Source organism: Thiobacter subterraneus (assembly GCF_055379455.1).
Window position 1 is genome coordinate 1246817 of sequence record NZ_AP042402.1, and the last position, 110453, is coordinate 1357269.

107 protein-coding genes, 3 tRNA genes and 1 pseudogene (2 of these 111 running past the window's edge) are annotated in these 110453 nt (G+C 67.7%); 37 read left to right on the forward strand and 74 right to left on the reverse strand.

Annotated features, from left to right (window positions below; all coding sequences use genetic code 11):
• The 8 genes from ACZ42P_RS06230 to ACZ42P_RS06265 all read left to right on the forward strand — a co-directional run.
• Window positions 1-178: the final stretch of a carbohydrate kinase family protein gene (locus ACZ42P_RS06230; RefSeq protein WP_464899216.1), read on the forward strand. 761 nt of this gene lie to the left of the window's left edge; only the last 178 of its 939 coding nucleotides appear in the window; its start codon lies beyond the left edge, outside the window; its stop codon occupies window positions 176-178.
• Between the two features lie 26 nt (window positions 179-204).
• Window positions 205-663: an outer membrane lipoprotein gene (locus tag ACZ42P_RS06235; protein ID WP_464899217.1), complete on the forward strand. Its 459-nt coding sequence runs from the start codon at window positions 205-207 to the stop codon at window positions 661-663.
• 80 nt (window positions 664-743) lie between these two features.
• Window positions 744-1316 carry a TIGR00645 family protein gene (locus ACZ42P_RS06240; protein ID WP_464899218.1) on the forward strand — a complete coding sequence of 191 codons (573 nt, stop codon included), beginning with the start codon at window positions 744-746 and terminating at the stop codon, window positions 1314-1316.
• On the forward strand, window positions 1288-1893 hold the full coding sequence (locus ACZ42P_RS06245) for a DNA-3-methyladenine glycosylase I (protein ID WP_464899219.1): 606 nt from the start codon (window positions 1288-1290) through the stop codon (window positions 1891-1893). The genes ACZ42P_RS06240 and ACZ42P_RS06245 overlap by 29 nt, the downstream gene beginning before the upstream one ends.
• An 80-nt stretch (window positions 1894-1973) precedes the next feature.
• Window positions 1974-2732 carry a GNAT family N-acetyltransferase gene (locus ACZ42P_RS06250; protein WP_464899220.1) on the forward strand — a complete coding sequence of 253 codons (759 nt, stop codon included), beginning with the start codon at window positions 1974-1976 and terminating at the stop codon, window positions 2730-2732.
• Window positions 2733-2779: 47 nt separating this feature from the next.
• Entirely contained in the window at window positions 2780-4012 is a 1233-nt protein-coding gene (locus tag ACZ42P_RS06255; RefSeq protein WP_464899221.1) for an HD-GYP domain-containing protein, read from the forward strand.
• Window positions 4013-4057: 45 nt separating this feature from the next.
• A complete protein-coding gene (locus ACZ42P_RS06260) occupies window positions 4058-5311 on the forward strand; it encodes a putative bifunctional diguanylate cyclase/phosphodiesterase (protein ID WP_464899222.1) in 1254 nt (417 codons plus the stop codon).
• A 9-nt stretch (window positions 5312-5320) separates the two neighbouring features.
• Window positions 5321-6103 (forward strand): lysophospholipid acyltransferase family protein, encoded by a 783-nt coding sequence (locus tag ACZ42P_RS06265; RefSeq protein ID WP_464899223.1) that lies wholly within the window; start codon window positions 5321-5323, stop codon window positions 6101-6103.
• Here ACZ42P_RS06265 and ACZ42P_RS06270 read toward each other — a convergent pair.
• Window positions 6030-6857 (reverse strand): symmetrical bis(5'-nucleosyl)-tetraphosphatase, encoded by an 828-nt coding sequence (locus ACZ42P_RS06270; protein WP_464899224.1) that lies wholly within the window; start codon window positions 6855-6857, stop codon window positions 6030-6032. The genes ACZ42P_RS06265 and ACZ42P_RS06270 overlap by 74 nt on opposite strands.
• Before the next feature lie 97 nt (window positions 6858-6954).
• Between ACZ42P_RS06270 and ACZ42P_RS06275 the strand changes: the two genes are divergently transcribed.
• Complete coding sequence (locus ACZ42P_RS06275) at window positions 6955-8937, forward strand: UvrD-helicase domain-containing protein (protein WP_464899225.1); 1983 nt, start codon at window positions 6955-6957, stop codon at window positions 8935-8937.
• 408 nt (window positions 8938-9345) lie between these two features.
• Here ACZ42P_RS06275 and ACZ42P_RS06280 read toward each other — a convergent pair whose 3' ends face one another.
• Complete coding sequence (locus ACZ42P_RS06280; RefSeq protein ID WP_464899226.1) at window positions 9346-9843, reverse strand: c-type cytochrome; 498 nt, start codon at window positions 9841-9843, stop codon at window positions 9346-9348.
• Window positions 9844-9986: 143 nt separating this feature from the next.
• Between ACZ42P_RS06280 and ACZ42P_RS06285 the strand changes: the two genes are divergently transcribed.
• Window positions 9987-10063: transfer RNA gene (locus ACZ42P_RS06285), tRNA-Arg, on the forward strand.
• 215 nt (window positions 10064-10278) lie between these two features.
• Here ACZ42P_RS06285 and ACZ42P_RS06290 read toward each other — a convergent pair.
• The 17 genes from ACZ42P_RS06290 to ACZ42P_RS06370 all read right to left on the reverse strand — a co-directional run bounded on the left by ACZ42P_RS06290 (window position 10279) and on the right by ACZ42P_RS06370 (window position 27472).
• Window positions 10279-11334, reverse strand: a complete 1056-nt coding sequence (locus ACZ42P_RS06290) for a tetratricopeptide repeat protein (RefSeq protein WP_464899227.1) — start codon at window positions 11332-11334, stop codon at window positions 10279-10281.
• A complete protein-coding gene (locus ACZ42P_RS06295; RefSeq protein ID WP_464899228.1) occupies window positions 11316-12215 on the reverse strand; it encodes an ExeA family protein in 900 nt (299 codons plus the stop codon). The genes ACZ42P_RS06290 and ACZ42P_RS06295 overlap by 19 nt, the downstream gene beginning before the upstream one ends.
• A gap of 42 nt (window positions 12216-12257) precedes the next feature.
• Window positions 12258-13943, reverse strand: a complete 1686-nt coding sequence (mshL, locus tag ACZ42P_RS06300; RefSeq protein WP_464899229.1) for a pilus (MSHA type) biogenesis protein MshL — start codon at window positions 13941-13943, stop codon at window positions 12258-12260.
• Window positions 13940-14329 carry a hypothetical protein gene (locus ACZ42P_RS06305; protein WP_464899230.1) on the reverse strand — a complete coding sequence of 130 codons (390 nt, stop codon included), beginning with the start codon at window positions 14327-14329 and terminating at the stop codon, window positions 13940-13942. The genes mshL and ACZ42P_RS06305 overlap by 4 nt, the downstream gene beginning before the upstream one ends.
• The gene (locus tag ACZ42P_RS06310) at window positions 14314-14988 is read right to left on the reverse strand and encodes an MSHA biogenesis protein MshJ (RefSeq protein WP_464899231.1); all 675 of its coding nucleotides are present in this window, start codon (window positions 14986-14988) and stop codon (window positions 14314-14316) included. Before ACZ42P_RS06310 ends, ACZ42P_RS06305 begins: the two co-directional genes overlap by 16 nt.
• A complete protein-coding gene (locus tag ACZ42P_RS06315) occupies window positions 14985-15602 on the reverse strand; it encodes a PilN domain-containing protein (protein ID WP_464899232.1) in 618 nt (205 codons plus the stop codon). Before ACZ42P_RS06315 ends, ACZ42P_RS06310 begins: the two co-directional genes overlap by 4 nt.
• Window positions 15599-16495: an agglutinin biogenesis protein MshI gene (locus ACZ42P_RS06320; RefSeq protein ID WP_464899233.1), complete on the reverse strand. Its 897-nt coding sequence runs from the start codon at window positions 16493-16495 to the stop codon at window positions 15599-15601. The genes ACZ42P_RS06315 and ACZ42P_RS06320 overlap by 4 nt, the downstream gene beginning before the upstream one ends.
• A 1032-nt stretch (window positions 16496-17527) precedes the next feature.
• Window positions 17528-20395 carry a DUF6701 domain-containing protein gene (locus ACZ42P_RS06325; RefSeq protein WP_464899234.1) on the reverse strand — a complete coding sequence of 956 codons (2868 nt, stop codon included), beginning with the start codon at window positions 20393-20395 and terminating at the stop codon, window positions 17528-17530.
• Window positions 20389-20823, reverse strand: coding sequence for a hypothetical protein (locus ACZ42P_RS06330; RefSeq protein WP_464899235.1), 435 nt, complete (start codon window positions 20821-20823; stop codon window positions 20389-20391). Before ACZ42P_RS06330 ends, ACZ42P_RS06325 begins: the two co-directional genes overlap by 7 nt.
• On the reverse strand, window positions 20820-21629 hold the full coding sequence (locus tag ACZ42P_RS06335; protein ID WP_464899236.1) for a prepilin-type N-terminal cleavage/methylation domain-containing protein: 810 nt from the start codon (window positions 21627-21629) through the stop codon (window positions 20820-20822). The genes ACZ42P_RS06330 and ACZ42P_RS06335 overlap by 4 nt, the downstream gene beginning before the upstream one ends.
• A gap of 2 nt (window positions 21630-21631) precedes the next feature.
• Complete coding sequence (locus ACZ42P_RS06340) at window positions 21632-22099, reverse strand: prepilin-type N-terminal cleavage/methylation domain-containing protein (RefSeq protein ID WP_464899237.1); 468 nt, start codon at window positions 22097-22099, stop codon at window positions 21632-21634.
• On the reverse strand, window positions 22086-22511 hold the full coding sequence (locus tag ACZ42P_RS06345; RefSeq protein WP_464899238.1) for a GspH/FimT family protein: 426 nt from the start codon (window positions 22509-22511) through the stop codon (window positions 22086-22088). Before ACZ42P_RS06345 ends, ACZ42P_RS06340 begins: the two co-directional genes overlap by 14 nt.
• Window positions 22512-22578: 67 nt before the next feature.
• Entirely contained in the window at window positions 22579-23064 is a 486-nt protein-coding gene (locus tag ACZ42P_RS06350; protein WP_464899239.1) for a prepilin-type N-terminal cleavage/methylation domain-containing protein, read from the reverse strand.
• A gap of 11 nt (window positions 23065-23075) precedes the next feature.
• Complete coding sequence (locus ACZ42P_RS06355) at window positions 23076-23480, reverse strand: type II secretion system protein (RefSeq protein WP_464899240.1); 405 nt, start codon at window positions 23478-23480, stop codon at window positions 23076-23078.
• Window positions 23481-23566: 86 nt separating this feature from the next.
• A complete protein-coding gene (locus ACZ42P_RS06360) occupies window positions 23567-24082 on the reverse strand; it encodes a prepilin-type N-terminal cleavage/methylation domain-containing protein (RefSeq protein WP_464899241.1) in 516 nt (171 codons plus the stop codon).
• A 362-nt stretch (window positions 24083-24444) separates the two neighbouring features.
• The gene (locus ACZ42P_RS06365) at window positions 24445-25677 is read right to left on the reverse strand and encodes a type II secretion system F family protein (protein WP_464899242.1); all 1233 of its coding nucleotides are present in this window, start codon (window positions 25675-25677) and stop codon (window positions 24445-24447) included.
• A 91-nt stretch (window positions 25678-25768) separates the two neighbouring features.
• A complete protein-coding gene (locus ACZ42P_RS06370) occupies window positions 25769-27472 on the reverse strand; it encodes a GspE/PulE family protein (protein ID WP_464899243.1) in 1704 nt (567 codons plus the stop codon).
• 95 nt (window positions 27473-27567) lie between these two features.
• Here ACZ42P_RS06370 and trmL point away from each other — a divergent pair, with 95 nt between their 5' ends.
• From trmL to ACZ42P_RS06400, 6 genes are all read left to right on the forward strand, one after another.
• Window positions 27568-28032, forward strand: a complete 465-nt coding sequence (trmL, locus tag ACZ42P_RS06375; protein WP_464899244.1) for a tRNA (uridine(34)/cytosine(34)/5-carboxymethylaminomethyluridine(34)-2'-O)-methyltransferase TrmL — start codon at window positions 27568-27570, stop codon at window positions 28030-28032.
• A gap of 423 nt (window positions 28033-28455) precedes the next feature.
• Window positions 28456-28674, forward strand: coding sequence for a hemin uptake protein HemP (hemP, locus tag ACZ42P_RS06380; RefSeq protein ID WP_464899245.1), 219 nt, complete (start codon window positions 28456-28458; stop codon window positions 28672-28674).
• A gap of 77 nt (window positions 28675-28751) precedes the next feature.
• On the forward strand, window positions 28752-29609 hold the full coding sequence (locus ACZ42P_RS06385) for a DUF6662 family protein (protein WP_464899246.1): 858 nt from the start codon (window positions 28752-28754) through the stop codon (window positions 29607-29609).
• An 8-nt stretch (window positions 29610-29617) separates the two neighbouring features.
• Window positions 29618-30154, forward strand: a complete 537-nt coding sequence (locus tag ACZ42P_RS06390; RefSeq protein ID WP_464899247.1) for an FMN-binding protein — start codon at window positions 29618-29620, stop codon at window positions 30152-30154.
• Window positions 30151-31044 (forward strand): FAD:protein FMN transferase, encoded by an 894-nt coding sequence (locus ACZ42P_RS06395; protein WP_464899248.1) that lies wholly within the window; start codon window positions 30151-30153, stop codon window positions 31042-31044. Before ACZ42P_RS06390 ends, ACZ42P_RS06395 begins: the two co-directional genes overlap by 4 nt.
• A complete protein-coding gene (locus ACZ42P_RS06400) occupies window positions 31037-31549 on the forward strand; it encodes a hypothetical protein (protein ID WP_464899249.1) in 513 nt (170 codons plus the stop codon). Before ACZ42P_RS06395 ends, ACZ42P_RS06400 begins: the two co-directional genes overlap by 8 nt.
• A 235-nt stretch (window positions 31550-31784) precedes the next feature.
• Here ACZ42P_RS06400 and purU read toward each other — a convergent pair whose 3' ends face one another.
• A complete protein-coding gene (gene purU / locus ACZ42P_RS06405; protein ID WP_464899250.1) occupies window positions 31785-32639 on the reverse strand; it encodes a formyltetrahydrofolate deformylase in 855 nt (284 codons plus the stop codon).
• 263 nt (window positions 32640-32902) lie between these two features.
• On the opposite strand from purU, the gene ACZ42P_RS06410 reads away from it, so the two are divergent.
• Window positions 32903-35830, forward strand: a complete 2928-nt coding sequence (locus tag ACZ42P_RS06410; protein ID WP_464899251.1) for a ribonucleoside-diphosphate reductase subunit alpha — start codon at window positions 32903-32905, stop codon at window positions 35828-35830.
• A 44-nt stretch (window positions 35831-35874) separates the two neighbouring features.
• Window positions 35875-36990, forward strand: a complete 1116-nt coding sequence (locus ACZ42P_RS06415; RefSeq protein ID WP_464899252.1) for a ribonucleotide-diphosphate reductase subunit beta — start codon at window positions 35875-35877, stop codon at window positions 36988-36990.
• Window positions 36991-37748: 758 nt separating this feature from the next.
• Here ACZ42P_RS06415 and coq7 read toward each other — a convergent pair.
• The 4 genes from coq7 to ACZ42P_RS06435 all read right to left on the reverse strand — a co-directional run bounded on the left by coq7 (window position 37749) and on the right by ACZ42P_RS06435 (window position 41867).
• Entirely contained in the window at window positions 37749-38372 is a 624-nt protein-coding gene (gene coq7, locus ACZ42P_RS06420) for a 2-polyprenyl-3-methyl-6-methoxy-1,4-benzoquinone monooxygenase (RefSeq protein WP_464899374.1), read from the reverse strand.
• Window positions 38369-39499, reverse strand: a complete 1131-nt coding sequence (locus ACZ42P_RS06425) for a (Fe-S)-binding protein (RefSeq protein WP_464899253.1) — start codon at window positions 39497-39499, stop codon at window positions 38369-38371. Before ACZ42P_RS06425 ends, coq7 begins: the two co-directional genes overlap by 4 nt.
• 15 nt (window positions 39500-39514) lie before the next feature.
• Entirely contained in the window at window positions 39515-40453 is a 939-nt protein-coding gene (locus ACZ42P_RS06430; RefSeq protein WP_464899254.1) for an REP-associated tyrosine transposase, read from the reverse strand.
• Window positions 40454-40718: 265 nt separating this feature from the next.
• Window positions 40719-41867, reverse strand: a complete 1149-nt coding sequence (locus tag ACZ42P_RS06435; protein WP_464899255.1) for a porin — start codon at window positions 41865-41867, stop codon at window positions 40719-40721.
• A gap of 909 nt (window positions 41868-42776) precedes the next feature.
• Between ACZ42P_RS06435 and ACZ42P_RS06440 the strand changes: the two genes are divergently transcribed.
• On the forward strand, window positions 42777-43058 hold the full coding sequence (locus ACZ42P_RS06440; protein ID WP_464899256.1) for a CopG family ribbon-helix-helix protein: 282 nt from the start codon (window positions 42777-42779) through the stop codon (window positions 43056-43058).
• Window positions 43046-43339 (forward strand): type II toxin-antitoxin system RelE/ParE family toxin, encoded by a 294-nt coding sequence (locus ACZ42P_RS06445; protein WP_464899257.1) that lies wholly within the window; start codon window positions 43046-43048, stop codon window positions 43337-43339. Before ACZ42P_RS06440 ends, ACZ42P_RS06445 begins: the two co-directional genes overlap by 13 nt.
• Before the next feature lie 368 nt (window positions 43340-43707).
• On the opposite strand, the gene ACZ42P_RS06450 is transcribed toward ACZ42P_RS06445, so the two are convergent.
• The 6 genes from ACZ42P_RS06450 to rpe form a co-directional block, all read right to left on the reverse strand.
• Window positions 43708-44547, reverse strand: coding sequence for an indole-3-glycerol phosphate synthase TrpC (locus tag ACZ42P_RS06450; RefSeq protein WP_464899258.1), 840 nt, complete (start codon window positions 44545-44547; stop codon window positions 43708-43710).
• A 143-nt stretch (window positions 44548-44690) separates the two neighbouring features.
• Window positions 44691-45722: an anthranilate phosphoribosyltransferase gene (gene trpD, locus ACZ42P_RS06455; RefSeq protein ID WP_464899259.1), complete on the reverse strand. Its 1032-nt coding sequence runs from the start codon at window positions 45720-45722 to the stop codon at window positions 44691-44693.
• On the reverse strand, window positions 45722-46336 hold the full coding sequence (locus ACZ42P_RS06460) for an anthranilate synthase component II (protein WP_464899260.1): 615 nt from the start codon (window positions 46334-46336) through the stop codon (window positions 45722-45724). Before ACZ42P_RS06460 ends, trpD begins: the two co-directional genes overlap by 1 nt.
• Window positions 46337-46516: 180 nt before the next feature.
• The gene (gene trpE / locus ACZ42P_RS06465) at window positions 46517-47992 is read right to left on the reverse strand and encodes an anthranilate synthase component I (protein ID WP_464899261.1); all 1476 of its coding nucleotides are present in this window, start codon (window positions 47990-47992) and stop codon (window positions 46517-46519) included.
• Between the two features lie 143 nt (window positions 47993-48135).
• A complete protein-coding gene (locus tag ACZ42P_RS06470) occupies window positions 48136-48822 on the reverse strand; it encodes a phosphoglycolate phosphatase (protein WP_464899262.1) in 687 nt (228 codons plus the stop codon).
• A gap of 718 nt (window positions 48823-49540) precedes the next feature.
• The gene (gene rpe / locus ACZ42P_RS06475; RefSeq protein ID WP_464899263.1) at window positions 49541-50236 is read right to left on the reverse strand and encodes a ribulose-phosphate 3-epimerase; all 696 of its coding nucleotides are present in this window, start codon (window positions 50234-50236) and stop codon (window positions 49541-49543) included.
• 117 nt (window positions 50237-50353) lie between these two features.
• On the opposite strand from rpe, the gene apaG reads away from it, so the two are divergent.
• Window positions 50354-50737 carry a Co2+/Mg2+ efflux protein ApaG gene (gene apaG, locus ACZ42P_RS06480; RefSeq protein ID WP_464899264.1) on the forward strand — a complete coding sequence of 128 codons (384 nt, stop codon included), beginning with the start codon at window positions 50354-50356 and terminating at the stop codon, window positions 50735-50737.
• A 96-nt stretch (window positions 50738-50833) separates the two neighbouring features.
• A complete protein-coding gene (mltA, locus tag ACZ42P_RS06485; RefSeq protein ID WP_464899265.1) occupies window positions 50834-52006 on the forward strand; it encodes a murein transglycosylase A in 1173 nt (390 codons plus the stop codon).
• Window positions 52007-52173: 167 nt separating this feature from the next.
• On the opposite strand, the gene ACZ42P_RS06490 is transcribed toward mltA, so the two are convergent.
• The 9 genes from ACZ42P_RS06490 to ACZ42P_RS06530 all read right to left on the reverse strand — a co-directional run bounded on the left by ACZ42P_RS06490 (window position 52174) and on the right by ACZ42P_RS06530 (window position 60819).
• A complete protein-coding gene (locus tag ACZ42P_RS06490) occupies window positions 52174-52740 on the reverse strand; it encodes a hypothetical protein (RefSeq protein WP_464899266.1) in 567 nt (188 codons plus the stop codon).
• Window positions 52741-52763: 23 nt separating this feature from the next.
• Window positions 52764-53450: an energy transducer TonB gene (locus ACZ42P_RS06495; RefSeq protein ID WP_464899267.1), complete on the reverse strand. Its 687-nt coding sequence runs from the start codon at window positions 53448-53450 to the stop codon at window positions 52764-52766.
• A gap of 298 nt (window positions 53451-53748) precedes the next feature.
• Entirely contained in the window at window positions 53749-54357 is a 609-nt protein-coding gene (locus ACZ42P_RS06500) for an SAM-dependent methyltransferase (protein ID WP_464899268.1), read from the reverse strand.
• Window positions 54354-55091, reverse strand: coding sequence for a DsbC family protein (locus tag ACZ42P_RS06505; RefSeq protein ID WP_464899269.1), 738 nt, complete (start codon window positions 55089-55091; stop codon window positions 54354-54356). The genes ACZ42P_RS06500 and ACZ42P_RS06505 overlap by 4 nt, the downstream gene beginning before the upstream one ends.
• Window positions 55092-55139: 48 nt before the next feature.
• Window positions 55140-56315, reverse strand: a complete 1176-nt coding sequence (locus ACZ42P_RS06510; RefSeq protein WP_464899270.1) for a UbiH/UbiF family hydroxylase — start codon at window positions 56313-56315, stop codon at window positions 55140-55142.
• Between the two features lies 1 nt (window position 56316).
• Window positions 56317-57498, reverse strand: a complete 1182-nt coding sequence (locus ACZ42P_RS06515; protein ID WP_464899271.1) for an FAD-dependent monooxygenase — start codon at window positions 57496-57498, stop codon at window positions 56317-56319.
• A 240-nt stretch (window positions 57499-57738) separates the two neighbouring features.
• Window positions 57739-59037 carry a Xaa-Pro aminopeptidase gene (gene pepP / locus ACZ42P_RS06520; RefSeq protein ID WP_464899272.1) on the reverse strand — a complete coding sequence of 433 codons (1299 nt, stop codon included), beginning with the start codon at window positions 59035-59037 and terminating at the stop codon, window positions 57739-57741.
• Between the two features lie 56 nt (window positions 59038-59093).
• The gene (gene murU / locus ACZ42P_RS06525) at window positions 59094-59798 is read right to left on the reverse strand and encodes an N-acetylmuramate alpha-1-phosphate uridylyltransferase MurU (protein ID WP_464899273.1); all 705 of its coding nucleotides are present in this window, start codon (window positions 59796-59798) and stop codon (window positions 59094-59096) included.
• 37 nt (window positions 59799-59835) lie between these two features.
• Window positions 59836-60819 (reverse strand): aminoglycoside phosphotransferase family protein, encoded by a 984-nt coding sequence (locus ACZ42P_RS06530; protein WP_464899375.1) that lies wholly within the window; start codon window positions 60817-60819, stop codon window positions 59836-59838.
• A 79-nt stretch (window positions 60820-60898) separates the two neighbouring features.
• Here ACZ42P_RS06530 and ACZ42P_RS06535 point away from each other — a divergent pair, with 79 nt between their 5' ends.
• From ACZ42P_RS06535 to ACZ42P_RS06555, 5 genes are read left to right on the forward strand one after another with little or no spacing between them, the layout of a single operon-like run.
• Window positions 60899-63385, forward strand: a complete 2487-nt coding sequence (locus ACZ42P_RS06535; protein ID WP_464899274.1) for an LPS-assembly protein LptD — start codon at window positions 60899-60901, stop codon at window positions 63383-63385.
• 3 nt (window positions 63386-63388) lie between these two features.
• Entirely contained in the window at window positions 63389-64693 is a 1305-nt protein-coding gene (locus tag ACZ42P_RS06540) for a peptidylprolyl isomerase (protein WP_464899275.1), read from the forward strand.
• A 5-nt stretch (window positions 64694-64698) separates the two neighbouring features.
• On the forward strand, window positions 64699-65676 hold the full coding sequence (gene pdxA, locus ACZ42P_RS06545) for a 4-hydroxythreonine-4-phosphate dehydrogenase PdxA (RefSeq protein ID WP_464899276.1): 978 nt from the start codon (window positions 64699-64701) through the stop codon (window positions 65674-65676).
• Window positions 65677-65691: 15 nt separating this feature from the next.
• On the forward strand, window positions 65692-66474 hold the full coding sequence (gene rsmA, locus ACZ42P_RS06550) for a 16S rRNA (adenine(1518)-N(6)/adenine(1519)-N(6))-dimethyltransferase RsmA (RefSeq protein ID WP_464899277.1): 783 nt from the start codon (window positions 65692-65694) through the stop codon (window positions 66472-66474).
• Window positions 66461-69094, forward strand: coding sequence for a sensor domain-containing phosphodiesterase (locus tag ACZ42P_RS06555; protein ID WP_464899278.1), 2634 nt, complete (start codon window positions 66461-66463; stop codon window positions 69092-69094). The genes rsmA and ACZ42P_RS06555 overlap by 14 nt, the downstream gene beginning before the upstream one ends.
• A 21-nt stretch (window positions 69095-69115) precedes the next feature.
• Here the strand turns inward: ACZ42P_RS06555 and gloA are convergent.
• The 22 genes and pseudogenes from gloA to ACZ42P_RS06665 all read right to left on the reverse strand — a co-directional run.
• Window positions 69116-69493: pseudogene (gene gloA / locus ACZ42P_RS06560) on the reverse strand (lactoylglutathione lyase); the annotation flags it as partial.
• A 66-nt stretch (window positions 69494-69559) separates the two neighbouring features.
• Window positions 69560-70282: a M48 family metallopeptidase gene (locus ACZ42P_RS06565; RefSeq protein WP_464899279.1), complete on the reverse strand. Its 723-nt coding sequence runs from the start codon at window positions 70280-70282 to the stop codon at window positions 69560-69562.
• A complete protein-coding gene (locus tag ACZ42P_RS06570; RefSeq protein WP_464899280.1) occupies window positions 70282-71001 on the reverse strand; it encodes a lysophospholipid acyltransferase family protein in 720 nt (239 codons plus the stop codon). The genes ACZ42P_RS06565 and ACZ42P_RS06570 overlap by 1 nt, the downstream gene beginning before the upstream one ends.
• Window positions 70998-71540, reverse strand: a complete 543-nt coding sequence (gmhB, locus tag ACZ42P_RS06575) for a D-glycero-beta-D-manno-heptose 1,7-bisphosphate 7-phosphatase (protein WP_464899281.1) — start codon at window positions 71538-71540, stop codon at window positions 70998-71000. The genes ACZ42P_RS06570 and gmhB overlap by 4 nt, the downstream gene beginning before the upstream one ends.
• A gap of 48 nt (window positions 71541-71588) precedes the next feature.
• Window positions 71589-73697 (reverse strand): glycine--tRNA ligase subunit beta, encoded by a 2109-nt coding sequence (gene glyS / locus ACZ42P_RS06580; protein ID WP_464899282.1) that lies wholly within the window; start codon window positions 73695-73697, stop codon window positions 71589-71591.
• Complete coding sequence (glyQ, locus tag ACZ42P_RS06585; RefSeq protein ID WP_464899283.1) at window positions 73694-74614, reverse strand: glycine--tRNA ligase subunit alpha; 921 nt, start codon at window positions 74612-74614, stop codon at window positions 73694-73696. The genes glyS and glyQ overlap by 4 nt, the downstream gene beginning before the upstream one ends.
• A 74-nt stretch (window positions 74615-74688) precedes the next feature.
• Window positions 74689-75492 (reverse strand): phosphate/phosphite/phosphonate ABC transporter substrate-binding protein, encoded by an 804-nt coding sequence (locus ACZ42P_RS06590; RefSeq protein WP_464899284.1) that lies wholly within the window; start codon window positions 75490-75492, stop codon window positions 74689-74691.
• A 59-nt stretch (window positions 75493-75551) separates the two neighbouring features.
• Window positions 75552-76124 carry a Tll0287-like domain-containing protein gene (locus ACZ42P_RS06595; RefSeq protein WP_464899285.1) on the reverse strand — a complete coding sequence of 191 codons (573 nt, stop codon included), beginning with the start codon at window positions 76122-76124 and terminating at the stop codon, window positions 75552-75554.
• 56 nt (window positions 76125-76180) lie between these two features.
• Entirely contained in the window at window positions 76181-77695 is a 1515-nt protein-coding gene (gene lnt / locus ACZ42P_RS06600) for an apolipoprotein N-acyltransferase (protein ID WP_464899286.1), read from the reverse strand.
• Window positions 77692-78543, reverse strand: coding sequence for an HlyC/CorC family transporter (locus ACZ42P_RS06605; RefSeq protein WP_464899287.1), 852 nt, complete (start codon window positions 78541-78543; stop codon window positions 77692-77694). Before ACZ42P_RS06605 ends, lnt begins: the two co-directional genes overlap by 4 nt.
• Before the next feature lie 77 nt (window positions 78544-78620).
• Window positions 78621-79094, reverse strand: coding sequence for an rRNA maturation RNase YbeY (gene ybeY, locus ACZ42P_RS06610; RefSeq protein ID WP_464899288.1), 474 nt, complete (start codon window positions 79092-79094; stop codon window positions 78621-78623).
• On the reverse strand, window positions 79054-80013 hold the full coding sequence (locus tag ACZ42P_RS06615) for a PhoH family protein (RefSeq protein ID WP_464899289.1): 960 nt from the start codon (window positions 80011-80013) through the stop codon (window positions 79054-79056). The genes ybeY and ACZ42P_RS06615 overlap by 41 nt, the downstream gene beginning before the upstream one ends.
• Before the next feature lie 15 nt (window positions 80014-80028).
• Entirely contained in the window at window positions 80029-81357 is a 1329-nt protein-coding gene (gene miaB / locus ACZ42P_RS06620; protein ID WP_464899290.1) for a tRNA (N6-isopentenyl adenosine(37)-C2)-methylthiotransferase MiaB, read from the reverse strand.
• Between the two features lie 85 nt (window positions 81358-81442).
• Window positions 81443-81519 (reverse strand) — tRNA-Met (locus ACZ42P_RS06625).
• Window positions 81520-81588: 69 nt separating this feature from the next.
• The gene (ychF, locus tag ACZ42P_RS06630) at window positions 81589-82680 is read right to left on the reverse strand and encodes a redox-regulated ATPase YchF (RefSeq protein WP_464899291.1); all 1092 of its coding nucleotides are present in this window, start codon (window positions 82678-82680) and stop codon (window positions 81589-81591) included.
• Between the two features lie 39 nt (window positions 82681-82719).
• A complete protein-coding gene (pth, locus tag ACZ42P_RS06635) occupies window positions 82720-83313 on the reverse strand; it encodes an aminoacyl-tRNA hydrolase (protein WP_464899292.1) in 594 nt (197 codons plus the stop codon).
• Between the two features lie 96 nt (window positions 83314-83409).
• Complete coding sequence (locus ACZ42P_RS06640) at window positions 83410-84018, reverse strand: 50S ribosomal protein L25/general stress protein Ctc (RefSeq protein ID WP_464899293.1); 609 nt, start codon at window positions 84016-84018, stop codon at window positions 83410-83412.
• Between the two features lie 73 nt (window positions 84019-84091).
• Complete coding sequence (locus ACZ42P_RS06645) at window positions 84092-85024, reverse strand: ribose-phosphate pyrophosphokinase (RefSeq protein WP_464899376.1); 933 nt, start codon at window positions 85022-85024, stop codon at window positions 84092-84094.
• A gap of 114 nt (window positions 85025-85138) precedes the next feature.
• Window positions 85139-85213: transfer RNA gene (locus ACZ42P_RS06650), tRNA-Gln, on the reverse strand.
• Between the two features lie 102 nt (window positions 85214-85315).
• A complete protein-coding gene (gene ispE, locus ACZ42P_RS06655; protein WP_464899294.1) occupies window positions 85316-86173 on the reverse strand; it encodes a 4-(cytidine 5'-diphospho)-2-C-methyl-D-erythritol kinase in 858 nt (285 codons plus the stop codon).
• A gap of 151 nt (window positions 86174-86324) precedes the next feature.
• On the reverse strand, window positions 86325-86888 hold the full coding sequence (gene lolB, locus ACZ42P_RS06660) for a lipoprotein insertase outer membrane protein LolB (RefSeq protein ID WP_464899295.1): 564 nt from the start codon (window positions 86886-86888) through the stop codon (window positions 86325-86327).
• 5 nt (window positions 86889-86893) lie between these two features.
• The gene (locus tag ACZ42P_RS06665; protein ID WP_464899296.1) at window positions 86894-88666 is read right to left on the reverse strand and encodes a tetratricopeptide repeat protein; all 1773 of its coding nucleotides are present in this window, start codon (window positions 88664-88666) and stop codon (window positions 86894-86896) included.
• 164 nt (window positions 88667-88830) lie between these two features.
• Between ACZ42P_RS06665 and ACZ42P_RS06670 the strand changes: the two genes are divergently transcribed.
• The 6 genes from ACZ42P_RS06670 (at window position 88831) to ACZ42P_RS06695 (ending at window position 95680) form a co-directional block, all read left to right on the forward strand.
• The gene (locus ACZ42P_RS06670) at window positions 88831-89805 is read left to right on the forward strand and encodes an ABC transporter ATP-binding protein (RefSeq protein ID WP_464899297.1); all 975 of its coding nucleotides are present in this window, start codon (window positions 88831-88833) and stop codon (window positions 89803-89805) included.
• Window positions 89802-90545 carry an ABC transporter permease gene (locus ACZ42P_RS06675; protein WP_464899298.1) on the forward strand — a complete coding sequence of 248 codons (744 nt, stop codon included), beginning with the start codon at window positions 89802-89804 and terminating at the stop codon, window positions 90543-90545. Before ACZ42P_RS06670 ends, ACZ42P_RS06675 begins: the two co-directional genes overlap by 4 nt.
• A gap of 3 nt (window positions 90546-90548) precedes the next feature.
• On the forward strand, window positions 90549-91889 hold the full coding sequence (locus ACZ42P_RS06680) for a GldG family protein (protein WP_464899299.1): 1341 nt from the start codon (window positions 90549-90551) through the stop codon (window positions 91887-91889).
• Window positions 91886-92740, forward strand: a complete 855-nt coding sequence (locus tag ACZ42P_RS06685; protein ID WP_464899300.1) for a DUF4340 domain-containing protein — start codon at window positions 91886-91888, stop codon at window positions 92738-92740. Before ACZ42P_RS06680 ends, ACZ42P_RS06685 begins: the two co-directional genes overlap by 4 nt.
• A gap of 2 nt (window positions 92741-92742) precedes the next feature.
• Entirely contained in the window at window positions 92743-93567 is an 825-nt protein-coding gene (mutM, locus tag ACZ42P_RS06690; RefSeq protein ID WP_464899301.1) for a bifunctional DNA-formamidopyrimidine glycosylase/DNA-(apurinic or apyrimidinic site) lyase, read from the forward strand.
• Window positions 93568-93721: 154 nt separating this feature from the next.
• A complete protein-coding gene (locus tag ACZ42P_RS06695; RefSeq protein WP_464899302.1) occupies window positions 93722-95680 on the forward strand; it encodes a dynamin family protein in 1959 nt (652 codons plus the stop codon).
• A gap of 154 nt (window positions 95681-95834) precedes the next feature.
• On the opposite strand, the gene ACZ42P_RS06700 is transcribed toward ACZ42P_RS06695, so the two are convergent.
• The 6 genes from ACZ42P_RS06700 to ACZ42P_RS06725 all read right to left on the reverse strand — a co-directional run bounded on the left by ACZ42P_RS06700 (window position 95835) and on the right by ACZ42P_RS06725 (window position 100433).
• Entirely contained in the window at window positions 95835-96212 is a 378-nt protein-coding gene (locus ACZ42P_RS06700; protein ID WP_464899303.1) for an RNA-binding S4 domain-containing protein, read from the reverse strand.
• 161 nt (window positions 96213-96373) lie between these two features.
• Entirely contained in the window at window positions 96374-96625 is a 252-nt protein-coding gene (locus ACZ42P_RS06705) for a YfhL family 4Fe-4S dicluster ferredoxin (RefSeq protein WP_464899304.1), read from the reverse strand.
• Between the two features lie 33 nt (window positions 96626-96658).
• Window positions 96659-97141: a pantetheine-phosphate adenylyltransferase gene (coaD, locus tag ACZ42P_RS06710; RefSeq protein WP_464899305.1), complete on the reverse strand. Its 483-nt coding sequence runs from the start codon at window positions 97139-97141 to the stop codon at window positions 96659-96661.
• Window positions 97138-97734, reverse strand: coding sequence for a 16S rRNA (guanine(966)-N(2))-methyltransferase RsmD (rsmD, locus tag ACZ42P_RS06715; protein WP_464899306.1), 597 nt, complete (start codon window positions 97732-97734; stop codon window positions 97138-97140). The genes coaD and rsmD overlap by 4 nt, the downstream gene beginning before the upstream one ends.
• Window positions 97715-99028 (reverse strand): M16 family metallopeptidase, encoded by a 1314-nt coding sequence (locus tag ACZ42P_RS06720; protein WP_464899307.1) that lies wholly within the window; start codon window positions 99026-99028, stop codon window positions 97715-97717. The genes rsmD and ACZ42P_RS06720 overlap by 20 nt, the downstream gene beginning before the upstream one ends.
• Before the next feature lie 16 nt (window positions 99029-99044).
• On the reverse strand, window positions 99045-100433 hold the full coding sequence (locus ACZ42P_RS06725; protein ID WP_464899308.1) for a M16 family metallopeptidase: 1389 nt from the start codon (window positions 100431-100433) through the stop codon (window positions 99045-99047).
• 86 nt (window positions 100434-100519) lie between these two features.
• Between ACZ42P_RS06725 and ftsY the strand changes: the two genes are divergently transcribed.
• The 4 genes from ftsY (at window position 100520) to rpoH (ending at window position 103988) form a co-directional block, all read left to right on the forward strand.
• Window positions 100520-101491 (forward strand): signal recognition particle-docking protein FtsY, encoded by a 972-nt coding sequence (ftsY, locus tag ACZ42P_RS06730; RefSeq protein ID WP_464899309.1) that lies wholly within the window; start codon window positions 100520-100522, stop codon window positions 101489-101491.
• Window positions 101488-102141, forward strand: a complete 654-nt coding sequence (gene ftsE / locus ACZ42P_RS06735) for a cell division ATP-binding protein FtsE (protein WP_464899310.1) — start codon at window positions 101488-101490, stop codon at window positions 102139-102141. Before ftsY ends, ftsE begins: the two co-directional genes overlap by 4 nt.
• Window positions 102138-103031 (forward strand): permease-like cell division protein FtsX, encoded by an 894-nt coding sequence (ftsX, locus tag ACZ42P_RS06740; protein WP_464899311.1) that lies wholly within the window; start codon window positions 102138-102140, stop codon window positions 103029-103031. Before ftsE ends, ftsX begins: the two co-directional genes overlap by 4 nt.
• 90 nt (window positions 103032-103121) lie before the next feature.
• Window positions 103122-103988 (forward strand): RNA polymerase sigma factor RpoH, encoded by an 867-nt coding sequence (gene rpoH / locus ACZ42P_RS06745; RefSeq protein WP_464899312.1) that lies wholly within the window; start codon window positions 103122-103124, stop codon window positions 103986-103988.
• A 221-nt stretch (window positions 103989-104209) separates the two neighbouring features.
• Here rpoH and ccoS read toward each other — a convergent pair whose 3' ends face one another.
• The 7 genes from ccoS to ccoO form a co-directional block, all read right to left on the reverse strand.
• Complete coding sequence (ccoS, locus tag ACZ42P_RS06750) at window positions 104210-104398, reverse strand: cbb3-type cytochrome oxidase assembly protein CcoS (RefSeq protein WP_464899313.1); 189 nt, start codon at window positions 104396-104398, stop codon at window positions 104210-104212.
• 2 nt (window positions 104399-104400) lie between these two features.
• Window positions 104401-106800, reverse strand: coding sequence for a heavy metal translocating P-type ATPase (locus tag ACZ42P_RS06755; RefSeq protein WP_464899314.1), 2400 nt, complete (start codon window positions 106798-106800; stop codon window positions 104401-104403).
• Entirely contained in the window at window positions 106797-107597 is an 801-nt protein-coding gene (locus ACZ42P_RS06760; RefSeq protein ID WP_464899315.1) for a FixH family protein, read from the reverse strand. The genes ACZ42P_RS06755 and ACZ42P_RS06760 overlap by 4 nt, the downstream gene beginning before the upstream one ends.
• A complete protein-coding gene (ccoG, locus tag ACZ42P_RS06765; RefSeq protein WP_464899316.1) occupies window positions 107594-109027 on the reverse strand; it encodes a cytochrome c oxidase accessory protein CcoG in 1434 nt (477 codons plus the stop codon). The genes ACZ42P_RS06760 and ccoG overlap by 4 nt, the downstream gene beginning before the upstream one ends.
• Window positions 109028-109124: 97 nt before the next feature.
• The gene (ccoP, locus tag ACZ42P_RS06770; RefSeq protein WP_464899317.1) at window positions 109125-110045 is read right to left on the reverse strand and encodes a cytochrome-c oxidase, cbb3-type subunit III; all 921 of its coding nucleotides are present in this window, start codon (window positions 110043-110045) and stop codon (window positions 109125-109127) included.
• A 15-nt stretch (window positions 110046-110060) separates the two neighbouring features.
• A complete protein-coding gene (locus ACZ42P_RS06775) occupies window positions 110061-110291 on the reverse strand; it encodes a cbb3-type cytochrome oxidase subunit 3 (RefSeq protein WP_464899318.1) in 231 nt (76 codons plus the stop codon).
• Between the two features lie 8 nt (window positions 110292-110299).
• A protein-coding gene (gene ccoO, locus ACZ42P_RS06780; protein WP_464899319.1) for a cytochrome-c oxidase, cbb3-type subunit II crosses the window boundary here: on the reverse strand, window positions 110300-110453 show its 3' end. Its footprint extends 593 nt past the window's final position; the window shows 154 of its 747 coding nt (coding positions 594-747); its start codon lies off the right edge, out of view; its stop codon occupies window positions 110300-110302.

The window sequence follows — 110453 nt, forward strand, 5'->3', positions numbered from 1 at the left end:
CCGCGCCGGCCTGCTCTACGGCATCGTGCGCGGCTGGTCGTGGGAACAAACCGGCCGGCTCGCGGCCTATATGGGGGCGCTCAAGATCGCCAGCCGCGGTGCCCAGAACCATAGCCTGGACCCCGCCGCACTCTCTGACTGGACCCAGAGGGAACTGGGCCTGGCATGGCCCGCTTGATCATCTTTGTGCAACATCCGGAGGACATGATGAAACGCTTGCTTGCCATCACCACCGTCGCCGCCGCGACGTTCCTGCTCGCCGGCTGTCCGGCGAGCATGTCCGGCGGCGCCTACACCCGCGACCAGGCCCGCCAGGCGCAGGAAGTGCAGATGGGCCGCGTGGAGAGCGTGCGCGAGGTGATGATCGAGGGCACCAAGTCCGTGGTCGGGCCGGCCGCCGGCGCCGCCGTGGGCGGCATCGCCGGCAGCAACATCGGCGGCGGCAAGGGCAGCACCGTGGGGGCCATCGTCGGTGCCGTGGCCGGCGGGGTGGCGGGTGCGGCCATCGAGGAAGGCGTGACCCGCACCAAGGGCCTGGAAATCACGGTGAAACTGGACAACGGTCGGCTGATCGCCGTCACCCAGGCCGCGGATGAACAGTTCCGGCCCGGCGACCGCGTGCGCGTGATCACCGGCGGCGGCGTCACCCGCGTCACCCACTGAAGGCGACCGCCAGGCGGGACGGCGCCCTGCGGGGCGCCGTTTCGTTTGCCTGCCGTTTCGTTGGCTCAAAAGGGAATGCAATGCGAACCATCGAACACCTGCTGGAAGTTCTGATCTTCAACGCCCGCTGGCTTTTGGCCCCGTTCTATCTTGGGCTGGTGGTGGGCATCGGTCTCATCCTGGTCAAGTTCGCCCAGGAGTTCCTGCACGTGCTGCCCCACGTATTCGAAATGAGCGAGGGGGATCTCATCCTGGCGGTGCTCACCCTGGTGGACATGTCGCTGGTGGCCAATCTGCTGCTCATCATCATTTTCAGCGGCTACGAAAACTTCGTGTCCAAGATCGACACCGCGGGGCATGAGGACCGGCCGGACTGGATGGGCAAGGTGGACTTCTCCGGCCTCAAGGTGAAAGTGATCGCCTCCATCGTGGCCATCTCCGCCATCGAGCTTTTGAAAACCTTCGTCAACATCATGGCCCTCATCGAGGCGGACACCCATCCCAACGCCGAGTGGGTCTGGACCAACGCCGACACCGCCATCGCCTGGAAGGTGGGCATCCATGTGATCCTGGTCATCTCGGGGGTGCTGTTCGCACTGATGGACCGCATCGCCGAAGGGGCCCATGAAATCAAGCACCGCGGCAAGCACTGAGGCCGTGCGCTGCGGCTGGTGCGGGACGGACCCGCTCTACGTCGCCTACCACGACAGGGAATGGGGCGTGCCGTCCTTCGACGACGCCCACCTGTTCGAGATGCTGATCCTGGAAGGCCAGCAGGCGGGACTGTCCTGGCTCACCATCCTGAGGAAACGCGCCGCGCTGCGCGAGGCCCTGGCGGGCTTCGACCCGCAGCGCCTGGCACGCTTCACCGCCGCCGACATCGAACGCCTGCTCGCCAATCCCCGCATCGTGCGCAACCGCGCCAAGCTCGAGGCCGCGGTGCACAATGCCCGGGCCTTTCTCGAACTCAAGGCGCGCGCGGGAGGCTTTGCCCCCTTTCTCTGGTCCTTCGTGGACGGCCGGCCGGTGCAGAACCGGTTTCGCCGCCTGGCAGACATTCCGGCCGAAACGCCCCTCTCGCAGCGGCTCGCCCGGGCGCTCAGGCAACAGGGTTTCCGCTTCGTGGGCCCCACTATCTGCTACGCCTACATGCAGGCAGTGGGTCTGGTGAACGACCATCTGGTGAGCTGCCCGCGCCATGCCCAGGTGGCGGCCCTGGCCCCTTCATAAAAGCTTCATCCCGGTTTCACGCCAACGTCACCGCCGCTTTTTAGCCTGCACCCCGTCGCAAATTCGGAACGAGGTGTGGCATGTTGAACGAACCGGCGGTGTTGGAACGGCGGAGCCAGCCGGCTCCCCTCACGGTTTCCCTGGCCCGGTCCGAGGAAGAGGTGCGCGAGGCGCAGCGTCTGCGCTACCGGGTGTTTGCCGAGGAAATGGGCGCGCGTCTGCCCAATCCCGCGTCCGGGCTGGACCGGGACCTGTTCGATCCCTTCTGCGAACACCTGCTGGTACGCGACAGCCGGACCCTGGAAGTCGTGGGCACTTACCGCCTGCTCACGCCCCGGGGCGCGCGCGATGCCGGCTGCTTCTATTCCCAGACGGAGTTCGACCTCACCCGGCTCACCCACCTGTTCGACCGCACCGTGGAAGTGGGCCGCGCCGCGGTGCATCCGGACTATCGCAACGGCAGCGTGATCACCCTGCTGTGGGCGGGGCTCGCGCGCTTCATCGAACAGCACGGCTTCGACTACCTGATCGGCTGCGCCAGCATCGGCATGGCCGACGGCGGTCACGTGGCGGCCAGCCTGTTCCGGCGCATTGGCATGGAACACATGAGCCCGGTGGAGTGGCGCGTGTTCCCCAGGAACCGTCTGCCCCTGGAATCCCTGGACAACACCCTGAACGTGCCCCTGCCGCCCCTGCTCAAGGGTTATATCCGTCTCGGCTGTTATGTCTGCGGCGAACCGGCCTGGGATCCGGACTTCAACACCGGCGACCTGATGCTGATCCTGCCGCGGGCCCTCATGAACCCGCGCTATTCCCGCCACTTCCTGCCCCAGGGCTGAGAGCCTGCCGCTTTGCGCCGTCCCGACCGGGACGGTAGCATCGCGGCATGGACAGAAAGCTTCCCGTGGAACGTCTCGCCCTAGGCATGTTCGTGTCCAGGCTGGACCGTCCGTGGCTCGACACGCCTTTCCTGCTGCAGGGCTTCCTCATCGAAACGGAGGATGAGCTCGAGCTTTTGCGCCGGTGCTGCCGCTACGTCTATGTGGACCCCTTGCGCAGCGCAAACCCGCCGGATCCGGACGCAGCCCTGCCCGAGGTGCCCGTGCGCCCCGCCTGGCTTGCCCAGGACATCGACGCACCCGACTGGACGCTGGTGGATTACGAGGAGCCCCTGCCCCTGGAGGAGGAGTTGCCGCGGGCGAAGGCCCTGATGGAGGATGCCGACCGGGTGGTGGAAGAGGTCTTCAAGCGCCTGGCCCAGGGCAGCGGGGTGGATCCCGGCGAAACCACCGAGATCATGGGCGCCATGGTGGAGAGCGTGGTGCGCAATCCGGACGCCCTCACCGCCCTGGCCCGCCTGCGGCGCAAGAGCGAGTATCTGTACGCCCATGCCCTGGGCGTGTCCGTCCATGCCCTGGCCTTCGGGCGGCACCTGGGCTTCGACCGGCCGGAGCTCATGCAGCTCGGGCTGGGCGGCCTGCTCATGGACCTGGGCATGGCCCGCATCCCCGGCGAACTGCTGGCGAAAGGGGGGCCACTCACGCAGGCGGAATACGCCGCCGTGCGGCGCCACGTGAAATACGGCGTGGAGCTGGTGGGCACCCGGTTCGGTCTGGCCGGCATGGCGCTGCAAATGGTGGAGGGGCACCACGAACGGGAAGACGGCAGCGGCTATCCCGGCCGGTTGCGCGCGCCCCACATTCCCGTGCCGGCGCGCATGGCCGCCATCCTCGACTGCTTCGATGCCCTCACCCGCGCGCGTCCCCATGCACCGGCGGAAACACCCTACGCCGCCCTGCAGAGGCTCTACGAGTGGAGCCGGCGCACCCTCAACCTGCCCCTGGTGGAGGAGTTCGTCCAGTGCCTGGGCGCCTATCCGGTGGGCACCCTGGTGGAGCTCAGTTCCGGCGAGGTGGCCCTGGTCATCGGCCACAATCGGGCGCGCCGGCTCAAACCGCGCCTGCTTCTGCTGCTGGACGAAGAGAAGCGGCCCCTGTCCCAGCCGGCGCCCCTCGACCTTTTGCAGGATCCCGTCAGCCGGGACGGCACCCCCTATGTCATCGTGCGCGCCTTGGAAGACGGCATGTACGGCATCCATGCCCGGGACTATTACCTCTGAACGCGCCGCTTGAGCAGCCCACACGGGTTCGGGCATCATCGCCCGATGCTGCCCAATCACCTGGATTTCCTCGACGGGCTCGACGACCTCATGAAGGCCGCCGCGGCGGGGGAGCGGCTGCTCGCCCTGATCGTCGCCCGCGTCCCGGTCGTGAGCCGGGTGGATGCCCTGCTGGGCTACCGCGCGGGTGACCGGCTGGCGCAAGACCTGGCGCGGGAGATCGCCCGCGTCATCCAGCCGCGCGACCGGGTTTGGCGGCTGGATCGCGCCACCCTCGCCTGTGTGCTGCCTGCCCTCGCGCAACCGGCCCAGGCCTGGAGCGCGGCCTACCGCATCGCCCATCTGCTGGACCAGCCGGTGCGGGCCGGGGCCCATGCCCTGCACGTGCCGCCCGCTTTGGGGTTGGCCCTGTTCCCCGAACATGCCGCCGATGCGGAGGCGCTCCTGCAGCGGGCCACCCTGGCGGCAGAGGGTGCGGCGCACGCCCGCGATCACGTGGCCCTCTACGATCCCCGGCAGCACGAGGCGCGCCAGCGGGAACTGGATCTGCAGGACAGCCTGCAGCAGGCCATTGCCGGGCAGGCGCTGCAACTGGCCTTTCAGCCCCAGTTGCGTCTGGCCGATGGACGCGTCATCGCCGCCGAGACCCTGGCGCGCTGGCGGGAGCCGCGGCTCGGCGAAATCTCTCCCGGCGTCTTCATTCCAGCCCTGGAGACGGCCGGCTGGATGCCCCGCCTGACCCGCTGGCTGCTGCACGCAAGCCTGCGCCAGGCGGCGCAGTGGAGCGGTGAAATGGGCGTGGCGGTCAACCTGTCCGCCCAGGAACTCGCCGAGCCGGACCTGCCCCTCCTGGTGGAACAGGCGCTCGCCACCTGGAACGTCGCACCCAGGCGGCTCACACTGGAAATCACCGAAACCGCCCTGATGGCAGACGACGCGAGCGTGGAAGCTCACCTGCAGGCCCTGCACCGGCTGGGCGTGCGGCTGGCCCTGGACGATTTCGGCACGGGGCATTCCTCGCTGATCCGGCTGAGGCAGCTGCCCCTCGACGAAATCAAGATCGACGTCACCTTCGTGCGCGGGCTGCTGGCCCGCCGCGAGGACCGGCACATCGTGCAGGCCGTGATCGGCCTCGGTCACAGTCTGGGACTCACTGTGGTGGCCGAAGGCGTGGAGGATGCCGCCACCCTGGCCTGGCTCACCGAAGCAGGCTGCGACCTCGCCCAGGGCTTCCACATCGCGCCGCCGCTGGAGGCCACGGCCTTCGCCAGCTTCCAGCAGCGCCAACCCCACGCCTGAGCGGGCGCCATGGCAGCGCTACGCATCCTCTTGAGGTTCCTGCGGGTCGTGCTGCATCTCGCCTGGGGCGCGCTGATCGCAGCAGTGGTCTTTCCTCTTGCCCCCCAGGCCCGGCGCGAGGCCATCATCGAACGCTGGTCACGCAAGCTGCTTGCGTGCCTCAACGTGCGCCTCACCGTCATGGGCGCGCCCGCCGCGCGCAACGGCGTGGTGTGCGTCGCCAACCACATCTCCTGGCTGGACGTGTGGCTGCTCAACAGCCAGCGCGCCTGCCGGTTCGTGGCCAAGGCGGAAGTGGCGCACTGGCCGCTGATCGGCTGGCTGGCGAAAAAGGCGGGCACGCTGTTCATCCGGCGCGAGCAGCGGCATCACACCGCCGCCATCAACCGGGAAATCGCCGCCGCCCTTGCCCAGGGTGCCTGCATCGCCCTGTTTCCCGAGAGCACCACCAGCGACGGTCGCCGCCTGCGCCGCTTCCACCCTTCCCTCCTGCAGCCGGCGGCGGACCTGGGCGCGCCGGTGATCCCGGTGGCCCTGCGCTATGTGGACGATGCCGGCGAGCCCGACACCACCCCCGCCTACATCGACCAGATGACGCTCATGGAATCGCTGCGGCGCATCCTCGCCGCGCGGGCAATCCGCGCGGAGTTGCGTTTCCTGCCGGCCATCGCCACGCACGGGCGCAGCCGCCGCGAGATCGCCCGGGCGGCCCAGGCCGCTATCGCAGCGGCCTTGTCCCTGCCAGACCCTGACAGGAAACCTGAAACAGCGCCCGGTCTTCCAGTCGCATAGCGGACAGCGCACCGCCCCACAGGCAGCCCGTGTCCAGCGCGCAGTATTCGCTGCTCACGTCCAGCCCGTGGGCCGACCAGTGACCGAAGACGATGGGAGCACCGCGGCTTTTGCGTTCCGGGACCTCATACCAGGGCAGGAAGCCCTCCGGACGCTGCCAGGGCGGGCCCTTGTGGGTGAATTCCATCACTCCATCGCGCGTGCAGAAACGCAGCCGCGTCATGGCATTGGTGATGACGCGCAGACGGGCGATGCCCGTGAGGTCGTCGCGCCACTGGCGCGGTTCATTGCCATACATGTGGGCCAGGAAATGGCGGTAGCCGGGTCCCGCGAGTTCGGCCTCCACTTCCCTTGCCAGCTCCACCGCGCGCAGCACCGTCCATTGCGGCAGCAGGCCCGCGTGCACCATCAGCCAGCCATGCTCGAAATGGACCAGGGGACGGTGGCGCAGCCAGTCCAGGAGTTCGGCACGGTCCGGCGCGGTCAGCACGTCCTGCAGCGTGTCATGGTGATGCAGCGGCACGAAGCCCTCCGCCACCGCCAGCAGATGCAGGTCGTGGTTGCCCAGCACGGCGGTGACACGCTCACCGAGATCGCGCGCCCAGCGCAGCACCTCGAGGGAATGCGGCCCGCGGTTGACCAGATCGCCCACCAGCCAGAGGCGGTCGCGGGCGGGATCGAAGGCGATTTGTTCGAGCAGGCGCATGAGCGCCTGGTAACAGCCTTGGATGTCGCCGATGACGTAGGTGGCCATGCTCGCTCCGGAAAAACCGGCGCCATTCTAACCCGGCGCTGGTGATGCCCGTGATAGAATCGCCCCTCCGCAGCAACCTTCCGCAGCACGATAGTCCATGCATGCCCTCAATGCCCCGCAGCGGGAGGCGGTGAAATACCTGGATGGTCCCCTGCTGGTGCTGGCGGGCGCCGGCAGCGGCAAGACCCGGGTGATCACCCACAAGATCGCCTACCTCATCGCCGACTGCGGCTACCCTCCCGGCAGCATCGCCGCCATCACCTTCACCAACAAGGCCGCGAAGGAGATGCAGGAGCGCGTGGCGCGCCTGCTGGAAAACCGTCCCGCGCGCGGGCTCACCGTCACCACCTTCCATTCCCTCGGTCTGCAGATCCTGCGCCAGGAAGCCCAGCGCATCGGTTACAAGCCGCGTTTCTCCGTGCTCGACGCCGCCGACAGCCTGCACGTGCTGGCGGAGATCCTGAAGACCACCGACAAGGGCCTGCTCAAGGCAACACAGCAGCGGATTTCCCGCTGGAAAAACGATTTCGTCGCGCCGGATGCCGCCGCTGCCCGCGCGGACAGCGAGGAAGCCGTGGCGGCCGCGCGCGCCTACGTCACCTATCAGGACACCCTGCGTGCGTATCAGGCCATGGATTTCGACGACCTCATCCGCCTGCCGGTGGAACTCCTGGAGGGTGACGCCGAGGTGCGCGGCAAATGGCAGGACCGGCTGCGGTACCTGCTGGTGGACGAATACCAGGACACCAACCTCTGCCAGTACCGCCTGCTGAAACTCCTCGCCGGGGCGCGCGCTGCCTTCACCGCGGTCGGCGACGACGATCAGGCCATCTATGCCTGGCGCGGCGCCAACGTGGAAAACCTGCGCCTGCTGCAGCAGGACTTTCCCCGCCTGAAGGTGATCAAGCTGGAGCAGAACTACCGCTCGACGCTGCGCATCCTGCGTGCCGCCAACGGGCTCATCGCCCACAACACCAAGCTGTTCGAGAAGAAACTGTGGAGCGAGCTGGGACTGGGCGATCCCATCCACGTCTTCGCCGCGCGCGATGACGAGGCCGAGGCCGAGAACGTGGTCATGCGCATCGAGGCCCATCGCCTCCAGCATCGCACCCGCTACGGGGATTACGCGATCCTCTACCGCGGCAATCATCAGGCGCGCCCCTTCGAGGAGGCCCTGCGCGCGCGGCGCATCCCCTACCAGGTTTCCGGCGGCCAGTCGTTTTTCGAACGCACGGAAATCAAGGACATCAGCGCCTATCTGCGCCTTCTGCACAACAGCGACGACGATCCCGCCTTCATCCGCGCGGTGACCACCCCCCGGCGCGGCGTCGGGGCGCAGACACTGGAGAAACTCGGTGCCTATGCCGCACAGCGGCATCTCTCCCTGTTCGCCGCCGTGTTCGAGGCCGGTCTCAAGGCCCAGCTGGCGCCGCGCCAGTACGAACCCCTGGAAACCTTCTGCCAGTTCATCAACGGACTGGAATACCGCGCCGCCCGCGAACCCGCCGGCGTCATCCTGCAGGACCTGCTCAAGGGCATCGGCTACGAGGCGTGGCTGTTCGACGAGGAGGAACCGCGCACCGCGGAAACCCGCTGGGCCAACGTGCAGGACTTCGTGGGCTGGCTGGCCCGCAAAGGCGAGGAAGAAGGCAAGACGCTGGCGGAACTCGCCCAGACCGTGGCCCTGATGAGCATGCTGGACAACCGGGAGGAAGAGGTGGACGCGGTGCGCCTGTCCACCCTGCACGCCGCCAAGGGTCTGGAATTCCCCCACGTCTTTCTGGTGGGGGTGGAAGAAGGCATCCTGCCCCACCGGGAGAGCATCGAGAATGGGCAGGTGGAGGAAGAACGGCGCCTGCTCTACGTGGGCATCACCCGCGCGCGCCAGACCCTCACCATCAGCCACTGCCTGAAGCGCCGGCGCGCGCGCGAATTGCAGGCGTGCGAGCCCTCGCGCTTCCTCGCCGAACTGCCCCAGGACGACCTGCGCATCTCCGGCCGGGAAACAGACCCCGTGCGCCAGAAGGAAGAAGGCAGCGCGCGCCTCGCCCAGCTCAAGGCCATGCTCAAGGGCGGCTGACGCCGCCAACCTCCCTCCCCATCGAGGGGGAGGGTCGGGGTGGGGGTGACACGGGGCGCCCACATCCACATTGCGGCCAAAGCTGCCCCCCGGCCTTGCCCGCTGTCGTGGGAGGCGCTTTAGCGGCGACCCGGGGCGCAGCCGAATTATCGCGGCTCAAGCCGCTCCCACCCTCAGGTTCGCCCCGCCAACCTCCCTCCCCCTCGATGGCGGAGGGTCGGGGTGGGGGTGACACGGGGCGCCCAGATGCACATTGCGGCCAAAGCTGCCCCCCGGCCTTGCCCGCTGTCGTGGGAGGCGCTTCAGCGGCGCCTCACGGCTTGACTACAGGGTCGAGGCGGAACCTCGGCCCTGCAAACAAAAAAGGCGCGGGGAGACCCCGCGCCACTGCGACCAAACTGCGACCCGTCACTCCTTGGGCTTGAAGTTGGCACCCGCCGCGTTGGCCATGTAGGCCACCGTGCGCGCGATCTCGATGTCGGAAACGTCCGGATCACCCCCGCGTGGCGGCATGCCGCGGATGCCCTCGATGGCATGCTTGATCAGGGTGTCGTAGCCCTGGGCGATGCGCGCCGTCCAGTCACCCTTGTTGCCATACTTCGGCGCACCCAGCGCCCCCGACTGGTGGCAGCTCTGGCAAACCGCCTGATACACCTGCTCACCCGTGCGCTCCACCCGCGGCGCATTGGGGTCGACGGATTTCACCTCCGCCACCGGCTTGAGCCGTTCCCGCACCGCCGCATCGGCGAGCTGCGGATCATCCTTGTCAATGTGGCTCGCCTGGATGGACAACACCAGCTGCACGATCAAAACGATGGCGATGACGGGCGCAGCAAAGCCGCCGATCAGGGCAACGATCACCTGCCGCGCAGTGGTCTTGGGAACGCCTGTGCTGTGTTCACTCATAATGGTTAAGGCCTTGTCTGGTTGCCGAAAAACAGAAGCCGTGGGAATCCCCACGTAAAGGTCCGGATTATACGGATTTCGACCTGGCCGGCCAAGCCGCCGCATGGAGTAAGCGCCTGAAACGCGCTATAATCGCGGCCCACGCGCCCGTAGCTCAGTTGGATAGAGTACAGCCCTCCGAAGGCTGGGGTCGGACGTTCGAATCGTCTCGGGCGCGCCAGTTTTCCCTTCTTCGAAAAGGCGGGGTCAGGTCTTTACTTTATAGTCGAGCGGCAGTCGATGCTCGAAACACCCTCTGCAACCCCGGGTCTCCCGCATCAAAGTTCAGGCGAAGCGTGGGAGCGGCATCAGCCAAAACCGGGGTCTTGACTATAAAGTAAAGACCTGACCCCACCACTCCTATGACCCCACCACTCCTAACTGGCGGAATGCGTATCAGGGCTGGGCGCGCAGGCGGGCAAGGCGCTGGTCCACGAAGGCGCGCAGTTCCGGTGTGAGACCCGGCAGCTGCCGGGCACGCTCGAAAGCCTCTGTGGCCTCGGCGGTCCGGCCGGTGGCCTCCAGGGACAGCGCGAGGCCCATCCACCACGCCGCCTGCTGCGGACGCAGGCGCAACGCGTCCTGGAAGCGGGCGATGGCCTCACCGTGGCGTTCCAGCCGCTGCAGCAGGGCGGCCTGGAAGGCGGCGTAGTCGGCATTGCCTGCCGCCTGCGGCGCATACCGCTCCAGCGTGGCCAGCGCACTGGCCGCGCCGGAGCCTTCCAGCTGCAGGCGCGCCAGCGCCATGGCCAGGGCGACGGCGGCATCGCCCTGCACCGGCGCAGGCTCGGCCAAGCCCGCCTGCAGCAGGCGCTCGGCCTCCTCGCGGCGCCCGGCATTGAGCCATTGGGCGGCCAGGGCCTGGCGCGCGGCGAGATGCCGCGGATCCAGGCGCAGCGCCTCCTCCAGCAGGGTCTCCGCGTCCGCCGCGCGGCCCTCGGCCAGGCGCGCCAGCGCCTCGCGGTAGCGCTGGTCCGCACGCTGCGCGGGCGAGACCTGCTTCACGATGGCGACTTCACCCGGCGCGGGCACAGTGGTGGAAGCCGGCGCGGTGCTGAGGGGCGCGGCAGACGCCGGCATCGTGGGCGCTGGCGTTGCCGGCACAGGGGCCTGGTCCCTGGCTGGTGGCTGCGCTGCCAGTTGGAGTTCGACGGCAGGCTCTCCCTGGGCCACCGGGGGCGGCACCGTCTCCCCGACGGGCACCGGCGCCGCGGCCGGCTGCGCGGGCGCCGCAGCGCGCGGCGGCAGGGGAAGTGCCATCTCGCGCCAGACCAGCCAGCCCGCCACGGCGAGCAGCAGGACAAGACCCAGGCCCAGCACCGGCCAGCGCCAGGACGGCGCAGCGGACGGCGGCACAGCACGCACCGGGCCCGGCAGCGCCCCGGCGTCTTCGTGGCGCGCCTCCAGTTCCTGCAGCATGCGGTTGATCACGCTCATCGCAGTGCCACCCATGCGCCGGCCGCCACGCCCACGCCCAGGAGCGCCGCCACGGCCCACAGCCAGCCCGGCACGGCGCGCACGGCACGCGCCGCCGGCGTATCGCGTGCGGCGAGGGCCACGTGGCGGCCCTCCACCCGCTGGCGGCCCTCGCCGTACACCAGCATCAGCGCCTTGTGGGCGAGCACGTTGACGAGGCGGGGGGTGCCGCCGCTGGCCCGGTGCAGGAGCACCAGCGCCCGCCTGCTGAAAAGGGGCGCGCCGCCATAGCCCGCCACCGACAGGCGGTGGGCCACGTAGTACTCCGTTTCCTGCCGGGACAGGGGCGCGAGCCGGTAGGCAAAGGTGATGCGGCTGTTGAGCTGGCGCAGGTCATGGCCGGCGAGACGTTCGTCCAGCTCGGGCTGGCCGAACAGCAGCACCTGCAGGAGCTTGCGTTTCTCCGTTTCCAGGTTGGAGAGCAGACGCAGTGCCTCCAGACTTTCCCGGGGCATGGCCTGCACTTCGTCCAGGCACACCACCACCTTCCTGCCCGCCCGCGCGAAGCCCAGCAGCGCGTGGGTCACGGCCTTGAGGGCCTGGTGCTGGTCCGCCTCCGCCGGCAGTTTGACGCCCAGCTCCTCGGCGAGGGCGAACAGCAGCGTGCGCGGCTCCAGGTAGGGATTGGGCAGGTAAGCGCTCACGAAGCCTTCCCCGAGACTCGCCAGGAATTTGCGGCACAGCAGGGTCTTGCCGGTGCCCACCTCGCCCGTGATCTTGATGAAGCCCTCGCCGTTCTTCACGGCCACCAAAAGCGTGTTGAGGGCTTCCTGGAAGGGGCGGGAGGCAAAGGAAAAGGCCGTATCGGGTGTGATGCCGAAGGGCGCTTCGCGCAGGCCGAAGTGCTTGAGATACATGTCTCCGATGGTAGCAGATGCCCGCCCGCCGGGCGGCGCGCCTCACTGGGCCGGCCGCGTCATGCGCTCGATGTTGCGCTGGCTTTCGAGGATGTTCTGCGCCCAGGTTTCCCCGCCCCTGACCACGGTGGCCTTGAGCAGGATCACCAGTTCGGATTTCTGGTTCCTGCGGTTGCGGTTTTTGAACAGCTCGCCCAGGACCGGGACCTCGCCCACGCCCGGCACCTGCACCCGGTCGTCGGTGGAGGAGGATTTCATCAGACCGCCGATGGCCACCACCTGACCGTCGCGGGTCCGGATGATGCTGTCGGTCTCGCTCACCGTGCTCGACGCGAGGGGGAGCTTGAGCTGGCCGGCCGTGCCCAGGTCGATGTTCTTCTCGTTGGTGGTGACCTTGCTCACCGCCGGGTGGATGTGCAGGGTGATGTTCTCCTCGTCGTCGATCTGGGGCGTGACGTCCAGCACGATGCCCGAGAAGAAGGGCTGCAGGGTCACATTGGGGGTGGTGGTGGTGGACGTGCCCGTGGTGGTGGTGGTGCTCACGTTGGTGACGAAGAAATCGTCGGTCCCCACCTTGAGCACGGCCTTCTGGTTGTTGAGCGTGGCGATGCGGGGGCTGGACAGCACGTGCACCGCGCCCTGGGTTTCCAGGAACTGCATGAGGGCGGCGAAGCTGCCGGTCTGGAAGGCGATGCCGAACAGGCCGCTCGCGCTGCGGCCGGCCGACTGCAGGCCGATGCCCAGGGTATTGCCGATGGTGGCGGCCGTGGCGGTGGGCGGCGGCACGAGACCGCCCGCCGGAATGGGCAGGTTGCCCGCATCCGCCCCCACCGAGAAGCGGTGGCGGCCCAGACTGTCGAAGGCCGCCCAGTTGATGCCCGACTGGAATTCGTCGTTGAGAGCCACCTCGATGATCTTGGCTTCCAGGATCACCTGCCGTTCCACCGCACCCTGGGTGGCACGCAGGTACTGCTCCACCGCGCGCAGTTCGTTGGGCAGGGCACGCACCACGATCACCCCGGACTGGGGACTCACCACCACGCTGCGCCCCCCATCGCTGCCGACGATGGCCTTCACGGCATCGGTGAGCTCGGTCCAGAAATTGGCGTCGGAATGGGTGGACACGCGCGTGCTCTGGATGGTCTCGGTACTGGTGCCGGGCTGGGTCACCGGCGCCCCCACCGTGCCGGGCGCGGCCGCGCGCGGCGTGTCACTCACGGAACCCGACACCACGCGCACGTCGGATGACCCCTTGCGCGTCGCGGTCAGGTAATTCACCTGGAACACACGGGTCTGCATGGTGAGGGGCTGCACGAAGATGCGGTTGCCGTCGATGCGGTAGTCGTAGCCGTACAGTTCGCGGATGGCGTCCAGCGCCTCCTTCACCGTGACATCCTTGAGATTCACGGAAATGCTGCCGCTCACCTCGGGGTGCACCAGCATGCTGTAGCGCGTGCCGTGCACGATGCCCATGAACACCTGGTTGGCAGGCGCGTTGTTGACCACCAGGTCAAAGCGCGGCTCCACGCTGCGGGGCGGCGGCACCTCCAGCTTGAGGGGCGGAATCAGCGCCTCCGTCACCTGTGCCGGTGCCGCGGGTTTCGCCGCGCCCTGGGCCCCCTGGGCGAGGGCGGCGTCGATCTGCTCCAGGGTCGTGGGTTTGCGTTCCGGCGCCGCGGCACAGGCTGCCAGGAGCAGCGGGAACAGGACGTAAAGCGTCTTCTTCATGGTTGCGCCTTCCTCGATGCCGGGGCATCGTTTCGCTTATTCCAGACGGCCGCGGGCCGGCTGGACACCGGCCGCTTCTCCACGTCGGCAAACAGTTTCAACACTTCCGTTCCGCCGGGGCCCTTCAGCACCACCTCGCCCTCGCTGATGCGCACCACACGGGCCTCTCCCAGGCGGCTGCCCACGGTCACTTCCCGGCCGTCCACCAGCGCGGTGCGCTTGCCGGGCGCGATGCGGATCATCTGCACGCGCGGCCCGGCAGCCGGCGCGAGCATGCCCTCGCCTTCAGCCGCGCCCCCCACGGCCGGCCGGGTGGGATCGGGCAGCCCGGCGGCCAGGGCGGCGGGCAGCGTCAGCAGGAGCAGGATCATCAGACGGACAGCCATGGTTTGTCCGGGCTCAGGGTGTACAGGATGAGGGTGAGGCGCGAGCGGGGATATTCCACGACACTCAACTTCGCACCGCCCCACAACAGCCACCAGGGGGCGGCCTCGATGGATTCGGCATAGGCCAGCAGGTCGGCGTAGGTGCCCTCCACCGTGATCTCCACGCCCTGGCGATAGAGGAGCGGCACGGCCGCCTTGCCGCCGGCCTCAGCTTCGACCGGCCGCCCATCGGCGCCGATGCCGGTGGCCGGCAGGCTCTTCAGGGCGATCAGCCGCACCGCCTGGTGGCGCGCCAGCAGATCGCGCAGCACATCGGCCATGCGCTCCGCACTCACCAGCCCCTGCTGAAAGGCGGCCAGACGCTCCTCCAGCTCGGCACTGCGGGCCTTGAGCGCCGCCAGCCGCGCGGTGAGCTCCGCATCCGGATCGCGGGCGCGGTCGCGCACCAGGACCTGCACCTGCATGCGCGTGGCCTCCATGCGGGTTGCGTGATCCTGCAGCGTCTGCAGCAGGGCCTTGCGTTTGGCCGTGAGGGGATCCAGCACCAGGGTGCTGACCATCATCACCAGCGCCAGCGCGGCGGCGGCAAACACCAGCAGCCGCTCCCGCAGGCTGCGCGCGTCGATGACTTCCGCCCAGCGTGCCAGAGTCTGCTTCACGGCGCCTCCCCGGGCGCGCCCGACCGCAGCTGGAATTCGACGAAGGCGGGCGGCACGTCCCCCTCCTTGACCTTGGGCCGCTCGATCATCAGGCTGGCGAAGGAGCGGCCGCGAAACGCGTCGTCACGCCCCAGGCGCCGCAGATAGTCTGGCAAGAGATCGGCACGCAGGGCGCGGCCGGCGAGCGTCATGTCCCGTCCCGAGAGCTCGAAGCCGGTGAGCCACAGGCCCTCCAGATGCTGGCGCGCCAGTGCGCGCAGATACGCGCCCGCCCCCACGCTTTCCCCCAGCACACCCTTTTCCAGCAGAGCCAACACGGCCTGCCGTGTTTCCAGCGCCTGCTGGGCCTGCTGGACCTCCGCTTCCAGCCTGGCACTGGGTTTGCGCGCTGCGAGCTGGCTGCGCGCTTCGGCGAGGCGGGCCTCTTCCGCCTTGAGGCGTGCCTCGCTGCGTCGCACTTCTTCCTGCAGCCCGCCCACCTGCCAGCTGGCGAAGGCCGAAACGAGCACCAGGCCCAGGCCGATGACTGCCAGCGCCTGCACCATGGTGCGCGCGGAAAAGATCTTCTCCTGCTTGAGGAAGATCGGGTTGAACAGGTTGATCTGCTGACTCATAGGGCCTTCGCCTCGTGCCGCAGGCTTGCGCCCAGGGGCAGGAAGAAGCGGTACTGGTTCTCCACGTCCGTGAGCGCCGGCACCCGGGAAAAATCGAACACCTCGGCGAGATCCAGCAGGTTCACCGGCAGGTAGAGATTGGCGGCGAGGTGGTCGCGCAGGGCCCCGGCCGCCGGCATGGGCGCGAGCCACAGCTGTGCCACCGCCACGAAGGCGAACTGACGCTCGACGTAATCCAGGGAGCGCTGCACCTCCAGCGTGACGCGCTCGAAGTGGTTCTCGCGCAAGCCGCCGGCCTCGAGCAAATCCCCAAGCGTGACATCCAGATGGCGGGAGAGATAAAGCTCACCCTCGAAACTCACCGTGAGCAGCCCGCCCTGCTCCGTAAAGCACAGCATGGCCACACCGCGGCCCGGCTGCGCCACCAGACTGGCCACGTTGCGGCTGGCCATTTCCGGAATGTCGATCACCTGGAGCGGAATGTCGGCCTCCTGACAGCGGGCAATGTGGGCGGCGATCAACTCGTTGCGCGCCGCCACCGCGTAGAGGGAATGGCCACGCGCCGGCGCGTTGGGATCAGGCGGGATGTCCAGCACGTCGATGGTGGCATCGTCGATGTGGTAGTCGAGCATGTCCTTCACCCGCCAGCGCACGGCGGCCTTGAGCTCCTCGGGCGGCACCCCCGGCGCCTCCACCACCAGCATCTGGTATTCGGTGAGATCGAGCAGCAGGCTCACCCGGTAATCGGCAAGCCGCATCTCCCTGGCCGCCCGCGCCAGGGAAGCCGCGTCGTCACGCCGCGCGGCGACGCTGCCGCAAACGGTCACCAGCGGCTTGGCCCCGCTGCGCGGCTCACTGTGGGCGAGCAGCAACCCCTCGGCGCTCCAGGCCATCGCCATCCACCCCGATTTGTTTTTTCTTTTCCACCCGAACGCCATGGGCGCGCCCAATTCTTGAAATGACTCGAAATTAACGAAATAACTATTTGTTGTCAAATTGCTTTTCAGCGGCAGAAAGCGCCCTGCCCGTTCACCCCGGGGCGAAACCCCATCGCGGCTGAAGCCGCTCCCACAGAGCCCCCCCAGAAGCATGGGCCCGACCCGCCTGTGGGAGGCGCTTCAGCGGCGACCTTCGGCGCGGCCGGGTTGATCGCGGCTGAAGCCGCTCCCACAGAGCTCCCACAGAAGCATGGGCCCGACCCGCCTGTGGGAGGCGCTTCAGCGGCGACCTTCGGCGCTGCCAGGCTGATCGCGGCTGAAGCCGCTCCCACAGAGCCCCCACAGAAGCATGGGCCCGGCCCGCCTGTGGGAGGCGCTTCAGCGGCGACCTTCGGCGCTGCCAGGTTGATCGCGGCTGAAGCCGCTCCCACAGGGCCTGGCCGCCGCTGAGAACATGGGAGGCGCTTCAGCGGCGACCCTCGGCGCGGCCAGGCTGATCGCGGCTGAAGCCGCTCCCACAGAGCCCCCACAGAAGCATGGGCCCGGCCCGCCTGTGGGAGGCGCTTCAGCGGCGACCTTCGGCGCTGCCAGGCTGATCGCGGCTGAAGCCGCTCCCACAGAGCCCCCACAGAAGCATGGGCCCGGCCCGCCTGTGGGAGGCGCTTCAGCGGCGACCTTCGGCGCTGCCAAGTTGATCGCGGCTAAAGCCGCTCCCACAGAGCCCCTACAGAAACATGGGCCCGGCCCGCCTGTGGGAGGCGCTTCAGCGGCGACCTTCGGCGCGTCCAGGTTGATCGCGGCTGAAGCCGCTCCCACAGACCTCCCAGAGAGCATGGGCCCGGCCCGCCTGTGGGAGGCGCTTCAGCGGCGACCTTCGGCGCTGCCAGGCTGATCGCGGCTGAAGCCGCTCCCACATCCCCTCCCCCTTCGATGGGGGAGGGCCGGGGTGGAAGGCCCTTCAGCGCCGCGCGCCGCCTGCAGACGCGCTCAGTAACTCTCGCGCCGGTAAATCATGTTCCCGCCACTGCGATAGATGCCGAAGGTCGCCCTTGCCTTGGGATCCACCATGCCCGCCCCGGTCCAGGGAAATTCCAGCCAGGCCGGCACGTCGAGGGTGAGGTCCACGGCACCGCTGTTGCCGGCACCCGGTGCAGAGAGGCTGATGGAACCCCGGCCATTGGCGAAGCTCACGCCGGTCACGGTGGTCTCGCCCGGGTTGAGGTTGCGCAGCCAGTTGGAGAAACTCACCTGGCCGGGGGTAAAGCTGCTGCAGTTGTCGTCACCGTTGGCGCGGAACACCGTGCCGTCGAACCACTCCGCAACCATGGGCACCGCAAGCGGCAGCCGTTCCGAGCCGTGGGCGTTCACCAGCCGCAGGCGGCCGAAGCGGAAGGTGTTGCCGGCGTCGAAGGCGATCCCGCCTGCGCCGCCGAACACGGCGGGCGCCGCGGTGGCGATGATGCCCTGTTCCGGGCCGTTTTCGCTGGCGTCCTGCACGCTGAGGCTGAGAGAAATGTTCGCGTTGAAGGGTGCCGGCCAGGGCGCACTCGCGGGACGGGTGTAGGTGAGCGTATCGCTGCCGTTGACCAGCACGGAGCCGGTGCCGTCGTTGTTGGAGAGCATTGTGGATGCGCCAATGTTGACGGTGAGGGCAGGCGTCGCGGGAACGGACGTGTAGCTTTGGCTCACATCCGAAGCGGTGAGCTTCCACAGACTGCCGGCGTAATTCACCGTGGTGCCGCCGGCGGCGTTCTTCGCGGCGATGGTGGCCACCGGCGCCGTGACGTAGCCGAAAGGCTGACCGATATAGGTGAACGCGCGCGGGGCGCACGCCGTGGTGTTGAACGTTTTGAATTGGGGCGTGTTGGCCGGGGCGAGATCGAAATGGTCGGGCACGAAACGGCCCACCGTCTGGGCCGCGCCGGGAATGGTGCGGTCCGCCGCGGTGGAACCATCCGCCGCGTCCACCGCGGCGAAGCTGGCATCCTCCAGCCGCACACTGATCACCCCCACCTCCGAATAGGTGGCGCCATTGCTCACCACCGTGCCCGAGCTGGCCGTCCACCCCCCGGTAGCGAGGGCACCCGGGCTGCAGGACGCGGGCAGACTGCACGCCACCACCACCGCAGCAGGGGCGCCGTCGTAGCGGGTCGTGACATTGCCGGACGCATTGAGCGCCGTGGCGGTGAGCGTGAAGGGCCTGCCCGCCTTGTGCACCACGCCGCCGGCTGCGCTGCCGTTGGCAAGCAGCCGCGCCGTGCCGGGTGTTTGCCAGTCGGCATCACGCGCCGACCAGCTGAGGCTTGCCGGGCGGATGGCGAAGTTGTCCGTGGAACACCCCACCACACTGGGCGTGCCCGTTGCGGGGTAGCTCACCCGCACGCGCACCTCACGCCACGCCTCGTTTTCCTGGAAGGAGACCGTCTTCCGGCCGTTGTCTCCCGCCGCGAACACCGGGTTCGGGCTCAGCGTCTGAATGACCGTCCAGCTGCTGCGGCAGCCGTTGCCGTCGAGCGGACCGGTGTTGTTGCTGGCATCCAGCAGTTCCACCTTGACAGTGCCGGTGAAGGCAGTCTCGATGGCGGTCTTGGGAACGTTGAGGGCAATGAGATCGAGGGTGAACGCCTGGCCGGCAATCTTGGTTTTGATGAAGCCGGTGACGGCACCGGCCGGCGTTGTCGTGTCATAGGCATTGAAGCCGCCAGGCGTCACCGCCCGGGTCGAGGGCGTCCCCAGGGTGGCCGGCACCACACTCCACTCGACGTCGTCGATGTGATACCAGCTGCGGTATTCGAAATAGCTTTTGGCGACGATCTCCAGTGTGATCGTCTGGCCCGCATAGGCAGTCAACGGCGTCGTTACCGTGAACCAAGGTTCGCTGCCGCGGAGGAGCGTCATCCCGGATCGGTGGTTCCCGTTTGTATCCGTATCCCAGCCGTTGTACTGGCCCCAACCTGAGTTTTTTTTTCCGGCCTTATTCAGGCCCAAGTTCGGGCTGAAGGGATATGTGGTGTAATTGTTCGCGGGAGGGCCGACCAGCACGGTGGTCGTCGCTCCCAAGAGGCGCACCCGAATGTAATCGTAGTCAGCCGCGTTGTTTTCTGAACTGTCCCACCCCTCCACCCGGTAGCGCAGGGTCAACGTCCCCGGATTGGTGGCGGGGACGGAAATCGTGCGTGACAACATGACCGCGATTCCATCGAAGCCATTGGGTTCGTTGTTGGTGCGCGCGCCCAGAAGATAGGAAAAGTTTCCGCTCCGGGGCGTGCCGTCCGTCAACTTGGGCGGCGTCCCGTTGCCCGCGGTTGCGCCGTCGGTCGTGACGGAAACGGTTTCGCTGGGCCGCACTTGCGCGTCAAACACGGAACTGGCCTTGGTCGCCGTCCATCCCGGCGGGTTTTGCGTACCCGATCCGCCCACCTCGAAATTACCGTTGATGGGCGGCTGCGGATTGGCAGTCTTGGGGCCGTTGGCTGTGACGTCGAAGTAAATATAGTAGGTCGTCGGGCCGGCGTCCTGCAGCAGGAAGCGCAGTTCCCCACGCGCATTGCCGGTGGCGTCGGTTGCGCCGGCATACACCGCGTCGGTCCATTCCTGGGTGGCGGCGAGCGTGGCGTCGTCGGCGCGGACGACCCGCCATGAATTGGCATCGAACACCCCCGTAGCACCCACGGCCGTGAGCAAGGCCGCGAAGTCCACGTCCACCTTTATGGTGCTGTTTACCGCCGCACCAGCCGGCACATTGATGGGTACGCGATAGTTCCAGGCGTTGTTCCACCAGGCAGACGCCGACCCCGCGAACCCGAGACATGCCAGCAGCAAAGCTCCCAGCGCCACCCGATTGGCCATCAACATGCGCCTCCCCCCGCTGCAGTACACACCGCCACATCCGCCGTCATCACCCGTTCCACGTAGTAAAGCGCGCCGGGCGTGCCGGTTTTGGCGGTGCTGACGATGGAATACACCCGCACCGTGTTGCCAGCCTCATCAAAGGGGCTGGAGGTGCAGACGACCGTGGTGGTGAAATCGGCCAGATCGCCGGTGAAGTTGAGGGTGGCGGTGTGGCTGCCCGCGGTGCAGCCGTAGGCGGCGGTGTTCTTCACCGCCTGCCAGGTGGCCCATTCCACGCCGGCGCGCGCCGCAGCCAGGGCCCGTGCGCCCTGCAGGTCCAGGGTCACCGCGCTGTGCTGGGTGGTGGACAGGCTCACCATGAACGCGCCCAGGGCGGCGAGCACCACCACCAGAAAGATGGCCGCGACCGTGGAAAAGCCCCGCTGCCTCATGGCTCGTTGTCCACGTGCACGGTGTGGTAGAGGGTGACGCTCTCGCCGCCATCGCTCAGGGTGAGGGCGAGTTCCAGCACCCCGGAGCGTTCCGTCACGCCTTCCAGATAGCGGAAACTGCATGCGCTCACCCGGGTGGCGAGACGCGCCGCCTGCACGCCGGCCAGCCCCGGCAGCGCGGCGGCGCCGGGCTGCGCGGCCTGCATGGCGTAGCCCCAGTAGCGCCACAGGGTGCCGGTGGTGAGGTCGCAGGCATAGCTTACCGGGCCTTCCACCACCTGGAAGCGGCTCGCGGGCGAGGCCAGGGGAAACTGCTTGGCGGCGATGGTGACCTGGCTCTGGGGCCCCGGCGCGCCGGTATAGGCGGCCAGCGTGTCGCCGGCATAGGCATTGGCGCCGGGGACGTTGGGCCCCAGGTTGTACACCGCGATGCGGTCGCCAGTCTGGAATGTCACCGCCGGTCCCAGGATGTCGAAGCCGGTGTCCGCCGTGGCGAAATCCAGCACATCGCCCGTGCCATCGCTCCGGGGCTGGGCGCGGTAGCGGCCGCCGGTGCGCGTCATCAGGAATTCCAACGTCCGGTCACCGTCGGTCACGCGCAGGGTGTTGGGCAGGGCGAGGCGCACGTCGCGGGCCATGCGGCGCAGGGCGGTGTCGGCGATGTCGGAGAGCTGGGCGCGGCGCGCGGTGTCGAAATAGCCTTCCACCGGCTTCCTGATGAAGACCGCCACCATGGCGGCAATGATGCCCGTGATGACGATCACCACGATCATTTCCACCAGGGTGAAGCCGCGCGCGGCACCCATGGCTAGGACCCCGTGTCCATGCGGAAACCGGAGACGGTGATGCTCTCGCCGCCGGGCGCGCTGACGGTCACCGTCACCCGCTTGCAGGCGGCCGCCGGCACCCCCGCCAGCGCCTCGCTGGCCACCGTGACGGCGACGCCGTAGGCGGCCAGCGCGGGGATGGGCGTGCCGGTGAGATCGTAGATGCCGCTGGAGGTGTAGCCGTTGTAGTCGGAGACGTCGTCGAACAGCGGCCGGTTGGCGGGCGTGGCCGCCCCGCTGAAGCCGCCCGGCGGATTGGCGAAATCCCGGAGCAGGATTTCCTCCAGCATACCCTCGGCGATGGCCAGCGCCTGCTTGCGGATCAGGGGGTCGGCGCTCTTCGCCGTGGTGAGGTTCATCACCGCCAGCACGCCCGCCACGGCCACCCCCACGATGACGATGAAGACGATCAGCTCGAGGAGGGAGAAGCCCCGCTCAGAAGTGCGCATAGCCTGTCTCCGCCTCCACGCTGAGGGTGCGGCTCACCCCCCCGCCGGTCACGGCATAGGTCGCCGCAGCGGAGGGCCGGCCCAGGGCATCGAAGGCAAGGCTTGCGGGCGCGGCCAGACTCACACCGGCCGGAACGGGACGTGCCAGCGCCCCGCCCGCGGGAGACGGCGCGGCCTGGCTGCAGGCGGCATCGAAGCACACCCGCACCTGCCCGCCGCCGGTCGTCACGTACACCGTGCGGTGCTGGGCCACGGCCAGCTTCTGGGCGAAGCGCACCGTCTGGGCCAGCTCGTCGGAAAAGCCGCGGGCATCGAAGGTGGCACGGTCGAAGAAGCGCGGCGCCACCACCACGGCCAGAATGCCGAGGACGACGATGACCACCACGAGTTCCACCAGGGTGAAGCCGCGCATGCCGCGAGTTCCAGGAAAAAAACGGGGCAGGGCCTGCGCCCGCCCCGCCCGGGTTGCCCTGCCCCACTCAGCAGCCGGTGGTGACGACCGTGATGGTCGGGGAGGTGACGGGATTGCCCGGCGTGGGATTCGGCGGCGCAGTGTAGCTCACCCGGCAGTTCGGCGCAGTACCCCCCACCACATCCAGGGTAATGTTGGCACCCGCGCCTGGCCCGCCCGCGCTGATGGTAAGGCCGTCGGCGGCAGCGTTGAGCTGGGCGGCAGTGATAATGCCCGCCCCGTTGGCCGTGGGATAGCCATTGATCAGCGTGACGTTGACGCCTTCCATCGTGATCGTTTGCGACCCGCTGAGGGGGGTGTTGGTGACCAGCGCCTGGGCATGGGCCAGTGCCGCCGCAGACCGGATGGCCCCGTAGATGCCCTGGGCCTTGGCGATGCGTGCCTGCTGCTGGGCATTGATGTAGCGCGGCAGGGCGGTGGCCGCCAGGATGCCCAGAATGGCGATGACCACGATGAGTTCGATGAGGGTGAAGCCACGGCTGTAGGCAGTCATGGGCTCGCTCCTTAACCAGTACAGGTCACAGTAACGGGCTGGCCAGTGCCACCTTTCTTGCTCTTGACTTGGCAGGTGTTCACCGTAGCACCAGCCGTGCACCCTGCCCCAAGGGCCGTCGTAGAACTCGTCCACTCGAAATCGTTGGTCCAGTCCACGCCGGTCACAAGGTTCTGGAGGTCCGCGCAGGTGGTCGTACTGTTAATAGTGGTAGTTCCACTACCGCCCGCCAGTTTTTTCGCGTAATTAATGGCCGAAGCACTGGCGATCGCACCCGCCACACCTTGGGCAGCCGCGTTACCAGCCTCCGTGGTCATATCAATGTATTTCGGCAGCGCCGTGGCCGCCAGAATGCCCAGAATCACGATCACCACCACCAGTTCGATGAGGGTGAAGCCGGTTTGCGCCTTGTGCATGATGCGTTCTCCTTTGGTTGCAATGCGTTGACGAAAAGCCTTCAAGCAAACTCCGTGCCACGGCCGCCCTGCCGCAGCCTTGGCCTTCAGCCGCCGAACCAGCGGTAGGGTTCCACCACCAGCCGGGCCGAGGGAATGGACTGAACTACGGCCTCGCCGGGAATTTCTTGAGGGGTGACCGCCTCCACCCGCACGCGCACGCGCTTTTCGCCGCCTGCGTCGGCCGTGAAGTAATCGCCCCGGTCCACGGCATAGACGAGTTCCCGGCGCCCGGTGTCGAAATACCAGCAGCCCCGGCAGTCGGGCCGCCTGCCCGGCCCGAACTCGCCCCGGTAGCCCGGCAGGGGCTCTTCCAGCCAGACCGCGGGATTGCTGCCGGCGAGGGCGGCAATTTCTGCCGTGCGGTTGGCCGCCACCAGCGCCGCCACCTGCAGCCGCACCGCCGCCTTCAGCATCTGGATGTTCTGCTCCACCATGGCCTTCTCCGCCTGCTCCCGCACATAGAGCAGCCGGTCGATGGCCGCGAGCCCCAGCAGGGCCACCACGCACACCACCACCACCAGCTCCAGCAGGGTGAACCCCCGGCTGCACTCCAACCTCATGGCTTTCCGTCCCGTTGTGGCCACCGCCCCTTCATTGCCCAGCCAGCCTGCCTTGCCGCTCCCTGTCGCGGCTGAAGCCGCTCCCACATCCCCCTCCCCCTCGATGGGGGAGGGCCGGGGTGGGGGTGGAAAACCTTCAGCAGCGGCCTTCAGCCGCCCATGCCCATCGCGGCTGAAGCCGCTCCCACAGGGCCTGGCCGCCGCTCAGAATGTGGGAGGCGCTTCAGCGGCGACCTTCGGCGCTGCCAAGTTGATCGCGGCTGAAGCCGCTCCCACAGGGCCTGGCCGCCGCTCAGAATGTGGGAGGCGCTTCAGCGGCGACCTTCGGCACCGCCTATCCCGCAAGCCCCATGCCCGGGGCCTCACACGCCCCGCCCGAGGGCCGCCCGGCCCAGATCCCAGATGGGCAGGAACACGCCGAGGGCGAGAACGAGCACCAGCACACCCATGCCCACGATGAGAATGGGTTCGATCTGGGCCGAGAGGTTCTTGACTTCGTATTCCACCTCGCGGTCGTACATCTCGGCGATTTCCTGCATGAGGTCGTCCACCGCGCCGGTTTCCTCGCCCACCGCGATCATCTGCAGCACCACCGGGGTGAACACGCCGCTCGCCACCGCGGTGCGCAGGATGGTCTCGCCGCGCTCCACGCCGTCGCGCATCTGCTCGATGCGCGCGCCGATGTAGTCGTTGTCCACCACCTTGGCCACCACCGACAGGCCCTGCACGATGGGCACGCCGCTTCGCACCGCCAGCGCCAGGGAACGGGCAAAGCGCGCAAGCGTGGCCTTGCGCACGATGGCGCCCACCACCGGCAGGCGCAGCTTGAACCGGTCCCACTGGTAGCGGCCGCGCGGGGTCTGGATCCACAGCCGCAGCCCAAGAATGGCGAACACGAGCAGCGCCAGCTGCACCGGCCAGGTGGCCACCATGAAATTGGAAAAACCAATCAGCAGCTGTGTCACATGGGGCAGCTGGGCGCCGAAGCCGGCATAGACCTTGGCGAAGGCGGGAATCACCAGCAGGTTGACGATGACGATGGCCACCGCCATGGCGATCACCACGAAGGTGGGGTAGCGCAGCGCGGCCCTGATCTGCTCCCGGGTGCGGCGCTCGAAGTCCAGGTGATGGAACAGGCGCAGGAAGATTTCGTCGAGCCGCCCCGTCATCTCGCCCACCCGCACCATGCTGATGTAGAAGGGCGAGAACACGCCCTCGCGACGCAGGGCCACCGACAGCTCGCGGCCCGCATCCAGGCTGGCGCGCACATTGCGCAGGACCTGCGCGAAGCTGCGGTTGCTGGTGGATTCCTCCAGCCCGGCCAGAGCACGCAGGATGGGCACGCCGGCCTTGAGCAGGGTGTGCATCTGGCGCGAGAAGAGCAGGATGTCCAGCGGGCCCACCCGCGGCTCCAGGAGCCGGTTGAGCCATTCCGGCCGCTGCCCTGCGCGGGGCGCAGGCGCCGTGCGGATTTCGATGGGTGTGACGCTGATGGTCATGAGCTGGTCGGCCACCGCCGCCGGGCTGGCGGCCTCCAGCGTGCCTTCCACCAGCTCGCCGCGGGGGTTGCGGCCCTTGTATGCGAATACCGGCATGGCGGTCCGTTGAATACCTGGGGTTGACCGTCACAAGTCACGCCCGGCGTAGCCAGACTTGCGACTTGTACCTTGTGCCTTGAAACTGTTTTTATTCGTCCAGCGCGCTGCTCACCCGCATGGCCTCGGCGATGCTGGTGCGGCCGGCCAGGGCCAGCTCCACCGCGGCGCGGCGCAGGGTGCGGCCCGTGAGCTGTTCCCGCCCCAGGCGCACGAAACCCTGCGTGTCCTGATGGTTGAGCGCTTCCACCAGGGGGCCGGTCATTTCCAGCATTTCGTACACGCCGGTGCGGCCCCGGTAACCGGTGCCGTTGCAATGGGTGCAGCCGCGCCCCTGCACCCAGCGCCGGTGCGCCGCCTCTGCGCCCAGCTCCAGCTCCAGCCAGGCGAGTTCATGGGGCAGGGGCGTGTAGTCGGTGACACAGCTGTCGCACACCAGACGCAGCAGCCGCTGGGCGAGCACGGCATGCACCGACATGGCCACCATGTAGGGCGGCACGCCCATGTCCAGCAGCCGGATGGGCGTGGAGACGGCGTCGTTGGTATGCAGGGTGGAGAGCACCATGTGGCCCGTCATGGCGGCACGCATGCCGATCTGGGCGGTCTCCTGGTCGCGCATCTCCCCCACCAGCACGATGTCCGGATCCTGGCGCAAAACGGTGCGCAGCACGCGCGAGAAGGTGAGATCGATCTTCTCGTTCACCTGCACCTGGTTGATGCCGGGCAGACGGTACTCCACCGGGTCTTCCACGGTGATGATCTTGCGCTCCACGGAATTGAGCTCGGCCAGCACCGAATAGAGGGTGGTGGTCTTCCCCGAGCCGGTGGGGCCGGTCACCAGCACCATCCCCTGGGAGCGGTGGAAGATTTCCCGAAAACGTTTCAGCATCTCCGGCGGGAAGCCCAGCTGCTCCAGGCTCGGCACACCCTCGTCCTGGTTGAGCAAACGCATCACCACCGACTCGCCATACTGGGTGGGCAGGGTGGAGATGCGCACGTCCACCGTGCGGTTCTTCACGCGCACGTGGAAGCGTCCGTCCTGGGGCAGGCGCTTTTCCGAGATGTCCAGCCCGGACATGAGCTTGAGCCGCAGGGCCAGGGCGGTGGCGATCTTGGGGTCTACCTCGGTCTGCAGGTGCAGCACACCGTCGATGCGGAAGCGGATGCGCAGGGTCTTTTCCTGGGGTTCGATGTGGATGTCGGAGGCCCGCACCTGGGCCGCGTCCTCGAACACGGTCTGCAGCAGGCGCACCACCGGTGCGTCTTCCAGGCTGGGGGTCGCGCCCAGGAGACCAAAATCCACCGCGGTATCCCCCAGGGACACCTCGAGCTCATGGGCCAGATCGGCGATTTCCTCGGTGCGCCGGTAGAGGCGGTCGATGGCGTCCATGAGCTGGCCTTCGTTGACCACCGCCAGGCTCAGGTCCCGCTTCAGGATGCGCGCGATTTCGTCGTAGGCGAACAGGTCGGTGGGATCGGCCATGCCCACCAGCGCGGTATTGCCCTTGGCCTCCATGACGATGGCGCGGAAGCGTCGGGCCTGCGTTTCCGGCAGCAGCCGCACCACCTCCGGCCGCAGCTGGTAGAACTTGAGATTGATGTAGGGAATGTTGAGCTGGCGGGCAAGCGCCTCGGAAATCTGATCCTCCGTGACGAAACCCTGCTCCACGAAGATGCGCCCCAGCTTGCGCCCGGTGCGTTTCTGCTCCTCCAGGGCGAGCGCCAGCTGCTCCTGGGAGATGAGCTTCTGGTTGACCAGGATCTCCCCCAGCCGGACTTTTTCAGGCCTCGCCACCGCACCCCCTGACAAAGTTCAGATTACACTTCATATTCGTTTTGCATATTCTTGATTTGGCTACACTAACGCTTTTTGTCCGGAGGCGCAAGGCAATGTTTCACCTGGTCCTCTACCAGCCCGAAATCCCGCCCAACACGGGCAACATCATTCGACTCTGTGCCAATAGCGGCACCACCCTGCACTTGGTTGAGCCCCTGGGCTTCCGGCTGGAGGACAAACAGCTGCGCCGGGCGGGGCTCGACTACCACGAATTCGCGCGGGTCACCGTTCATCCCGACTGGGCAACCTGCCGCCGGACGCTGGCAGGCAGCCGGCTGTTCGCCCTCTCCACCCGCGGCACCTGCCGCTACAGCGAAGTGGCGTACCGGCCCGGCGATGCCTTCCTCCTGGGGCCGGAGACCCGCGGCCTGCCGGACGAGCTGCTGGCCGAGTTTCCACCGGAACGGCGCCTGCGCATCCCCATGCTGCCCCACTCGCGCAGCCTCAACCTCTCCAACGCCGCCGCCGTCGTCGTGTTCGAAGCCTGGCGCCAGAACGGCTTTGCCGGGGCCCTCTAGCGGTGGGGTCATTAGCGGCGGGGTCAGGTCTTTACTTTAGGGTCATAGCGGCGGGGTCAGGTCTTTACTTTATAGTCAAGCGGTAGTTGGCATTGAGCACGCCGCGCGCAACTTCCACGCCCCCGTCGAGGGGGGAAAGGACTGGAGCGAGGCCTGTGGGAGCGGCTTCAGCCGCAATCAGGCTGGCGGCTGCCGGTTCACCGCCAAGGGACCTTCCATGTCTTGCCGCTCGTGGGGACGGAACGTGGCGGCGGCTTTGACCGAACGGCTTGACTATAAGGTAAAGACCTGACCCCCTTTGTGATGGTGACCCCCTTTGTGATGGACCCCATTTGTGCTGCCCCCCCTTTGTGATGAGCACTCCCTTGACCGCCGACCTGCCAGCAGGGTCGGGACTTGACAATCTCAGCTGCAGGAACGAGAATGCGAATTACTCGCATTACCGACATCTTCCCGAAAATGAACCAAAGCCTTGCCCCTGGTGCCCCCCGGCAAAGCGCCGGCTACCTAATCCTGGACCGACGTCAGCCCATCCCCAGCGAGCGGCTGTTCGGGCAGACGGGCGAAGTGCGCATCCTGCACCGCGGCGAGGAATATCGCCTGCGCATTACCCGCGCCGGCAAGCTGATTCTGACGAAGTAAGCCCATGCTAGCCAGCCAGTTCCGGACCGCCGGAGCCAGCCAGCCAGGATTTTTTTATTCCGGAGAAAGGAACTGGCATGAAACGAACCCCCCTGCTTGCCGGCGCGCTGTTGGCGCTGGCGCTGCCTGCCCACGCGGATGAGAATCTGCTGGGCTACACCACGGGCGCCGAGACCCTGCCCCAGGGTGCAGCGGAAGCTTACCTCTGGCTCACGGACCATCGGGGCAAGCGCCAGGGACACTACGAGTCCCAGCACCTGCGCCTGGAATACGAGTACGGCTTCACGGACACCCTCTCGGCTGCCATCTATCTCAACGGCTACCGCCACGACTACGACGGCAGCCCGGTTCCGGGGGAGATGGACGGCGACCTGAAGCAATCCCGCCTGAGCGGCATTTCGGCCGAAGTGAAAAAAATGCTCGCTTCCCCCTACAAGCAGGGCCTCGGCATCGCCCTCTACGGCGAACTGACCTACGACAGCATCGACTCCGTCACCGGCGAAAAGGTCGACGCCTGGGAGCTGGAAGGCAAGCTCATCTTCCAGAAACCTTTCCTCGACGACCAGCTGCAGTGGGTCACCAACCTGGAACTGGAAGCGGAAACCACCCGGCCGCGCGATGGTGGGGAGCGGGAAGATGCCATCGCGCCACGCCTGCGCACGGGCGTGTCCTATCGCTTCGCACCCAACTGGTTCGTGGGCTTTGAGGGCTGGGGGGATGTGGAATACAGCAGGACCCCGGGCGAGAGTTGGAAACGCGCCCATTGGGACGTGTTCGCCGGCCCAAGCCTGCATTACGGCGGGAAACAGTGGTGGGCCACCCTCACCTACGTGAAGCAGCTCGCCGGCTCCGACGAGCGCGACATGAGCAGGGGGCTGCACCTCGCGGATCACGAAAAGCAGGAGATCCGCCTCAAACTCGGCTACAACTTTTGAGGCAACCCATGCGTGAACCCCTGTTTTGGTTGGCTGTGCCGGTGATCGCTGCGGCCGCCCTGCCCGCCCACGCGGTGCAATACCTCACGGTGGAACAGGCCCAGCACCTGCTGTTTCCTGAAGCCACGGGTTTCCGGCCGGTGCGGCTCATCCTCACCGCCGCGCAGCGCGCGGCCATCGAACAGGCCGCGCGCGTGCGCGTGCGCGTGCCCGAGCTCCATGCCTGGCGCGTCGAGGGTGGGGGCCAGCCCGTGGGCTGGTTCCTGCTGGACGAGGTGTATGGCAAGCACGAGTTCATCACCTATGCCGTGGCGCTCGATGCCACCGGTGCGGTGCGCGGCATCGAAATCCTGGATTACCGCGAAACCCACGGGGGCCAGGTGCGCAACGCCGGCTGGCGTGCCCAGTTCGTGGGCAAACGCCCCGGCGCACCACTGGAACTGGACCAGGACATTCAAAACATCAGCGGCGCGACACTGTCCTGCAAACACATCGCAGAGGGTGTGCGCCGCCTGCTGGCCACCTACGAGGTCGCATTGAAATGAGCGGGGTCGTTCGCCGGGCCCAGCCCTGGCTGGGCACCCTGGTGGAAATCAGCGCCAGCGGCGGCCAGGCTGCACCGGCGGTGGCAGCGGCGTTCCGGGTCATTGCCGAGGTGCATCGTCTCATGAGCTATCACGACCCGGATTCCGACGTCAGCCGCATCAACCGCGATGGTGCCAGGCAGGCCGTCGCCGTGCACCCCTGGACGTGGCAGGTACTGGCCGCAGCCCGGACGTTCTCGCTGGCAAGCGCCGGTCTGTTCGACATCACGGTGGCACCGGTGCTGGCGCGCCTGGGCTACCTGCCGCGCCATCCTGGCTTTCCCCGCTGTTCCGGACAGGGCGACTGGCGTCATGTGGAACTGTTGCCCGGGCACCGGGTGCGGCTTGGCCGTCGCGTGCGCATCGACCTCGGGGGCATCGCAAAGGGTTTCGCGGTAGATCAGGCGCTGGAAGTCCTGCGTGCCCACGGCATGGCCAGCGCCCGTGTGAATGCCGGCGGCGACCTGCGGCTGTTCGGGCCGGCATGGCAACCCTTGTACGTGCGGCACCCGGCCGCACCCACCCAGCTTGTGCCGGTCACTGAACTGCGGGCCGGCGCCGCCGCCACCTCCGCGGGCTATTTCACCGCGCGGCGGGTGCACGGCGTGTGCGTCACACCCCACATCCATCCCCACCGCCGCCAGGCCCTGGCCCCGGCCTGCAGCGTCACGGTGCTGGCACCCGACTGCCTCACCGCCGATGCCCTGACCAAGATCGTGCTCGCCGACCGCGCCGCCGCCCGCCCTCTGTTGGCCCGGTTCGCAGCCCGGGCCATCGTGCTTGAGCGCGATGAACGCAGCGGCGCCTGGACCATGACTCAACTCCATCCCGAGGAGCCATGCCATGCATAAACTTCCTCTGCCCATCCGCCTCGGGCAACGCCACCGCCGCATACTGCAGGGCATCTTCTTCGGCACGTGGTTGTCGGGAACCCTTTGGCTGCTCTTCCATTACTTCCTCACCTCGCCGGGGCCGTTCGGTTTTGCACCGCACCCGCTGGAAAAGTGGTGGCTGCGCCTCCACGGGGCCTTTGCCTTCGCCATCCTGGTGGCCGCCGGTTCGGTGCTGCCGGTGCACGCGCGCACGGCCTGGCAGCGCAACAGAAACCGCCGGACCGGCCTTGTGCTGCAGATCTGCCTCGCATGGCTGGCGGCTACCGGCTATGCCCTGTACTACTTCGGCGGCGAATCGACCGAAACATGGCTGCCCCCTCTGCACTGGCTCCCCGGTCTCGCCCTGCCCGTCGTGCTGGCCCTGCACGTGCGGCTGGGGCGGCGTGCAGGCCTGCCCGCGCGCTACCGCCACCGCCCGGATCCACCGCAGCAGAAATCCTTGCCCGCCACCGAAACCCCCTGACCATTCGCCACCTGAAAGAAAATGGGAAAGCGGGGTCAGGCCTTTACTTTAGGAAAGTGGGGTCAGGCCTTTACTTTATAGTCAGGCCAGTGTAGCCGCCAAAGCGCGTCCACCTCTCCCACATTTTGCCGGTTATGTGGACGCAGTGTGGGAGCGGCTCCAGCCGCGCCGGACCACCTCACTATAAAGTAAAGGCCTGACCCCACCCATAAGTCCTGACCCGGTTTCCGGAGAGTCAGTCGAACACCACGGTCTTGTTGGCATAGACCAGCACGCGGTTGTCGATATGCCAGCGCACCGCGCGGGAAAGTACGATCTTTTCCAGGTCGGCGCCTTTCTGGATGAGGTCCTCGAGCTGGTCACGATGGGAGATGCGCACCACGTCCTGCTCGATGATGGGGCCGTCGTCCAGCACTTCGGTCACGTAGTGGCTGGTGGCGCCGATCAGCTTGACGCCCCGCTCGTAGGCCCGGTGATAGGGCCGCGCGCCGTGGAAGGCGGGCAGGAAGGAGTGGTGGATGTTGATGATGCGGTTCGGATAGTGGTGGATGAATTCCGGAGAGAGCACCTGCATGTAGCGCGCCAGCACGATGAAATCCACGTGGTGATGGCGCAGCAGGGCGAGCTGGTCGCGCTCCACCTCGCGTTTGGAATCCCGGTGTACCGGCATATGCTGGAAGGGGATGCGGTAGGCCTCCGCCAGCCAGTGGGTGTCCTCGTGGTTGCTGATGATGAGGGGGATGTCGCAGTGGAGCTCGCCCGCCTGGTGCCTGTACAGGAGATCCGCCAGACAGTGGTCGTACTTTGACACGAACACCGCCATGCGCGGCCGCTGGGCGGACAGGGCGAGGCGCCAGGTCATGGAAAACTTCTCCGCCACCGGGCGGAAGGCGGTTTCGAACTCCGAGATATCCAGCCGGAAATCCGAGAGGTCCCACTCCACCCGCATCAGGAAGAGTTTCATCTCCGCGTCCTGGTGCTGGTCGGCGTGGAGGATGTTGGCATCGTGGCGCAGCAGGAAGTCAGCGATGGCCGCCACCAGACCCTTCTGGTCGGGGCAGCTGATGAGGAGCACGGCGGTGTTTTTCATGGTGGGGCGCCCGGGTCTTTTCCCGGATCATAGCACCCGCCCTTCTCCGGACCCGGATGCCCGCAATTCGCCCCTGCGACGGCCGCGGCGCGCGGCTTGGCCGCGCTTCCCACATTTCAGTTGACACCGGGCCCCGGATCCCTAGAATTGGGGTCCTCGACTACCCTTGACCACAAGATATTGTGGTTCCGGGTAGCCCGCCTAAGCTGGTCATTTTTAAGCTTTTTCCAAAGAGAGCCCGTCGAGAAAGAGGAGACCACCCCATGCAACCGTCCCCCGCCGTCACCGATTCCGCCCCCGCCCGCCCCCTCGACTACGCCGCTCCGCCCACCATGAACGACCGCACCTACGCCGACTACAAGACCATCCGCCGCAACGGCAGCGTGGTGGCGTTCGAGCCCAACAAGATCGCCATCGCCATGACCAAGGCCTTCGTCGCGGTCAAGGGCAGTCAGGCCGCGGCCTCGGCGCGGGTGCGCGAGCTGGTGGAGCAGCTGACGCAGCAGGTGGTGAACGCGCTCATGCGCCGCCAGCCCAACGGCGGCACCTTCCACATCGAGGACATCCAGGACCAGGTGGAGCTGGCGCTCATGCGCTCCGGCGAACACGACGTGGCGCGCGCCTATGTGCTCTACCGGGAGGAACGGGCCCGGGCGCGCGCTGCGCAGAAGCAGCAGGCCGCCCAGCCGGCGCCCACCCTCAACGTGGTGGAGAACGGCGTGAGCCGGCCGCTGGACGTGGCGCGCCTGCGGGCGCTGATCGAGGCCTCCTGCGAGGGACTGGGCGACCAGGTTTCGCCCGACGCCATCATGGAAGCGGTGATGCGGGATCTCTACGACGGCGTGCGCATGGAGGAAGTGCGCAAGAGCACCATCCTCGCCGCACGCTCCATGATCGAAAAGGACCCGGCCTATTCCCAGGTCTCCGCCCGCCTGCTGCTCAACAGCATCCGCTACGAGGTGCTGGGCGAGGAAGTGTCCCAGGCGGAGATGGCCACCCGCTATGCCGAGTATTTCCCGCGCTTCATCAAGAAGGGCATCGAGGCGGAGCTCTTGGACGAGCGCCTGGCCCAGTTCGACCTCGCGCGCCTGGGCGCAGCGCTGGATGCCTCGCGTGACCTGCAGTTTGGCTACCTGGGGCTGCAGACCCTCTACGACCGCTATTTCCAGCACATCGACGAGCGGCGCATCGAGCTGCCCCAGATCTTCTTCATGCGCGTGGCCATGGGCCTGGCCCTCAACGAAATCGACCGCGAGGCGCGCGCCATCGAGTTCTACGACGTGCTGTCGCGGTTCGACTTCATGAGCTCCACGCCCACCCTGTTCAATTCCGGCACGCGCCACTCCCAGCTGTCGAGCTGCTATCTCACCACGGTGTCCGATGATCTGGAGGGGATCTACCAGGCCATCAAGGAAAACGCCATGCTGCAGAAGTTCGCCGGCGGTCTGGGCAACGACTGGACGCCGGTGCGCGCGCTGGGTTCCCACATCAAGGGCACCAACGGCAAGTCCCAGGGCGTGATTCCCTTCCTGAAGGTGGTGAACGACACCGCCGTGGCGGTGAACCAGGGCGGCAAGCGCAAGGGGGCGGTGTGCTCCTATCTCGAAACCTGGCACCTGGACATCGAAGAGTTCCTCGAGCTGCGCAAGAACACCGGCGACGACCGGCGGCGCACCCACGACATGAACACGGCCAACTGGATTCCCGACCTGTTCATGAAGCGGGTGATGGAGAATGGCGAGTGGACCCTGTTCTCCCCCAACGAGGTGCCGGATCTGCACGACAAGTACGGCCGTGAATTCGAGCGCGCCTACGTGGCCTACGAGGAGAAGGCGGCGCGCGGCGAGATCAAGAACTTCCGCCGGGTGTCCGCGGTGCAGCTGTGGCGCAAGATGCTCACCATGCTGTTCGAGACCGGGCATCCCTGGATCACCTTCAAGGATCCCTGCAATATCCGCAGCCCCCAGCAGCACGTGGGGGTGGTGCATTCCTCCAACCTGTGCACCGAGATCACCCTCAACACCTCGGACACGGAAATCGCGGTGTGCAACCTGGGTTCGGTGAACCTGGTGAACCACATCCGCGACGGCAAGCTCGATCACGAGAAACTCAGGAAGACCATTCGCACCGCCATGCGCATGCTGGACAACGTGATCGACATCAACTACTACGCCGTGGGCAAGGCGCGCACCTCCAACCTCAAACACCGGCCCGTGGGGCTGGGCATCATGGGCTTCCAGGATGCCCTCTACGAGCTGCGCATTCCCTATGCCTCCCCGGAGGCGGTGGAATTCGCCGACCGCTCCATGGAGGCCGTGGCCTACTACGCCTACTGGGCCTCGACGGAGCTGGCCGAGGAACGCGGCCGCTACAGCACCTTCAGGGGTTCCCTGTGGGATCGCGGCATCCTGCCCAAGGACAGCCTGAAACTGCTTGCCGAGGAGCGCGGCGGCTACCTGGAATACGATGATTCGGAAACCCTGGACTGGGAGGCCCTGCGCCAGCGCATCCGGCAGGTGGGCATGCGCAATTCCAACTGCCTGGCCATCGCCCCCACCGCCACCATCGCCAACATCGTGGGCGTGTCGGCCTCCATCGAACCCACCTACCAGAACCTCTACGTGAAATCCAACCTCTCGGGCGAATTCACCGTGGTGAACAAATACCTGGTGGCGGATCTCAAGAAGCTGGGTCTGTGGGACGAGGTGATGGTGGGGGATCTCAAGTACTTCGACGGGTCGCTTGCCCGCATCGACCGCGTGCCGGCGGAGCTGCGCCACCTGTATGCCACCTCCTTCGAGATCGAGCCCAGGTGGCTGGTGGAGGCGGCGGCGCGCCGCCAGAAGTGGATCGACCAGGCCCAGTCCCTCAACATCTACATGGCCGGCGCCTCCGGCAAAAAGCTGGACGAGATCTACAAGCTCGCCTGGATTCGCGGCCTCAAGACCACCTACTACCTGCGCACCCTGGCCGCCACCTCCGCCGAGAAATCCACCGGCAAGGGCGGCGAGCTCAATGCCGTGCCGGCCCATGGCGGCATGGCCGGAAGTGCCGCGAGCGGGCTCGGCGCGGTGGCCGCGGGCGCACCCATGATGTCCGGCACGCGCCTGCCGGAGCCGGAAATCGCCGGCAAGGCGTGCACCCTGCGCCCGGGCGATCCCGGCTTCGAGGAATGCGAAGCCTGCCAGTGACAGCCACCCGACCAGCGAGCGAACACCAACGAGGAGAACGAAGCATGCTGAGCTTTGAAGACGACCTGGCCCCCCTGCCCCGTGCCCACAGCACCGCACCCGTCGCGCGCGAGCCCGAGCCGCACTTCGATGACATCAAATACCGCCGCGTGCGGGTGGAGGACAAGCGCGTCATCAACGGCGCGGCCGACGTCAACCAGCTCGTGCCGTTCAAGTACAAATGGGCCTGGGAAAAATATTTGGCCGGCTGCGCCAACCACTGGATGCCCCAGGAAATCAACATGAGCCGGGACATCGCCACCTGGAAGGACCCCAACGGCCTCACCGAGGACGAGCGGCTCATCGTCAAGCGCAACCTGGGCTTCTTCGTCACCGCCGATTCCCTGGCCGCCAACAACATCGTGCTTGGCACCTACCGCCACATCACCGCCCCGGAATGCCGGCAATACCTGCTGCGCCAGGCCTTCGAGGAAGCCATCCACACCCATGCCTACCAATACATCGTCGAAAGCCTGGGCCTGGACGAAGGCGAAATCTTCAACGCCTACCACGAGGTGCCGTGCATCCGCGCCAAGGATGAGTTCCTCATCCCCTTCATCGACACCCTCACCGACCCCGCCTTCAAAACCGGCACGCCGGAAAACGACCAGAAGCTGCTCAAGAGCCTGATCGTGTTCGCCTGCATCATGGAAGGGCTGTTCTTCTACGTGGGCTTCGTGCAGATCCTCGCCCTGGGCCGGCAGAACAAGATGACCGGCGCGGCCGAGCAGTACCAGTACATCCTGCGGGACGAGTCCATGCACTGCAACTTCGGCATCGACCTCATCAACCAGATCAAGATGGAAAACCCGCACCTGTGGACGCCGGAATTCCGCGAGGAAATCCGCGGCCTGATCCGCCGGGGCGTGGAGCTGGAATACGCCTATGCCGAGGACACCATGCCCCGTGGCGTGCTGGGCCTCAATGCCCCCATGTTCAAGGAATACCTGCGCTTCATCGCCAACCGCCGCTGCCAGCAGATCGGCCTGGACGAACTCTACCCCGGCGCCACCAACCCCTTCCCCTGGATGGCCGAGATGATCGACCTCAAGAAGGAGAAAAACTTCTTCGAAACCCGGGTCATCGAATACCAGACCGGCGGCGCCCTGAGCTGGGACTGACCCGCCATCCACGCGGCAGCCCCTTCCCCCGCGACGCCGGGCGCCGGGCAGGCCCACCGGGGCTGAAGCCGCGCCCGCATGTCCCCCTCCTCCTCGATGGGGGAGAGTTGGGGAGGGGGTGAGTTGCAGAGATCGCAGCTAACTATCGCGGCTAAAGCCGCTCCCACAGGGCTGGCCACTGCTGTGGGAGGCGCTTCAGCGGCGACCAATGGCTTGACTAAACAGCACTGCTGTGGGAGGCGCTTCAGCGGCGACCTTCCGTCAGTGCGATGGTCCTGTCGCGGCTGGAACCGCTCCCACAGGGCTGGCCACTGCTGTGGGAGGCGCTTCAGCGGCGACCTTCCGGCAGTGCGATGGTCCTGTCGCGGCTGAAGCCGCTCCCACATGCCCCCTCCCCCTCGATGGGGGAGGGTTGGAGAGGGGGTGACAGAGGCTCCATCTGCGCATCGCGGCTGGAACCGCTCCCACAGGGCTGGCCACTGCTGTGGGAGGCGCTTCAGCGGCGACCTTCCGGCAGTGCGATGGTCCTGTCGCGGCTGGAACCGCTCCCACAGAGTCGGCTGGTGTCGTGGGAGGCGCTTCAGCGGCGACCAATGGCTTGACTAAACAGCACTGCTGTGGGAGGCGCTTTAGCGGCGACCGCCAGCTTGGCTATAAAGTAAAGACCTGACCCCAAGCAGCACCAGCTTGGCTATAAAGTAAAGACCTGACCCCAAACAGCAGTGGAGTGACCCCAAACAGCAGTGGAGGCCCCGGCCTCAGATCCAGTAGGCGGCGGTGGTCATCACCTTGGAAGTCAGCTTCATCCCCAGGCGCACGGGCAGGGGCAGGGAGGCGCCGCCGTGCTCGAGGGCGGTGGTGGCGTGCCGCGCCTCGTCGATCTTCATCTGCTCCACGATGGCCCGGCTCTTGGCATCCTGTGCCGGCAGGCGCGCGAGGTGCCGGTCGAGATGGGCTTCCACCTGGCGTTCCGTTTCCGCCAGGAAACCAAGATTCCACCGATCCCCCAGCGCGCCGGCGAGCATGCCGATGGCAAGCGAGCCGGTGTACCACAGGGGGTTGAGGTAGCTCTTGTGGGAGCCCAGCTCCTTGAGCCGGGTTTCGCACCAGTTGAGGTGTTCGGTTTCCTCCTGCGCCGCCTGTTCCAGCGCGGCGCGGGCGGCGGGGTTGCGCGCGGTGAGGGCCTGCCCCTGGTAGAGCGCCTGGGCGCATACCTCGCCACTGTGGTTGACGCGCATGAGGCCCGCGGCGTGGCGCTTCTCCGCCTCGGTGAGCGCCGGCTCGGGCAGATCCTTCCCGGGCCGCGGCCGCACCGTGGGCGCGGGGGCAAACACGGTGCGCAGGCCCTTGTCGAAGGCAATGATGAGCGTGTCCAGATTCAGCATGTTCCGGTAAACCCCAGTTGTCTTGCCACGAGCACCACGGGATGCAGCACCTCCACCGCGTGCCCCGCCTCGCGCAGTCCCGACGCCAGCCAGCGCGCGCAGCCAAAATTGGTGCTCACCCATAAGCGCGGGGGGCGATCCCCCGGTCCCGGCATTTTATCAGCCCGCAGACGCCGGGCGAGGGCCGGCTGGCGCAGGAAATACAGCCCCGCCGCGCCGCAGCACTGGTCGTTGCCCGGCAGGGACACCACCCGCAGGCCCGGGATGCGGCCAAGCAGGGCATGGACATCCGCCGCGTTGCCCAGCACGTTGCGGCTGCTGCAGGGTTCGTGGACGGCCACCGTCTCCTCCCGCGGCGCCGGCGTGAGCCGTTCCCAGCCCGGCGCCCGGGCGAGAAACGAAACCACGTCCGTGGCGCGCCGGGCGAAGGCGGCGCCGGCTTTCCCGTGGCGGCCGTATTCCACCAGACTCGCCCCGCAGCCGCTGGCACAGAACAGGATGGGCGCGCGAGCAGCCTCCCGGTCCGACCCCGCGAACACCCCGATGTTGCGCCGCGCAGCCAAGGCCGCCCGGCCCGGATCGCCGCCGTGCTGGTGCATCGCCCCGCAGCAGGTCTGGCCGCGGGGCAGGCGCACCTCGAACCCCAGCCTTGTGAGCAGGAAAATCGCGGCACGCAGGGTTTCGGCATCGGCCAGGCGCGCCACACACCCCAGGAACAGCGACACCGTGCCCTGCCGCCCGCCCCGGGCAGCATACACGGACCGGAAGCGCCAGCCCGCGGGCGCGAGCAGCAGCGGCGAGGCCAGCAGGCCCGGCAGCCAGCGCGCCGGGCCCCGCGGCGGGCGGCCCTTCTCCACCAGCAGCGCGCGCGCGCCGTCGATGATCTCCCCATAGCGCACCCCGGCGGGGCACACCGCCTCGCAGGCGCGGCAGGCCAGGCAGCGGTCGAGATGGGTGACCAGCGCCGGCTCCGGCCCAATCGCCCCCTCCGCCAGCGCGCGCGCCAGCATCACCCGGCCGCGGGGCGAATCCGCCTCCGATTCCAGCTTGCGGTAGGTGGGACAGTGGGGCAGACACATGCCGCAGGCCACACAGCGGCCGGTCTCGGTGAGCAGGGATGTCATGACCTTCGGCCGGGGTCAGGCCTTTACTTTATACCTGGTTAGCAGGCGCGCCAGCGCCGCCGGCGGCTCCCGGTCGAAAACCCGCTGAATCTGGGAAATGCGCGGGGCGGAAACGCCCGCCAGCGCCGCCGTCTCGCGCAGGCCAAGATTGGCCGCCCGCCGCAGCAGGTACACCCATGACTGGAAGGCCGGCTGGTGACGGCGGCTCTGCACATCCTCCGCACTGCAGCGGTAGATCCGGCACACTTCCTCCAGCAGCCCGTCGGGCTTCGGCCGCGCAGGCAGACGGTGCCCCCGCGGCACACCCTTTGCCTCGCTCGCCGCGGCCAGCCGCTCCATGCGCGCAAGAAATTCCTCCGAGCCCAGGTAGATCTGGCTGCGCAGGTTCTGCCAGGGCGACTCGGCCCCGATGCCCGCGCGCACGAAGCGCTGGTACGCCTGCCGCGCCGCCGCCGGATCCTCCCCGAACTGCGCCAGCACCCAGTCCGCGCGCAGCCAGCCCGGCGCCGCCACCTTGCCCACCGTGGCCCGGTAGCTGCTCCAGGCCCAGTCCTCGGGCCGCTTCACCAGCCCGGCGCGCACCGGATTCAACACCACATAGCGGCACAGCTCCAGCAGATAGCTGTCCCGGTCCACCAGAATGCTCTTGTAGCGCCCCTGCAGCACGTGCCCCACGCGCCCGTGACGGCGGTTGAACGCCTGGGTGTACACACCGTTGAGCCGCCGCATGCCGGCGACGAGATTGGGTTCGGGCGTCTCCAGCAGCAGGTGGTAGTGGTTGCCCATCAGGCACCAGGCGTAGAGCCGCCAGCGCTGCTGCTGCACCTCGCGGGCGAGCAGATCCAGGAAACGCTGCCGGTCGGCATCGTCGAGAAAGATCTCCTCCCGCCCGTCCCCGCGGGCGGTGATGTGATAGACGGCTCCGGGGAATTCCAGACGCAGGGGACGTGTCATGGTGTCAATGTAGCCGCGAGGCGCTATAAAGTAAAGACCTGACCCCTGTTGCTCGTGTGACCCCTGTTGCTCGTGACCCCTGTTGCTCAGTTCCCCTCCCCCTTGATGGGGGGAAGGCGGGGCGAGGGTGAGCATGGGGTAACTGCCGCGACCGGTGGCTTGACTATAAAGTAAAGACCTGACCCCAGTACCTGACCCCACCACCGTTAAAAAAACGGGCGCCCGAAGGCGCCCGTTTGATGCTTCGCGATTCGGTTGAGCCGAATCAGAAGGTGTGCTTCACACCCACGCCGAAGCCATGCGGGTCCTTGCCCGTGACCGTGCCCGGATTGTCGCCATGGCCACCGCCGAACGCACTGTATGCAGCAGCATTGTCGTTGTTGGTCTGCGCATAGACAGCGTAAATGGTCGTCCGCTTGGACAGGGCATGATCCACACCCAGCGCCCACATGGACGCGCCGGTCTCGCTTTCGTTGGCCAGACCGCTGTTCTTCAGGTCGCCCGCCTTGTAATACTGGAGCTTGAGGGTGTTGGCGCCCAGCTTGTACGCGCCACCCAGGCCCCAGGTGTTGCGCTTCACGTTGTTGTTGGCAGCATTGCGGAAGAGACCGGATTCGTGCTGATACAGGCCGACCACCTTGAAGTCGCCGAAGTTGTAGCCGGCGGACAGACGCCAGGCCTTTTCATCATCCCGGCCGGCCGTGCCAAAGTCGGAGAACTTGTGTTTTTCGTAGCCCAAGCCAGCATAGATGGGGCCGTTTTCGTAGGTCACGTTGCCGGACCAGGCGCTGACAGAATCGGTCGAAAGGGTGCCGGAATCTCTGGCGACGCCAGAGGAAGCGTTGGTCACGTACGCGACCAGGGCCTTGAAGCCATTGAAAGCTGGCGTGCCGTAGGCGATCACGTTGTTGGGACGGAGATCGAAACCGGCAGTATTGTTAATCCCTCCGCCCACTGCGCTCGTTACCAGATTGCGGTTATCCCCCAGCTGGTCGCCGAAGAGATCCACCTTTCGGCCAACCAGTTTGAGGGGCGACTCGTGCTTGCCGAGGATGACCATGCCCCAGGACTTGGAGCTGAGGCCGACGTAAGTGTTGCCGGAGCTCACGCCGTCCTTTGTTGCACCGAAGCTGGTATCGGCGTTACCCGTGCCACCGGCCGAGAAGTAGGTCTGGATCTGCCAGATGGCGGACAGCCCGTTGCCCAGATCTTCCGTGCCCTTGAAGTAGATGTTGGAGGCGTTGCTGGACACGTTCCAGTTGGTCGTGTTGTCCGTGCCGTTGCCCGTGTTGCCCTTCATGCTGTCCAGCGAGAAGTGCATCGTGCCGCCGATCACCACGTTGCTGCTGTCGGCCATCGCCACCGGAGCCGCGAAGGCGCCGGCCACGGCCAGAGCGAGAAGCTTCTTGTTCATCGAGTCTCTCCTTTTGTTGATGAGTCAAGCGGGCTCGGGCGGAACGCCCTTCGCCCAGTCAACCTCTCCTGATGCGAGAAGTTGAGCCAATTGTGCCGAGGCAGGGAACGGGGTGACAAGTTTTTCAGGGATTTTTTTGCAACAGCCAGGCCCTGTGTTGTGTTTTTGCAACACCCGGCCCTTCCCACAGTGGGGGAAGGTCCCTGTGGGAGCGGCTGCAGCCGCGATTATGTTTGTCCCGCCTGTCGCCGCTGAAGCGCCTCCCACAGGGGTGAAGCTGACACAGGAGCACATCCGCTTCACCCCCGCCCCTGCCCTCCCCCATCCAGGGGAAGGGGGACCTTTGGCAGCGCCCAAGCCTTTCCGGGAGTGGCCAGAGCCTGTGGGAGCGGCTTCAGCCGCGATCAACCCTGCCGGGACCCCAGGTCGCCGCTGAAGCGCCTCCCACAGGGGTGGAGCTGACACTGGAGCACATCCGCTTCACCCCCAACCCCGCCCCTCTCCCATCGAGGGGAAGAGGGCTGTGGGCGCGCCAGGGCCTGTGGGAGCGGCTTCAGCCGCGATCAGCCCTGCCGGGACCCCAGGTCGCCGCTGAAGCGCCTCCCACAGGGGTTGAGCTGACACAGGGGCTCATCTGCTTCACCCCCGCCCCTGCCCTCCATCGGGGCGGAGGGGACCTGTGGCAGCGCCCAAGCCTTTCCGGGAGTGGCCAGAGCCTGTGGGAGCGGCTTCAGCCGCGATCAGCCTTGCCGCACCCCCGGCCGCCGCTGAAGCGCCTCCCACAGGGATGGAGCTGACACTGGAGCCCTGCGCTTCATGAAGCGCACCCCTCGTACCGGGGGACGCCCTGACCTTGTCAGCGGCCGGGAGAGTGATACCATGGTAACACCCACTGGACAGGAAGCCGCCATGACCGTGAGCACGACCCTCAAACTGCCGGAGGCGCTCAAGGAGCGCATCCTCCGGCTGGCCAGGGAATCGAACAAGTCCGCCCACAGCCTGATGATCGAGGCGCTGGAGCGGGAGGTCGCCCGCGAGGAGCGCATGCGGGCATTCCTTCGCGAAGCCCTGGCCGCGGATGCCGCCATCGACGGCGGCGCGCAGGTCTATCGGGCGGAGGACGTGCACGACTGGCTGGAACGCTTCGCCGGCGGGCACGAAACCGCGTCGCCGCGGCCGTGGCGAAAGTAGTCTATTCGGCGAACGCCCTCGCCAACCTGAAAACCACCTTCGAGTTTCTGCGCCAGCACGACAGGGAGGCAGCGGTTGCCTCGGCTGCGGCGATTCGCGAGGCGGTGGGCATGCTGGCACGGCACCCTCTGATCGGCCGCCGCGTGGAAGGCGAGCTGCGGGAGCTGGTGATCTCGTTCGGCAAGACGGGCTATGTGGCGCTCTATCGTTTTCTGCCCGTGCAGGACGAAGTGCGCATTCTCGCCATCCGTCACCAGCGGGAGCTCGACTACCCGCTCTAGTGGGGTCAAGTCCAGCGGGGTCAGGTCTTTACTTTATAGTCAAGCCCCTGGCCGCTGCTGAAGCGGCTCCCACAGGGGTTGAGCTGACACAGGGGCTCATCTGCTTCACCCCCGCCCCTGCCCTCCCCCATCGAGGGGGAGGGGGACCTGTGGGGGCGCCGGCGCCTCTTTGTGGGAGCGGCTTCAGCCGCGATCAGCCTTGCCGGGACCAGAGGTCGCCGCTGAAGCGCCTCCCACAGGGGTGGAGCTGACACAGGAGCGCAACCCCCACCCCTGCCCTCCCCCATCGAGGGGGAGGGGGACTTGTGGGAGTGCCAGGGCCTGTGGGAGGGGCTTCAGCCCCGATCCCCCGCCGCCGTCCGCCGGATTCAGGCGAAGAGGCGGGCGAGTTCGGCGCCGGGGTCGGGGGCGCGCATGAAGGCTTCGCCCACCAGGAAGGCGTGGACGCCGTTTTCGCGCATGAGCCGCACGTGGTCCGGGGTGAGGATGCCGGATTCGGTGACCACCAGCCGGTCCCCGGGGATGCGGGGCAGCAGGCCCAGGGTGGTGTCGAGGCTCACCTCGAAGGTGCGCAGGTTGCGGTTGTTGATGCCGATGAGGGGCGTTTTCAGCTGCAGGGCCGCGTCCAGTTCCGCGGCGTCGTGCACTTCCACCAGCACGGCCATGCCCAGGTTGTGGGCGATGGATTCGAGTTGCTGCATGGCGGCCACGTTGAAGGTTTCACCCCCACCCCTGCCCTCCCCCATCGGGGGGGAGGGGGTCGCAAAGGCGGCGACGATGAGCAGGATGCAGTCCGCACCCATGGCCCGCGCCTCGTACACCTGGTAGGGGTCGATGATGAAGTCCTTGCGCAGCACGGGCAGGGCGCAGGCGTCGCGCGCCTGTTTGAGATATTCGGGGCTGCCCTGGAAGAAGGGGCGGTCGGTGAGGACGGACAGGCAGGCGGCGCCCCCCCGCTCGTAGCCGGCCGCGATGGCGGCGGGGTGAAAGTCCTCCCGCAGCACGCCCCTGCTGGGGCTGGCCTTCTTGATCTCGGCGATCACGGCGGCCCTGCCTTCGGCAATCTTCGCGCGCAGGGCGCCGACGAAATCCCGCGGCGGCGGCGCGAACTTTGCAGCGGCGCGCATGGCCTCGGGGGGCTCGGCGCGTTTCGCGGCGGCGATTTCCTCCGCCTTGACTGCGAGGATTTTCTGCAGGATGTCGGACATATCAGAACCTCAGCCGCTGGGGCGCGCCGGCGCCGGGGATTACCGGGGATCGCTGACGGGCCGCCCCATGCCGTGCGCGGGCGGATGGGAGTCGGCAACGCCGGCGCCCGCCGCGAATGGGCTGCCCTGTCCACCCCGGCGCTTCATGCCTTCCCCGCGAAGCGCATGGAGAAAACCCTGAGCGCCTCGAGCCGGGCCTTCGCCGCGCCGCTTTCGATGGCGCCGCGCGCCCGGGCCACGCCTTCGGCCAGCGTCGGCGCGACGTTGCCCACATAGATGGCGGCGCCGGCATTGAGGCAGACGATGTCGCGGGCCGGGCCGTCCACGTTGTCGAACACGCTCTCGATCATGGCGCGTGCCTCGTCGATGTTGTGCACGGCGAGCCGCTCGGAGGCGCAGGGATCGAAGCCGAACTGCTGCGGATTGAGGGTGTATTCCCGCACCCTGCCTTCCTTGAGCTCCGCCACGAAGGTGTCGGCGCCCAGGCTGATTTCGTCCAGGCCGTCGGCGGCGTGCACCACCATCACGTGCCGGCTGCCGAGTTCCGCCAGAACGCGGGCGAGCTTGCCCACCAGGTCCGGCGCGAACACGCCCATCACCTGGTTCTTCGCGCCGGCGGGATTGGTGAGGGGCCCGAGCAGGTTGAACAGGGTGCGCACGCCCAGTTCCCGGCGCACGGGGGCGGCGTAGCGCATGGCCGTGTGGTAGTTGGGCGCGAACATGAAGCCGACGCCGATCTCCTGCACACAGCGGGCCACCTCGTCCGGCGCCAGGTTGACGTTGACGCCCAGCGCCTCCAGGACATCGGCGCTGCCGCAGGTGCTGGAGACCGAGCGGCCGCCATGCTTGGCCACCTTCACGCCCGCGGCGGCGGCGACGATGGCGCTGGCGGTGGAGATGTTGAAGGTGTGGGCGCCGTCGCCGCCCGTGCCGCAGGTGTCCACCAGATGCTCGTCCGGCGGCAGGGGCACGGGCGTGGCCAGCTTACGCATGACGCGCGCGGCGGCGGCGATTTCGGTGACGGTCTCGCCCTTGGCACGCAGCGCCACGAGAATGCCCGCGATCTGCACCGGCGTGAGTTGCCCGGTCATGATCTGCTGCATGACATCGAGCATCTCCTCCGCGGAAAGATCGCGTTTGTCGAGGAGAGTGGCGAGGGCTTGTTGCGGTGTCATCACGTCCTCCAGTCTGCCCCCTCTCCCCCCGTGGGAGAGGGTTGGGGAGAGGGGGTCTTGAGGAAATTCGCCAGCATCTCGTGCCCGTACTCGGTGAGGATGGATTCCGGATGGAACTGCACGCCCTCCACCGGCAGGGTCTTGTGGCGCACCCCCATGATCTCGCCATCGTCGGTCCACGCGGTGATTTCCAGGCAGTCGGGCAGGGTTTCGCGCTCGATCACCAGGGAGTGATAGCGGGTGGCGGTGAGCGGGTTGGGCAGACCGCGGAACACGCCCACGTCCCGATGGTGGATGAGGGAGGTCTTGCCGTGCATGAGCTGCTTCGCGTGGACGATGCGCCCGCCGAAGGCCTGGCCGATGGCCTGGTGGCCGAGGCAGACGCCGAGAATGGGCACGCGGCCGGCGAAGGCGCGAATGAGGGGCACGGAAATGCCCGCCTCGCTGGGCGTGCAGGGGCCCGGTGAGATGACGATGTGACCGGGTGCCAGCGCCTCCACGCCCGCCAGGTCGATCTCGTCATTGCGGAAGACACGCACCTCCTCGCCCAGCTCGCCGAAATACTGCACGAGGTTGTAGGTGAAGGAGTCGTAGTTGTCGATCATCAACAGCATGGGTCACCTGTTACCGCGTTTGGCCGCTGCGCGCATGGGGTCGCGCCGGTCTTGCCCCCACCCCGGAAGCCCCCCGCGCCGGCTCCACCGCTGCCGACCCCGGCGCCCCGCGGGGCACACACCGTGGCGGAGGGTGGTCGCTCCAAAGCAGGCTCACGATACCAAAAGCGGGACGTTTCCTCACGCCTTTCCCGCACCCAGACCGCCCAGCGCCAGTTCCGCGGCACGCAGCACGGCGCGCGCCTTGTTGCGGGTCTCCTGCCATTCGTTTTCCGGGACGGAGTCGGCGACGATGCCGGCGCCCGCCTGGACGTAGAGGGTGCCGGCCTTGACCACCGCAGTGCGGATGGCGATGGCAAGGTCCATGTCGCCGTTGAAGCCCAGATAGCCCACGGCCCCGGCGTAAATGCCGCGCCGGGTGGGCTCCAGCTCGTCGATGATTTCCATGGCCCGCACCTTGGGCGCCCCGCTCACCGTGCCCGCGGGGAAGGTGGCGCGCAGCACGTCCATGGCATCGAGCCCGTCGCGCAGCGTGCCCTCCACGTTGGAGACGATGTGCATCACGTGGGAGTAGCGTTCGATCACCATGTTCTCGGTGACGCGCACGCTGCCGATGCGGGCCACGCGGCCCACGTCGTTGCGGCCCAGGTCCATGAGCATGAGGTGCTCGGCACGTTCCTTGGGATCGGCGAGCAGCTCGGCGGCAAGGGCCTGGTCTTCCTCGCGGGTGCGGCCGCGGGGACGGGTGCCGGCGATGGGCCGCACGGTGACGGTATCCCCCTCGAGACGCACCAGGATCTCGGGCGAGGCGCCCACCACGTGGAAGTCGCCGAAATCGCAGTGGAACATGTAGGGCGAAGGATTGAGACTGCGCAGCGCCCGGTAGAGGTTCAGGGGCGGCGCGGGGAAGGGCTGGCTCATGCGCTGGGAGAGAACCACCTGCATGATGTCGCCGTCGTAGATGTAGCGCTTGGCCCGGGCCACCGCTTCCCTGAAGGCCGCCTCACCGAATTCCGAGGTGGCCTCCCGGCGCGGGAACACGGGGGTTGGCGGCGGCGTGAGCGGGGCGCGCAGCTTCGCTTCCAGTTCGTCCAGCCGCGCCTGCGCCCGCGCGTGGCTGCCGGCCTCGGCGGGATCGGCATAGACCACCAGATAGAGCTTGCCCATGACGCTGTCCACCACCACCAGCTCCTCGGACAGCAGCAGCAGGATGTCCGGCGTGCCGATGGGGTCGGGCTTGTCCCCGTGGGCGAGCCTGCGCTCGATGTAGCGCACGGTGTCGTAGCCGAAATAACCCACCAGGCCGCCGCAGAAACGGGGCAACCCCGGGCGCTGGGCGACACGGAAGCGGCGCCGGTAGTCGTCGATGAATGCCAGGGGGTCGGCGCAGGTCTCGCGAAGCCGCACCCCCGTGTCGTCTTCCACGGTCACCTCGTGGCCGCGCACCACCAGGCGGGTGCGCGCGGGCAGGCCAATGAAGGAGTAGCGGCCGAAGCGCTCGCCGCCCTGCACCGATTCGAACAGATAGGTGTAGGGCTGGTTGGCCAGCTTGAGATAGACGGACAGGGGCGTGTCCAGGTCGGCGAGCAGCTCCCGCACGAGGGGCACGCGGTTAAAACCCTCGCGGCCGTGTTGCAGAAAATCTTGTTCGGTCATGTTCACCCCAGAGGCACAGGGTCACAGGGAAAACCAGTCGCGGGCGGGCGTGGCGCACGGCGCTGCCCGGTGTCGGCCGTCTTTAGCGCCATCGCCCGAGGGGGCCCGGCATCCGCTCTGTGTGCCTGCCTCCGGAGTGCATGTCAGGCCCTGCGTATCAGTTTGCTCGCCTCGAGCAGGCTGGGCACCACCGCGTCCACGTCCAGCTCCGCCACAGGACGGCCCCGGTTGTAGCCGTAGGGCACGACGAACACATGGCAGCCCGCGGCGCGCGCAGCCTGGGCGTCGTTGAGGGAATCGCCGATCAGGAGCAGCTCCCGCGGCGCGATGCGGAAGTGCTCGCAGGCATGCAATAGCGGCAGGGGATCGGGCTTCTTCTTCGGCAGGGTGTCCCCGGACAAAATCAGCTCGAAATAACCGTGCAGGTGCGTGGCGAGCAGCAGCGGCACGGTGAACTGTTCCGCCTTGTTGGTGATGCAGGCAAGGTGGAAGCCCGCCGCCTTCATGGCATCGAGCCCCTCGCGCACACCCGGGAAGGGACGCGACTCGTCGGCCACATGCTCGCCGTAATGGCGCTGGTAGAGCCTGAGGGCACGGTCGAACAGTTCCGGATCGGGTTCCGCCTCCATGTCACCGGTAAGCACCCGCTTGACCAGGCGGGAGACGCCGTTGCCGATGTAGGTCTTGAGCACCTCCGTGGCCACCGGCGGGCGGCCCAGGTCGGCCAGCATGCGGTTGGCGGCCGCGGCGAGATCGGGCGCCGTGTCGAGCAGCGTGCCGTCGAGATCGACGACCACCGCCTTGATGTCGAGGGGAAATTGGATGCTCATCGAATTCCTGTCAGTCGTTTGCTGCCACAATGTCCCGGCCTTCCCCCGGTGGTCGGGCCGGGGCGCATGGGAGGCGCTTCTGTCGCGCCCCCGCCGAATCATCGCGGCTGAAGCCGCTCCCACAGCCCAGGCTCCCCTGTGAAAGGCGCTTCAGCGGCGACCCCCGGCAGCCCGCATGACCCCGGCTCAAGCCCCTGCCCCCCTCGACGGGGGAGGGCCAGGGTGGGGGTGGCAAACCCTTGGCCGCGATCCCCGCGAATTAGCCCACCTGGTTCGATTGCGGCTGAAGCCGCTCCCACAGCCCAGCCCCCCGTGGGAGGCGCTTCAGCGGCGACCCGGGGCGGGCCGCATGACCCCGGCTCAAGCCCCTGCCCCCTCCCCCTCGACGGGGGAGGGTCAGGGTGGGGGTGGCAAACCCTTGGCCGCGATCCCCGCGGATTAGCCCACCTGGTTCGATCGCGGCAGAAGCCGCTCCCACAGCCCAGGCTCCCCTGTGGGAGGCGCTTCAGCGGCGACCCGGGGCGGGCCGCATGACCCCGGCTCAAGCCCCTGCCCCCTCCCCCTCGACGGGGGAGGGTCAGGGTGGGGGTGGCAAACCCTTGGCCGCGATCCCCGCGGATTAGCCCACCTGGTTCGATCGCGGCTGAAGCCGCTCCCACAGCCCAGCCCCCCGTGGGAGGCGCTTCAGCGGCGACCCGGGGCGCGGGCCCCGTTCCGCTCACACCTTGGCCAGTTCGGCGCGCAGGGCGGCGATGATGGAATCGTAGCGGTGCGGGTCGGAGTCCTTGCCCGCCCCGAACACGGCGGAGCCGGCCACGAAGGTGTCGGCACCGGCCCGGGCGATCTCGGCAATGTTGTCCACCTTCACGCCGCCGTCGATCTCGAGCCAGATCTCACGGCCGGTCTTCTCGCGGTAGGCGTCGATCTTCCGGCGCGCAAGCCGCAGCTTGTTGAGGGCTTCCGGAATGAACTTCTGGCCGCCGAACCCCGGGTTCACGCTCATGAGCAGGACCATGTCCAGCTTGTCCATCACGTGGTCCATCCAGTCGAGGGGCGTGGCGGGGTTGAACACCAGCCCGGCCTTGCAGCCCTGGTCCTTGATCAGGGCGAGGGAGCGGTCGATGTGCTCGGAGGCTTCCGGGTGGAAGGTGATGATGTTGGCCCCCGCCTTGGCGAAATCCGGAATGATGCGGTCCACCGGCTTCACCATCAGGTGCACGTCGATGATGGCGGAGGTGAGCGGCCGGATGGCCTCGCACACCAGCGGGCCGATGGTGAGGTTAGGCACGTAATGGTTGTCCATCACGTCGAAATGGATGATGTCGGCGCCGGAGGCGATGACGTCCGTGATCTCCTGCCCGAGCTTGGCGAAATTGGCGGACAGGATGCTGGGCGCAATGCGGAACTGGGCCATGACGGGAATCCTCGATCGGAAACAAAGCTTTGCATTTTACCCGGAAACGCCCGGCCTTGCCTACGCGCGGGAATTCGTGTGCAATAGGCAGCCCTCCCGACTCCCCACGAGCCCGCCATGGCCGAACGCACCAAGTACGAAATCACCGTCACCTCCCGCGTGGATTACCTGCCGGAACAGTCGGACGAGGCGGCCGGCCGTTACGTCTTCGCCTACACCATTACCATCACCAATACGGGCACCGTCGCCGCGCAGCTCATCAGCCGGCACTGGATCATCACCGACGGGGAGGGCCAGGTGCAGGAGGTGAAGGGGCTGGGCGTGGTGGGGGAACAGCCTTTCCTCAAACCGGGGGAGAGCTACGAATACACCAGCGGCTCGGCCATTCCCACCCCCGTGGGCACCATGAAGGGCAGCTACCAGATGGTGGCCGAGGACGGCACCCGCTTCGACGCCCCCATTCCGGAATTCGTGCTGAGCGTGCCGCGGGTGCTGCACTAAAGGCATCAGTCGTCCCTGCCCCTCCTGGGCAGGGTGTACCAGACGATGAAGATGAGCAGGCCCAGGGCGATGCCGGCCTCCAGCAGCAGCCATCCCATGACGTGTTCCTCCTTCGGTCGCAGGCTGCAATCCTACCTGAAAAGCCTGGCCCTCCTGCTCGGGCTGGCCGGCTGCGCCCTGCCGCCGAAGCCGCCCGTGACGCCGCCGGCAGCGCCCACCCCGGTGCTCACGCCGGTGCCCTGGAGCGCGGTGGAGGGCTGGGAAGCCAACGATGCCGCCGGCGCCTGGCCCGCCCTGCTCGCCTCCTGCCGGAGCCTCGCGCGCCAGCCTGCATGGAAGGCGCCCTGCGAAGCCGCGGCCCGGGAGACACCCGCGGATGACGCGCAGGCGCGCGCGTTTTTCCAGCGCTGGTTCACACCCCACCGGCTTTCCGCCAGCGACGGCAGCGACACCGGGCTCATCACCGGCTATTACGAACCCCTGCTCTTGGGCAGCCGCAACCGTTCCGAACGTTTTCGCCATCCCGTGTACGGTGTGCCGGAGGATCTGCTCACCATCGATCTCGGCAGCGTGTATCCCGAGCTCAGGTCCTACCGCCTGCGCGGACGGCTGGTGGGCAACCGCGTCCTGCCCTATTACAGCCGCGCCGAGATCGAAGCGGGCAGCGCCCCCCTCACGGGCAAAGTGATCGCCTGGGTGGACGATGCGGTGGCGCTCTTCTTCCTGCACATCCAGGGATCGGGCCGCATCCTGCTGGACACCGGCGAGACCCTGCGCGTGGGTTATGCCGACCAGAACGGGCATCCCTACGTCTCCATCGGCAAGAAGCTGGTGGAATGGGGCGAACTCACCCCGGAGCAGGCTTCCATGCAGGGCATCCGCCGCTGGGGCGAACAGCATCCGGACAGGCTGCCCGGGTTGCTCGCCGCCAATCCCAGCTATGTCTTCTTCCGGGAGCTGCCGCCGCCCCCTGCGCAGGGGCCGGACGGGCCGCCGGGGGCCCTGGGCGTGCCCCTGTCCGCCGGGCGCAGCCTGGCCGTGGACCCGCGCTCCGTGCCCCTGGGCGCGCCGGTGTTCCTGGTCACCACCTGGCCCAACCGGGAAGCCCCCCTCAGGCGGCTGATGCTGGCCCAGGATACGGGCGGCGCCATCAAGGGCGTGGTGCGCGCGGATTTCTTCTGGGGTTTCGGCGAGGAAGCCGGACGCCTGGCCGGCGCCATGCGCCAGCCGGGGCGCATGTGGGTGCTGCTGCCGAAAAACGGCTCCTGATGCGCCGCGTCCGAGCCGCGACTGATCGCGGCTAAAGCCGCTCCCACAGGGTTGCGCCGTCGTGGGAGGCGCTTTGGCGGCGACCCCAGGCGCACGCGGATGATCGCGGCTCAAGCCGCTCCGACAGGGTGCGCTTCAGCAGGCCCCAGGCCGGGCCCACGCTGGTGTCACTCGCGCACGATTTCGCCACGGAAACCGATCGCCACCGCCAGGCCGGCGAGAACCAGCCCCAGCAGGATCATGACCGGGCCCACTCCGGTAGCGAGGATCTGGCCGGCCCAGGCCTGGTTGAACACGGTGACCAGGTAAAGCATGCCGGAATGCAGAAGAGTGCCCAGGATGAACAGCCAGCCGATCACCTGCTTCATCCACTTGCGCTTGCAGGAGACGAACATCAGCACCACGCCCACGACGATGTTGAGCAGGGCTTCCAGATTGCCGTGCACGTGGGGCCCGGAACGCACGGCGTCGATGGGCGCGCGGGCATTGATCTCACGGTTGATGGCCAATACCGCATCCGTGGCGAGGCGCCCCAGCTTGTCCGCCGTGATGGGTGCGAGGGTCTCCGGATCGTCATAATTGCCACCCGCCACCTCGGCCAGCTTGCCCGTGGCCGTGACACGCCCCTCCTGGGCCTCATTGGCCGTGGGATGCAGCTTGAGCAGCATGTAGGGCCCCAGCGCCGCGGACAGGGCCAGGAAGAAAAAGCCGAAGGCAATGTTGAGTCTGCTCATGACGGTCTCCTCTCGTGGTTGGATCAGGGCTCGAATGTCACGTGGTACACCACCCGCGCCTTGACCACACGGCCCTGGCGCACGGCGGGCTTGAAACGGGCGTCCCGCAGCCAGGCAATCACCGCCTCCTCGAAACCCCTGCCAGGCGGCTTTGCCTCGATGATGCTCACCTCGTCGGCACGTCCGTGCTCGTTGAGCAGCATGAGCACGATCACCTCGCCCGGGAGGTTGCTGCGAGCGGCTTCCTCAGGATAAACGGGCTTCGTGTCACTGAGAAGCACGGGATGCTCGTCTACCTGGCGCGCCGGGTAGTAGGTGGGGTCCGGCGGCAGCGGCAGATCGAGGGTGGTGGATCCGGCGGCCGCCTCCGGCATGCCGGGGCGCACCGGAGCCGCGTCTGTCCTGGTATCGGCAGGCAGCGGCGGGGCGTCCGGCACGGGCTGGGGCGGGCGGGCCGGCTCCCGCGCTGGTTCAGGCTCGGCTGTTTGGGGTGGCAGGCCCGCCTCGGCTGCAGCCGGTTTTTCCGGCTCCCGGGCCGGCTCGACCTGGGCCAGCCGCACCGCCAGCCGTTGGGGCGCGACACCCGGCCGCTCCACCTGCCCCACGCGCGTGCCCAGCAGCAGCGCTGCGTGGAGCAGGGCCGACAGCGCAAGGGCCAGCACCAGAGGCAGATTGCGCAGACGGTGCGGAGGAATCTTCGACAGAGACATGGCTGGCCGGCATCATACGACAGGTTGATCGCGGCTGAAGCCGCTCCCACATCCCCCCGACCCTGGCTCCCCTGTGGGAGGCGCTTCAGCGGCGACACCGGCCTGACTATAAAGTAAAGACCTGACCCCGCCTTTTCTCCCCCTTGATGGGGGAGGGCAGGGTGGGGGTGAAGGTGAGAACGCCCGATCCCGGGTGCAACGCGGTGGGAAGCGCTTCAGCGGCGACGCCGGCCTGACTATAAAGTAAAGACTTGACCCCGCTTTTTTGACCTGACCCCGCCTTTTTTGACCTTTTGTTTCAGCCCCGCTTGCGCGCCACCATGTCGATGAGGGCGGACATGCCGTAGTGCTTGGTGCCTTCGGCGATGAAGTCCTCGTGTTCCCGCAGGTGGAGGATGTCCATGTCGGCGAAGGCCTGGCGCAGCAGGTCTTCGGTGTACATGTTCTCCGCCGCGGAGGGGCCGCCGGTCCGGTATTCCAGCTGCTTGGGCGTGTAGCCCTGGAGAATCAGATGGCCGCCCGGCTTGAGGGCATCCTTGATGCGCTGGAACAGGATGGCCCGCTCCCGCGGCGGGGCGAACTGGATGAAGATGGCGGCGACGATGTCGAAGGCCTGTTGCGGCCAGTCCCATTCCATCACGTCGGCCACGTGGAATTCCACCTGGACGCCCCGCTCGGCGGCGAGCTTTCTGGCTTTCTCCACTGCCGGCGCGGAGAAGTCCACGGACACCACCTGCAGTCCCTGCTGGGCAAGCCAGACACCGTTGCGGCCCTCGCCGTCGGCCACCGCGAGGGCGCGCTGGCCGGGCACGAGAAGCGCTTTTTGGGAGGCAAGGAAAACGTTGGGCTCGGTGCCGAAGATGTAATGGCGCTCGGCATAGTGCCCGTCCCACATTTCGCGGCTCATTTGGCGCCGCCCTCCCTGGCCGTCCTGCCCTCGTTGAGGAGTTCCTCGATCTTCTCGCGGGGAATGGCGCCGGGCACCATGCGTCCGCTCTCGAAGATGAGCGCGGGCGTGCCCTGGATGTTGAGCTTCTGGGCAAGCTGCGCGGTGCGCGCCACGGGATTGGGGCAATCCCCCCTGTTGTCGGGGGGTGTGCCGCCATTCATCACGGCAAGCCACGCCTGGGCGCGGTCGGGGGCACACCACACCTTGCGGGATTTCAGCCCCGCCTCCGGATGCAGCTGGTCCAGGGGCAGGAGGAAGACGTATATGGTGACGTCGTCGATCTTGGCCAGGTCGGCCTCCAGCCGGCGGCAGTAGGGACAGTCCGGATCCTCGAACACGGCCAGACGCCGGGTGCCCTTGCCCCTGACGATGCGAATGGCGTCGTCGAAGGGCAGGCTGGCGAAGTCCACCCGCAGCAGGGCCTCGCGCCGTTCCGCGGTGAGGTTGCGCTGGCTGCGGGTGTCGATGATGTTGCCCAGGATCACGTGGTCCACTTTCTCGTCCACGTAGAACACCTGCTGGCCGGCAGTGATTTCATAGAGCCCCTTCACGGGCGCCTTCTTCACGCTGGACACGGGAATGTCCGGAAACCGGCTCGCCAGTTCCTTGCGCACGCTGTTTTCATCGGCGCAGGCGGCAGTGGCGATGGCGAGGGCCAGGAGCAGCAAACGGGAGCAGAGTCTGGAAATCATGGATGCCTTTCGTCAGCGTAATGAAAATGACACGGGGCGCGACCACGGTCAGGCCGCACCGCCCAGCGCATGGCGCACGAGGCGCTGCTTCACCGGCGCCAGGTGCCCGGTGAGGGTGAGCCCCAGGTTGCGCAGCACGCCAAGCAGGGGATCGCGCCGGCCGAACAGCTCCTTGAGGCCGTCGGTCACGGCCTGCATGGCGATCACGTCCTCCTTGCGGGCGCGCTCATAGCGGCGCAGGAGCCAGGGATCGCCGCAGTCGCGCGCGCCGCGCGCGGCCAGCACCTGCGCCAGCACCCGGGCGTCCCCGAAGCCCAGGTTCACGCCCTGCCCGGCCAGGGGATGCACCTGATGCGCCGCATCACCGATCAGGGCCAGGCGCGGCGCGGTGACGCGGCTCACCTGGATGAGGTGCAGGGGGAAGCCGGCCGCGGGAGTGATCACCTCGAGCCGGCCCAGGATGCCGCCGCCGGCCTGCGCCACCCGCTGCGCCAGTTCTTCCGGGGCGAGGGCCAGCAGCGCCTCGCCGTGTTGCGTGGGAGTGGACCACACCATGGAAATCCGGTTCCCGGGCAGGGGCAGCCAGGCCAGGATGCCATCCTCCCGGAACCACTGACGCGCCACGTCGCCATGGGGCCGCTCGCAGGCGAAATTGGCCACCACGCCGAGCTGGCCGTAATCCTTGTCGCGAAAGTCGAAGCCCCCCAGGGCGCGCACCCGGGAGCGGGCTCCATCGGCGCCCACCACCAGGCTCGCCGTGAGGTTGCGCCCATCCTCCAGCGTCAGCCGGACGCAGTCGGGCGCCATGCCGAGCGCCGCCACCTGCGCCGGACAGAAGCGCGCCACCCGGGATTCCTGCACCAGCGCATCCCAGAGCAGATGCTGCAGCCGGCCGCTCTCCACGATCCAGGCGAGCGCCGCCACGCCGGCCTCATAGGCGGAGAACTCCAGGTGACTGCTGCCATCATCGCCACGGATGTGCATGGCCGTGACGGGCGCACGCCACGTGGCCGCCAGCCGGGGCCATACGCCCAGCTCCGTGAGGAAGGCGACACTCGCGGGACTCACGGCATAGATGCGGCTGTCCCAGGCCTCCCCGGGCGGGGGTGCCGGCTCGCGTCCTTCCACCAGGCCAACCGTGAGCCCGGCCCGATCCAGGGCGAGGGCGGCACTGGCGCCCACCAGTCCCCCGCCCACCACGATGACATCGAAGCGGCTGTCCATGCTAACCCCGCGCGCCGAACACCATGCGCCGCACCACGAAATCCTTGGCAGGCGGCAGGATGTCCAGCAGCGACAGCGCCGCCGCACGCACTTGGCGCAAAAGGGGCCGATCGTTGGAGAAGCCGCGCACCAGCCAGTCGGTGAACAGCATGCCGCCGCCCGTATCCAGCCTGCGGCCCCGAGCATAGGCATCCAGCATGTCCGGCGCACCGAGGCTCTCCCGTGGCGCAGCCTGGATGGCGGCGGCAAGCTCGAAGGCATCGCGCAGCCCCAGGTTGAAACCCTGCCCCGCCACCGGATGCAGCGTCTGGGCGGCATTGCCCACCAGCACCGTGCGCGCCAGCACGCGCGGCTCGCTGCGGCGCAGGCCGAGGGGGAAGGCCGTGCGCGGGCCCGCCCAGAGGAAGCGTCCCTGCCGGTCGCCGAAATGCTCGTGCAGGCGCGTGCGGAACGTGGCGTCGTCCCAGGCGAGCATGGCCTGTGCCGCTTCGGGGGAAGCCGTCCACACCAGGGCGTAACGGTCGCGATAGGGCAAAAGCGCGGCGGGACCGTCCGGGGTGAAGCGCTCATAGGCCAGGCCGTCATGGGGACGTTCGCTGCGCACCTGCCCCACCACGGCCCACTGACCGTAGTCGCGCCGGATCTGGCGCACGCCGGGCAGGGTCCCCAGCAGACGGCCGCCATCGGCCAGCACCGCAAGCCGCGCCGTCTCCACCCGTTCGCCCGCCCCGTCGTGCCACTTCACCCGCGGCGCGACGACATGGGGCTGTATCGCCGTGACCTCCGCCCCCGTGACATAGCGCACCGGCGCCGCGCACAGGGCCTCGTGCAGCGCCGCGACCAGCGCCGCGTAGTCGATGACATAACCCAGGGCGGGCAGTTGCGCCTCCTGCGCAGTGAGCAGCGTGCGGCCGAAACTGCCGCGCTGGGAGACATGGATGCGGGTGATGGGTGTGGGTTCGGGCAGACGCGCCCAGATGCCAATATGCTCCAGGATCAGCCGGCTGCCGTGGGAGAGTGCCAGCGTGCGGGCATCCGGAGACGCAGCGAAATCCCGCCGCGCCTCCAGGACGGTGACGGCCGGGGGCGCGCCGCCGTCCGCGACGCGCGCAAGCAGGAGCGCCAGCGTGGCGCCCACCGGGCCGCCGCCGACGACGAGGATATCGGTGTCAGTCTGCACCATAGTGTTCAGGACTCATTGCGCTGCGGGCGCAAAACCCACAGGGTACACGGAGAAGGGCGGCACACCCAAGCCCGCCTTGCGCCTTGGGGTCAGGTCTTTACTTTATAGTCAAGCCGGCGCCTTGCGCCTTGGGGTCAGGTCTTTACTTTATAGTCAAGCCGGTGTCGCCGCTGAAGCACCCCCACCGGGGAACCATGGCCGGGGGATGCGAAAGCGGTGTCAGCCGCGACGGAAAGCGACTCAACGTCCTTCCGCCATGCACGCCTCGATGTCGGCCACGGTCTTGGGCGTGGCGGCGGTGAGGACTTGGCATTCGCCTTCCGTCACGCACACGTCGTCCTCGATGCGGATGCCTATGTTCCACAGGGCCTGGGGCACGCCTTCGCCCGGGCGGATGTAGAGTCCGGGTTCCACCGTCAGCACCATGCCCGGCTCCAGGATCCGCCATGCGCCGCCACGCTTGTAGTCGCCAGCATCGTGCACGTCCAGGCCCAGCCAGTGGCCGGTCTTGTGCATGTAGAAGCGCTTGTAGGCGCCGGATTCGAGCACGCCGTCCACACTGCCGGCCAGCAGCCCGAGGTCGATCATGCCCTGGGCCAGCACGCGCAGGGCCGCCTCGTGGGGTTCATTCCAGTGGCGTCCCGGGCGCACCTGTGCCATCGCCTCCCGCTGGGCGGCGAGCACGATTTCGTAGCAGTCCCTCTGCGCGGGGCTGAAGCGTCCGTTGACCGGGAAGGTGCGCGTGATGTCCGAGGCGTAGCCGTCGAGTTCACAGCCGGCGTCGATGAGGAGCAGGTCGCCATCCCGCAGCGGCGCGTTGTTGGTCACATAATGCAGGACGCAGGCATTGGCCCCGCCCGCCACGATGGGCGTGTAGGCCGGCGCCTGGGCCCCCTGCCGGCGGAACTCGTGCAGCAGTTCCGCCTCGATTTCGTACTCGAACCGCCCGGGCGCCGTGGCGCGCATGGCGCGGCGGTGGGCGGCCCCGGAAATTTCCGCAGCCCGCCGCATGGTGGCCAGTTCGTGGGCATCCTTGATGAGACGCATCTCGTCGAGCAGCGCACGCACGTCGCGAATGCCCGCCGGTGCCGTGACGCCGTTGCGCGCCTGCGCCCGCACGGCGTTGAGCCAGCCCACGACGCGGGTATCCCAGCTGGGATCCGCGCCCAGGTCGAAAAAGAGGTCCGGCTGGTCGGCGAGGAGGCTGGGCATCATCTCGTCAAGCTTTGTGATGGAATGGGCCTCGTCCATGCCGAAGGCCTCGCGCGCGCCCTCGGGCCCGTAGCGGAAGCCGTCCCAGATCTCGCGTTCCTCGTCCCTGTCGCGGCAGAACAGAATGCTCTTCACGCCGCCATTCACCACCAGCACCAGCACCGCCTCGGGCTCGGGAAAACCCGTGAGGTAATGGAAATAGCTGTCGAACCGGTAGGGATAGTGGCTGTCGCGGTTGCGCGGACGTTCCGGCGCGGTGGGAATGACCGCCACCCCCGCGCCCATCTGCGCGGCGAGTCTCAGGCGACGCTCTCGATAGGGATTCATGATGCCACTCCAGATCAAGGGGCCCGCACGATGGCCCCTGAAAAAATTCTCCGCTTTCAGTCGCGGGGTCCCTTGCAGCACAGGGTCAGGGCGCGGTCCAGGGCGGCGAGCCGCTCGGGTGTGCCCACGTCCACCCAGCGCGCGCGGTGGTGCTCGCCCCGCACGCCACCCGCCGCGATCCACTCCCGCAGCAGGGGCCCCAGCGCAGCCCGGCTGCCCGGGACGATGTGGGCGAAACGCTCCGGACGATACACGCCGATGCCGGTATAGGTGAGCCGCGGGGTGCCCTCCAGACGACAGAAGCCGTCCACCAGCGCGAAGTCGCCCTGCGCATGATGGGGCGGATTGTCCGTGAGCACCAGATGGGCGAGGTACTGCGCATCCCTTTCCATGGCCGCGGCGATGATACGCGCCCGCGCGAAGTCGTAATAGGTGTGGATGTCGCCGTTCACCACCAGGAAAGGCTCCTCGCCCAGTAGGGGCAGGGCCTTGGCAATCCCGCCCGCGGTCTCCAGGGGCTCGCCTTCCGCCGAGTAGCGGATGGAAACGCCCCAGCGGCTGCCGTCTCCCAGCGCGGCCTCGATTTTGCCGCCCAGATGGGCGTGGTTGATCACCAGCTCGGTGAAACCGGCACGTGCCAGGTTCTCGATATGCCAGACGATGAGAGGCTTGCCGCCCACGGCCAGCAGGGGCTTGGGCGTGTGGTCGGTGAGCGGCCGCATGCGCTCGCCCCGCCCGGCGGCGAGGATCATGGCCTTCATGGGAAATCTCCGCAGCTGTGCGCCTGCCGGACCCGAGTCAGAACGTGTAGCCCACCTGGGGCTGGCTGCCGTGGAGTTCGTCCAGCAGCCGGATCAGCGGAGTGAGTTCGCCGTACCGCTCGCAGGCGCGGCGCAGGTAGTCCAGCACCAGGGGCATGCTCTGCAGGTAGGCATCCTTGCCGTCCCGGTGCTTCAGGCGCGCGAAAATGCCCAGCACCTTGATGTGGCGCTGGACACCCATCCATTCGAAGTCCCGGTAGAAGTCGCCGAAATCCGCCGCCACCGGCAGGCCCTCCTTTTTCGCGCGCTCCCAGTAGCGGATCACCCAGTCGAGAATTTGTTCCTCGTCCCAGGCGATGTAGGCGTCCTTGTAGAGAGACACCAGGTCGTAGGTGATGGGGCCGTACACCGCATCCTGGAAATCCAGGATGCCGGGATTGGGCTCACAGACCATGAGGTTGCGCGAATGGTAGTCGCGGTGCACGTACACCCGCGGCTGGGCCAGCACCCGGCGCAGGATGAGATCGAAGCTCGCCTCCAGGGTCGCCTGCTGCCCGGCGCTGAGGGTCACGCCCAGGTGGCGCGGCACATACCATTCGGAGAACAGACGCATCTCGCGCAGGAGCAGGTCTGCGTCGTAGTCCGGCAGTTCGCCGGGACGGCTGGCGAGCTGGATTTTGATCAGCGCCTCGTTGGCGTCCCGGTAGAGGGCATCCGCCGTGGACTCCTCCAGCTTGTCGAGATAGGTGTCCTGCCCCAGGTCGGTGAGCAGCAGGAAGCCCAGCTCCAGGTTCTGGGCGAGGATCCGGGGGACGTGCACGCCCGCCTCGGCAAACAGTCCCGCGACATGGATGAAGGGCTGACAGTCCTCGTGCTCGGGGGGCGCGTCCATGACGATGTAGGTCTGCCCGTCCAGGTCGATGCGGTAATAGCGCCGGAAGCTGGCATCCGAGGAGGCCGGCAGAATGAGGAAATGCTCCCCCGCGAACACCTGGGACAGCCACCAGTCGAGATCGAGCAAGCGTTCCAATTGCGTTTCCAATTGAAAAAATTGAGGTTTTGTGCGATTTTAGCACCTCTCCCCGACCCACCCTCCAAGAATGCATCCATTCCCGTCGCGGCTTGCCGTCTGTCTCCTGCTGTGTCTGACGGCGCCCGTCACCCATGGCGCGACCCAACTGCCTCCCCTCAGGGTGGATCCGCGCCTGCTGGGCCTGCCGCCGGTATCCGCGCCTACCGCCCCGGCAAAGGAAGCCGGCGGCGCCAGCGCAGTACCAACGCAAGCCGCCCCGGCGGCCACCCCGACGCCGGCCGTGCCGCCCGGCGTGCCGGCCCCCCCGGCTACCGCCGGCAAACCTGCCCTGGCCGTGGCCCCCACCCCGGAGCGTGGCGCAGCAGCCGCGCCGGAAGACCAGCCACTGCCCCTTGCCCTGACACCGGAACTGCCGGCGCAGCGCCCCGCCCCGGACGCGCCCCTGCCGGTGTTCGTGCGGGCCATGGAGATCCGCGGCCACCAGGACCGGGAAGTGGAAGCGGAGGGCGACGTGGAAGTGCGCAAGCTGGGCATCACCGTGACCGCCGACCGCATGACCTACGACCTGCCCAGCGACACGGTGACCGCCCAGGGCAACGTCCGGGTGCAGACCGACAATGCCCTGGCGCGGGGCCCCGAGGCGAGCCTCAACCTGGAAACCCAGACCGGCCACATGGCCGCCCCCCGTTACATGCTCGCCCAGGAGCACGCCCGGGGCGAGGCGGCGCAGGCCGAGTTCCTGGGCAAGGACCGGATGCGCCTGAGCGGGGCGAGCTACACCACCTGCGGGCCGGGTCAGGACGACTGGTTCATCCGTGCCGGGGAACTCTACATCGACCGCAGCGCCAACGAGGGCGTGGCGCGCCACGCGCGGGTGGAGTTCATGGACGTGCCCCTCCTGTACACGCCGTGGATCAGCTTCCCCTTAAGCCGCGCGCGCAAGTCGGGCCTGCTCGCCCCCAGCTTCGGCACCACCGGCAACAGCGGTGCCGAGTTCACGCTGCCCTATTACTGGAACATCGCTCCCAACTACGATGCCACCATCACCCCCCGCTTCATGCAGAAACGGGGCCTGCAGCTGGGCGGCGAGTTCCGTTACCTCCAGCCCACCTACTCGGGAACCCTGCAGGCGGAATACCTGCCCAACGACCGGCTCACCGACACCAACCGAAGCGCCACCTACTGGCAGCATCAGCAGCAGTTCGGGCACGGGCTGGCGGGCGTACTCAACCTGCAGCGGGTGTCGGACAACAACTACTTCCGCGACCTGTCGACCCTGGTGGCCCAGACCGCCCAGACCCTCCTGCCCCGCGAAGGCGTTTTGACCTACGGCCTGGGCGGCCTGAGTGTGATGGCACGGGTGCAGCGCTTCCAGGTGCTGCAGGATCCCCTGGCGCCCATCATCCCGCCCTACAACCGGCAGCCCCAGGTGAGCCTGGGCTACAGCAAGCTGGATTTCCTCGGCACGGACCTGCGCGTCACCGGCGAATATGCCGACTTCCGCAGCACCGGCCTGGTGAGCGGGCGGCGCTTCGTGGCCTATCCCAGCGTGAGCCTGCCCCTGGCCCGCAGCTGGGGTTATTTCACGCCCAAGGTGGGTGTGCACTACACGCGCTACACCCTGGACGAAACCACCACCGGCCTGCCGGACGCCACCGGCACGGTGCGGCCCTATGCCACCGACGCCACGCGCACCCTGCCCATCTACAGCCTGGACACGGGCCTCGTGTTGGAGCGGGAGACGGGCCTGTTCGGCCAGGCCATGGTGCAGACCCTGGAGCCGCGCCTGTATTACCTGTACGCGCCCTACAAGGATCAGAGCCGACTGCCCAGCTTCGATTCCGCCGAGGCCGATTTCAATTTCGCCCAGATCTTTTCCGAGAACCGTTTCAGCGGCCATGACCGGGTGAGCGACGCCAACCAGCTCACCGTCGCCCTCACCTCCCGCTGGCTGGAACCGGCCACCGGCCAGGAACGGCTGCGCGCCATGGTGGGCCAGCGTCTGTCCTTCCGTGTGCCCCAGGTGACCCTCATCAGTGCCGCGCCCAAGGACCGGCGCTCCGATTTCCTGGCCAGCCTGGGCGGGCTCATCGCGCCCGGCTTAAGCCTGGACAGTGCCTGGGAATACAACCCCAACCTGCGCCACACCCAGCGCTACAACGTGGGCGTGCGCTACGCGCCGCAGCCGGGTCAGGTGGCCAACTTCACCTACCGCTTCAACCGCAACGACCTGCGCCAGCTCGACGCCTCCGCCCAGTGGCCGCTGGCGCCGCAATGGCAGGGAGTGGCGCGCTGGAACTACTCGCTGCAGGACCGGCGCCTGCTGGAAGGCATCGCCGGCGTGGAATACAACAAGGGCTGCTGGGCCCTGCGGCTGGTGGCGCACCGGTTCGTCACCGCCACCCAGCAGACCACCAACGCCTTCTTCGTGCAGCTGGAGCTGGCCGGTGCCAGCAGCCTGGGCTCGAATCCCCTGTCGCTGCTGCGCCAGAGCATCACCGGCTACACCCCCACCGAGCTGCAGCCCGGCACCTACAACCTGGAAGACTACTGACCCATGCGCCCGCCCCGTTTCCGTCTGCTCCTTTTCATCGCGCTGTTTTGCGCCGGCGCGGCCGCTGCCCAGACGCGCGCCCCCGTGCAGCCGGTGGACCGCATCGTGGCCGTGGTCAACAACGAGGTCATCACCCAGCAGGAACTCAACGAGCGGGTGCGGCTCGCCCTGCGCCAGATGAAGGCGCAGAATGTCCCGGCGCCCCCCCAGGCCCTGCTGGAGAAACAGCTGTTGGAACGCATGATCACCGAGCGGGTGCAGCTGCAGTTCGCCCGCCAGACCGGCATCCGCGTCGATGACGTGCAGCTCGACCGCGCACTGGCGCGCATCGCTGCGGCCAACAACATGAGCATCGACCAGTTCCGGCAGGCGGTGGAACAGGATGGCGTGCCCTTTCCCAGGTTCCGCGAGGAGATCCGCAACGAGATCATCCTGTCGCGCCTGCGGGAGCGGGAGGCGGAAAACCGGGTGACCGTGAGCGATGCCGAAGTGGAGCAGTTCTTCGCCAGCCCCCAGGGCCAGCAGAAAGGCGAAACCGAATACCAGCTGGCCCACATTCTGATCCGGGTGCCGGAACAGGCGGGCCCCGAGACCATCCAGGCCCGTCGCGCGCGCGCGGAGCAGGCCCTGGCCGAGATCCGCAGGGGCACGCCCTTCGCCCAGGTGGCGGCGAGCTACTCCGACGCCCCGGACGCCCTCAGTGGCGGCGGGCTGGGCTGGCGGCCGGCGAGCCGGCTGCCGGAGCTGTTCCTGCCGGTGCTGGATGCCATGAAGCCCGGTGAGGTGAGCGAGATCCTCCGCAGTCCCGCGGGCTTTCACATCCTCAAGCTGGAGGACAAGCGCGGCCAGGACACGCCCCTGGTGGTGGAGCAGACCCACGCCCGCCACATCCTGATCCGCGTCAACGAGCTCACCTCGGAAGCAGACGCCAAGCGGCGGCTGCTCGCCCTCAGGGAACGCATCGAGAACGGCGCGGACTTCACTGAGCTGGCACGCCTCAATTCCGAGGACGGTTCCGCCGCGAAGGGCGGTGATCTCGGCTGGCTGTCGCCGGGGGACACCGTCCCGGAATTCGAGCGGGCCATGAACGCCCTGCCGGTGGGCGGCCTGAGCGAGCCGGTACAGACACCCTTCGGCTGGCATCTCATCCAGGTGCTGGAGCGCCGCCGGCAGGACGTGACCGACGAGCGGCGCAAACTGCAGGCCCGCCTGCAGATCCGGGAACGCAAGGCGGACGAGGCCTATCAGGAATTCGTGCGCCAGCTGCGCGACCAGGCCTACGTGGAATACCGCCTGGAAGAGCGCTAAGCAGCATGCGTCCCCTCGCCCTCACCAGTGGTGAGCCCGCCGGCATCGGCCCGGACCTGTGCCTCAAACTGGCCGGGGAGGCGCGGCGCCATCCCGTGGTGGTGCTGGGGGACCGCACCCTGCTCGAGACCCGCGCGCGGGGTCTGGGGCTTGCACTCAGCCTGGAAGACTATGTCGCCGGCGGGCCGGTGGTCACCGCTCCCGGCCGGCTGTCGGTGCTCCATGTGCCCCTGGCCGCGCCCGCCCGCCCGGGCCGGCTCGATCCCGCCAACGGCCGCTACGTGCTGGCTCTGCTGGACCGCGCGCTGGACGGCTGCCTGGCCGGTGAGTTCGCCGCCCTGGTCACCGCCCCCGTGCACAAGGGCGTGATCAACGAAGCAGGCATCCGCTTCCAGGGGCACACCGAGTATCTCCAGGAAAGGGCCGGCGCCCCCCATGTGGTGATGATGCTCGCCGGCGGGGGCATGCGCGTGGCCCTGGCCACCACCCATCATCCCCTGCGCGCCGTGCCCGATCTCATCACCCGGGAGGGACTTGCCGCCACCCTGCGCGTGCTGGACCACGATCTGCGCCGTTACTTCACCGACGGCCCGCCCCGCATCCTGGTGGCGGGCCTCAATCCCCATGCGGGAGAGTCCGGACATCTGGGCCGGGAGGAAATCGAGGTCATCATCCCGGTACTCGAGGCGCTGCGCAGCGAGGGGCTGCAGCTGACCGGCCCGCTGCCCGCCGACACCCTGTTCCGCCCCGACCTGCTGGCACGCCACGACTGTGTGCTCACCATGTACCACGACCAGGGCCTGCCCGTGCTCAAATACGCCAGCTTCGGCGCGGGCGTGAACATCACTCTCGGCCTGCCCTGCGTGCGCACCTCGGTGGACCACGGCACCGCCCTCGATCTCGCCGGGAGCGGCGCCATCGACATCGGCAGCCTGCGCGTGGCCATCGACACCGCGGCGGCCATGGCCCGGCGGGCCGCCTAGGCGCACCGGCCGGCCATGACACACAGGCCGCGCAGGCGTTTCGGCCAGAATTTCCTGCACGACCCCCATTTCGTGCGCCGCTGTCTCACGGCCATTGCGCCCCAACCCGACGACCCCATGGTGGAAATCGGCCCTGGACTGGGCGCCCTGACCGCGCCCCTCCTGGAAGTGGTGCACCATCTGCACGTGGTGGAAATCGACCGCGATCTGGCGGCCGGCCTGCGCCGGCGTTTCCCGCCGGAGCGCCTGACCGTGCACGAGGGCGACGCGCTGCGCTTCGATTTCGCAAGCCTCGGAACGAACCTGCGGGTGGTGGGCAATCTGCCCTACAACATCTCCACGCCGATCCTGTTCCATCTGGCCGGTTTTGCGGACTGCCTGCGCGATGTGCACGTGATGCTGCAGAAGGAGGTGGTGGAGCGCATGGCGGCCCGACCTTCCACAGCTGCCTACGGCCGGTTGTCGGTGATGCTGCAATACCGTTTCGCCATCGAGCCCCTGTTCGACGTGCCCGGGGGTGCCTTCCGGCCAGCCCCCCGGGTCACCTCCAGCTTCGTGCGCCTGGTGCCCCTGCGGCCCCTGCCCCATCCGGCGCGGGACGAGCAAATTTTTGCTACCATGGTCGCTTCCGCTTTTTCCACCCGGCGAAAGACCTTGCGCAACGCCCTGCGGTCTTTTCTCGATGCGGCCGATTTCGCGGCGCTGAACCTTTCACCCGGCCTGCGTGCCGAGAACCTTTCGGTCGCCGATTTCGTGCGCCTGGCCGACTACGTGGCGGCCCGCCATGGCCACGGCTGAGCGCCCCCGCGGCCTGCGCGCCACCCTCGCGCCGGCACAGGAACTCGCTGTCCTGCGCCGCCATCTGGATACCCTGTCCAAGGTCACCCTGCTGCTCCTGGAAAGCGGTGACGAACAGACCTGGGTGGAAGTGCTGCGCCTTTTGGTGGAAACCACCGGCGCCTCCCACTGCTGCCTGTTCCTGAACACCACGGCGCCGGACGGCACGCCCGCCGCGCGTCTGGCGGCCACCTGGTCGGCGGCCGAGACCAGCTGGCTTGCCAACTTCGGCGGCTTCCGCGTGCTGTTCTACGACCGGGTGCCCAATCTCGGCGACCGCCTGCACGTGGGCATGGTGTTCTCCGCCACCGCCCCCGAATTCACGGATGAGGAACGGGAGCTGTTCGGCCCCGCCGGCATCGGCAGCGTGCTGTGCATTCCCCTGCTGGTAAAGGGCGAGATGATCGGCTTCCTGGGCCTGTTCGCCGTGGCGCCGGAACGCCGCTGGGATGCCGCCGAGGTGGAAGTGTTGTGCACGGTGGCCAACGAACTCTCCCTGGCCCTGGTGCGGCGCCAGACGGAAACCGCGCTCAAGGCGAGCGAGGCGCGTCTCAAGACGCTCGTGGGCGTGACCGAGGACGTGGTGGTGGAATACGACGGCAGCCAGACCGTGCACCGGATCTGGACCGAGAACCCCCTGGTGCGCGAGCTGCTGCCGGCGGACCCCGCCGGCGGGCTGCTAAGTGAGGTGCTGCCGGAGGAAATGGCCACGGCACTGGTGGCCGTGACCCGCGACGTGCTGCGTGGGGCGAGCCGCCATGCCGAGTTCACCCTGCACACCGCCGCCGGCCCGCGCCTGTTCCTGGGCCGCATGCAGCGCCTGCCGGGCGAAGACGAACCCGTCCCCCACATCGTCGCCCTGTTGCGCGACGTCACCGATCTGCGGCAGGAGGAAGCGCGGCGCAAGATCATGGTGGACACCCTGAACCTGCTGGACGAAGCCATCATCGACCTCGACCCCGCCGGCAACCTGCAGGCCGCCAGCGCCGCCTGGCACCGCCTGTGCGGCCCGCCGGTGACGCAACAGGGCTCCCTGGGACCGCTGCTGCAATACATCCAGGCCGACGATCACCACCCGGTGCAGGCCACCCTGGAGGCCCTGGCAAGCGGTGAAAAGAAACTCGCCACCCTGCGCTTTCGCATGCTGCGCCCCGGCACCGAGCAGCTCTGGGTGGAATGCCGCCTGCTCGCCATCAGCGGCCCCGAGGGCCGGGTGGTCAGCCTGCGCGGCATCCTGCGCGACGTGACCGCCATGTATCTGCAGGAACGGCGTATCCGCCAGCTCGCCCTGCACGATGCCCTCACCCAGCTGCCCAACCGCGTGCTGTTCGAAGAACACCTGCAGCAGGGCATCGCCCGCGCCCAGCGCAACGGCACCAAGCTCGCCCTGGGTTTCATCGATCTGGATCACTTCAAGCACATCAACGACACCCTGGGGCACAAGGCTGGCGATACCGTCCTGCTCACCCTGAGCCGGCGTCTGTCGGCGGTGCTGCGTGAATCCGACGTACTGTCGCGCTGGGGCGGCGACGAATTCGTGGTGCTCCTGGGAGATTCCAGCGACGAGGAAGACTTCCGGCAGGTGGCGCGCAGGCTGTGCGAGGCGGCCCGTCAGCCCATCGACATCGAGGGCATCGAAACCCGTCTCACCCTTTCCATCGGTTTCGCCATCTATCCGGACGACGCGGAAGATGCCGAGACCCTCACCAGCCTCGCGGACCACACCATGTTCCACGCCAAGAACATGGGGCGCAACAATGTGCAGTTCTTCCGGGAAATCCAGGGCACGGTGCTCAACCGGGAAAACGTGCTGCTCCAGACCCGGCTCGCCCAGGCCATCCAGGAGCGGCAGCTGCAGATCTTCTACCAGCCCGTGGTGGACGCGGAGAGCGGCCGCATCCTCTCCCTCGAGGCGCTGGCCCGCTGGCACGACGACCAGAATGGCTGGGTGCCGCCGGACGTGTTCATTCCCATGGCCGAGCACCTGGGTCTCATCCACGAGCTCGGCGAGCAGGTGTTCGAGCACGCCCTGGAACGCCTGCGCATCTGGCGCGGTGCGGGGCATGCCGTCAAGGTCGCGGTCAATCTCTCCCGTGCCCAGCTGTTCGCGCCCAACTTCGTGGAACGCCTCACCGGCAAGCTCGCCGAACAGGGCCTCGCCCCGGCGGACATCATCCTCGAGATCACGGAGAGCGTGGCGCTGCTGGATGTCTCCTACGAATCGCGCCGCCTGCAGGAACTGGCGGACTGCGGCTTCGAACTGGCCATCGACGACTTCGGCACGGGCTATTCGGGACTCGCCCAACTGCACCAGATGCCGGTGCGCCGCCTCAAGGTGGACGCCTCCTTCACCGCACGCCTGCACACCGAGGACGGCCAGCGCATCGTGCAGGCCATCGTGCAAATGGCCGAGGCCCTGCGCCTGGAAACCGTCGTGGAAGGCGTGGAAACCGCGGAGGACGCACGTTATCTCATGGAGCTGGGCGTGCGCCAGATGCAGGGCCAGTACTTCGGCGACCCCATGCCGGCGGGCGTGTGCGACATGCTCCTCGCCCGCCAGGCCGGCCAGCCGGCGCAATGACCGCCGGGTGGCCCGGCTGCCCTTCTGGATGAACTCGATCTTGTAGCCGTCCGGGTCTTCCACGAAAGCAATGATCGTCGACCCATGCTTCATGGGCCCCGCCTCGCGGGTGACCTTGCCCCCCTTCGCTCTCACGGCCTCGCAGGCCTGATAGGCATCGTCCACTTCGATGGCAATGTGACCGAAGCCGTTGCCCAGGTCGTAGTGGTCCACGCCCCAGTTGTAGGTGAGCTCGAGCACCGTGTGGTCGGACTCGTCACCGTAGCCGACGAAGGCCAGGGTGAACTTGCCTTCCGGGTAGTCCCGCCGGCGCAGCAGTTTCATGCCCAGCACTTCGGTGTAGAAGCGGATGGAGCGGTCCAGGTCACCGACCCGGATCATGGTGTGCAAAATGCGCATGATGTCCTCCTCGAAGGTTGCGTCCCTGCAGGCGGCTCCTGCCCGGAAATCCGGTTTCCGCCCGCGTCAAAACGTGTGATAGAGATAACCGTCCCGTTCCAGCGCCGCGCGCTGGGTGCGCCAGTCGGGGAAGATGCGCTCCACGGTCTGCCAGAAGGCAGGGGAGTGGTTCATGTGCCGCAGATGGGCGAGCTCGTGGGCGATGACGTAATCGATCTGGGCGGGCGGCGCCTTGATCAGCCGCCAGGAAAGACGCAGCCGCCCCTCGGGCGTGCACGCCCCCCAGCTGGTGCGGGCCTCGGACAGGCGGAAGGGCGGCGGCTCCACCGGCAGGCGTTTGGCCAGCACGGCCAGCCGTTGCCCGAAATGGCGCTCGGCCAGGCGGCGGTACCAGGCGCCCACGTGCGCCGCCACCTGCTCCCTGTCCGCGGGGTCGCGCACCCCCACCAGCAGCCGGCTCGCGGTGCGGATGGGCTCGGCACGGGTGTGGGTGCGGTAGAGATAGAGCTCGAGCGCCTCGCCCAGCAGGAGCAGGCGCTCGCCACTCAGCCACTGGCGCGGCGGCAGGCGGCGCGCCTCCATCTGGGCCAGTTTCTCGATGATCCAGTCGCGCCGCTCCAGGAGCACCCGTTCCAGGTGGTGATAGGGCTCGCGCGGCGGCGCAGCCACGGTGAGCCCGTCTCCATCCACCTTGAGGCCGATGCTCCGGCGCCGCCGGCGCACCAGGGTGTAGGTGAGCCGCCGGTCCGGCAGGACGAGCACCCGGGTTTCCTGGACGGGGTAACCCATCAGGCGCGCCTCGCCGGGGGCAGGCGGGCCATTTCCCCCTCGATCCAGGCTTCCACGCGGGCGTTGATTTCGCCGGCCTTCATGCCCCGGGTTTCGATCACGGGGCCGATGCTCACGGTGACGGTGCCGGGGTATTTGAGAAAGGCATGCCGCGGCCACAGCTCGCCCGCATTGTGGGCGATGGGCACCACGGGCGCGCCCGTGTGGGCCGCAAGCCAGGCGCCGCCAATGCCATAGCGGCCGCGGCTGCCCGGCGCCACGCGCGTGCCCTCGGGAAAGATCAGCACCCAGAATCCTTCTGCAAGCCGCCGGCGTCCCTGTTCGGTGATCTGGCGCAGGGCCTCCTTGCCGGCGCGCCGATCGATGGCGATGGGCGAGAGCATGGCGAACCCCCAGCCGAAGAAGGGCAGCTTGAGAAGCTCGCGCTTGATGACGATGGCCAGCGGCGGCAGCAGGATGGGCAGGGCCAGGGTTTCCCAGGCGGACTGGTGCTTGGCCATGACGATGGCGGGCCGATCCGGAAGATTCTCCCGGCCCCGCACCCGGTATTCGATGCCCAGCAGCACCCGCGCCAGCCACACCACGACCCGGTTCCAGACGGTGATGATGCGGTAGCGGGTGAGCGCCGCGAAGGGGAAGGTGGCCAGCGCGATCAGGGAAAAGACCACCGTGGCGAGGGCGCGCGCGGCCTCGAACAGGGCGCAGCGCAGGACGATCATGAGGGCGGCTTGAGCAAATGGCGCACGGCTTCCGCCAGGTTTTCGAATATCTCCGTGCCCGGCGGCAGCATTCCGGTCTCGCGGGTGCGCTGGCCCTTGCCGGTGAGCACCAGGATGGGACGGGCACCCACGGCGGCGGCGGCTTCCAGATCGCGCTGCGCGTCACCGATGGCCGGCACCCCGGTCAGGTCCACGTTGAAGCGGCGGCCGATTTCCTCGAACAGGCCGGGACGCGGCTTGCGGCAGGGGCAGTTGAGCTCCGCCGCATGGGGGCAGAAGAACAGGGCATCGATGCGTCCGCCCACCTGGGCCAGGGCGCGCAGCATCTTCTCGTGGATGGCGTTCAGGGTGGCCATGTCGAACAGGCCGCGGCCGATGCCGGACTGGTTGGTGGCCACCACCACGCGCCAGCCTGCCTGGTTGAGGCGCGCAATGGCTTCCAGGCTGCCGGGGATGGGCTTCCATTCCTCCGGGCTCTTGATGAACTGGGGACTGTCGAAGTTGATGACGCCGTCCCGGTCCAGGATCACGAGTTTCATGGGGCGCGCGGCGTGGGGCGTTGGGACGATTCTACACCGCCCCGCGCCTCAGCCGGCCAGCCGGGACAGGTCCGCCACCTGGTTCATGAGTCCCGCCAGCCGCGTTAGCAGCGCCAGCCGGTTGGCGCGCAGCAGCGGCTCGTCGGTCATCACCATCACCTCGTCGAAGAAACGGTCCACTGCCGGCCGCACCGTGGCCAGGGTGCGCAGGGCTTCGGTGTAGTCCTCGTTGGCCACCAGGGAAGCCACCCGGGGGGTCAGGGCGTTGACGGCGTCGAACAGCGCCCGCTCCGCGTCCTGCGCGAACAGGCCGAGGTCGGGCTCGGCGGAAGGCACTTCCGCCTTTCTGAGAATGTTCTGGATGCGCTTATTGGCCGCGGCCAGGGCTTCGGCCTCGGGCAGGCGCAAAAAGGCGACCACCGCCTCCAGGCGTGGCAGCACGCGGTCGATGCGGGAGGGATTCTGGGCCACCACCGCCTCGATCTCGCGGGCACCGAAACCCCGCTCGCGCAGGTAGTTCCGGAGGCGCTCCAGCATGAAGCCGTGCACGTCCACCACCACGCTGTCGGCCACCAGCTCGCCCAGCAGGGCACGTGCCGCTTCCAGCAATTCGACGAGATCCAGGGGCAGCGCCTTTTCGGCCAGGATGCGCAGGATGCCCAGGGCATGGCGCCGCAGACCGTAGGGGTCCTTTTCCCCCGTGGGCACCGCGCCGATACCGTAAATGCCCACCAGGGTGTCCAGCTTGTCGGCGAGGGCCACCGCGGCGCCGATGTTGTCCTCCGGCAGGGTGTCGCCTGCGAAACGCGGGTGGTAATGGGCCTCGATGGCCCGGCACACCGCCTCCGGCTCACCGTCGTGGCGCGCGTAATAGGCGCCCATGATGCCCTGCAGCTCCGGAAACTCACCCACCATGTCGGTGGTGAGATCGGCCTTGGCCAGCCACGCGGCGCGGCTCGCCAGGTCCGCGTCGGCCTTGAGCCGGAGGGCGATTTCATGGGCCAGCTTCTGCACCCGCAGCGTGCGCTCGAGCTGGGTGCCCAGGCGGTTGTGATACACCACGCGGGCGAGTTTTTCTACGCGCGAGGCCAGCGTCTGTTTGCGATCCTGGTCGTAGAAGAACCGGGCGTCGGCCAGCCGCGGCCGCACCACCCGCTCGTTGCCGGCGATCACCGGCGCGGGATCCGCCGGCGTGACGTTGGCCACGATCAGGAACCGGTTGGTCAGCCGCCCCTGGGCGTCGAGCAGGGGAAAGTATTTCTGGTTGGCCTTCATGGTGAGAATGAGGCATTCCGGCGGCACGTCCAGGTAGGCCTCGTCGAAGCGTCCCACCAGCACGTTGGGGCGTTCCACCAGGGCCGTGACTTCGTCCAGCAGGGCCTCGTCCTCGACCGGCCGCAGGTCTTGGCCCAGCGCTTGGGCGGCGGCCGCGAGCTGACGCGCGATTTCCCTGCGGCGCGCCTCGAAACCGGCGATCACCGCGCCGTCTGCCTCCAGCTCGCGGGCATAGGCATCGGCGTGGGAGATCACCACCGGCTTCTGCCGGGCCTCGAAGCGGTGGCCCTGGGTGGTGCGTCCCGCCGCCAGCCCCAGTGCGGACACCGGCACCACCTCCGAGCCGTGGAGGGCCAGCAGCCCGTGGGCGGGACGCACGAAATGCACCGTGGTCCAGCCATCGCGCAACTGGTAGCTCATCACCTTGGGAATGGGCAGCCTGGCCAGCGTATCGTCCAGCGCCTGCTGCAATGCCTCGCGCAGCTGCGCCCCGGGCGCGATGCTGTCGTAATAGAGCACCTCGCCCTTGCCTTCGGCCACGCGCCGCAGATGGGCCGCCGCCCCGGCATCGAGCCCCAGCGCGGCGAGTTTCTTGAGCAGCGCCGCCGTCGGCCTGCCCTCCGCATCGAGCCCCACCGCCACCGGCATCAGCTTGTGGGACACGGGCCGGTCCGGCGCACGCGCCGCCACCGCGCTGATGTGGACCGCGAGCCGCCGTGGCGAGGCATAGGGGGTGGGACGGGACTCGGCAGTGGTCAGCCCGCGCGCCGCGAGCCCACCATACAGGCCTTCGGCGAAGGCCTCGCCCAGCCGGCGCAGGGCCTTGGGCGGCAGTTCCTCCACCAGGAGTTCCACCAGCAGACTTTGCGGGGTAGCAGTCATGCGGCCGCCTTTTTTTCCAGTTGGGCAAGGGCCTCTTCCGCCCAGGCGCGGGGCGCCAGGGGGAAGCCGAGCCGTGCCCGGGATTCCAGATAGCTCTGGGCCACGGCCCGCGCCAGGGCGCGGATGCGGCCGATGTAGGCGGCCCGCTCCGTGACGGAAATGGCACCCCGGGCATCCAGCAGGTTGAAGGTGTGGCCCGCCTTGAGCACCTGCTCGTAGGCGGGCAGGGCGAGCTTCTGCTCCATCAGATATTTCGCCTGCTTCTCGTGGGCATTGAAGGCATGGAGCAGGAATTCCACATCGGAATGCTCGAAGTTGTAGGCGGACTGTTCCACCTCGTTCTGGTGGAACACGTCGCCATAGGTGACACCCGGCGCGTAGGTGAGGTCGAACACGTTTTCCACGCCCTGGGAATACATGGCCAGGCGCTCCAGGCCGTAGGTGATCTCCCCGGTGATGGGCTTGCAGTCCAGCCCGCCCACCTGCTGGAAATAGGTGAACTGGGTCACCTCCATGCCGTTGAGCCACACTTCCCAGCCCAGCCCCCAGGCACCGAGGGTGGGATTCTCCCAGTCGTCCTCCACGAAGCGGATGTCGTTGCCGGCGAGATCGAAACCCAGGGCCTCCAGGGAGCCCAGGTAGCGCTCCAGGATGTCCTCCGGCGCGGGTTTCAGGACCACCTGGAACTGGTAGTAGTGCTGGAGACGGTTGGGATTCTCGCCGTAGCGGCCATCCTTGGGACGGCGGGAAGGCTGCACGTAGGCCGCGCGCCAGGGCTCGGGCCCCAGCGCCCGCAGGAAGGTGGCAGTGTGGCTGGTGCCTGCGCCGACCTCGAGATCATAGGGCTGCAGGATCACGCAGCCCTGGTCGCTCCAGTACTGCTGCAGGCGCAGGATGAGTTCCTGAAAGGTCTGCATCGGCGCTCCCCCGGCTTGCGCCGGCCAAGAAAAACGCCGATTTTACCGGGGGCGGGGAAGCAGAGGAAGCGCGGCTACCGGCGTTCCAGCCAGGCGAGCAGGTCCAGGTAGGCCTGTTTGTCGCCGGGCTCGAAGCCGGTGACCCCAAGGCTTTTGAGCATCTTCTGACCCACGGGGTCATTGCCGGCATTGATGAGCCCCGCCCGCAGGGCGACCTTTTCGGCAGCCGTGAGCCTGGGCGAAGCGATCAGCGACCAGAAGGGCAGCTTCTTGCTCTCGAACAGGGTGATGCCTCCCTTGGCTTCCCATTGCCTGGCTACGATGGGGGACACCATGCCCACGTCGGCAAAGCGGTTCTCGACGAGGAAGGCAATGGCATCCTGGTAGCGGGCCTTGACCAGTTCCCCCGGCTTGGGCACAAGCCCCATGTCCCGCAGCGTGGCCATGCCGGCCAGCTGCATGAAGGTGCCCTCGGCATAGGCGATCCTGCGGCCCCGGATGTCTTCCGGTTTGGCCAGCCCGCTGTCCTTGCGGGCGATGAATTTCACCGTGAACGCGCCCTTCACCGCCGCCACCAGATCGTAGTTGGCGCGCGCCATGGCCTGGGCCGCCACGTTGCTCGGCTTGGAGAAAAACAGGTCGTAGCGGCCCTTCAGCAGGTTTTCGGTGGAACTCTTGAGGTTCTGGGAGGATTCCAGCTTCACCGGCCTTTTGAGCACCTTGGACAGATAGTCCGCCAGGGGCTGGTAACGGTCCGTGAGCGCTCTGTAGTCCTGCTGGCCGGCGGTGCCGTCATTGACACCCAGCAGCAGCGCCTCCTGGGCGGAGGCCGTCAGAGACAGGACAAACAGACCCAGCAGGGCCAACAGATGTCGCATGGAATCTCCAGGGAAACGATGCGAGGGGGCGGGATGCCCCCTCCAGGCGGGCTTATCGGTCAGAACAGCGGACGCTTGATGGTGACCGCACCCCGGATCTGGCCTTCCCGGTAACCGGTGGCGCGGTCATGGGGATATTCGGCGGCCAGGCGTGCGCGGGTACCCTCGGAAACGGTCTCCGGCGTGCCATGGCAGTTCAGGCACAGGGGCTGCACCGGCAGGGCCTTCATGTAGCGGAAATAGCGTCCCGCGGGCTCGCTCACGATCTCGGAATACTCCAGCGTATCCGGTTTCTCCCCCGCCGCGGCGCGCTTGTCGAAATCGGCAAGCACCTTCTGTTCCCAGGCATCCGGGGTGCCGATCATGGGATTGCGCGTCTTCAGGGACACCCGCCGCACCTGCCAGCCATGCTGGGTGGAAAGCTCCGTGGCAATGGCCGGCGCCACACTCTTGCACACCTTGATGGCATTCTCGGGCCCGCCGGCGGTGAGTTCCTTCTTGAGCTCGCCCCCCAGTTTCTGCACCAGGCTCTGGGTGGCCTTGCGGCTTTCCTCCACATAGCGGGCGGTGTCGTCCTGGGCCAGGGCGGGGGCGGCGAAGGCCGCAGCGATCAGCAAAGGCAACGTTCTCATGATTCCTCCAGGGGACATTGTGGAGGGGCCCTTTTAGACCAGACTCCAATGGTGCGTCAAGACTTGACGCGCAAGAGGACCGCCACCAGCAGGGCCAACCCCACGAGGGCGAGCACCGGCAGGTTGCCGAAACGCACATAGGGCGTGGCACCCGCGTAGCCCCGGGCGCTCACCTCGAGCAGCCCGGTGTGGAACGGCGCAAGCTGGGCCAGCACGCGCCCGCGGGCGTCGATGAGAGCGGTAATGCCCGTGTTGGTGGCACGCAGCATCATGCGCCCCGTCTCCAGGGCACGCATCTGGGCAATCTGCAGATGCTGGCGCGGCGCGATGGAATCGCCGAACCAGGCATCGTTGCTCACGTTGGCAAGCAGGGTGGCCTCGGGCAGCTGGCGGATGATTTCCTCGCCGAACACGTCCTCGTAGCAGATGCTCACCGCCAGCCGCTGTCCCGCCACCCTCAGGGGCCGCTGGTCGGGCGCCCCCCGCGCGAAGTCGCCCAGGGGAATGTGCGTGAGATCGAGGAACCAGCCAAACACCGGCCGCAGGGGCACGAATTCACCGAAGGGCACCAGATGCACCTTGCGGTACACTTGGCCGGGGTGGGTCCCGAAGCTCACCACGCTGTTGTAGTAGCGGCTGCCGTCAGCTGCCCGCTCCGGCACGCCCACCACGACCTCCCCGCCCCGCTCCCGTGCCTGGTCCGCCAGCCGCTGTACATAGCCCTCGGGCAGCTGATCCAGAAAAAGGGGAAAGGCCGTCTCCGGCAACAGGACGAGACGTCCCCTGCTGCGCTCCACCAGCCTTGCGTAGGTGTCCAGGGTGGGGCCCACCCGATCCTCGCGCCATTTGAGATCCTGGGGAATGTTGCCCTGGAGCAGGCTGACGGCGAGGGGCTCACCCACGGGCCGGGTCCAGGAAACCTGGTTCAGACCCAACCCCGCGCCCCACAGGGCAAGGAGGGTGATCAACCCTGCCATGCCGCGCCGCGGCCGGTCCCGCCACGCCCAGATGAGCGCCAGCAGGCCCGCGCTCAGCGCGGTGAGCCAGGAGACGCCATACACCCCCACGAGGGGCGCAAAGCCGGCGAGGGGCCCGCGGGGCACGGCGGCATAACCCACGGCCAGCCAGGGGAAGCCGGTGAAGATCCAGCCCCGCACCCATTCCGCCAGCGTCCAGACCGCGGGCATGACCAGGACCACGCTGGCCCAGCGCCGTCCCCGGGCAGCCGCTGCCCAGCCCACCGCCGCCGGAAACAGCGCGAGAAACAGGCAGAACAGGAGGGTGGCCAGCGCGGCGACCGACGCGGGCATGCCGCCGAAGTCGTGCAGGCTCACATAGACCCAGGACACCCCGAACAGAAACAGCCCGCAGCCGAAGGCAAAGCCCAAGCGTGCCGCAGCGCGCCGGGAGCCTGCGTGCCACCACAGGTGGAACAGCACGGCCAGGGTGAGCACCGGCAGCGGGAACAGGTGAAAGGGTGCGAACCCGGCAACGGTGGCCCCACCCAGCAAAAAGGGCAGTGCCCAAAGGCGCAGCCGCCCGGCGCGGTGGACGATGGCGGCCGTGCTCAAGCGCTGTCCCGGTCTTCCCGTTGCGCCTCCGGCAGGCGTTCCACCAGGAGTGAATGCAAACGCCGGCTGTCGGCGCGCAACACCTGGAATTTCAGGCCATCCACGGTAACCGTCTCACCCCGCTTGGGCAGCCGCCCGAACTGGGCAATGACCAGCCCGCCGACGGTATCGTATTCCTCGTCGCTGAAATGCGTGCCCATGATTTCGTTGAAGGCCTCGATCTCGGTGAGCGCCTTCACCCGGAAGCGGTTGTTGCCGGCGGGGATGATGTTGTCCTCGACCTCGTCGAAATCGAATTCATCCTCGATGTCGCCGACGATCTGCTCCAGCACGTCCTCGATGGTGACCAGCCCGGCCACACCGCCGAACTCGTCCACCACGATGGCGATGTGATTGCGGTTGCTGCGGAACTCCTTGAGCAGCACGTTGACCCGCTTGGATTCCGGAATGAACACCGCGGGACGCAGCATGTCGCGCACGCTGGTCTCCTCGCCCGCGAAGAAACGCAGCATGTCCTTGGCGAGCAGGATGCCGATCACGTCGTCGCGATCCTTGTCGATCACGGGGAAGCGCGAGTGCGCGGTGCTGATCATGAAGGGCAGGAATTTCTCCGGGGGATCGTTGATGTCGATCACGTCCATCTGGGCCCGGGGGATCATGATGTCCCGCACCTGGGTCTCGGACACCTGGAGCACGCCCTCGATCATGGCCAGGGCGTCGGCATCGAGAAGATTGCGCTCGTAGGCGGAGTGGAGCAGTTCGATGAGTTGCTCGCGGTCCTCGGGCTCGCGCATCAGGAGCGCGCCGAGCCGTTCGAGCCAGCTTGGCTTGGTACTCGCATCGTCCATGGAGGAGGCATCAACCCCTGCGGGGTAATGAATGGCGAATGGCGGGCCATTCGTCATGCATCATCCCGCCCGGGCCTTCACGCGGCGGACTGGTAAGGGTCAGGATAGCCCAGTTTGGTGACGATTTCCGTCTCGCGTGCTTCCATCACCCGGGCCTCGGCCTCGGTTTCGTGGTCGTAACCCTCCAGATGCAGCACGCCGTGGACGATCAGGTGGGCGTAGTGGGCGGCGGGCGCCTTGCCCTGTTCCCGGGCCTCACGCGCCACCACGGGCGCACAGATCACCAGATCCCCCACCACCACGGGACCGGTTTCGTAAACGAAGCTTAGCACATTCGTCGCATAGTCTTTGCCGCGGTAGTCGCGGTTGAGGCTGCGTCCTTCCGCCTCGTCCACGAAGCGCACCGTGATCTGGGCGTCGCGCGTGGCGGCGGCGCGCACCCAGCGGCGCACCTGGCTGCGCGTGGGCAGCTCCGGCGCGCGGCTTGCATACTGCACGGAAAGGGAAAGGCTAGGACTCGCCCTGTTCTTTCTGGAAGCGGTCGTAGGCATTGATGATGTGCTGCACCAGCGGGTGGCGCACCACGTCCTCGGACTGGAAATGGGTGAAGGCGATGCCCTGCACGTCGGCCAGCACCTGCTGGGCCTGCACCAGCCCGCTCTTGACGCCCCGCGCGAGGTCGATCTGGGTGACGTCGCCCGTGATCACCGCCTTGGTGCCGAAGCCGATGCGGGTCAGGAACATTTTCATCTGCTCGGGCGTGGTGTTCTGGGCCTCGTCCAGGATGATGAAGGAATGGTTGAGGGTGCGGCCGCGCATGTAGGCGAGGGGCGCGATCTCGATGGTGCCCCGCTCGAACATCTTCTGCACCTTGTCGAAGCCCATCAGGTCGTAGAGGGCGTCGTAGAGAGGGCGCAGGTAGGGATCCACCTTCTGGGCGAGATCGCCGGGCAGAAAGCCCAGGCGTTCGCCGGCCTCCACGGCCGGGCGCACCAGCACGATGCGCTTGACCAGGTCGCGCTCCATGGCGTCCACCGCACTCGCCACCGCGAGATAGGTCTTGCCGGTGCCCGCCGGCCCGATGCCGAAGGTGATGTCGTGTTCCTGGATCTGGCGCAGGTATTCGTTCTGGCGTGGCGTGCGGCCGTGGAGGTCGGCCCGGCGCGTCATCAGCACCGGCACCATGCCCTCGCGCCGTTCCCCGGCCCTGAGGTGGGTCGCCTCCACCAGGCCGAGCTGCACGTCCTCCACACTCAGGCCCCGTGCCGCACGTTGGTAAAAGCTCTGCAACAGCTCGGCGGCCAGGCGCGCCCGGGCCAGCTCCCCCTCCACCCGGAAATGCTCGCCGCGGCGCGCGATCCTCACTTCGAGCGCGGTTTCGATCTGGCGCAGGTTCTCGTCCAATGCCCCGCACAGGTTGGCCAGGCGCCGGTTGTCCACCGGGGTGAAGGAGATCTCGACGGTATCCATGGACGCCCGCCCGGCTCAGTCCACCAGCACCTCGCCCCGCAGGGAATGGGGCAGGGCCTCGGTGATGCGCACCTCGACGAACTGGTTCAGGAGGCGCGGATGACCGCGGAAATTCACCACCCGGTTGTTGTCGGTGCGGCCGGCCAGTTCGTTCGGGTCTTTGCGGGAGGCACCTTCCACCAGCACCCGCTGTACGCTGCCCACCATGGCGCGGCTGATGGCCTGGGCCTGTTCCTCCAGGCGTTTCTGCAGGCGCATCAGGCGTTTGGTCTTGACTTCCATGGGCGTATCGTCCGGCAGCTGCGCCGCGGGCGTGCCGGGCCGGGGACTGTAGATGAAGCTGAAGCTCGCGTCGAAACCCACCTCCTCCACCAGACGCAGGGTGGCTTCGAAGTCGGCCTCGGTCTCGCCGGGGAAGCCGACGATGAAATCCGAGGACAGGCTGATGTCGGGGCGCACCGCACGCAGGCGCCGCACGCGTGACTTGTATTCCAGCGCGGTGTAATTGCGTTTCATGGCCGCCAGGATGCGGTCGGAACCGGACTGCACCGGCAGATGCAGATGGCTCACCAGCTTGGGAATGCGCGCATAGGCCTCGATCAGCCGGTCCGTGAACTCGTTGGGGTGGGAGGTGGTGTAACGGATGCGCTCGATGCCGGGTATCTCCGCCACGTATTCCAGCAGCAGGGCGAGGTCGGCGGTCTCGCCGTCGTGCATCACGCCCCGGTAGGCATTCACGTTCTGACCCAGCAGGGTGACTTCCTTCACCCCCTGTTCGGCCAGCCCCGCCACCTCCGCCAGCACGTCGTCGAAGGGCCGGGACACTTCCTCACCACGGGTGTAGGGCACCACGCAGAAGCTGCAGTATTTCGAGCAGCCCTCCATGATGGACACATAGGCCGCGGCGCCCTCCACCCGGGCCGGCGGCAGGTTGTCGAATTTCTCGATCTCCGGGAAGCTCACGTCCACCTGGGGCCGGCCCGTGGCGCGCCGCGCGCGGATGAGCTCCGGCAGGCGATGCAGCGTCTGCGGCCCGAACACCAGGTCCACGTAGCGGGCACGTTCGATGATGGCCGCGCCTTCCTGGCTGGCCACGCAGCCGCCCACGCCGATCAGCAGGTCGGGGTTGCGCTGCTTGAGGTGTTTCCAGCGCCCGAGATGGTGGAACACCTTTTCCTGGGCCTTTTCCCGCACCGAGCAGGTGTTGAACAGGATGAGATCGGCCTGTTCCGGATCGTCGGTGCGCTCGTAGCCCTCCGCCGCAGCGAGCACGTCGGCCATCTTGTCCGAGTCGTACTCGTTCATCTGGCAGCCGAAGGTCTTGATGTAGAGCTTGCGGGTCACGGCCGGTGGACAGGCTGGATCACGATAGGCAACGCCCCGGGGCGCAGGTTTCGGCCGCGGGAAAGGCAGCGGCCGGGAAGGAATCTGGTGGTGATAGGTGGACTTGAACCACCGACCCCAGCATTATGAGTGCTGTGCTCTAACCAGCTGAGCTATATCACCAGCATCACCGGATGGTGCAGAGGGCTGAATTATCCGGATTCGTCCTGTCTGCGTCAAGGAAAGGGGCGGTCACACGTTGAACAGGAAATTCATCACATCGCCGTCCTGGACGACGTAGTCCTTGCCCTCGGAGCGCATCCTGCCCGCCTCGCGCGCCCCCTGCTCACCACCGAAGGCAATGAAGTCCTCGAAGGCAATGGTTTGCGCCCGGATGAAACCCCGCTCGAAATCGCTGTGGATCACCCCCGCCGCCTGGGGTGCAGTGGCCCCCTTGCGGATGGTCCAGGCACGCACCTCCTTCACCCCGGCGGTGAAATAGGTTTGCAGGCCCAGCAGGTCGTAGGCCGCGCGGATGAGGCGGTTGAGACCCGGCTCGGTCAGCCCCATGGCGGCCAGGAATTCCGCCTTGTCGGCTTCGTCCAGATCCACGATCTCCGCCTCCATGGCGGCGCACAGGGCGACCACCGGCGCGCCCTCCTGCGCCGCATAGTCCCGCAGGCGGTCCAGATGGGGATTGTTCTCGAAACCGTCCTCGGCCACGTTGGCCACGTACATGGCCGGCTTCACCGTGAGCAGGCACAGGGGTTTGAGCAGCGCCTGCTCCTCCGGGGTCAGTCCCAGACTGCGCGCAGGCCGGGCCTCGTTCAGGTGGGGCAGCAGCCTGTCCAGGACCGCGATCAGCTTCTGCGCCTCCTTGTCACCGGCGCGCGCCTTCTTCACGTCGCGGGCGTGGGCCTTCTCCACCGTGGCCAGATCCGCCAGCGCGAGTTCGGTGGCGATCACCTCGATGTCGGCGATGGGATCCACCCGGCCCGCCACGTGGACCACGTTGGGATTCTCGAAGCAGCGCACCACGTGGACGATGGCATCGGTCTCCCGGATGTTGGCCAGGAACTGGTTGCCCAGTCCCTCCCCCCTGGAAGCGCCGGCCACCAGACCGGCGATGTCCACGAATTCCACGATGGCGGGCACCACCCGCTGCGGCCTGACGATGTCCGCGAGCTGCTGCAGGCGCGGGTCCGGCACTTCCACCACGCCCACGTTGGGCTCAATGGTGCAGAAGGGATAGTTTTCCGCAGCGATGCCCGCACGGGTCAGCGCGTTGAACAGGGTGGACTTGCCCACGTTGGGCAGCCCGACGATACCGCATTTGAGACTCATGTCGTCGTCCGCAAGAGTGAAGCGTGGACCCGACCCCGCTCAAGACTGGGGTTTGGGCACCACCCGGGTATGTAGCCGGTGCATCGCGGTTTCAAGATCCCCGGCCAATACCAGGGGCAGAATTTTCAGGCTGCGGTCGATGGCATCCCCGATCTGTTCCGCCTCCTCCCGGGGCGGGCGGCGCAGGACGTAGTCCACCACCTGGTCGCGCTGGCCCGGATGGCCGATGCCCAGACGCAGCCGCCAGAACTCGGGACCCAGGCGGGCGATGATGTCCTTGAGACCATTGTGGCCGCCCGCGCCGCCCCCCCGCTTGAGCCGGGCGGTGCCCGGGGGCAGATCCAGCTCGTCGTGCACCACCAGGATCTCGCCCGGCGCGAGGCGGTAATAAGCCGCCAGCGCCTGCACCGCCTGCCCGCTGGCATTCATGTAGGTCTCGGGCTCCATCAGCCAGACTTCCCGTCCGTCCACGCGAAGGCGCGCCACCCGGCCGTGAAAGCGCCGCTCCGGACGCAGCTCGGCATGGTGCGCCCGGGCAAAGGCGTCCACCAGCCAGAACCCGGCATTGTGCCGGGTGTCGGCATAGTCGGGACCCGGATTGCCCAGGCCCACCAGGAGGCGGATCGGGGTCATGGCCTCATTCCAGGGTGGCGACAGCATCCCGCCGCGGTCGCACTCGAAAAAAAGCCCGTCCCGGCTGGGGGACGGGCCGGCTCCATGGCGAGCGGCTTACGCCTGGGTGCCTTCGGCTGCGGCTTCCTCGGCCGCGCCGCGCGGCACCACGCAGCTGGCCACAGCAAGGTCGTTGCCGTGGCGCAGCTCGACGAACTCCACCCCCGGCGGCAGCTTGATCTCGGACAGGTGCAGGGAATGGCCGGCCTGCAGCCCCGACAGATCCACCTCGATGAATTCCGGCAGGTCCTTGGGCAGGCACAGCACATCCACCTCGTTCATGACGTGGGTGATGTTGCCGCCCGCGAGCTTCACCCCGGGGGCCACGTCGGCCCCCACGAAATGCAGCGGCACCTTCATGTGGATCTTGGCGTTGGGATCCACGCGCTGGAAGTCCAGGTGCATGACCAGCGGCTTCCAGGGATGCATCTGCACGTCGCGCAGCAGCACCTGCTGCTTGTCGCCGTCCACGTCGAGGGTCAGGATGGAGGCGTGGAAGGCTTCGTGCTTGAGCTGGTGGAACACCGTGTTGTGGTCGAGCTCGATGGCGACGGGCGGCTGGTTTCCGCCATACACGATGGCGGGAACGCGGCCGGCGCGGCGCAGGCGGCGGCTCGCACCCGTACCCTGCGCCTTGCGCGCGGTGGCAGTGACTTCGAATTTCATGGTTTGACTCCAGGTTGTGTCGTCCGCGACCAGACGACGGGTTGCCGCCCCCGCCTGCGCGGGGACGAAAAACTCACTCCGAGAACAGGGAAGACACCGAGTCCTCGTTGCTGATGCGCTGCATGGTCTCCGCCAGCAGCTCCGCCACCGACAGCTGGCGGATGCGGCTGCACGCCCGCGCATCGTCCCGCAGGGGAATGGTGTCGGTCACCACCAGCTCGTCCAGGGCGGAATTGGCGATGCGGCTCACCGCATTCCCGGACAGCACCGGGTGGGTACAGTAGGCCACCACCCGCGCCGCGCCATGCTCCTTCAGGGCCGCGGCCGCCTCGCACAGGGTGTTGGCGGTGTCCACCATGTCGTCCATGAGGACGCAGGTGCGATCCTTCACCTCGCCGATGATGTGCATCACCTTGGCCACGTTGGGCTTGGGACGACGCTTGTCGATGATGGCGAGGTCGGCCTCCAGCCGCTTGGCGAGCGCCCGGGCGCGCACCACCCCGCCCACGTCCGGCGACACCACGATCAGGTTCTCGTAGTTCTGCTTCCACACATCGCCCAGCAGGATGGGCGAGGCATAGACGTTGTCCACGGGAATGTCGAAGAAGCCCTGGATCTGGTCCGAGTGCAGATCCATGGTGAGCACCCGGTCCACCCCCGCCACGGTGAGCATGTTGGCCACCAGCTTGGCGGTGATCGCCACCCGCGCCGAACGCGGGCGCCGGTCCTGGCGGGCATAGCCCATGTAGGGAATGGCGGCGGTGATGCGGCCGGCGGAGGCGCGTTTCAGGGCATCCACCATCACCAGGACTTCCATCAGGTTGTCGTTGGTGGGGGTGCAGGTGGACTGGAGCACGAACACGTCCTTGCCGCGGACGTTTTCCAGGATTTCCACCATCACCTCGCCATCGCTGAACCGGCCGACGATGGCACGGCCCAGGCGCAGGTTCAGCTTGCGCACGACATCCTCGGCAAGCTTGGGATTCGCATTGCCGGTGAAGACCATCATGCCGCCGTGTGCCACGCCTGACCCCTTCGTCGCTATAACGAAAAAAAGCGTGTAAGGGCTACACGCTTTCCTTGCACGGCGCAGCGCGGCTGCGCCGCCCGTGGATGAATCTGGCTGGGGAGGTAGGGATCGAACCTACGCATGCCGGAATCAAAATCCGGTGCCTTACCACTTGGCGACTCCCCAGGGTCTGGCCCCGCGGCCCAGGCATCCGCCCAGAGCCTGGCATCACCTGTGCCGGAGGGCCTGGAAACCTGCCGCAAAAGCCGGGCTTCCGCCGGCGGTTTCCTAAAAATCGCGCAGCGGGTGCTGATCGAGCCCCTGCGCCACGAAACCCTGCATGTCCGCAGGCTTCTGCGCCAGCACCGCGCGCGCCGCCTGCTCCGAACCGAACCCGGCGAACACACAGGCGCCGGACCCGGTCATGCGCGCATCACCGAACCGGGCAAGCCACGCCAGATGACGGGCCACCTCGGGGTAGCGCTGCAACACCACCGGCTGGAGGTCGTTGTGCCCTGCGGCGAGCCACTCCTCGGGAAACCGACCGGTGGAAAAGGGCGGTATTTTGACGGGTGGCGTGTTCCGTGTCAATTCCGGCGCGGCGAAGATTTCCGCCGTGGACACCGCCACCGGCGGCACTAGCACCACGTACCAGGCCGGCGGCAGATCGAGGGGCGTGAGCACCTCCCCCACCCCCCGGGCGAAGGCGTTTTGCCCGAACACGAACACCGGCACGTCGGCCCCCAGCCCCAGCCCCAGCGCCATCAGCCGCTCCCGGGGCCAGTTCACGTGCCACAGCCGGTTGAGGGCGATCAGGACCGTGGCGGCATCGGAACTGCCGCCCCCCAGCCCGCCCCCCAGGGGCAGCCGCTTGGTCAGGCGAATGTCCACCCCCAGGGCCACTCCGGCGCGCGCCTTGAGCAGGCGCGCCGCGCGCACCGTGAGATCGTCTTCCTCGGGCACATGGGCGGGACCGGCTGTCCGCGTCACGGCACCATCGCCACGCACCCGCAGGTGGACCGTGTCCCCGTACTTGATGAAGCGGAACACGGTCTCCAGCAGATGGTAGCCATCCCTGCGGCGGCCCACCACGTGCAGGAACAGGTTCAGCTTGGCCGGTGCGGGAAAGGACTGCCAGTCGTCCATCGGAAAGTCAAACGAAGACGGGATTTCCCCTCAACCCAGGGCCCACTGCGCGCCGGCTCCAGGCGAAACGCGCAAGGCGCCGCCACGCCTCGCCCCCGGGGGCCCTCTGCTCACCTGGCGCACCCCCGACCATCGAGCCGTCGGCAGGCAGTCAGGGCTCCCAGGCATCCACCACGAGTTTGAGGCGCAGGCCATGGCCTTCCACGTCGATGCGCCCCGGCAACGCGCCATCGGGCGCGGCACGCCAGGCACCGTATTCGATGCGCCAGCCCTGCTGTTCCAGCCGGGCGATGCGGCCCTCGCCATCGCGACGCAGTCCGTCCACGGGGCCCGGCGCCGGCCGGGCCTGCACCCAGTGGGCGAGGGGGTCGAGGGGCAGCCCCCAGCCCAGCAGGCGTCGGGTGAGGCTTTCCGCATCGGGCGCCCGATGCACCGCGCCATCGGCGGCAGTGAGGGTGATGCCGTCCCCGTCTCGGATGAGCCGCGCCACACCCTGCCCCAGGGGCGTGAGGATTTCCAGCTCGTCACCCCCAGGCCGGTGCCACCAGTCGAGCCCCCCGGAAAAGCCATCCTCCCCCTGACGCACGCTCACGCGCCCCACCAGATGGAAGGCTTCCCGCCACGCCGCGGAAGGCAGGCCGGGCGGCGGCGTGGTGGCACAGCCGGCAGCCAGGGCGAGCCATACCGCCAGCCCCGCTCGCAGCAGGCGCCCCATGGGCATCAGGGCTGCACCGGCGCCTGGCAACGCCGCATGGCCTCCACCACGGCCTCATGGGCCGGGTGGGTTTTCAGGGCGTCGCCCCACACCTTCTGCGCCTCGCTGCGCGCGCCACTCATCCACAACACCTCACCCAGATGGGCGGCGATTTCCGGATCGGGACGCAGCGCCGCCGCGCGGCGCAGGTATGCCAGGGCCCCGGGATAGTCCTTGAGCCGGTAATGGAGCCAGCCCATGCTGTCCAGGATGAAGGGATCGTCCGGCGCCAGCCTGAGGGCGGTCTCCAGGAGCTGGCGCGCCTCCTCCAGGCGAATGCCCCGGTCGGCCAGGGTGTAGCCCAGGGCATTGTAGGCGTGCGCGTGATCGGGCTTGAGCTGAATCAGCTTGCGCAGGCTGGCTTCCAGGACGTCCAGCCGGTTGATGCGCTCGGCGGCCATGGCCTGGTCATAGAGCAGGTCCGGATGGTTGGGCAGTTTTTCCAGGGCGCGGCTCAACAGATCGAAGGCTTCCCGGTCCCGCCTGGCGTCGCGCAGCATCTGCGCCTCGGCCTGCCAGAGCTGCACCCGCTGCTGGTTGTTGGCGGGCTGGATCCGCCCCAGCTGCGCCCGGGCCTCGTCCGGCCGCCCCTCCTTGGCCAGGGTGAGGGCATGGCGCAGGCGCGCGGTGAAGGCCTGCTCTCCCCCCACCTGCACATACCAACGGCGGGCTTCCTCGTAACGTTTCTGCTCCTCGGCGATCTGGCCCAGATAGAGGTACACCGTGTCCCGGTCGCGCACCCCCGCCTGAAGCGCCTGCTCGAGATACTGCCGGGCCACGTCCAGCTCGCCCATCTGCAGCGAGATCAGGCCCACCGCCAGGGGCACCTCCGGGTTGTCCGGGAAGTCCTGCACCAGCTTCTGGAACTCGCTCCGTGCCGCCGGGTATTGCTTCTGCTGCACCAGGAACCGGGCGTAGGCGAGGCGCATCTCCCGCGCCCGGGGGTGGCGCGCCAGATAGTCGGTGTACCAGGCGGCCGCCTCCTGCGGGGACCGGGCCTGGAGAATCTGCGCCTGGAACAGCGCGGCCCCCTCCCAGTCCGGACGCAGGCGCAACGCCTCGCGGATGGCGGCCAGGGCCACCTCGCCCCGGCCCGCATTCCAGGCGGCACGCGCCACCGCGAAATGGGCTTCCGGCACCTGGGGATAGGGCTGGGCCAGCGTTTGCACCAGGCTGAGCACCGCGTCCCTGTCGGGATGGCGCCCCAGCAGATTGTTCAGGTGCATGAAGCCATGCCCCAGCGTCGCCCCCTCCGACGCGAGCAGCCGTTCCAGGTGCGGGCGTGCCTCCTCGAGGCGTCCCTTGGTGACCAGAATGGCGGCCACGGTCTGGCGGGCGGTGACGGAGTCGGGCTCCAGTTCCAGCCAGCGCTGCGCCGCCGCCAGGGCCTGGTCGATGAGCCGGCTCTGCAGCGCCACCTGGGTGGCCCGCTCCGCCACCCGGTAGTCCCGGGTGCGCGCCAAAAGATCGAGGTAGGCCTGGGTCGCCAGGGTCGTATCACCCCGCTGCAGGGCGATTTCCGCCAGCAGCGTCTCGTACAGGAGCTGCTGGGTGAGGGGCTGGGCAGGCGGCGCCGGCCGCCTGGGTGCAGGCGGTTCGGCCTGGGCGTCCAGGGCCGCGGGCTGGGTCGCAGCGGGTGCAGGCGAAGGGGCAGGCCGCGGCGCCATGCCGGCACAGCCGGCCAGCGCCGCCGTCATGGCAGCGAGTGCCCCGGCGCGCAGAAGGAAGAGCGTGTTCATGGATGGATACGCGATGGATTGGCATTCCGGCCGGGGCCGGTGGCGATTGGAAACAAACGGGTGCGAAGGGTTCTCGCCGGATCGTGATTCGTGCCGGAGCCAACGGAAATCCGGTATATTCCGGCCTTCACGACGCCTCCTATCCTAGCAGCAAATCCCTGCCCATGTCCCCTGTTGCCGCCCCGTCCGCGCCGAGCGTCGAGCCGATGGTCACCGTCGCTGCGCGCGGGCTCGCGCGCCGCTACGGCGGGGCGCTGGCCGTGGCGCCGCTGGATCTGGAACTGCGTCGGGGCGAGGTGCTGGGGCTTCTGGGCCCCAATGGCGCGGGCAAGTCCACCACCCTGCGCATGCTCACGGGCAATCTCGCCCCCAGTGCGGGCGAAATCCGCATCTGCGGCATCGACCTTTTGGACGCCCCCCGCGCGGCGAAGACCCACCTGGGCTATCTGCCGGAAACCCCTCCGCTCTACCGCGAGCTCACGGTGGACGAATATCTCGACTTCTGCGCCCGCCTGCACCGCGTGCCTTCCGGCCGCGTGCGCGCCGCACGGGAGCAGGCCAAGGCCCGCTGCGGGCTGGCGGACATGGGCCGGCGCCTGATCGCCCACCTGTCCAAGGGCTATCAGCAGCGGGTGGGAATCGCCCAGGCCATCGTCCACGAGCCCGAGGTGATCATCCTGGACGAACCCACGGTGGGGCTCGATCCCAACCAGATGCGCGAGATCCGCGCCCTGGTGCGCGGGCTGGGAACGGCCCACAGTGTGATCCTGTCCAGCCACATTCTGTCCGAGGTGGAGGCCGTGTGCGACCGCGTGCTGATCCTGCACCAGGGACGGGTGGTGTTTGCCGACCGCATCGAGGCGCTGAAACGCTTCCGCGCCGGCGAAGCGCTGCGGGTGGGGTTCATGCGCCCGCCCGCCCCCGAGGCGCTGGCCGCCCTGCCCGGTGTCACCGGCGTGGAACGCCTGGAGGACGGGCTGTTCCGGCTGCAGGTCACGCCCGGGACGGATGCCCCCCAGACCATTGCCCGCGCGGCCGTGGCAGAAGACTGGGGGCTGGTCCGTCTCTGTCCGGAACATACCACGCTGGAAGACGTGTTCGTGGAACTGACCCGAAACGGCCCGGAGGAGCAGCCATGATCCTCACCCTGGCCCACAAGGAACTGCGGATCCTGTTCGCCTCGCCCCTCGCGTGGGTGGTGCTGGCGGTGCTGCAGCTGGTGTTCGCCTGGGTGTTCCTGTTCCAGCTGGACCAGTATCTGGAGAACCTGCCGCGCCTGCGCCAGCTCACCAATCCCCCCGGCGTGAGCGAGGTGGTGGTGGCCATGCTGTTCGGCTTCGCCACCATCGTGCTGCTGATGGCCGTGCCCCTCATGAGCATGCGCCTGTTCGCCGACGAATACCGCAACCAGACCCTGCCCCTGCTGCTGTCCGCCCCGGTCTCCCTCACGGAAATCGTGCTGGGCAAGTTCCTCGGCCTGATGCTGTTCCTGCTCTTCGCCGTGCTGCTGCTCCTGGCCATGGCGGCTTCCCTGGCCCTGGGCGGGCCGCTGGATTGGGGACTCATCGGGGCCAACGTGCTGGGCATCGTGCTGCTGCTCGCGGCCTTCGCCGCCTTGAGCCTGTTCATTTCCAGCCTCACCCAGCAGGGTGTGGTGGCCGCCTTCGGCAGTTTCGGCGCCCTCCTCCTGCTGTGGCTCATCAACACCTCGGACAGCGATCCGGAGGCGCTGCTCAACTACCTGTCCCTCATGCGCCATTTCGACGGCTTCAACCGCGGGCTGGTGGACACCCGCGACGTGGCCTACCTGCTGCTATTCACCCTGGTGTTCCTGGTGCTCACCATTCGCCGCCTCGATGCGCGGCGCCTGCAGGGCTGATCGATGGAACTCAACCGCAAAACCCGCCTTGCCCTGGCCGTGCACCACTGGGTGTTCATCGTGCTGCTGCTCGCGCTGGTGGCCCTGCTGGCGGCCCTGAGCCGGCAGTACCACACGAGCTGGGATCTGTCCCTGAACGCCCGCAACAGCTTGAGCCCGGGCAGCAGCGCCTTTCTGGCCAAGCTCACCGGTCCGGTGCGCGTGACCGCCTATTGCGCGCCCGATGGGGACGTCGCGCGGGCGATCCGCGATTTCCTCACGCCCTACCAGCGGGCGAAGCGCGACATCACGCTCGCCTTTGTCGATCCCGACCGGGAGCCCCAGCTCGCCCGCGCCGCGGGCATCCAGCGGGAAGGCGAGCTGGTGGTGGAATATGCCGGCCGCAGCGAGCACCTGACCGTCCTCAACGAATCCAGCTTGACCAACCTGCTCATGCGTCTGGCGCGCGAGGGCGAGCGGCTGGTCCTGTATCTGGACGGCCATGGTGAGCGCAAGCTGGACGGCAACGCCAACTTCGACTTGGGCGAATTCGGCAGCCAGCTTGCGCGGCGGGGGTTCCGCATCACCCCCCTCAGGCTGACCCTGGCCCAGGACGTGCCCGCCAACGCCGCACTCCTGGTGATCGCCGCGCCCCGCGTGGACCTGCTGCCGGGGGAGGTGGACAAGCTCAAAGCCTGGCTTGCCCGCGGCGGCAACCTGCTGTGGCTGATGGAGCCCGGCCCGCTGCACGGCCTGCAACCCCTGGCGGAACAACTGGGACTGGTGCTCACACCCGGCGTGGTGGTGGACCCCGCCGCCCAGAATCTCAATGCCCCGCCCACCTGGGCCCTGGCCGCAAGCTATGCCCGCCATCCGGTGATCGGCCCGATGGAACTCGTCACCGTCTTTCCCATGGCGCGCGCGCTGGGCGTGGCGGAAGCCCATGACGACTGGCACACCACGCCGCTGGTGGAGGCCGCACCCCGCGGCTGGGTGGAGACCGGCTCCCTGGAAGGACCGCTGCGCTTCGACAAGAGCCGGGACACGCCGGGGCCGGTGACGGTGGCGATGGCCCTCGAACGCAGCCGCGAGGGGCGCACCCAGCGCGTGGTCGTGGTGGGCAGCGCCGATTTCCTCTCCAACCAGTTCCTGGGCAATGGCGGCAACCTGGACCTGGGCGTGAACCTGGTCAACTGGCTGGCGGGTGACGACCAGCTCATCAGCATCCAGCCGCGGCCCACGCGGGATGCGGAACTCGCCCTGTCCCGCAGCACCGCCACCGTGATCGGGCTGGTGTTCCTGGTGCTGCTGCCCCTGGCATTCCTCGCCTTGGGCGGTCTGCTCTGGTGGCGGCGCCGGGCATGAGCGCCCGCCTCGCCGTCAACCTGGCGCTGGCCGCGGCCGTGCTGGGCCTGGCCCTGTTCCTCTACTTCAAACCTGAGCCTGCGGGGCCCGAGCAATTTTCCCTGTCGAACCTGAACCCCCAGTCGGTCCTGCGCATCGAGCTGGCGCCACGCCAGGGTGCGGCGCTGGTGCTGGAACGGCAGGCAGGACGCTGGCGCCTCACCGCCCCTTTCGCCGCCCGAGCCGACGCAACCCGTGTGGACGGCCTGCTGTCGATTCTGGCCAGCCGCAGCCAACACCGGCTGCCCGCGCAGGTGCTGGAAAAATTCGGGCTCGCTCCGCCGTTTGCGCGTCTGACCGTGTTCACTTCCAACGCGCAGCAGGTATTCGAGTTCGGGGAACGCCAGCCGGTGAGCAATCAGATCTACGTCCTCACCGGCGGCTGGGTGTATCTCGTGGCGCCCGTGTATCTGGTGGAGGTCTCGCGCGGCGCCACCGACTTCGTGGCGAAGCGTCTGCTGGCCGAAGGGGAAACCCCCGTGGGCTTCGACCTGCCGCGCTTACGCCTTTCCCTGGAGGAGGGCCGCTGGCGCCGCGAGCCCGGGAACCGGCATCTGTCCGCCGACCAGCTCAACCGCTTCGTGGACGAATGGCGGCTGGCGACCGCCTTCTCGGTGCAGCGGGCCGGCGATGCCAAACCCCTCTCCCGCCTGAGCGTGCGTCTGGCCGATGGGCGGGTCCTCGACTTTTCCCTGATCGCGCGGGAACCGGACTGGATCCTGCGCCGCGAGGACGAGGGGCTGGCGTATCACTTCGCGCCGGACGTGGGAGCGCGTCTGCTGGATCCCGCGCGTGCCGACGCCGGGCCCTGAACATGCCCGAACTGCCGGAAGTGGAAACCACCCGCCGTGGGCTCCTGCCCCACGTGGCAGGCCGCACCATCGAGCAGGTGACAGTGCGCGAACCGAGGCTGCGCTGGCCCGTCCCGCGCGATCTTTCGCAGCGGCTCGCCGGCGCGCGGGTGGCCGGCATCGAGCGGCGCGGCAAATACCTGCTGTTCCGCATCGATGCCCGCTTCCCGGGCTGGCTGCTGGTGCACCTGGGCATGTCCGGCAGTCTGCGCATCGTCCCGGCGGACACGCCCCCCGGCCCCCACGACCATGTGGACCTGCGGCTCGACACCGGGCGCCTGCTGCGGCTGCGTGATCCCCGCCGCTTCGGCGCAGTGCTCTGGCATGCGGGGGAAGCGGACCGCCATCCCCTGCTCGCCCATCAGGGTGTGGAACCCCTGTCGCCCGCTTTCACCGGCGGCTGGCTGTACGACCGGACCCGCAGCCGGGAGGCCGCCATCAAGCCGGTGCTCATGGATGCCGGGCTGGTGGTGGGGGTGGGCAACATCTACGCCAACGAGGCACTCTTCCAGGCGGGCATCGACCCCCGCCTGCCGGCCCGGCGCCTGGGCCGCGCGCGCTGCGCGCGCCTGGTCGAGGCGGTGCGTGAAACCCTCACCCGCGCCATCGAGGCGGGCGGCTCCAGCCTGCGCGATTTCGTCGACGCCGACGGTCAGCCCGGTTATTTCCAGCACCAGTACGCGGTCTATGGACGCGCGGGCGAGCCCTGCCGCCGCTGTGGCGGGCCCGTCCGCCACCTGCGTCAGGGCAACCGCTCCACGTTTTTCTGCCCCCGCTGCCAGCGCTGAGCCTCAAGGCCGGCGCAATCCGGCCGATCATGACTCTGGCATTGCCGCAAACTGCTCGAATAACTTCGCGTAACCCTGTTGTTTTGCCGGGTTTTCATGCTAGAGTAGGCACGCGGCAGCGGCGCCCGCACGCTGAAACCTCCCGGGAGGCTTTATGAGCAATGACAATCTCGTCGCCCACTTCCAGGCCTACAGCGCCTGGCGCGAACAACTCGCCGACAGCGTCGCGGGGCTGCGCAAATGGCTGGCGGAACAGGATCTCACCGACGCCCAGATCGACCTGCGCATCCAGCACGTGCTGGACCGGCTGAAGGACGACAAGCTCAACGTGGCCTTCGTGGCGGAGTTCTCCCGGGGCAAGTCGGAGCTCATCAACGCCATCTTCTTCGCCGATTACAAGCAGCGGCTGCTGCCCTCCAGCGCCGGGCGCACCACCATGTGCCCCACCGAGCTCCTGTGGGACCCCGCGCGCGAGCCCTGCATCATGCTGCTGCCCATCGAAACGCGCGCCACGGACACCACCACCACCGAGTACAAGCGCTACAGCGATGAATGGAAGGTGATCCCGCTGGACACTTCCTCCGGGGAGGGCATGATCCAGGCACTGCAGCGGGTGTCCGAGACGCGGCGGGTGCCGGTGGAGGAGGCCGAACGGTATGGGCTCTATGACCGCGATGACGCGGACAACGCGCTCACCGTGCACGACGACGGCACGGTGGACATTCCCGCCTGGCGCCACGCCATCATCAATTTCCCCCACCCGCTGCTGGAACAGGGGCTGGTGATCCTGGACACGCCGGGCCTCAATGCCATCGGTACCGAGCCCGAGCTCACGCTCAACCTGCTGCCCAATGCCCACGCCATCCTGTTCATCCTGGCCGCCGACACCGGCGTGACCAAGAGCGACATCGAGGTCTGGCGCAACCACATCGGCAACACCCAGGGCCGCCAGAAAGGCCGCCTGGTGGTGCTCAACAAGATCGACGCCATGTGGGACGAGCTCAAGGGTGAAGAAGCGGTGGAGCGGGAGATCGCCCAGCAGGTGGAAACCACCGCCCACCTGCTCGGCCTCGACCCCGCCCAGGTGTTTCCCGTCTCGGCGCAGAAGGGGCTTTTGGCCAAGGTGCAGCACGATGAGGCGCTCCTGGAGAAAAGCCGCCTGCCCCGGCTGGAACGCGCGCTGTCCGACGAGCTCATTCCCTCCAAGCAGGAAATCGTGCGCGACGCCACCCAGAGCGAACTGGAAGACATGATCCAGCGCACCACCGACATCCTGCGCGGGCGGCTGGCCGGCGTGCGGGAGCAGCTCACCGAACTCAAGAACCTGCGCGGCAAGAACCAGGACGTCATCGAGCACATGATGGCCAAGGTGCAGCAGGACAAGCAGGATTTCGAGCGTGGCCTGCAGCGTTTCCAGGCCCTGCGCTCGGTGTTCTCCCATCACACCAACGTGCTGTTCAGTCACCTGGGCATGGATGCGCTCAAGCAGGAAATCCGCGACGTGCGCACGCAGATGGCCAAAAGCAAGTTCACCAAGGGCATCCGCGACGCCATGAACCAGTTCTTCCGCGACACCCACGCCAACATCGCCAAGGCCTCCGAGCAGATCGAGGAGATCAAGGCGATGATGGAGGCGATGTACAAGAAGTTCGCCGAGGAACACGGCCTCAAGGCCGCGAGCCCGGCGCCCTTCTCCACCCTCAAGTACACCAAGGAACTGGCCAAACTGGAAAAGGCCTACAACGACCATTTCGGCACGGTGACGGTCTATGCCACCGAACGCTTCAGCCTCATGGCCAAGTTCTTCGAAACCGTGGCGGCGCGGGTGGTCCACGTCTATGAGATCGCCAACCGCGACGTGGAGAACTGGCTCAAGGCGGTGATGGCGCCCATGGAAACCCAGGTGCGGGAACACCAGCTCCAGCTGCGCCGCCGCCTGGAAAGCATCAAGCGCATCCACAAGGCCACCGACACCCTGGAAGACCGCATCGCCGAACTGGAACAGATGGAAAAGACCATCCTCGACCAGCTCGCCGACCTCAACGATCTGCACACCCGTCTCACCGACGCGCTGGCCTTCGATGCCAGCCGCGAGCTCGTGGCCTGGGCGTGACGCGGCAGGTCAGCGCACCTGCCTCGCGCAACGCGCCCGGTAGCGGCCTGCCCGGGCCGGCGCTGCCTCGGGGAGCAGCCGACCCTTTTGCCTGGAAGTCAGCAGGCCACCGGTCGGGTCCCGTCCGCCGGCCCGGCGGTGCACAGCCGGGGATTCATTTACCCCGCAGGCGTTCCAGCTGGCGCCGGTCCCGCTTGGTGGGACGGCCGTGGAGGGCCTGCGCCGGTTCCATCTGATAGCGCCGGGCTTCGCGCATGGCCTCGCGCCGGCGCCGGCTGCTTTCGCTTTCCTGATAGAGGGTCTGGGCCACGGAGGCGGGCCCGCGCCGGTCGGAGAGGCCGGCAACGGTGATTTCCCATTGGGTATCGGCAAGGGTGATTTCCAGCCGGTCGCCCACCCGGATCTCCCGCGCCGGCTTCACACGGGCGCCGTTCACCTTGACCTTGCCCCCTTCCACGGCCTGGCTGGCCAGGCTGCGGCTCTTGAAAAAGCGCGCCGCCCACAGCCACTTGTCGACACGCAGCCGTTCCACGCTTCAATCCGTCAGGGCCATTGGGAGGGGGCGGCGGGGCCGTGGCCCGCCCCACGGGATTGCCCCAGGCGCGGGGCGCCGGCTACCCGGGCATGCTCCCGCCTCAAATGAAGAAGGGCGGATCGCTCCGCCCTTCCTGACCACCGGACAGCAGGAAACCGTCACGCCACTTTCTGGCCGCTGATGATGCGGTAGCGCTCCTCGAGCACTTCCCGCGATTCCTCGATGCCGGTGATGATGCAGTCCACCGGGCACACCTCGACGCATTGCGGCGTGTCATAGTGGCCGACACATTCGGTGCAAAGGTTGGGGTCGATGACGTAGATGTCGGGGCCCTGGGAGATGGCGCCGTTGGGGCACTCCGGCTCGCACACGTCGCAATTGATGCATTCGTCGGTGATCTTGAGTGACATGCCGCTTCCTCGTATATGAGAAATCACTAATATTCAGCGCATTCTGGCACTGAGGCGGGAATTAATCAAGGGATGAACGAACTCGCTGACATCGCCCCCGAGCCGGGCGATTTCCCGCACCAGGGAGGCCGAGACGAACATGTACTGCTCGGAGGGGGTGAGGAACAGGGTTTCCACCGCCGGGTTGAGCTTGCGGTTCATGCCGGCGAGCTGCAGTTCGTATTCGAAGTCGGACACCGCGCGCAGGCCCCGCAGCACTACCGTGGCGCCCTGCTCTTCCATGAACTTCATGAGCAGCCCGGAGAAGCCCAGCACACGCACGCCCGGCACTTCCGCCAGGGCCGCGCGGGCCATGTCCACCCGCTCCTCCAGGCTGAAGAAGGGACGCTTGTTGGGGCTCTCCGCCACGCCCACGATGACCTCGTCGAACAGCCGGGCGGCGCGCCGCACCAGGTCCTCGTGGCCACGGGTGATGGGATCGAAGCTGCCGGGATAGACGATTCTGCGTGGATTCATGGTGTCGGGGCATCCCCTTGGGCGCGGCGGGCAAGGCCGTAATGGACCATGCCGGCACGTGCACTCCTGAACAGCGTCCAACCCTCCGGCAGCACGAGCGGCGCACCGCTTTCCAGATAGACCACGCCATCCGGGGCCAGCCTGGGGGCCACCAGGGGCCACAGGGTCGGCAGCAGGGCGGCGGCGAAGGGCGGATCGAGAAAGATCACATCATACACGCCCGTGTCGCGCGCCAGCCACTCCCGCGCATCGGCTTCCACCACGGTGCACTGGCTGGCGCCGAGACGGGCCGCGTTCTCGCGCAGGGCGGCGCACACCCGGTGCTGCCTGTCCACCAGGGTGACCTGGGCGGCGTGGCGCGAGGCGGCCTCGAAGCCGAGGGCGCCGCTGCCCGCGAACAGATCCAGACAACGCTTGCCTTCCAGGGTCTGGCCCAGCCAGTTGAACACGGTCTCGCGCACCCGGTCCGGTGTGGGGCGCAGTCCCTCGGCCGCGGGGAAGGTGAGGATGCGGCTGCGCCAGGTGCCGCCGATGATGCGCACGCGTCCCGCGCCGCTGCGGCCGCCAGGCGGTTTAGGGACGGTCCGGACCACCGACCACCACCGTGACCATCCTGTCGGGCCGCACACGGCGCCGGAAGGCATCGCGCACCTCCCCCGCGGTCACGCGCGCCACCGCCCGGGGGTAATCGTCCAGCCAGGTGAGGGGCAGGTCATAGAAGCCGATCACCCCGAGGAAATCGAGAATCTTGCGGTTGCTGTCCATGCGCAGGGGAAAGCCCAGCACGATGTTGTTCCTGGCCTGGGCGAGCTCCGCCCCGCTGGGCCCTTCCTTCACGAAGCGGGACACGGTCTCGTTTAGCACCCGCAGCACCTCCGGCGCGTCGTCCTTCTTGGTCTGCACGCCCACGATCAGGGGCCCCGGCTGGGCCAGGGGCAGGAAATAGCTGTAGGCGCTGTAGGCCAGGCCCCGTTTCTGGCGGATCTCCTTGAGGATGCGCGAATCGAAACCGCCCCCACCCAGGACGTAATTGCCCACCAGGAGGGGAAAATAGTCCGGATCGAGACGGCTCATCCCCGGCTGGCCCATGAGAATGTGGGCTTGGGTGGCAGGATGGGGCAGACGCACCGTCTGCCCCGCGGGGGACGGAATGGGCTCGGCGATGGCGGGCGGCGGGGGCCCATCGGGCAGCCCTGCGGTCAGCCGCTCGGCGATGGCTTCGGCCTCGCTGCGGGTCACATCGCCGATCATCACCACGCGGGCGGCCGCGGGCCCATAGTGGGCCCGGTGGAAGGCCAGCAGATCGTCGCGACCGATACGCGCCACCGTCTCCACCTCGCCACTTTCCGGGAGCGCATAGGGATGGTCGCCATAGACCGCCTTGTAGAAGGCTTTCTCCGCAATGTGTTCCGGCTGGGTGTCCGCTTCCCGCAGGGCGGCGATGAGGCGCTGTTTCTCCCGCTCCAGCACCGCCGCCGGGAAATCCGGCTTCTGCAGGATGGTGGCCAGCAGGCCGAGGGCTTCCTCCCGCTCCCGGGCGCTGGAAAGTGTGCGCAGCGTGTAGCCCGCCCGGTCGCGCTCGAAGGCCGCACCCAGCTGGGCCCCCACCGCAGCCAGCCGGCGGGCGATTTCGTCCTCGGACAAGCCGCCGGCCCCCAACTGCAGCAGGCGCGACACCAGGGCCGCACGGCCGGCGAGCGCGGGGGTGTCGCGCCGGCTGCCGGCATCGAACCACACCGCCACGTCCAGCATGGGCAGGTCGTGGTTCTCCACGAAGAGCACGCGCGCTCCCGTGCTGGTGCGCCAGTCCTGGATGGTCACGCCGGCCGAAGCACCCGCCATGAAGAAGGCCGTGAATCCCAGAAGCAGCAGACGGGCCAAAAACATTCGGACGCGGCAAGGCTCATTGGACATGGCGCAATCCCCTGGGCGGCGTGGCAGGCTTTTGGGCAGTGAGCGGCTGGGGATCCAGCGTGGCGACGGTGAGGTGATCATCCAGCAGATACTTGCGTGCCACGGCCTGCACCTGTTCGGCGGTGACCGCCTTCAGTTTTTCGATGCGCCGCTCCACGAGACCCGGGTCAAAGCCCACCGTCACCACCTCCCCGATCTGCATCGCCTGGTAGAACATGGAGTCGCGCTGATACACCTGGGCGGCGATGAGCTGGGCACGGATGCGTGACAGCTCGTCTTCCCCCACCCCTTCCTCCTGGATGCGCGCGAGTTCCGCGCGGATGGCCGCTTCCAGATCCTGGACCGTGCGTCCCTCGCTGGGCGTACCATCCACCAGGAACAGGCCCGGGCCGCGCTGGATGCTGTCGTAACTGGCTCCCGCCTCCACCGCCACCCGGCTTTCACGCACCAGGCGCGCGGGAAAGCGCGCAGCGGCATTGGCATCCAGCACGCCCGCGAGCATCTCCAGGGCATAGGGCTCCCAGTCCCGTTCCGGATCCCTGAGCACCGGCGCGTGCCAGCCCATGATCAGATAGGGCAGCTTGGCCGGCGCCTTGACCGTCACCCGGCGGGGCCCGGTCTGCTCCGGTTCCAGCTGGGGTTTTCGCCCCGGCAATGGACGCGCCCGTATGGGGCCGAAATAGCGTTCGGCCAGCCGGAACACCTCGCGCGCCTTGACATCGCCCACCACCACCAGCACGGCATTGTTGGGGGCATACCAGCGGCGGTACCAGGCGCGCGCATCGGCCACGGTCATGTTGTCCAGATCATTCATCCAGCCGATCACCGGCCAGCGGTAGGGGCTGGCCTGGAAGGCAGTGGCCATGAGCGCCTCATACACCAGGGACTGGGGCTTGTCCTCGGTGCGCCAGCGCCGCTCGTTGCGCACCACCTCGATTTCCTTGGCAAACTCCTGCTCACTCAGCACGAGATTGGCCATGCGGTCCGCCTCCAGGCGGAACGCAAGGGGCAGCTTGTCTTTCTGCAGGGTCTGGAAATAGGCGGTGTAGTCGCGGCTGGTGAAGGCATTCTCGCGTCCGCCGGCGGCGGCGATGAGGCGGGAGAATTCCCCCGCGGGCACCTGGCGCGTGCCCTTGAACATCATGTGTTCCAGCACGTGGGCCACACCGGTGGCACCGTTGTGTTCGTCCATGCTGCCGGCGCGGTACCACACCTGTGACACCACCACCGGGGCGCGATGGTCCTCCTTGACGAAGATGCGCAGTCCGTTGGCGAGGGTGTGGGTCTCGACGCGGCCGGCCGCCCATACGGGGCCAAACAGGCCCAGCAGGAACAGGGCCGCGAAAATCCGGCTAAGCGCCTTTCGGGCAGCACTCATCGTCGATCCTTGGTCAAAGCGAGGCGGTAGTATAATTCAACGCTCACCGGCGCCGGCGCGCCGCCTTGCATCCGACCGCTTCCCCCATGTTTGGTTTCTTCAAGTCCAAGTCCGAACTCGAGCCCGAAGCCGCTCAGGAAACGCCCCGCCTCACCTGGCGGGAACGTCTGAAGCGGGGACTCGCCCGCACACGGGAACAGTTGGGCAGCCGCCTGAGCGGCCTGTTCGGGGCCCACGGCAAGATCGACGAGGCGCTTTTCGAGGAGCTGGAAACCATCCTGCTCACCGCCGACGTGGGGGTGGAAGCCACGGAAGCGCTGCTCGCGACCCTGCGTGCCCGGGTCAAGCGCGAACGGCTCACGGAGGCCGGGCAGCTCCGGGCGGCCCTCATGGATGCCATGACGGAACTTTTGGCGCCTTTGGAGAACCCCCTGGAGATCGCCGGCCACAAGCCCTTCGTGATCATGATGGTGGGCGTCAACGGCGCGGGCAAGACCACCACCATCGGCAAGCTCGCCCACTGGTTCCAGAAGCAGGGCAGGAGTGTGCTGTTCGCGGCGGGCGACACCTTCCGCGCCGCCGCGCGGGAACAGCTCATGATCTGGGGCGAACGCAACAACGTCACCGTGATCGCCCAGGAAAAGGGCGATTCCGCCGCCGTCATCTACGATGCCGTGCAGGCCGCCAGGGCGCGGGGCGTGGATGTGGTGCTGGCCGATACCGCGGGCCGGCTGCCCACCCAGCTCCACCTCATGGAGGAAATCAAGAAGGTCAAGCGCGTCATCGCCAAGGCCGAGCCCACCGCGCCCCACGAGATTTTGCTGGTGCTGGATGCCAACACCGGGCAGAACGCCGTGGCCCAGGTGAAGGCCTTCGACGATGCCCTCGGTCTCACCGGCCTGGTGGTGACCAAGCTCGACGGAACCGCCAAGGGTGGTGTGCTGGCGGCCATCGCCAAGGCCCGTCCCATCCCTGTGCGCTTCATCGGGGTGGGCGAGAGCCGGGAGGATCTGCAGCCCTTTCGCGCCCGCGAATTCGTGGAAGCCCTGTTCGAGTGATCACCTTCAGTCAGGTCACCAAGCGTTACCCGGGCGGACACGAGGCCCTTTCCGAAGCCAGTTTCACCATCGCCACCGGCGAGATGGTGGCCGTCACCGGCCCTTCTGGCGCCGGCAAGTCCACCCTGCTCAAGCTCATCGCCGGCATCGAGCGGCCCACCTCCGGCAGCGTGGTGGTGGATGGCCAGAACATCGGCCGGCTGTCGCGCAAGGCCATGCCCTACTGGCGCCGCACCCTGGGCCTGGTGTTCCAGGACGCCAGGCTGCTCTATGACCGCAACTGCTTCGAGAACGTGATGCTGCCCCTGCGCATCTCGGGCATGCCGGTGAAGGAGGCGGCGCGGCGGGCGCGTGCCGCGCTGGACAAGGTGGGCCTGCTGGATCGGGAACGGGCCATGCCCATGACGCTATCCGGCGGCGAGCAGCAGCGGCTGGCCATTGCCCGCGCCATCGTCAACCGACCCAGCATCCTGCTCGCCGATGAACCCACGGGCAATCTGGACGCGGATTACGCCGAGCTGCTCCTGGACATGCTGGCCGCCTTCAGCCGCGCCGGCGTCACCCTGGTGATCGCCACCCATGAGCCGCGGCTCATCGAGCGCTTGAGACCGCGTGTGCTGACCCTGCGCGCGGGCCGGGTGCAGCCATGAGGAACTGGTTCGCGCAGCAGCGGGCGGCGCTCGCCCACACCCTGGTGCGCCTGGGCGCCACTCCCTTCGCCACGGGCCTCACGGTGCTGGTGATCGGCGTGGCCCTCACCCTGCCTGCCAGCCTCTACCTGGTGCTCACCAACGTGGCCCGCCTGGCGAACCACCTGTCCAGCACACCCGAGATCACCCTGTTCCTCAAGGATGGGACCAGCCAGTCCCCGGAACTGGCCCGCACCCTGCGCGCCCGCAAAGACCTCGCCCGGGTGCGCTTCGTGAGTCGGGACGAGGCGCTGCGGGGACTCTCGGGCCGGGCCGGGGTGGCGGACGTGGTCGCCACCCTGGGCCGCAACCCCCTGCCCGATGCCTTTGTCCTCACGCCCCGGGACACGACACCCGCCGCCCTGGAGGCCCTGCGCGCAGAGCTCGCCCGCCTGCCCGGGGTGGCGCGGGCCACGCTGGACGCCGCCTGGGCCCAGCGGCTCGCCGCCTGGCTCGCCCTGGGCCGGGATTTCGTCCTGCTTCTGGCGGGGCTGATGGCCACCGCCCTGGTGGCAGTGAGCTTCAACACCATCCGCCTGCAGGTGCTGGCCCAGCGCGAGGAGATCGAGCTGAGCCGCCTGCTGGGGGCGACCGATGCCTTCGTGCGCCGGCCCTTCCTCTACCTGGGCACCCTCCAGGGTCTGCTGGGCGCCCTGCTGGCCTGGCTTCTCCTGGCGGGGGGGCTCGTCTTCCTGGGGGGACGGGTGGATGCCCTGGCCGCGGCCTACGGCGCCGCCTTCCGCCTGGAAGGGCTGGGCTGGCGCGAGGCGGGGCTGCTGCTCGGCCTGTCCGCCACCCTGGGCTGGCTGGGCGCCTGGCTCGCCACCACCCAGCAGTTGCGTCGCCTCTGACGGTTTTTCCGCCATCCGGAACTTTCGCCCCCCGCTAGCACTCTCAGGGCGCGAGTGCTAACATCAAGCCATCAAGTGGGAGGGACCAACATGACCGCAATCACCTTGCCGAATCCGTCCGTGGGCAGCCTGGAAAGCTACATCCAGGCGGTGAAGGCCTTTCCCGTGCTGAGCGCGGAGGAGGAATACACCCTGGCACGGCGCCTGCGGGATCACAACGATCTGGACGCGGCCCGCACCCTGGTGCTGTCCCACCTGCGGGTGGTGGTCAACATCGCCCGGGGCTATGCCGGCTATGGGCTGCCCCAGGCCGACCTGATCCAGGAAGGCAACGTGGGTCTGATGAAGGCGGTGCGCCGCTTCGATCCGGACCGGGGCGTGCGTCTGGTGTCCTTCGCCATCCACTGGATCAAGGCGGAAATCCACGAATTCATCCTGCGCAACTGGCGCATGGTGAAGATCGCCACCACCAAGGCCCAGCGCAAGCTGTTCTTCAACCTGCGCAGCATGAAGCAGAGCCTGGGCACCCTGGGGCCGCGGGAAGTGGAAGCCATCGCCAAGGACCTGGGGGTGAAACCGGAAGAGGTGGTGGAAATGGAAACCCGCCTGGATGGCGGTGACGTGGCCCTGGAACCCGTGGGCGACGACGACGAACAGGGCTTCGCTCCCATCGCCTACCTCACGGATGCGGAAGCGGAACCGGCGCGCCAGCTGGAGTACAAGGAAGGTGAGCTGCTCCGTGAGCGGGGGCTTACTCAAGCCCTGGCCAGCCTGGACGAACGCAGTCGCCGCATCATTGAGACGCGCTGGCTGCGCGAGGGCGATACCCTGACTCTGCACGAGCTGGCAGCGGAATACGGGGTATCGGCAGAACGCATCCGTCAGATCGAGGCCAAGGCCCTGCAGAAGATGAAGGCCGCCATCGTGGCCCAGGGCTGCGAAAGCGCCACCTGCTGAAAGGCAGGCCCTGAAACGAAAAGCGCTGCCGGGGTGAGCCGACAGCGCTTTTTTTGTGGGGAGCGCTCAGAGATTGGCCAGAATGACCGACAGGAAGGACATCCAGCCCAGCAGCACCAGCGCCGCCACCAGGGTCATGGGCAGGTTTTCCTTGGAGAACAGGGTCTTGATCATGATCGCTCCGCAAGTGTCTGAAAATATTGACCCGGCATTATAGGGCCTTACTCTCCGTCCTTCAATTGCCGGTCCCGCCCGGGCAGCAGGGGATCGTCGTCGTCCATCAGGATGCGCTGGGCGGGACCTTCCAGGTCGTCGAACTGGCCGCTTTTCACCGCCCACCAGATGCCCACGGCGAGGGCAAGGAACACCAGGGTGGACAAGCCGATGAGGAAGAACAGAATGGAGGCCATGGTCACTTGAGGCGCAGGGCGTTGAGGACCACGATCAGGGAGCTTGCCGACATGCCGATGGCCGCGACCCAGGGGGGGATGTAGCCCAGCACCGCGAAGGGCAGGGCCACCAGATTGTAGCCCACCGCCCAGGCGAAGTTGGACTTCATCACGGCGATGGCCCGACGGCCGGTGTGCAGGGCACGCGCCACGTCCAGCAGGTTCTCGGAGAGCAGGACGATGTCGCTGCTGGAGCGGGCCACCTGGGTGCCACCGCCCATGGCAATGGATACCTGGGCCGCAGCCAGCACCGGCGCGTCGTTGACACCGTCTCCCACCATGGCCACCACCCTGCCCGCCTGCTGCAGGGCCTGCAGGGCCGCGAGCTTGTCCTCCGGCCGCATCTGGGCCCGCCAGTCGCTCACGCCCAGGGCCTGGGCCACGTGGCGCACCGCGGGCTCGGCATCCCCGCTCAGGATGGTCACAGCCACCCCCATGGCCGCGAGGCGTTCCATGAGCGCCGGCGCTTCGTCGCGCAGCCGGTCGCCCAGGAGGAAGGCCGCCAGGGGTTGGCCGTCGCGCGCCAGCCACACCACCGTGGCGCCGGGCGGAACGTCCGCGGGCAAGGGCGGCACGGTCTCGAGCACGCGGGCGTTGCCCAGCTGGTAGCGCACCCCCTCGATGGTTCCCGCCACACCGACGCCCGGCGTGTTCTGCGCCGCGGTCACCGGAAGCAGCCGGTCGGCGGGCACCGCCGCGAGAAAGCTCGCCGCCAGGGGATGCTCGGAGGCCTGTTCCAGGCTGGCCGCCAGCACCCGGGCCCGGTCCTCGTCGAGCCGGCCTAGGGGAATCACCCGCTCCAGCCAGGGACGGCCGTGGGTCAGGGTGCCGGTCTTGTCCAGCACCACGTGGTCCACCCGGGCCAGGGTCTCCAGGGCATGGCCCCGGGTGAGAAGGATGCCGCGCCTGAGCAGGCTGGAACCCGCGGCGGCAATGGCCGCAGGGGCGGCAATGGAGAGGGCGCAGGGACAGGTCACCACCAGGACGGCGAGCACGATCTCGAACACCCGCTCCGGCGCCACCAGCGCCCAGCCGATACCGGTGGCCAGCGCGAGCAAAAGCAGCGCCAGGGTGAACCAGGCCGCCACCCGGTCGGCGAGCTGGGCGAGCCTGGGCTTTTGCGCCTGGGCCCGGTCCAGCAGCCGCACGATGCCTGCCAGGACGGTGTTCTCCCCCACCCCGGTCACCCGCACCAGAAGCGGCCCTTCCAGATTGACGCTGGCGGCGATGACGCCATCCCCGGGACGCTTGGGCACGGGCCGGCTTTCGCCGGTGAGCAGGGCCTCGTCCGCGCTGCTCTCCCCTTCCACCACCACACCGTCCGCAGCGATGGCCTCGCCGGGCCTGGCAAGGATCACGTCCCCGGGCGCGAGCTCCAGCACCGGCACCACTTCCTGACGGCCGTCGCGCACCCGGGTGGCCATGGCCGGCGCGAGTTTGAGCAGGTTCTCCGCCGCTTCCACGGATTTTTCCCGGGCGCCCTGCTCCAGGAAGCGGGAAGCGAGCAGGATGAAGACGAACATGGTGATGGTGTCGAAATACACCACGCCCTCACCCTGCCAGGTGACCCAGGCGCTGCCCAAAAAGCCGCTCACCACGGCGAGACTCACCGGCACGTCCATGTTGAGGTGGCGGCTTTTCAGACCGCTCCAGGCGGCACGATAGAAGGGCACGGCGGAATAGAGCACCACCGGGATGCTGAGGATCAGGCTGGCCCAGCGCATGAGCTGGGCCGTGCCGTGATCCATGTCGTAGTAGTAGGCCCCGGCATAGAGGGCGATGGCAAACATCATCACCTGCGCCGAAGCCAACCCCGCCACGAACAGCCGGCGCAGGTCCTGACTGCGGCGCTGCCGGCGCAGGGTTTCCGCGGCGTGGGCGTTGTAGGGATGGGCGTCGTAGCCCAGCAGCCGGATCTCGGAGAGGATGCGGGACAGGCTGATTTCCCGCTCGTCCCAGGCGATGCGCGCGCGGTGGGTGGCGTAATTGACGCTCACCGCCTTGACACCTGGCAGCTGCATGAGGTGACGCTCGTTGAGCCAGATGCAGGCGGCACAGGTGATGCCCTCCAGAATCAGCACCGCCTCGCGGGTGTGCTCACCGGCGTCGATGACGAAGCTCTTCTGGATGTCCGGATGGTCGTAGACCGCAAGCCGCCCGAGGGCCTCAGGCACCAGTTCCTGGGGTGTGGTGGCGGGCGCGGTCCGGTGGCGGTAGTAGTCCTCCAGGTGGTTGGCGACGATGGCCTCGGCCACCGCCTGGCAGCCACGGCAGCACATGGCGCGCGGTTCCCCGTCGATGGTGACGGACAGCTGCACGTCCGCCGGGATCGGTTGGCCGCAGTGGAAGCAGTCGCCGCTCATTGCACCCGTTGCACGGTGAGCTGCTCCTCCGCCTGGAAGCTGTCCTGCCGTCGGGTCACGCGGATCACGGCGATCCAGCGTCCGGGCTCCGGCAGGCGTATCCAGCTCTGGAACAGGCCGGGTTCCCCCGGGGCCAGCTCAAAGGCGAGATCGCTTTTGGCCTGGGCGGGACGCAAGAGCTCCAGGGTCACCCGCGCATCGGCAAGGGGCGTGTCGTCCCGGTCGCGGGCGCGCACGGTCACCTGCGCCGCACCGTCGCGGGCCAGGCGATCGAGCCCCTGCCACTCCACACGCCAGCCCAGGCGCAGCTGGCGATGGCGCGCCGAAAGTTCGGAGCCGATTTCCCTGGCGGCCTCCACCCCATGGGGCACCACCCCGGGGAAGGCGGTGTGCACCCGCCCGTCCTGGGCGCCGGGCAATACCCAGCGGGCGAGCCACGGCGGCAGGCCCTGGCTGGAGACATAGAGAAACGCCGCATTGAGGACGAGCACGAACAGGAAGAAACCGATGAAGGCCTTGGGCGCCCAGTGCATGGGCGGCCGTTTGCCGCTGTTTTGCCCACCTTCGCGGCTCGCGGCCAGGGTGAGCAGGGTGGCCGTGGAAAGATAAACGGCAGTGTGGATGGCCAGCACATCCAGCCCCGCCCAGTTGGCCGTGCTGTAGAGTGCATAGCCCACCAGCGGCAGCACGCCGCTGATCACGCCCCGCCAGTAGTTGGAAAGCCCCAGCAGGCGCAGCAACTGGTACAGCACCACCACCAGCGCCACGCCGCCGAACAGGCTGAAGAGCACGCTCATGAGTGGGGGCCGTAGAACCGCGCCGGGCTCACGTGCACCTCATCCGGCCGACTCTTGGGGGTGATGGTGAATTCGAAGGAGGCGACGCGCGCGGCGGCCTCAGGCGGCAGCTTCACGCTCACCTGCACCAGGATGCTTTGGCTGGGCTTGACCGTGACCTCGCGGAAGTTGCCGAAGTCGGCCGCCTCCGCAGGAAGGCCGCGCACACCGAGCACGTAGGTCTGGGGATGGTCGCTGCGGTTGGCCAGCCGGATCTGGTAGCGGTTGCGGATCTGACCGTCGGAAAGCACCACGTAAAGGGGCTGGCGCACCTGGATCACGGCCTGTTCCAGGTCGCTGCGACCGGTGATGCTGTAGATGAGCAACCCCAACATCACCACCACCGCCAGTCCATAGCCCACGACCTTGAGCCGCTTCCAGTGCAGGTGGGGCTTGCCCGGCTGGGGGGACTTGATGTTCACCTCGGAATCGTAGCGGATGAGGCCGCGGGGAAAACCGATGGAATCCATCACGCCGTTGCAGGCGTCGATGCACAGACCGCAGGAAATGCAGGGATACTGCAGGCCGTTGCGAATGTCGATACCCACGGGGCACACCTGCACGCACAGGGTGCAGTCGATGCAGTCGCCGTAGCCCTTGGCCTGGCGCTCCTCGCGGGTCCTCGCCCCCGGCCGCAGCGGCGCCCGTCCCATGGTGCCATCGCCCCGCTTCTCGTCGTAGGTCACCACCAGCGTTTCCGGATCGTACATGACGCTCTGGAAACGGGCGTAGGGACAGACATACATGCAAATCTGCTCGCGCCCCAGTCCCGCCGCCACATAGGTGGTCAGGGTCAGGATGAGCACCGTGCCATAGGCCGCGGGATGGGCCTGCCCCGTGAAGAAGTCGCGCACGAGGTCCGGTGCGTAGGTGAAATAGGCGGCGAAGGTGAAGGCAGTCCAGAAGGCGACCAGCAGCCATGCGAGATGGGTCGCCCCCAGCTTCAGGATCTTCTCCCGGTTCCAGGGCTGCTTGTACAGGCGAACCCGCTTGGGACGGTCGCCCTGGATCAGGCTTTCGATCCAGATGAAGAAGTCGGTCCACAGGGTCTGGAAACAGAAATAGCCGCAGAAGGCGCGGCCCACCAGCGCGGTGACGAAGAACAGCAGGGCGGCGGCAATGAACAGCAACAGCCCCAGCCACAGGATCAGATCCTGGGGATAGGCCACCAGGCCGAAGATGTAGAACTTGCGATGGACCAGGTCGAACATCACCGCCTGGCTGGGGCCGTCCTGACGCGGCCACGGCAGCCACACCAGGCCGAAGAACACCGTGTAGGCAAGAATGAGCACGCCCCACTTGAAGCGCCGGAAGCTTCCCTTGACCGCCCGGGGAAAAATCGGGATGCGCTTCTCGTATAGCGCACTCTGCTCTTCGATTCCTGCCTGCATCGCTTTCCCAGAAGAAAAAACCCCGCCCGCGGGCGAGGCCATTCATGAGGTGCCGCTGCCGGGCGGGCGTGCCGCCCCCCTGCGGCGGCGCGGAACCTTACTTGCCGCCGCCCAGCTCGTGCACGTAAACCGCCAGCAGCTTGATCTGCTCGGGCTTGAGCCGGTCTTTCCAGGCGGGCATCACCCCCTTGTTGAGGCCCTGGGTGATGACCGTCTTCACGGCAGCCAGTTTCTTCTCCGGCGTGTCGGCGGCGGGGACATTGGCCCACAGCCAGATCTTGTCCGTGAGATTGGGCGAACCCACTTCCTGCCGGCCCTTGGCATCATCGCCGTGGCAGTAGAAGCACATGGCGTCCATGGAGTGGAACAGGGCCTTGCCGGCCTCGGCCTTGGCCGCATCCACCTGCTCGCCGGACAGGGACAGCACGTAGTTGGCGAGCTGGTCGATCTGTTCCTGGGTGAACACACTGCCAAAGGCAGGCATGTAGCCGCGGCGCCCGTTTGTAAGGGTCTCGTGGATCTTGTCCAGGGTGCCGCCGTAGAGCCAGTCGTCATCGGTGAGGTTGGGGAACAGGCCCACCACACCCTGGCCGCCGGACTGGTGGCAGGCGGCACAGTTGTCGCCGAAGAGCTGCTTGCCCGCCGAAATGACGAAGCTGTTGAGCTCCGGATCCTTGGCAATGCTCGCCAGGGGCAGGGCGGCGATCTTGTCGTAATAGGGCTTCTGCGCCTGGGCTGCAGCATTCATTTCCACCATCAGGTCGGCGCGCGTGTTCCAGTGGGTGGTGACGGTCTCGCCCCTGGAGTTGACATAGGTCACCTTGGACACACCGGGGGTATAACCCTTGCCCAGCGGCCAGGCGGGATACAGCACCCAATAGACCAGGGCGAACGCGATGGTGAGATAGAAGGCCCACACCCACCAGCGCGGCAGCGGGTTGTTGTACTCCTGGAGATCGCCGTCCCAGGCGTGGCCGGTGGTCTGCACCGTGTGCGATTGGAGTTTTTCCTTGCTCATTGCTTGCCTTTCATGTCACTGGCTGGAGGCCTGCTCCCTGCCCGGCGCAGGCCGGGCGGAGGTGGCCTCGTTGATGCCTTGGTCTTCCGGTTCCTCGTCGAGAAAGGGGATGTCCTTGTAGGACTCCAGCTTCTCGCCCCGCTTCCGGCTTCCGAACACGAACCACAGGATGCCCAGGAAAGCGACGAAGAAGATCAGCAGCCCGAGGGGCTTGGTGTTCTCCGGATGGGAAAGCCACTCGAGCATGACCGGTCTCAGCGGAATTTCACGAAGTAGTCGTCGTCGTACTTGCTGAAATCCACCATGGTGCCCAGCACCTGCAGATAGGCCACCAGGGCGTCCATTTCCGTGACGTTGGTGGGATCACCGTCGTAGTTGCCTTCGGTGGCCTGCCTGACCAGGTTCTCC

What these genes read in the sequence shown, in the direction of transcription:
- gmhB (WP_464899281.1), bottom strand. Translation starts at nt 71,540, where the DNA reads ATGAAACTCGTGATCCTGGACCGGGACGGCGTCATCAACTTCGACAGT.
- ACZ42P_RS06495 (WP_464899267.1), bottom strand. Translation starts at nt 53,450, where the DNA reads ATGTCTCTGTCGAAGATTCCTCCGCACCGTCTGCGCAATCTGCCTCTG.
- ACZ42P_RS06565 (WP_464899279.1), bottom strand. Translation starts at nt 70,282, where the DNA reads ATGGGTTACCCCGTCCAGGAAACCCGGGTGCTCGTCCTGCCGGACCGG.
- ACZ42P_RS06515 (WP_464899271.1), bottom strand. Translation starts at nt 57,498, where the DNA reads ATGGTGCAGACTGACACCGATATCCTCGTCGTCGGCGGCGGCCCGGTG.
- ACZ42P_RS06295 (WP_464899228.1), bottom strand. Translation starts at nt 12,215, where the DNA reads ATGTATCTCAAGCACTTCGGCCTGCGCGAAGCGCCCTTCGGCATCACA.
- ACZ42P_RS06270 (WP_464899224.1), bottom strand. Translation starts at nt 6,857, where the DNA reads ATGGCCACCTACGTCATCGGCGACATCCAAGGCTGTTACCAGGCGCTC.
- ACZ42P_RS06490 (WP_464899266.1), bottom strand. Translation starts at nt 52,740, where the DNA reads ATGAGCAGACTCAACATTGCCTTCGGCTTTTTCTTCCTGGCCCTGTCC.
- ACZ42P_RS06595 (WP_464899285.1), bottom strand. Translation starts at nt 76,124, where the DNA reads ATGAGAACGTTGCCTTTGCTGATCGCTGCGGCCTTCGCCGCCCCCGCC.
- ftsX (WP_464899311.1), top strand. Translation starts at nt 102,138, where the DNA reads ATGAGGAACTGGTTCGCGCAGCAGCGGGCGGCGCTCGCCCACACCCTG.
- ACZ42P_RS06590 (WP_464899284.1), bottom strand. Translation starts at nt 75,492, where the DNA reads ATGCGACATCTGTTGGCCCTGCTGGGTCTGTTTGTCCTGTCTCTGACG.
- ACZ42P_RS06500 (WP_464899268.1), bottom strand. Translation starts at nt 54,357, where the DNA reads ATGAGCCGCGAAATGTGGGACGGGCACTATGCCGAGCGCCATTACATC.
- ACZ42P_RS06705 (WP_464899304.1), bottom strand. Translation starts at nt 96,625, where the DNA reads ATGTCACTCAAGATCACCGACGAATGCATCAATTGCGACGTGTGCGAG.
- ACZ42P_RS06250 (WP_464899220.1), top strand. Translation starts at nt 1,974, where the DNA reads ATGTTGAACGAACCGGCGGTGTTGGAACGGCGGAGCCAGCCGGCTCCC.
- ACZ42P_RS06280 (WP_464899226.1), bottom strand. Translation starts at nt 9,843, where the DNA reads ATGAGTGAACACAGCACAGGCGTTCCCAAGACCACTGCGCGGCAGGTG.
- ACZ42P_RS06395 (WP_464899248.1), top strand. Translation starts at nt 30,151, where the DNA reads ATGAGCGGGGTCGTTCGCCGGGCCCAGCCCTGGCTGGGCACCCTGGTG.
- ACZ42P_RS06535 (WP_464899274.1), top strand. Translation starts at nt 60,899, where the DNA reads ATGCATCCATTCCCGTCGCGGCTTGCCGTCTGTCTCCTGCTGTGTCTG.
- ychF (WP_464899291.1), bottom strand. Translation starts at nt 82,680, where the DNA reads ATGAGTCTCAAATGCGGTATCGTCGGGCTGCCCAACGTGGGCAAGTCC.
- ACZ42P_RS06685 (WP_464899300.1), top strand. Translation starts at nt 91,886, where the DNA reads ATGAGCGCCCGCCTCGCCGTCAACCTGGCGCTGGCCGCGGCCGTGCTG.
- trmL (WP_464899244.1), top strand. Translation starts at nt 27,568, where the DNA reads ATGTTTCACCTGGTCCTCTACCAGCCCGAAATCCCGCCCAACACGGGC.
- ACZ42P_RS06340 (WP_464899237.1), bottom strand. Translation starts at nt 22,099, where the DNA reads ATGCGCACTTCTGAGCGGGGCTTCTCCCTCCTCGAGCTGATCGTCTTC.
- pdxA (WP_464899276.1), top strand. Translation starts at nt 64,699, where the DNA reads ATGCGTCCCCTCGCCCTCACCAGTGGTGAGCCCGCCGGCATCGGCCCG.
- ACZ42P_RS06415 (WP_464899252.1), top strand. Translation starts at nt 35,875, where the DNA reads ATGCTGAGCTTTGAAGACGACCTGGCCCCCCTGCCCCGTGCCCACAGC.
- trpD (WP_464899259.1), bottom strand. Translation starts at nt 45,722, where the DNA reads ATGACACCGCAACAAGCCCTCGCCACTCTCCTCGACAAACGCGATCTT.
- glyQ (WP_464899283.1), bottom strand. Translation starts at nt 74,614, where the DNA reads ATGCAGACCTTTCAGGAACTCATCCTGCGCCTGCAGCAGTACTGGAGC.
- ACZ42P_RS06390 (WP_464899247.1), top strand. Translation starts at nt 29,618, where the DNA reads ATGCGTGAACCCCTGTTTTGGTTGGCTGTGCCGGTGATCGCTGCGGCC.
- ACZ42P_RS06240 (WP_464899218.1), top strand. Translation starts at nt 744, where the DNA reads ATGCGAACCATCGAACACCTGCTGGAAGTTCTGATCTTCAACGCCCGC.
- murU (WP_464899273.1), bottom strand. Translation starts at nt 59,798, where the DNA reads ATGAAGGCCATGATCCTCGCCGCCGGGCGGGGCGAGCGCATGCGGCCG.
- ACZ42P_RS06430 (WP_464899254.1), bottom strand. Translation starts at nt 40,453, where the DNA reads ATGACACGTCCCCTGCGTCTGGAATTCCCCGGAGCCGTCTATCACATC.
- ACZ42P_RS06235 (WP_464899217.1), top strand. Translation starts at nt 205, where the DNA reads ATGATGAAACGCTTGCTTGCCATCACCACCGTCGCCGCCGCGACGTTC.
- ACZ42P_RS06695 (WP_464899302.1), top strand. Translation starts at nt 93,722, where the DNA reads ATGAGCAATGACAATCTCGTCGCCCACTTCCAGGCCTACAGCGCCTGG.
- ACZ42P_RS06330 (WP_464899235.1), bottom strand. Translation starts at nt 20,823, where the DNA reads ATGAGGCAGCGGGGCTTTTCCACGGTCGCGGCCATCTTTCTGGTGGTG.
- trpE (WP_464899261.1), bottom strand. Translation starts at nt 47,992, where the DNA reads ATGACCGAACAAGATTTTCTGCAACACGGCCGCGAGGGTTTTAACCGC.
- ACZ42P_RS06290 (WP_464899227.1), bottom strand. Translation starts at nt 11,334, where the DNA reads ATGGGTGGCACTGCGATGAGCGTGATCAACCGCATGCTGCAGGAACTG.
- ACZ42P_RS06350 (WP_464899239.1), bottom strand. Translation starts at nt 23,064, where the DNA reads ATGACTGCCTACAGCCGTGGCTTCACCCTCATCGAACTCATCGTGGTC.
- ACZ42P_RS06510 (WP_464899270.1), bottom strand. Translation starts at nt 56,315, where the DNA reads ATGGACAGCCGCTTCGATGTCATCGTGGTGGGCGGGGGACTGGTGGGC.
- ACZ42P_RS06275 (WP_464899225.1), top strand. Translation starts at nt 6,955, where the DNA reads ATGCATGCCCTCAATGCCCCGCAGCGGGAGGCGGTGAAATACCTGGAT.
- ACZ42P_RS06720 (WP_464899307.1), bottom strand. Translation starts at nt 99,028, where the DNA reads ATGTTTTTGGCCCGTCTGCTGCTTCTGGGATTCACGGCCTTCTTCATG.
- ACZ42P_RS06385 (WP_464899246.1), top strand. Translation starts at nt 28,752, where the DNA reads ATGAAACGAACCCCCCTGCTTGCCGGCGCGCTGTTGGCGCTGGCGCTG.
- ispE (WP_464899294.1), bottom strand. Translation starts at nt 86,173, where the DNA reads ATGGACGACTGGCAGTCCTTTCCCGCACCGGCCAAGCTGAACCTGTTC.
- ACZ42P_RS06400 (WP_464899249.1), top strand. Translation starts at nt 31,037, where the DNA reads ATGCATAAACTTCCTCTGCCCATCCGCCTCGGGCAACGCCACCGCCGC.
- ACZ42P_RS06675 (WP_464899298.1), top strand. Translation starts at nt 89,802, where the DNA reads ATGATCCTCACCCTGGCCCACAAGGAACTGCGGATCCTGTTCGCCTCG.
- pepP (WP_464899272.1), bottom strand. Translation starts at nt 59,037, where the DNA reads ATGAATCCCTATCGAGAGCGTCGCCTGAGACTCGCCGCGCAGATGGGC.
- ACZ42P_RS06450 (WP_464899258.1), bottom strand. Translation starts at nt 44,547, where the DNA reads ATGTCCGACATCCTGCAGAAAATCCTCGCAGTCAAGGCGGAGGAAATC.
- ACZ42P_RS06325 (WP_464899234.1), bottom strand. Translation starts at nt 20,395, where the DNA reads ATGTTGATGGCCAATCGGGTGGCGCTGGGAGCTTTGCTGCTGGCATGT.
- ACZ42P_RS06460 (WP_464899260.1), bottom strand. Translation starts at nt 46,336, where the DNA reads ATGCTGTTGATGATCGACAACTACGACTCCTTCACCTACAACCTCGTG.
- ACZ42P_RS06725 (WP_464899308.1), bottom strand. Translation starts at nt 100,433, where the DNA reads ATGAGTGCTGCCCGAAAGGCGCTTAGCCGGATTTTCGCGGCCCTGTTC.
- ACZ42P_RS06345 (WP_464899238.1), bottom strand. Translation starts at nt 22,511, where the DNA reads ATGCGCGGCTTCACCCTGGTGGAACTCGTGGTGGTCATCGTCGTCCTC.
- ccoP (WP_464899317.1), bottom strand. Translation starts at nt 110,045, where the DNA reads ATGAGCAAGGAAAAACTCCAATCGCACACGGTGCAGACCACCGGCCAC.
- glyS (WP_464899282.1), bottom strand. Translation starts at nt 73,697, where the DNA reads ATGACTGCTACCCCGCAAAGTCTGCTGGTGGAACTCCTGGTGGAGGAA.
- ACZ42P_RS06315 (WP_464899232.1), bottom strand. Translation starts at nt 15,602, where the DNA reads ATGAGTCAGCAGATCAACCTGTTCAACCCGATCTTCCTCAAGCAGGAG.
- ACZ42P_RS06640 (WP_464899293.1), bottom strand. Translation starts at nt 84,018, where the DNA reads ATGAAATTCGAAGTCACTGCCACCGCGCGCAAGGCGCAGGGTACGGGT.
- rpe (WP_464899263.1), bottom strand. Translation starts at nt 50,236, where the DNA reads ATGGCCCAGTTCCGCATTGCGCCCAGCATCCTGTCCGCCAATTTCGCC.
- ACZ42P_RS06755 (WP_464899314.1), bottom strand. Translation starts at nt 106,800, where the DNA reads ATGAGCGGCGACTGCTTCCACTGCGGCCAACCGATCCCGGCGGACGTG.
- ccoS (WP_464899313.1), bottom strand. Translation starts at nt 104,398, where the DNA reads ATGGCCTCCATTCTGTTCTTCCTCATCGGCTTGTCCACCCTGGTGTTC.
- apaG (WP_464899264.1), top strand. Translation starts at nt 50,354, where the DNA reads ATGGCCGAACGCACCAAGTACGAAATCACCGTCACCTCCCGCGTGGAT.
- mshL (WP_464899229.1), bottom strand. Translation starts at nt 13,943, where the DNA reads ATGAAGAAGACGCTTTACGTCCTGTTCCCGCTGCTCCTGGCAGCCTGT.
- ACZ42P_RS06505 (WP_464899269.1), bottom strand. Translation starts at nt 55,091, where the DNA reads ATGATTTCCAGACTCTGCTCCCGTTTGCTGCTCCTGGCCCTCGCCATC.
- ftsY (WP_464899309.1), top strand. Translation starts at nt 100,520, where the DNA reads ATGTTTGGTTTCTTCAAGTCCAAGTCCGAACTCGAGCCCGAAGCCGCT.
- coaD (WP_464899305.1), bottom strand. Translation starts at nt 97,141, where the DNA reads ATGAATCCACGCAGAATCGTCTATCCCGGCAGCTTCGATCCCATCACC.
- ACZ42P_RS06555 (WP_464899278.1), top strand. Translation starts at nt 66,461, where the DNA reads ATGGCCACGGCTGAGCGCCCCCGCGGCCTGCGCGCCACCCTCGCGCCG.
- ACZ42P_RS06680 (WP_464899299.1), top strand. Translation starts at nt 90,549, where the DNA reads ATGGAACTCAACCGCAAAACCCGCCTTGCCCTGGCCGTGCACCACTGG.
- ACZ42P_RS06775 (WP_464899318.1), bottom strand. Translation starts at nt 110,291, where the DNA reads ATGCTCGAGTGGCTTTCCCATCCGGAGAACACCAAGCCCCTCGGGCTG.
- ACZ42P_RS06335 (WP_464899236.1), bottom strand. Translation starts at nt 21,629, where the DNA reads ATGGGTGCCGCGCGCGGCTTCACCCTGGTGGAAATGATCGTGGTGATC.
- ACZ42P_RS06760 (WP_464899315.1), bottom strand. Translation starts at nt 107,597, where the DNA reads ATGAGCGTGCTCTTCAGCCTGTTCGGCGGCGTGGCGCTGGTGGTGGTG.
- ACZ42P_RS06355 (WP_464899240.1), bottom strand. Translation starts at nt 23,480, where the DNA reads ATGCACAAGGCGCAAACCGGCTTCACCCTCATCGAACTGGTGGTGGTG.
- ACZ42P_RS06570 (WP_464899280.1), bottom strand. Translation starts at nt 71,001, where the DNA reads ATGATCGTCCTGCGCTGCGCCCTGTTCGAGGCCGCGCGCGCCCTCGCC.
- rpoH (WP_464899312.1), top strand. Translation starts at nt 103,122, where the DNA reads ATGACCGCAATCACCTTGCCGAATCCGTCCGTGGGCAGCCTGGAAAGC.
- ACZ42P_RS06365 (WP_464899242.1), bottom strand. Translation starts at nt 25,677, where the DNA reads ATGCCGGTATTCGCATACAAGGGCCGCAACCCCCGCGGCGAGCTGGTG.
- ACZ42P_RS06305 (WP_464899230.1), bottom strand. Translation starts at nt 14,329, where the DNA reads ATGGCTGTCCGTCTGATGATCCTGCTCCTGCTGACGCTGCCCGCCGCC.
- ACZ42P_RS06245 (WP_464899219.1), top strand. Translation starts at nt 1,288, where the DNA reads ATGAAATCAAGCACCGCGGCAAGCACTGAGGCCGTGCGCTGCGGCTGG.
- ACZ42P_RS06360 (WP_464899241.1), bottom strand. Translation starts at nt 24,082, where the DNA reads ATGAGGTTGGAGTGCAGCCGGGGGTTCACCCTGCTGGAGCTGGTGGTG.
- ACZ42P_RS06410 (WP_464899251.1), top strand. Translation starts at nt 32,903, where the DNA reads ATGCAACCGTCCCCCGCCGTCACCGATTCCGCCCCCGCCCGCCCCCTC.
- ACZ42P_RS06260 (WP_464899222.1), top strand. Translation starts at nt 4,058, where the DNA reads ATGCTGCCCAATCACCTGGATTTCCTCGACGGGCTCGACGACCTCATG.
- ACZ42P_RS06670 (WP_464899297.1), top strand. Translation starts at nt 88,831, where the DNA reads ATGTCCCCTGTTGCCGCCCCGTCCGCGCCGAGCGTCGAGCCGATGGTC.
- ACZ42P_RS06320 (WP_464899233.1), bottom strand. Translation starts at nt 16,495, where the DNA reads ATGGCCTGGAGCGCCGAGGGGTTGCTGCTCGCCCACAGTGAGCCGCGC.
- ACZ42P_RS06440 (WP_464899256.1), top strand. Translation starts at nt 42,777, where the DNA reads ATGACCGTGAGCACGACCCTCAAACTGCCGGAGGCGCTCAAGGAGCGC.
- lolB (WP_464899295.1), bottom strand. Translation starts at nt 86,888, where the DNA reads ATGGGGCGCCTGCTGCGAGCGGGGCTGGCGGTATGGCTCGCCCTGGCT.
- ccoG (WP_464899316.1), bottom strand. Translation starts at nt 109,027, where the DNA reads ATGCAGGCAGGAATCGAAGAGCAGAGTGCGCTATACGAGAAGCGCATC.
- ACZ42P_RS06645 (WP_464899376.1), bottom strand. Translation starts at nt 85,024, where the DNA reads ATGGTCTTCACCGGCAATGCGAATCCCAAGCTTGCCGAGGATGTCGTG.
- ACZ42P_RS06470 (WP_464899262.1), bottom strand. Translation starts at nt 48,822, where the DNA reads ATGAGCATCCAATTTCCCCTCGACATCAAGGCGGTGGTCGTCGATCTC.
- ACZ42P_RS06435 (WP_464899255.1), bottom strand. Translation starts at nt 41,867, where the DNA reads ATGAACAAGAAGCTTCTCGCTCTGGCCGTGGCCGGCGCCTTCGCGGCT.
- ACZ42P_RS06265 (WP_464899223.1), top strand. Translation starts at nt 5,321, where the DNA reads ATGGCAGCGCTACGCATCCTCTTGAGGTTCCTGCGGGTCGTGCTGCAT.
- mutM (WP_464899301.1), top strand. Translation starts at nt 92,743, where the DNA reads ATGCCCGAACTGCCGGAAGTGGAAACCACCCGCCGTGGGCTCCTGCCC.
- ACZ42P_RS06540 (WP_464899275.1), top strand. Translation starts at nt 63,389, where the DNA reads ATGCGCCCGCCCCGTTTCCGTCTGCTCCTTTTCATCGCGCTGTTTTGC.
- purU (WP_464899250.1), bottom strand. Translation starts at nt 32,639, where the DNA reads ATGAAAAACACCGCCGTGCTCCTCATCAGCTGCCCCGACCAGAAGGGT.
- rsmA (WP_464899277.1), top strand. Translation starts at nt 65,692, where the DNA reads ATGACACACAGGCCGCGCAGGCGTTTCGGCCAGAATTTCCTGCACGAC.
- ybeY (WP_464899288.1), bottom strand. Translation starts at nt 79,094, where the DNA reads ATGCCTACGACCGCTTCCAGAAAGAACAGGGCGAGTCCTAGCCTTTCC.
- ACZ42P_RS06425 (WP_464899253.1), bottom strand. Translation starts at nt 39,499, where the DNA reads ATGACATCCCTGCTCACCGAGACCGGCCGCTGTGTGGCCTGCGGCATG.
- ACZ42P_RS06615 (WP_464899289.1), bottom strand. Translation starts at nt 80,013, where the DNA reads ATGGATACCGTCGAGATCTCCTTCACCCCGGTGGACAACCGGCGCCTG.
- ACZ42P_RS06605 (WP_464899287.1), bottom strand. Translation starts at nt 78,543, where the DNA reads ATGGACGATGCGAGTACCAAGCCAAGCTGGCTCGAACGGCTCGGCGCG.
- ACZ42P_RS06255 (WP_464899221.1), top strand. Translation starts at nt 2,780, where the DNA reads ATGGACAGAAAGCTTCCCGTGGAACGTCTCGCCCTAGGCATGTTCGTG.
- mltA (WP_464899265.1), top strand. Translation starts at nt 50,834, where the DNA reads ATGACGTGTTCCTCCTTCGGTCGCAGGCTGCAATCCTACCTGAAAAGC.
- ACZ42P_RS06665 (WP_464899296.1), bottom strand. Translation starts at nt 88,666, where the DNA reads ATGAACACGCTCTTCCTTCTGCGCGCCGGGGCACTCGCTGCCATGACG.
- hemP (WP_464899245.1), top strand. Translation starts at nt 28,456, where the DNA reads ATGCGAATTACTCGCATTACCGACATCTTCCCGAAAATGAACCAAAGC.
- pth (WP_464899292.1), bottom strand. Translation starts at nt 83,313, where the DNA reads ATGACCCCGATCCGCCTCCTGGTGGGCCTGGGCAATCCGGGTCCCGAC.